This window comes from Phycicoccus avicenniae (genome assembly GCF_018139485.1).
In the GTDB taxonomy this organism is placed as follows: domain Bacteria; phylum Actinomycetota; class Actinomycetes; order Actinomycetales; family Dermatophilaceae; genus Phycicoccus; species Phycicoccus avicenniae.
The window spans coordinates 1-112,789 of record NZ_JAGSNF010000015.1; the positions used below are offsets into that span (position 1 = coordinate 1).

General features: G+C 72.2%; 107 protein-coding genes and 2 tRNA genes (1 of these 109 cut by a window edge). 37 read left to right on the forward strand and 72 right to left on the reverse strand.

What is annotated here, in order from left to right; translation table 11 throughout:
- Positions 1–202, forward strand: a 202-nt coding sequence (locus tag KC207_RS10440; protein ID WP_211602971.1) for an IS30 family transposase, incomplete at its 5' end; no start/stop codon positions are given.
- Between the two features lie 132 nt (positions 203–334).
- Here the strand turns inward: KC207_RS10440 and KC207_RS10445 are convergent.
- Positions 335–2,113 (reverse strand): 3-hydroxyacyl-CoA dehydrogenase family protein, encoded by a 1,779-nt coding sequence (locus KC207_RS10445; RefSeq protein WP_211602972.1) that lies wholly within the window; start codon positions 2,111–2,113, stop codon positions 335–337.
- Positions 2,114–2,194: 81 nt separating this feature from the next.
- Positions 2,195–2,650 carry a hypothetical protein gene (locus KC207_RS10450; protein ID WP_211602973.1) on the reverse strand — a complete coding sequence of 152 codons (456 nt, stop codon included), beginning with the start codon at positions 2,648–2,650 and terminating at the stop codon, positions 2,195–2,197.
- A gap of 93 nt (positions 2,651–2,743) precedes the next feature.
- Here KC207_RS10450 and nucS point away from each other — a divergent pair, with 93 nt between their 5' ends.
- The 3 genes from nucS to KC207_RS10465 all read left to right on the forward strand — a co-directional run bounded on the left by nucS (position 2,744) and on the right by KC207_RS10465 (position 4,551).
- Positions 2,744–3,439, forward strand: a complete 696-nt coding sequence (gene nucS / locus KC207_RS10455) for an endonuclease NucS (protein ID WP_211602974.1) — start codon at positions 2,744–2,746, stop codon at positions 3,437–3,439.
- A 205-nt stretch (positions 3,440–3,644) separates the two neighbouring features.
- Positions 3,645–3,905 carry a hypothetical protein gene (locus KC207_RS10460; RefSeq protein WP_211602975.1) on the forward strand — a complete coding sequence of 87 codons (261 nt, stop codon included), beginning with the start codon at positions 3,645–3,647 and terminating at the stop codon, positions 3,903–3,905.
- Positions 3,906–4,014: 109 nt separating this feature from the next.
- Positions 4,015–4,551: a type 1 glutamine amidotransferase domain-containing protein gene (locus KC207_RS10465; protein WP_211602976.1), complete on the forward strand. Its 537-nt coding sequence runs from the start codon at positions 4,015–4,017 to the stop codon at positions 4,549–4,551.
- A gap of 64 nt (positions 4,552–4,615) precedes the next feature.
- Here KC207_RS10465 and KC207_RS10470 read toward each other — a convergent pair whose 3' ends face one another.
- The 3 genes from KC207_RS10470 to KC207_RS10480 all read right to left on the reverse strand — a co-directional run bounded on the left by KC207_RS10470 (position 4,616) and on the right by KC207_RS10480 (position 13,570).
- Positions 4,616–6,679 (reverse strand): ethylmalonyl-CoA mutase, encoded by a 2,064-nt coding sequence (locus KC207_RS10470; protein WP_211602977.1) that lies wholly within the window; start codon positions 6,677–6,679, stop codon positions 4,616–4,618.
- A gap of 111 nt (positions 6,680–6,790) precedes the next feature.
- Positions 6,791–7,123 (reverse strand): STAS domain-containing protein, encoded by a 333-nt coding sequence (locus KC207_RS10475; protein WP_211602978.1) that lies wholly within the window; start codon positions 7,121–7,123, stop codon positions 6,791–6,793.
- A 252-nt stretch (positions 7,124–7,375) separates the two neighbouring features.
- A complete protein-coding gene (locus tag KC207_RS10480; protein WP_211602979.1) occupies positions 7,376–13,570 on the reverse strand; it encodes an Ig-like domain-containing protein in 6,195 nt (2,064 codons plus the stop codon).
- A gap of 268 nt (positions 13,571–13,838) precedes the next feature.
- On the opposite strand from KC207_RS10480, the gene KC207_RS10485 reads away from it, so the two are divergent.
- Positions 13,839–14,459, forward strand: coding sequence for a cob(I)yrinic acid a,c-diamide adenosyltransferase (locus KC207_RS10485; RefSeq protein ID WP_211602980.1), 621 nt, complete (start codon positions 13,839–13,841; stop codon positions 14,457–14,459).
- A 386-nt stretch (positions 14,460–14,845) separates the two neighbouring features.
- On the opposite strand, the gene KC207_RS10490 is transcribed toward KC207_RS10485, so the two are convergent.
- The 14 genes from KC207_RS10490 to KC207_RS10555 all read right to left on the reverse strand — a co-directional run bounded on the left by KC207_RS10490 (position 14,846) and on the right by KC207_RS10555 (position 26,634).
- Positions 14,846–15,277: a DUF2550 family protein gene (locus KC207_RS10490; RefSeq protein ID WP_211602981.1), complete on the reverse strand. Its 432-nt coding sequence runs from the start codon at positions 15,275–15,277 to the stop codon at positions 14,846–14,848.
- 26 nt (positions 15,278–15,303) lie between these two features.
- Complete coding sequence (locus tag KC207_RS10495; protein WP_211602982.1) at positions 15,304–15,570, reverse strand: F0F1 ATP synthase subunit epsilon; 267 nt, start codon at positions 15,568–15,570, stop codon at positions 15,304–15,306.
- The gene (gene atpD / locus KC207_RS10500) at positions 15,570–17,027 is read right to left on the reverse strand and encodes a F0F1 ATP synthase subunit beta (RefSeq protein ID WP_211602983.1); all 1,458 of its coding nucleotides are present in this window, start codon (positions 17,025–17,027) and stop codon (positions 15,570–15,572) included. Before atpD ends, KC207_RS10495 begins: the two co-directional genes overlap by 1 nt.
- 10 nt (positions 17,028–17,037) lie before the next feature.
- Positions 17,038–17,937, reverse strand: a complete 900-nt coding sequence (locus KC207_RS10505; protein WP_211602984.1) for a F0F1 ATP synthase subunit gamma — start codon at positions 17,935–17,937, stop codon at positions 17,038–17,040.
- A gap of 42 nt (positions 17,938–17,979) precedes the next feature.
- Entirely contained in the window at positions 17,980–19,620 is a 1,641-nt protein-coding gene (gene atpA, locus KC207_RS10510; RefSeq protein ID WP_211602985.1) for a F0F1 ATP synthase subunit alpha, read from the reverse strand.
- Between the two features lie 96 nt (positions 19,621–19,716).
- Positions 19,717–20,532: a F0F1 ATP synthase subunit delta gene (locus KC207_RS10515; RefSeq protein WP_211602986.1), complete on the reverse strand. Its 816-nt coding sequence runs from the start codon at positions 20,530–20,532 to the stop codon at positions 19,717–19,719.
- Entirely contained in the window at positions 20,532–21,086 is a 555-nt protein-coding gene (locus tag KC207_RS10520) for a F0F1 ATP synthase subunit B (RefSeq protein WP_211603180.1), read from the reverse strand. Before KC207_RS10520 ends, KC207_RS10515 begins: the two co-directional genes overlap by 1 nt.
- A gap of 80 nt (positions 21,087–21,166) precedes the next feature.
- Positions 21,167–21,382, reverse strand: a complete 216-nt coding sequence (locus KC207_RS10525) for an ATP synthase subunit C family protein (RefSeq protein WP_211603181.1) — start codon at positions 21,380–21,382, stop codon at positions 21,167–21,169.
- 79 nt (positions 21,383–21,461) lie between these two features.
- Positions 21,462–22,265, reverse strand: coding sequence for a F0F1 ATP synthase subunit A (atpB, locus tag KC207_RS10530; RefSeq protein WP_211602987.1), 804 nt, complete (start codon positions 22,263–22,265; stop codon positions 21,462–21,464).
- Positions 22,266–22,267: 2 nt separating this feature from the next.
- Entirely contained in the window at positions 22,268–22,564 is a 297-nt protein-coding gene (locus KC207_RS10535; RefSeq protein ID WP_211602988.1) for a hypothetical protein, read from the reverse strand.
- On the reverse strand, positions 22,561–22,986 hold the full coding sequence (locus KC207_RS10540; protein ID WP_211602989.1) for a hypothetical protein: 426 nt from the start codon (positions 22,984–22,986) through the stop codon (positions 22,561–22,563). Before KC207_RS10540 ends, KC207_RS10535 begins: the two co-directional genes overlap by 4 nt.
- A 106-nt stretch (positions 22,987–23,092) precedes the next feature.
- The gene (locus tag KC207_RS10545; protein WP_211602990.1) at positions 23,093–24,493 is read right to left on the reverse strand and encodes a sugar transferase; all 1,401 of its coding nucleotides are present in this window, start codon (positions 24,491–24,493) and stop codon (positions 23,093–23,095) included.
- Between the two features lie 19 nt (positions 24,494–24,512).
- Positions 24,513–25,793 (reverse strand): serine hydroxymethyltransferase, encoded by a 1,281-nt coding sequence (gene glyA, locus KC207_RS10550; protein ID WP_211602991.1) that lies wholly within the window; start codon positions 25,791–25,793, stop codon positions 24,513–24,515.
- Positions 25,786–26,634 (reverse strand): L-threonylcarbamoyladenylate synthase, encoded by an 849-nt coding sequence (locus tag KC207_RS10555; protein ID WP_211602992.1) that lies wholly within the window; start codon positions 26,632–26,634, stop codon positions 25,786–25,788. The genes glyA and KC207_RS10555 overlap by 8 nt, the downstream gene beginning before the upstream one ends.
- Before the next feature lie 144 nt (positions 26,635–26,778).
- Between KC207_RS10555 and KC207_RS10560 the strand changes: the two genes are divergently transcribed.
- Positions 26,779–27,198, forward strand: coding sequence for a hypothetical protein (locus tag KC207_RS10560; protein WP_211602993.1), 420 nt, complete (start codon positions 26,779–26,781; stop codon positions 27,196–27,198).
- Positions 27,199–27,221: 23 nt separating this feature from the next.
- On the opposite strand, the gene prmC is transcribed toward KC207_RS10560, so the two are convergent.
- The 4 genes from prmC to KC207_RS10580 all read right to left on the reverse strand — a co-directional run bounded on the left by prmC (position 27,222) and on the right by KC207_RS10580 (position 30,308).
- The gene (prmC, locus tag KC207_RS10565) at positions 27,222–28,097 is read right to left on the reverse strand and encodes a peptide chain release factor N(5)-glutamine methyltransferase (protein ID WP_211602994.1); all 876 of its coding nucleotides are present in this window, start codon (positions 28,095–28,097) and stop codon (positions 27,222–27,224) included.
- A 46-nt stretch (positions 28,098–28,143) separates the two neighbouring features.
- Entirely contained in the window at positions 28,144–29,220 is a 1,077-nt protein-coding gene (prfA, locus tag KC207_RS10570; RefSeq protein WP_211602995.1) for a peptide chain release factor 1, read from the reverse strand.
- A gap of 210 nt (positions 29,221–29,430) precedes the next feature.
- On the reverse strand, positions 29,431–29,646 hold the full coding sequence (gene rpmE, locus KC207_RS10575; RefSeq protein ID WP_211602996.1) for a 50S ribosomal protein L31: 216 nt from the start codon (positions 29,644–29,646) through the stop codon (positions 29,431–29,433).
- Positions 29,647–29,858: 212 nt separating this feature from the next.
- The gene (locus tag KC207_RS10580) at positions 29,859–30,308 is read right to left on the reverse strand and encodes a sensor histidine kinase family protein (protein ID WP_211602997.1); all 450 of its coding nucleotides are present in this window, start codon (positions 30,306–30,308) and stop codon (positions 29,859–29,861) included.
- A 175-nt stretch (positions 30,309–30,483) separates the two neighbouring features.
- Between KC207_RS10580 and KC207_RS10585 the strand changes: the two genes are divergently transcribed.
- Positions 30,484–31,338, forward strand: coding sequence for an LLM class flavin-dependent oxidoreductase (locus KC207_RS10585; RefSeq protein ID WP_211602998.1), 855 nt, complete (start codon positions 30,484–30,486; stop codon positions 31,336–31,338).
- Positions 31,339–31,440: 102 nt separating this feature from the next.
- On the opposite strand, the gene rho is transcribed toward KC207_RS10585, so the two are convergent.
- From rho to KC207_RS10620, 7 genes are all read right to left on the reverse strand, one after another.
- Positions 31,441–33,354 (reverse strand): transcription termination factor Rho, encoded by a 1,914-nt coding sequence (gene rho / locus KC207_RS10590; RefSeq protein WP_249138689.1) that lies wholly within the window; start codon positions 33,352–33,354, stop codon positions 31,441–31,443.
- Between the two features lie 223 nt (positions 33,355–33,577).
- Positions 33,578–34,516 carry a homoserine kinase gene (gene thrB, locus KC207_RS10595; protein WP_211602999.1) on the reverse strand — a complete coding sequence of 313 codons (939 nt, stop codon included), beginning with the start codon at positions 34,514–34,516 and terminating at the stop codon, positions 33,578–33,580.
- On the reverse strand, positions 34,513–35,616 hold the full coding sequence (gene thrC / locus KC207_RS10600) for a threonine synthase (protein WP_211603000.1): 1,104 nt from the start codon (positions 35,614–35,616) through the stop codon (positions 34,513–34,515). Before thrC ends, thrB begins: the two co-directional genes overlap by 4 nt.
- A 1-nt stretch (position 35,617) precedes the next feature.
- On the reverse strand, positions 35,618–36,931 hold the full coding sequence (locus tag KC207_RS10605) for a homoserine dehydrogenase (RefSeq protein ID WP_211603001.1): 1,314 nt from the start codon (positions 36,929–36,931) through the stop codon (positions 35,618–35,620).
- Between the two features lie 28 nt (positions 36,932–36,959).
- Positions 36,960–38,399 carry a diaminopimelate decarboxylase gene (gene lysA / locus KC207_RS10610; protein WP_211603002.1) on the reverse strand — a complete coding sequence of 480 codons (1,440 nt, stop codon included), beginning with the start codon at positions 38,397–38,399 and terminating at the stop codon, positions 36,960–36,962.
- 11 nt (positions 38,400–38,410) lie between these two features.
- Positions 38,411–40,057 (reverse strand): arginine--tRNA ligase, encoded by a 1,647-nt coding sequence (gene argS / locus KC207_RS10615; RefSeq protein ID WP_211603003.1) that lies wholly within the window; start codon positions 40,055–40,057, stop codon positions 38,411–38,413.
- On the reverse strand, positions 40,054–40,494 hold the full coding sequence (locus KC207_RS10620) for a response regulator (protein ID WP_249138690.1): 441 nt from the start codon (positions 40,492–40,494) through the stop codon (positions 40,054–40,056). The genes argS and KC207_RS10620 overlap by 4 nt, the downstream gene beginning before the upstream one ends.
- 69 nt (positions 40,495–40,563) lie before the next feature.
- Between KC207_RS10620 and KC207_RS10625 the strand changes: the two genes are divergently transcribed.
- The 3 genes from KC207_RS10625 to KC207_RS10635 all read left to right on the forward strand — a co-directional run bounded on the left by KC207_RS10625 (position 40,564) and on the right by KC207_RS10635 (position 43,823).
- Positions 40,564–40,635 (forward strand) — tRNA-Arg (locus KC207_RS10625).
- A gap of 671 nt (positions 40,636–41,306) precedes the next feature.
- On the forward strand, positions 41,307–42,896 hold the full coding sequence (locus KC207_RS10630; protein WP_211603004.1) for an HsdM family class I SAM-dependent methyltransferase: 1,590 nt from the start codon (positions 41,307–41,309) through the stop codon (positions 42,894–42,896).
- A gap of 3 nt (positions 42,897–42,899) precedes the next feature.
- Positions 42,900–43,823 carry a restriction endonuclease subunit S domain-containing protein gene (locus KC207_RS10635; RefSeq protein ID WP_211603005.1) on the forward strand — a complete coding sequence of 308 codons (924 nt, stop codon included), beginning with the start codon at positions 42,900–42,902 and terminating at the stop codon, positions 43,821–43,823.
- 255 nt (positions 43,824–44,078) lie between these two features.
- Here the strand turns inward: KC207_RS10635 and KC207_RS10640 are convergent, their stop codons facing one another.
- The 3 genes from KC207_RS10640 to KC207_RS10650 are packed head-to-tail and all read right to left on the reverse strand — an operon-like array spanning position 44,079 to position 45,552.
- On the reverse strand, positions 44,079–44,702 hold the full coding sequence (locus KC207_RS10640) for a dihydrofolate reductase family protein (RefSeq protein ID WP_211603006.1): 624 nt from the start codon (positions 44,700–44,702) through the stop codon (positions 44,079–44,081).
- Positions 44,702–45,205: an SRPBCC family protein gene (locus tag KC207_RS10645; protein WP_211603007.1), complete on the reverse strand. Its 504-nt coding sequence runs from the start codon at positions 45,203–45,205 to the stop codon at positions 44,702–44,704. The genes KC207_RS10640 and KC207_RS10645 overlap by 1 nt, the downstream gene beginning before the upstream one ends.
- Positions 45,202–45,552 carry an ArsR/SmtB family transcription factor gene (locus tag KC207_RS10650; RefSeq protein WP_211603008.1) on the reverse strand — a complete coding sequence of 117 codons (351 nt, stop codon included), beginning with the start codon at positions 45,550–45,552 and terminating at the stop codon, positions 45,202–45,204. The genes KC207_RS10645 and KC207_RS10650 overlap by 4 nt, the downstream gene beginning before the upstream one ends.
- A gap of 104 nt (positions 45,553–45,656) precedes the next feature.
- Here KC207_RS10650 and KC207_RS10655 point away from each other — a divergent pair, with 104 nt between their 5' ends.
- Together KC207_RS10655 and KC207_RS10660 are read left to right on the forward strand one after the other, a co-directional pair.
- Positions 45,657–46,139 carry a hypothetical protein gene (locus tag KC207_RS10655; protein ID WP_211603009.1) on the forward strand — a complete coding sequence of 161 codons (483 nt, stop codon included), beginning with the start codon at positions 45,657–45,659 and terminating at the stop codon, positions 46,137–46,139.
- 115 nt (positions 46,140–46,254) lie between these two features.
- A complete protein-coding gene (locus KC207_RS10660) occupies positions 46,255–47,226 on the forward strand; it encodes a hypothetical protein (RefSeq protein ID WP_211603010.1) in 972 nt (323 codons plus the stop codon).
- 6 nt (positions 47,227–47,232) lie between these two features.
- On the opposite strand, the gene KC207_RS10665 is transcribed toward KC207_RS10660, so the two are convergent.
- Genes KC207_RS10665 through KC207_RS10675 form a run of 3 tightly spaced genes read right to left on the reverse strand, consistent with a single transcriptional unit; the run spans position 47,233 to position 49,099 of the window.
- Entirely contained in the window at positions 47,233–48,318 is a 1,086-nt protein-coding gene (locus tag KC207_RS10665; protein ID WP_211603011.1) for a YihY/virulence factor BrkB family protein, read from the reverse strand.
- A complete protein-coding gene (locus KC207_RS10670; protein ID WP_211603012.1) occupies positions 48,315–48,623 on the reverse strand; it encodes a DUF3618 domain-containing protein in 309 nt (102 codons plus the stop codon). The genes KC207_RS10665 and KC207_RS10670 overlap by 4 nt, the downstream gene beginning before the upstream one ends.
- On the reverse strand, positions 48,620–49,099 hold the full coding sequence (locus KC207_RS10675) for a phage holin family protein (protein ID WP_211603013.1): 480 nt from the start codon (positions 49,097–49,099) through the stop codon (positions 48,620–48,622). The genes KC207_RS10670 and KC207_RS10675 overlap by 4 nt, the downstream gene beginning before the upstream one ends.
- A 281-nt stretch (positions 49,100–49,380) precedes the next feature.
- Here KC207_RS10675 and KC207_RS10680 point away from each other — a divergent pair, with 281 nt between their 5' ends.
- From KC207_RS10680 to KC207_RS10695, 4 genes are all read left to right on the forward strand, one after another.
- A complete protein-coding gene (locus tag KC207_RS10680; protein WP_211603014.1) occupies positions 49,381–51,246 on the forward strand; it encodes a 2-oxoacid:acceptor oxidoreductase subunit alpha in 1,866 nt (621 codons plus the stop codon).
- A gap of 20 nt (positions 51,247–51,266) precedes the next feature.
- Positions 51,267–52,346: a 2-oxoacid:ferredoxin oxidoreductase subunit beta gene (locus KC207_RS10685; RefSeq protein ID WP_211603186.1), complete on the forward strand. Its 1,080-nt coding sequence runs from the start codon at positions 51,267–51,269 to the stop codon at positions 52,344–52,346.
- A gap of 58 nt (positions 52,347–52,404) precedes the next feature.
- The gene (locus KC207_RS10690; RefSeq protein ID WP_211603015.1) at positions 52,405–53,064 is read left to right on the forward strand and encodes an AraC family transcriptional regulator; all 660 of its coding nucleotides are present in this window, start codon (positions 52,405–52,407) and stop codon (positions 53,062–53,064) included.
- A 72-nt stretch (positions 53,065–53,136) separates the two neighbouring features.
- Positions 53,137–54,273 (forward strand): epoxide hydrolase family protein, encoded by a 1,137-nt coding sequence (locus KC207_RS10695; RefSeq protein WP_211603016.1) that lies wholly within the window; start codon positions 53,137–53,139, stop codon positions 54,271–54,273.
- 158 nt (positions 54,274–54,431) lie between these two features.
- On the opposite strand, the gene KC207_RS10700 is transcribed toward KC207_RS10695, so the two are convergent.
- The gene (locus KC207_RS10700) at positions 54,432–55,184 is read right to left on the reverse strand and encodes a helix-turn-helix domain-containing protein (RefSeq protein WP_211603017.1); all 753 of its coding nucleotides are present in this window, start codon (positions 55,182–55,184) and stop codon (positions 54,432–54,434) included.
- Between the two features lie 123 nt (positions 55,185–55,307).
- On the opposite strand from KC207_RS10700, the gene KC207_RS10705 reads away from it, so the two are divergent.
- Complete coding sequence (locus KC207_RS10705) at positions 55,308–55,730, forward strand: GlcG/HbpS family heme-binding protein (protein WP_211603018.1); 423 nt, start codon at positions 55,308–55,310, stop codon at positions 55,728–55,730.
- Between the two features lie 20 nt (positions 55,731–55,750).
- Here KC207_RS10705 and KC207_RS10710 read toward each other — a convergent pair whose 3' ends face one another.
- From KC207_RS10710 to KC207_RS10720, 3 genes are all read right to left on the reverse strand, one after another.
- Positions 55,751–58,744 (reverse strand): bifunctional diguanylate cyclase/phosphodiesterase, encoded by a 2,994-nt coding sequence (locus tag KC207_RS10710; protein ID WP_211603019.1) that lies wholly within the window; start codon positions 58,742–58,744, stop codon positions 55,751–55,753.
- A gap of 149 nt (positions 58,745–58,893) precedes the next feature.
- Positions 58,894–59,922, reverse strand: a complete 1,029-nt coding sequence (locus tag KC207_RS10715; RefSeq protein ID WP_211603020.1) for a hemolysin family protein — start codon at positions 59,920–59,922, stop codon at positions 58,894–58,896.
- Positions 59,919–61,277, reverse strand: a complete 1,359-nt coding sequence (locus tag KC207_RS10720) for a hemolysin family protein (protein ID WP_211603021.1) — start codon at positions 61,275–61,277, stop codon at positions 59,919–59,921. The genes KC207_RS10715 and KC207_RS10720 overlap by 4 nt, the downstream gene beginning before the upstream one ends.
- A gap of 176 nt (positions 61,278–61,453) precedes the next feature.
- Here KC207_RS10720 and KC207_RS10725 point away from each other — a divergent pair, with 176 nt between their 5' ends.
- From KC207_RS10725 to KC207_RS10745, 5 genes are all read left to right on the forward strand, one after another.
- Positions 61,454–62,461 carry an ABC transporter ATP-binding protein gene (locus KC207_RS10725; protein ID WP_211603022.1) on the forward strand — a complete coding sequence of 336 codons (1,008 nt, stop codon included), beginning with the start codon at positions 61,454–61,456 and terminating at the stop codon, positions 62,459–62,461.
- Positions 62,458–63,264 carry an ABC transporter permease subunit gene (locus KC207_RS10730; protein WP_211603023.1) on the forward strand — a complete coding sequence of 269 codons (807 nt, stop codon included), beginning with the start codon at positions 62,458–62,460 and terminating at the stop codon, positions 63,262–63,264. The genes KC207_RS10725 and KC207_RS10730 overlap by 4 nt, the downstream gene beginning before the upstream one ends.
- A gap of 166 nt (positions 63,265–63,430) precedes the next feature.
- Positions 63,431–67,375, forward strand: coding sequence for a multifunctional oxoglutarate decarboxylase/oxoglutarate dehydrogenase thiamine pyrophosphate-binding subunit/dihydrolipoyllysine-residue succinyltransferase subunit (locus KC207_RS10735; RefSeq protein WP_211603024.1), 3,945 nt, complete (start codon positions 63,431–63,433; stop codon positions 67,373–67,375).
- Between the two features lie 27 nt (positions 67,376–67,402).
- A complete protein-coding gene (locus tag KC207_RS10740) occupies positions 67,403–67,588 on the forward strand; it encodes a DUF6104 family protein (protein WP_211603025.1) in 186 nt (61 codons plus the stop codon).
- Between the two features lie 8 nt (positions 67,589–67,596).
- Entirely contained in the window at positions 67,597–68,262 is a 666-nt protein-coding gene (locus KC207_RS10745; RefSeq protein ID WP_211603026.1) for a GDSL-type esterase/lipase family protein, read from the forward strand.
- Between the two features lie 202 nt (positions 68,263–68,464).
- Here the strand turns inward: KC207_RS10745 and KC207_RS10750 are convergent, their stop codons facing one another.
- From KC207_RS10750 to rfbB, 4 genes are all read right to left on the reverse strand, one after another.
- Entirely contained in the window at positions 68,465–69,436 is a 972-nt protein-coding gene (locus tag KC207_RS10750; RefSeq protein WP_211603027.1) for a zinc-binding dehydrogenase, read from the reverse strand.
- Positions 69,437–69,533: 97 nt separating this feature from the next.
- Positions 69,534–70,517, reverse strand: coding sequence for a hypothetical protein (locus KC207_RS10755; RefSeq protein WP_211603028.1), 984 nt, complete (start codon positions 70,515–70,517; stop codon positions 69,534–69,536).
- 259 nt (positions 70,518–70,776) lie between these two features.
- Positions 70,777–71,643: a dTDP-4-dehydrorhamnose reductase gene (gene rfbD / locus KC207_RS10760; RefSeq protein WP_211603029.1), complete on the reverse strand. Its 867-nt coding sequence runs from the start codon at positions 71,641–71,643 to the stop codon at positions 70,777–70,779.
- Positions 71,643–72,650 carry a dTDP-glucose 4,6-dehydratase gene (rfbB, locus tag KC207_RS10765; RefSeq protein WP_211603030.1) on the reverse strand — a complete coding sequence of 336 codons (1,008 nt, stop codon included), beginning with the start codon at positions 72,648–72,650 and terminating at the stop codon, positions 71,643–71,645. Before rfbB ends, rfbD begins: the two co-directional genes overlap by 1 nt.
- 54 nt (positions 72,651–72,704) lie before the next feature.
- Between rfbB and rfbA the strand changes: the two genes are divergently transcribed.
- Positions 72,705–73,580 carry a glucose-1-phosphate thymidylyltransferase RfbA gene (gene rfbA, locus KC207_RS10770; protein ID WP_211603031.1) on the forward strand — a complete coding sequence of 292 codons (876 nt, stop codon included), beginning with the start codon at positions 72,705–72,707 and terminating at the stop codon, positions 73,578–73,580.
- Positions 73,580–74,188 carry a dTDP-4-dehydrorhamnose 3,5-epimerase gene (gene rfbC / locus KC207_RS10775; protein ID WP_211603032.1) on the forward strand — a complete coding sequence of 203 codons (609 nt, stop codon included), beginning with the start codon at positions 73,580–73,582 and terminating at the stop codon, positions 74,186–74,188. Before rfbA ends, rfbC begins: the two co-directional genes overlap by 1 nt.
- On the opposite strand, the gene KC207_RS10780 is transcribed toward rfbC, so the two are convergent.
- Together KC207_RS10780 and KC207_RS10785 are read right to left on the reverse strand one after the other, a co-directional pair.
- On the reverse strand, positions 74,173–74,790 hold the full coding sequence (locus KC207_RS10780) for an arsenate reductase/protein-tyrosine-phosphatase family protein (RefSeq protein WP_211603033.1): 618 nt from the start codon (positions 74,788–74,790) through the stop codon (positions 74,173–74,175). The genes rfbC and KC207_RS10780 overlap by 16 nt on opposite strands.
- Before the next feature lie 17 nt (positions 74,791–74,807).
- Positions 74,808–76,004 carry an NAD(P)-dependent malic enzyme gene (locus tag KC207_RS10785; RefSeq protein ID WP_211603034.1) on the reverse strand — a complete coding sequence of 399 codons (1,197 nt, stop codon included), beginning with the start codon at positions 76,002–76,004 and terminating at the stop codon, positions 74,808–74,810.
- A gap of 205 nt (positions 76,005–76,209) precedes the next feature.
- Between KC207_RS10785 and KC207_RS10790 the strand changes: the two genes are divergently transcribed.
- Positions 76,210–76,530: a S24 family peptidase gene (locus KC207_RS10790; protein ID WP_211603035.1), complete on the forward strand. Its 321-nt coding sequence runs from the start codon at positions 76,210–76,212 to the stop codon at positions 76,528–76,530.
- A gap of 45 nt (positions 76,531–76,575) precedes the next feature.
- Complete coding sequence (gene sodN, locus KC207_RS10795) at positions 76,576–76,971, forward strand: superoxide dismutase, Ni (RefSeq protein ID WP_211603036.1); 396 nt, start codon at positions 76,576–76,578, stop codon at positions 76,969–76,971.
- An 80-nt stretch (positions 76,972–77,051) separates the two neighbouring features.
- Here the strand turns inward: sodN and manA are convergent, their stop codons facing one another.
- The 4 genes from manA to KC207_RS10815 are packed head-to-tail and all read right to left on the reverse strand — an operon-like array spanning position 77,052 to position 81,016.
- On the reverse strand, positions 77,052–78,215 hold the full coding sequence (gene manA, locus KC207_RS10800; RefSeq protein WP_211603037.1) for a mannose-6-phosphate isomerase, class I: 1,164 nt from the start codon (positions 78,213–78,215) through the stop codon (positions 77,052–77,054).
- A 36-nt stretch (positions 78,216–78,251) separates the two neighbouring features.
- A complete protein-coding gene (locus tag KC207_RS10805; protein WP_211603038.1) occupies positions 78,252–79,586 on the reverse strand; it encodes an HD-GYP domain-containing protein in 1,335 nt (444 codons plus the stop codon).
- The gene (locus KC207_RS10810; protein WP_211603039.1) at positions 79,583–80,845 is read right to left on the reverse strand and encodes an HD-GYP domain-containing protein; all 1,263 of its coding nucleotides are present in this window, start codon (positions 80,843–80,845) and stop codon (positions 79,583–79,585) included. Before KC207_RS10810 ends, KC207_RS10805 begins: the two co-directional genes overlap by 4 nt.
- Before the next feature lie 30 nt (positions 80,846–80,875).
- Positions 80,876–81,016 (reverse strand): hypothetical protein, encoded by a 141-nt coding sequence (locus tag KC207_RS10815; protein ID WP_211603040.1) that lies wholly within the window; start codon positions 81,014–81,016, stop codon positions 80,876–80,878.
- A gap of 155 nt (positions 81,017–81,171) precedes the next feature.
- Here KC207_RS10815 and KC207_RS17145 point away from each other — a divergent pair, with 155 nt between their 5' ends.
- Positions 81,172–81,246 carry a 50S ribosomal protein bL37 gene (locus tag KC207_RS17145; RefSeq protein ID WP_373868496.1) on the forward strand — a complete coding sequence of 25 codons (75 nt, stop codon included), beginning with the start codon at positions 81,172–81,174 and terminating at the stop codon, positions 81,244–81,246.
- A gap of 69 nt (positions 81,247–81,315) precedes the next feature.
- Here KC207_RS17145 and rsrA read toward each other — a convergent pair whose 3' ends face one another.
- The 4 genes from rsrA to KC207_RS10835 all read right to left on the reverse strand — a co-directional run bounded on the left by rsrA (position 81,316) and on the right by KC207_RS10835 (position 83,820).
- A complete protein-coding gene (rsrA, locus tag KC207_RS10820) occupies positions 81,316–81,603 on the reverse strand; it encodes a mycothiol system anti-sigma-R factor (RefSeq protein ID WP_211603041.1) in 288 nt (95 codons plus the stop codon).
- A complete protein-coding gene (locus tag KC207_RS10825; RefSeq protein ID WP_211603042.1) occupies positions 81,603–82,241 on the reverse strand; it encodes a sigma-70 family RNA polymerase sigma factor in 639 nt (212 codons plus the stop codon). Before KC207_RS10825 ends, rsrA begins: the two co-directional genes overlap by 1 nt.
- A gap of 110 nt (positions 82,242–82,351) precedes the next feature.
- Positions 82,352–82,984, reverse strand: coding sequence for an alpha/beta hydrolase family protein (locus KC207_RS10830; protein ID WP_211603043.1), 633 nt, complete (start codon positions 82,982–82,984; stop codon positions 82,352–82,354).
- Positions 82,981–83,820 carry an SOS response-associated peptidase gene (locus tag KC207_RS10835; RefSeq protein WP_211603044.1) on the reverse strand — a complete coding sequence of 280 codons (840 nt, stop codon included), beginning with the start codon at positions 83,818–83,820 and terminating at the stop codon, positions 82,981–82,983. The genes KC207_RS10830 and KC207_RS10835 overlap by 4 nt, the downstream gene beginning before the upstream one ends.
- A gap of 87 nt (positions 83,821–83,907) precedes the next feature.
- Between KC207_RS10835 and KC207_RS10840 the strand changes: the two genes are divergently transcribed.
- Genes KC207_RS10840 through rsgA form a run of 3 tightly spaced genes read left to right on the forward strand, consistent with a single transcriptional unit; the run spans position 83,908 to position 86,754 of the window.
- Complete coding sequence (locus KC207_RS10840) at positions 83,908–84,450, forward strand: DoxX family protein (RefSeq protein WP_249138691.1); 543 nt, start codon at positions 83,908–83,910, stop codon at positions 84,448–84,450.
- On the forward strand, positions 84,437–85,729 hold the full coding sequence (aroA, locus tag KC207_RS10845) for a 3-phosphoshikimate 1-carboxyvinyltransferase (protein ID WP_211603045.1): 1,293 nt from the start codon (positions 84,437–84,439) through the stop codon (positions 85,727–85,729). Before KC207_RS10840 ends, aroA begins: the two co-directional genes overlap by 14 nt.
- Positions 85,729–86,754: a ribosome small subunit-dependent GTPase A gene (gene rsgA / locus KC207_RS10850; protein WP_211603046.1), complete on the forward strand. Its 1,026-nt coding sequence runs from the start codon at positions 85,729–85,731 to the stop codon at positions 86,752–86,754. Before aroA ends, rsgA begins: the two co-directional genes overlap by 1 nt.
- A gap of 4 nt (positions 86,755–86,758) precedes the next feature.
- Here rsgA and KC207_RS10855 read toward each other — a convergent pair whose 3' ends face one another.
- The 5 genes from KC207_RS10855 to KC207_RS10875 form a co-directional block, all read right to left on the reverse strand.
- Positions 86,759–87,910: an ABC transporter ATP-binding protein gene (locus KC207_RS10855; protein WP_211603047.1), complete on the reverse strand. Its 1,152-nt coding sequence runs from the start codon at positions 87,908–87,910 to the stop codon at positions 86,759–86,761.
- Positions 87,903–88,937: an ABC transporter ATP-binding protein gene (locus tag KC207_RS10860; RefSeq protein ID WP_211603048.1), complete on the reverse strand. Its 1,035-nt coding sequence runs from the start codon at positions 88,935–88,937 to the stop codon at positions 87,903–87,905. Before KC207_RS10860 ends, KC207_RS10855 begins: the two co-directional genes overlap by 8 nt.
- Before the next feature lie 3 nt (positions 88,938–88,940).
- Positions 88,941–89,879, reverse strand: coding sequence for an ABC transporter permease (locus tag KC207_RS10865; protein ID WP_211603049.1), 939 nt, complete (start codon positions 89,877–89,879; stop codon positions 88,941–88,943).
- Complete coding sequence (locus KC207_RS10870; protein ID WP_211603050.1) at positions 89,872–90,798, reverse strand: ABC transporter permease; 927 nt, start codon at positions 90,796–90,798, stop codon at positions 89,872–89,874. The genes KC207_RS10865 and KC207_RS10870 overlap by 8 nt, the downstream gene beginning before the upstream one ends.
- 232 nt (positions 90,799–91,030) lie before the next feature.
- The gene (locus tag KC207_RS10875) at positions 91,031–92,650 is read right to left on the reverse strand and encodes a peptide ABC transporter substrate-binding protein (RefSeq protein WP_211603051.1); all 1,620 of its coding nucleotides are present in this window, start codon (positions 92,648–92,650) and stop codon (positions 91,031–91,033) included.
- Between the two features lie 239 nt (positions 92,651–92,889).
- Between KC207_RS10875 and hisN the strand changes: the two genes are divergently transcribed.
- A complete protein-coding gene (gene hisN / locus KC207_RS10880; RefSeq protein ID WP_211603052.1) occupies positions 92,890–93,693 on the forward strand; it encodes a histidinol-phosphatase in 804 nt (267 codons plus the stop codon).
- Here hisN and KC207_RS10885 read toward each other — a convergent pair.
- From KC207_RS10885 to KC207_RS10900, 4 genes are read right to left on the reverse strand one after another with little or no spacing between them, the layout of a single operon-like run.
- Positions 93,690–94,172, reverse strand: coding sequence for a methylated-DNA--[protein]-cysteine S-methyltransferase (locus KC207_RS10885; RefSeq protein WP_211603053.1), 483 nt, complete (start codon positions 94,170–94,172; stop codon positions 93,690–93,692). The two genes, hisN and KC207_RS10885, sit on opposite strands and share 4 nt — an antisense overlap.
- A complete protein-coding gene (locus tag KC207_RS10890) occupies positions 94,165–95,508 on the reverse strand; it encodes a M16 family metallopeptidase (protein ID WP_211603054.1) in 1,344 nt (447 codons plus the stop codon). Before KC207_RS10890 ends, KC207_RS10885 begins: the two co-directional genes overlap by 8 nt.
- A complete protein-coding gene (locus KC207_RS10895; protein ID WP_211603055.1) occupies positions 95,505–96,797 on the reverse strand; it encodes a M16 family metallopeptidase in 1,293 nt (430 codons plus the stop codon). The genes KC207_RS10890 and KC207_RS10895 overlap by 4 nt, the downstream gene beginning before the upstream one ends.
- Before the next feature lie 47 nt (positions 96,798–96,844).
- Positions 96,845–98,179, reverse strand: a complete 1,335-nt coding sequence (locus tag KC207_RS10900; protein WP_211603056.1) for an NAD(P)/FAD-dependent oxidoreductase — start codon at positions 98,177–98,179, stop codon at positions 96,845–96,847.
- Positions 98,180–98,269: 90 nt separating this feature from the next.
- Here KC207_RS10900 and KC207_RS10905 point away from each other — a divergent pair, with 90 nt between their 5' ends.
- Positions 98,270–99,520: a patatin-like phospholipase family protein gene (locus tag KC207_RS10905; RefSeq protein WP_211603057.1), complete on the forward strand. Its 1,251-nt coding sequence runs from the start codon at positions 98,270–98,272 to the stop codon at positions 99,518–99,520.
- 202 nt (positions 99,521–99,722) lie between these two features.
- Here the strand turns inward: KC207_RS10905 and KC207_RS10910 are convergent, their stop codons facing one another.
- The 5 genes from KC207_RS10910 to KC207_RS10930 form a co-directional block, all read right to left on the reverse strand.
- Complete coding sequence (locus tag KC207_RS10910) at positions 99,723–101,060, reverse strand: ISL3 family transposase (RefSeq protein WP_249138692.1); 1,338 nt, start codon at positions 101,058–101,060, stop codon at positions 99,723–99,725.
- A gap of 295 nt (positions 101,061–101,355) precedes the next feature.
- Complete coding sequence (locus KC207_RS10915; protein ID WP_211603058.1) at positions 101,356–102,075, reverse strand: EcoRI family type II restriction endonuclease; 720 nt, start codon at positions 102,073–102,075, stop codon at positions 101,356–101,358.
- A gap of 14 nt (positions 102,076–102,089) precedes the next feature.
- On the reverse strand, positions 102,090–103,241 hold the full coding sequence (locus tag KC207_RS10920; protein WP_211603059.1) for a DNA adenine methylase: 1,152 nt from the start codon (positions 103,239–103,241) through the stop codon (positions 102,090–102,092).
- A 205-nt stretch (positions 103,242–103,446) separates the two neighbouring features.
- A tRNA-Met gene (locus tag KC207_RS10925) sits at positions 103,447–103,520 on the reverse strand.
- A 102-nt stretch (positions 103,521–103,622) separates the two neighbouring features.
- The gene (locus KC207_RS10930; protein ID WP_211603060.1) at positions 103,623–106,691 is read right to left on the reverse strand and encodes a UPF0182 family membrane protein; all 3,069 of its coding nucleotides are present in this window, start codon (positions 106,689–106,691) and stop codon (positions 103,623–103,625) included.
- 116 nt (positions 106,692–106,807) lie between these two features.
- On the opposite strand from KC207_RS10930, the gene KC207_RS10935 reads away from it, so the two are divergent.
- Complete coding sequence (locus KC207_RS10935) at positions 106,808–107,344, forward strand: PPA1309 family protein (protein ID WP_211603061.1); 537 nt, start codon at positions 106,808–106,810, stop codon at positions 107,342–107,344.
- Between the two features lie 32 nt (positions 107,345–107,376).
- Here KC207_RS10935 and KC207_RS10940 read toward each other — a convergent pair whose 3' ends face one another.
- Positions 107,377–108,486, reverse strand: coding sequence for a YlbL family protein (locus KC207_RS10940; RefSeq protein WP_249138693.1), 1,110 nt, complete (start codon positions 108,484–108,486; stop codon positions 107,377–107,379).
- Positions 108,483–108,917 (reverse strand): molybdenum cofactor biosynthesis protein MoaE, encoded by a 435-nt coding sequence (locus tag KC207_RS10945; protein WP_249138694.1) that lies wholly within the window; start codon positions 108,915–108,917, stop codon positions 108,483–108,485. Before KC207_RS10945 ends, KC207_RS10940 begins: the two co-directional genes overlap by 4 nt.
- A gap of 101 nt (positions 108,918–109,018) precedes the next feature.
- On the opposite strand from KC207_RS10945, the gene KC207_RS10950 reads away from it, so the two are divergent.
- Both KC207_RS10950 and KC207_RS10955 read left to right on the forward strand, forming a co-directional pair.
- On the forward strand, positions 109,019–110,392 hold the full coding sequence (locus KC207_RS10950; RefSeq protein ID WP_249138695.1) for a zinc-dependent metalloprotease: 1,374 nt from the start codon (positions 109,019–109,021) through the stop codon (positions 110,390–110,392).
- Positions 110,389–110,979 (forward strand): NUDIX hydrolase, encoded by a 591-nt coding sequence (locus KC207_RS10955; RefSeq protein ID WP_211603063.1) that lies wholly within the window; start codon positions 110,389–110,391, stop codon positions 110,977–110,979. The genes KC207_RS10950 and KC207_RS10955 overlap by 4 nt, the downstream gene beginning before the upstream one ends.
- On the opposite strand, the gene KC207_RS10960 is transcribed toward KC207_RS10955, so the two are convergent.
- On the reverse strand, positions 110,935–111,531 hold the full coding sequence (locus KC207_RS10960; RefSeq protein ID WP_211603064.1) for a M48 metallopeptidase family protein: 597 nt from the start codon (positions 111,529–111,531) through the stop codon (positions 110,935–110,937). The two genes, KC207_RS10955 and KC207_RS10960, sit on opposite strands and share 45 nt — an antisense overlap.
- Before the next feature lie 229 nt (positions 111,532–111,760).
- Here KC207_RS10960 and KC207_RS10965 point away from each other — a divergent pair, with 229 nt between their 5' ends.
- On the forward strand, positions 111,761–111,922 hold the full coding sequence (locus KC207_RS10965; RefSeq protein ID WP_211603065.1) for a DUF5679 domain-containing protein: 162 nt from the start codon (positions 111,761–111,763) through the stop codon (positions 111,920–111,922).
- A 91-nt stretch (positions 111,923–112,013) separates the two neighbouring features.
- Positions 112,014–112,577: a hypothetical protein gene (locus tag KC207_RS10970; protein ID WP_211603066.1), complete on the forward strand. Its 564-nt coding sequence runs from the start codon at positions 112,014–112,016 to the stop codon at positions 112,575–112,577.
- A gap of 15 nt (positions 112,578–112,592) precedes the next feature.
- Here KC207_RS10970 and KC207_RS10975 read toward each other — a convergent pair whose 3' ends face one another.
- Positions 112,593–112,789: the end of a hypothetical protein gene (locus KC207_RS10975; RefSeq protein WP_211603067.1), read on the reverse strand. Its footprint extends 1,672 nt past the window's final position; the window shows 197 of its 1,869 coding nt (coding positions 1,673–1,869); its start codon lies beyond the right edge, outside the window; its stop codon occupies positions 112,593–112,595.

Here is a 112,789-nt window from a genome sequence, read left to right on the forward strand (position 1 = left end):
GTTCTGTGACCCCGGCGCTCCCTGGCAGCGCGGGACCAACGAGAACACCAACGGCCTCCTGCGCCAGTACTTCCCCAAAGGCACCGACCTGTCCAAGCACACCCAGGAAGACCTCGACACCGTCGCCGACGGCCTCAACAACCGCCCCCGGATGACCCTCGGCTGGCACACCCCCGCCGAAGCCCTCGCCGACGTAGCCTGACACCCCCGTTGCACTCACCGATTGAATCCGCCACCCCGCCGTTCTGCGTGTTGCCCGATCTCGACGAGTGGTGAGGCGTCGCGGCCGTGGGGTGGCGTCGCGGGGAGGGGTCGTCGGTCGAGACGGTATCGGTCAGGCGTAGGTGCGGAAGCCGCGGCCGGTCTTGCGGCCGAGGTATCCGGCCGTCACGAGGTGCTCGAGCAGCGGCGCGGGCGCGAGGCCCCGCTCACGGAACTCGACGTACAGCTCCCGCTCGATGGCGAGCGAGACGTCGAGCCCGACGACGTCGAGCAGCTCGAAGGGCCCCATCGGCAGCCCGCAGCCGGTCTTCATCGCCGTGTCGATGTCGTCGGCGGTCGCGTAGTTCGCCTCGAGCATCTTCACCGCGTCGTTGAGGTACGGGAAGAGCAGCGCGTTGACGATGAAGCCCGCCCGGTCGCCGCACGTCACGGCCGTCTTGCCGACCGTCTCGCACAGCCCCTGCACCGTCGCCGTGACGTCGGCGGACGTCGCGATCGTGTGCACGACCTCGACGAGCCGCATGACCTGCGCCGGGTTGAAGAAGTGCATCCCGATGACGTCCTGCGGGCGCGAGGTGACCTTCGCGCAGTCGATGACCGGCAGTGAGGACGTCGTCGTCGCGAGGATCGCGCCGGGCCGGCAGATCCGGTCGAGGTCGCGGAACAGGTCCTGCTTGACCTCCAGGTTCTCCGCGACGGCCTCGACGACGAGGTCGACGTCCGCGAGCGCCTCCCGCGCGGTCGACCCGGTGAGCCGGCCGAGCACCGCCTCGGCCTCCTCGGCGGTCATCCGCCCCTTCTCGACCGCCCGCGCCGTGCTGCGGGCGACCGACGCCCGCACCCCCTCGACCTTGTCCTCGGTCCGGGCGACGTACGTGACCGGCAGCCCGGCCTTCGCGAGCACCTCGACGATGCCGGTCGCCATCGTGCCGCTGCCGACGACCCCGACGGACCCGATGTCCCGCAGCTCGACCCCCTCCGGCACCCCGGGCCGCGGGGTGCGCGCGTCCGGCACGACCTCGGGCGAGCCCGGCGTCGCGTAGGTGTAGAAGCCGCGGCCGGTCTTGCGGCCGAGCATCCCGGCGCTCACCATCTGCTTGATGATCGGGCTCGGGGCGTGCAGGCGGTCCCGCCCCTGCTTGTACATCGTGTCGAGGATCTCGTAGGCGGTGTCGATGCCGATGAGGTCGAGCAGCTGCAGCGGCCCCATCGGGTACCCGCAGCCGAACCGCATCGCCGCGTCGAGGTCCTCGCGCGTCGCGTACCGGCTCTCGAGCATCGACACGGCGTGGTTGAGGTAGCCGAAGAGCAGCCGGTTGGCGATGAAGCCGGCCTTGTCACCGACGACGACCGGCTTCTTGCCGAGCCGCTCCGCGAGCGCCTTGACGTCGTCGAAGACGTCCTCGGCGGTGATGACGGTCCGGATGACCTCGACGAACTGCTGGACCGGCGCCGGGTTGAAGAAGTGCATCCCGACGACGCGCTTGGGGTCGGCCGTCGCGACGGCGATCTCGGTGACGGACAGCGACGAGGTGTTCGTCGCGAGGACCGCCTGCGGGGCGACGATCGCGTCCAGGGCCCCGACGACGCGCTGCTTGAGGGCGAGCTGCTCCGGGACGGCCTCGACGACGAGCATGCAGTCGGCGAGGTCGCCGAGGTCGCTCGTGTAGCGCACGCGCGCGTGGAGGGCGTCGTGCTCCTCCTGGGTGATCTTCCCGCGGGACAGGGCCCGGCCGGTGCTGCCGGCGAGCACCTCCCGGCCGTGCGCGACGCCGGCCTCGTCGGCGTCCACCGCGACGACGTCGACGCCGTTGCGGGCGAACACCTCGACGATGCCCGCGCCCATCGTGCCCAGTCCGATCACACCGACGGTGCTGAAGTCTCGCGCCATGTCCGGGATCCTCGCAGAGCCCCCGGCGGCGGACGAGGCGCCGACGGCGTGATGCTCCTTACCCCGGACGGCGCTCCGTCGTCACCAGTCGACGCCGGACGCGACGAGGTCGGCCTCGAGGGCGAGCCGCTCCCGGGGGTGGAGCGGGAGCAGCCCGACCGGCGGGACGAGGTCGGCGTGCCGACACAGGTCGACGAGGACGCTGTCGTAGGCGGCGAACGCGGCGCTGAGCCGGGCGGCGCGATGCGGCATGTCACTCGCGTCGATGCGCCGGATGTCGGCGGCGAGGCGGCGCAGCTCGAGGGCGAGCAGGACGGGCGGGACGGGCTCGGGACGGTCCCGCCGGACGACGCCGACGCGCTCGAGCCCGTCGACGAGCACGGCGAGCCGGTCGAGCACCCACCGTCCGGGTCCCGCGAGCGGCCGCAGCACCCGCGGCGGCTCGCCGTCCCCGGCCCACCGGATGAGCTCGAAGAGGACGACGTAGACGAGCCCGGGCAGCAGGACGATCCCCAGCGGCACCAGCGCAGCCCTCATCGGCCTCACCTCTCCCCGCCAGTGTGCGTCGCGGCGCGGCCCCCGGCAAGGGCTGCGGCGACGACCGCGCAGGTCGTCGGTAGGGTGCCTGCCGTGCGGATGGTCATCGCGACGTGCTCGGTCGACTACGAGGGGCGGCTCACGGCCCACCTGCCGCTCGCGACCCGGCTGCTGCTCGTCAAGGCCGACGGCTCGGTCCTCGTGCACTCCGACGGCGGGTCGTACAAGCCGCTCAACTGGATGTCGCCCCCGTGCGCGATGGCCGAGGTCGCCCCGGACGAGACCGAGGCCGCCGAGGGGGTCACCGCCGTCTGGGTCGTCCAGCACGCCAAGTCCGAGGACCGGCTGCGGGTCCGCCTCCACGAGGTGGTCCACGACGCCTCGCACGACCTGGGCGTCGACCCGGGCCTGGTCAAGGACGGCGTCGAGGCGCACCTGCAACGGCTGCTCGCCGAGCACATCACGACGCTCGGCGAGGGCTGGACGCTCTCCCGGCGCGAGTACATGACGGCGATCGGGCCCGTCGACATCCTCTGCCGGGACGCGGCGGGCACGCACGTGGCGGTCGAGATCAAGCGCCGCGGCGAGATCGACGGCGTCGAGCAGCTGACCCGCTACCTCGAGCTGATGAACCGCGACCCGCACCTCGCCCCCGTCACCGGGGTGTTCGCCGCCCAGGCCATCAAGCCGCAGGCCCGCACGCTCGCCGAGGACCGCGGCATCCGGTGCGTCGTCCTCGACTACGACGCCCTGCGCGGCATCGACGACAGCGAGCACCGGCTCTTCTGAGCCCTTGCCCACGGGCGCCTCCTCCTGCGAGCAGCGCCGGGCGACGGCCCCTCGAGCGTCCGACCTGCGCTCATCGTCCGTTCGGTGCGGGGCCCTGACCGATCACCCCATGCCCGGCGGGACCACCCGTTCCTAGACTCGAGGTGTCGGCACGACCCGTGCACGACCGCCGGGGACGAACCCCACGAGGACGCAGGAGAGGCCGATGACACTGCTCGTCGTCTACCTCGGCATCGCCCTCGCCGTGGCGCTCACGGGTCTCGCCGTGCGCTCCTCGTCGTCCCGGTCCGAGGACACCCGATGCGTCGGGTCGTGGTGCGTCCTCACCTGCCTCGCATGGCCGCTCACCGTGTTCACCGCGACCGCGATGCTCCTGCGCGACGACACCCGCCGCGAGGACGACGCCGCCGAGGACCCCTTCCTCGGCGCCCACGGGCTCGTCCAGCCCGGCACCGGCGTCCGCTGACCGAACCCGCGAATCGGGTCGCGCGTCCTGGAATGACCCGCGCCCGCACCCTGTTGGCGCTGGTGAGAGGCCTGAGCGGGTCTCGATCGTCATCGATCGAAAGGACGCCATGACCGACACGCAGCACAAGGTCGCCTTCCTCGTCGCCCCCGAGGGCATCGAGCAGGTCGAGCTGACCGAGCCCTGGAAGGCCGTCGAGCAGGCGGGCCACACCCCGGTGCTCGTCTCCACGGCCTCCGGCGAGGTCCAGGCCTTCAACCACCTCGACAAGGGCGACACCTTCCCCGTCGACGCGCTCGTCGCGGAGGTCGACGTCGCCGACTTCGCCGCCCTCGTCCTGCCGGGCGGGGTCGCCAACCCGGACGCCCTGCGCACCGAGCCCGACGCCGTCTCGTTCGTGCGCACCTTCCTCGAGTCCGGCAAGCCGGTCGCGGCGATCTGCCACGCGCCGTGGACCCTGGTGGAGGCCGACGTCGTCCGCTCCCGGACGCTCACGTCCTGGCCGAGCCTGCAGACCGACCTGCGCAACGCCGGCGCCACGTGGGAGGACCGCGAGCTCGTCGTCGACGACAACCTCATCACGAGCCGCAACCCCGACGACCTGCCGGCCTTCTGCAAGGCCGTGACGGACGCACTCGCCGGCTGACCGCCGACCGCACACCGACGCCCACCCCGTCCGCGGGGTGGGCGTCGTGTGTCCCGTGGCCCGGTCAGACGACGGCGCCGTCGGGCACGTCGAGCCCGCGGGAGGCGCGCACGACGTCGACGAAACGGTCCATGATCTCGGTGAGCCCGAAGTCCTTGGGGGTGAACACCGCCGCGACGCCCATCTCGCGCAGCCGCGCGGCGTCGGAGGACGGGATGATCCCGCCGACGACGACGGGGATGTCGCCGGCGTCGGCCGCACGCAGGCGGTCGAGCACCTCGGGGACGAGCTCCATGTGCGAGCCGGACAGGATCGAGATCCCGACGAGGTGGACGTCCTCGGAGACGGCCGCGGCGACGATCTGCTCCGGGGTCAGCCGGATGCCCTGGTAGACGACCTCGAAGCCGGCGTCCCTGGCCCGCACGGCGACCTGCTCCGCCCCGTTGGAGTGCCCGTCGAGGCCGGGCTTGCCGACGAGGACGCGGAGGGTCTCGCCGAGCTCGGCGCCGGTGGCGCGTACTCGGTCACGGACGCGCTCGAGCGCCTCGGTCCCCGTCGCGGCGCCGACCGAGCCCCCGACCCCCGTCGGCGCCCGGTACTCCCCGAAGACCTCCCGCAGGGCCCCGGCCCACTCCCCCGTCGTGAGACCGGCGCGGGCGCACTCCAGCGTCGCCGGCACGAGGTTCTCCTCGCCGCCGGCGGCCTCCCGCAGCCGAGTGAGGGCGGTCGCCGCACGGGCGGCCCGCTCGGGGTCGGCGTCCCGCTCCTCCCGCCACCGGCGGACGGCCGCGACGGCGGCCTGCTCGACGTCGGCCTCGACGGTCTGGATCGCCGTGCCGAGGTCGGCCGTCAGCGGGTTGGGCTCGCTCGACTCGAACCGGTTGACCCCGACGACCACCTCCTCGCCCGCCTCGATCCGGCCGCGTCGGCGGGCGTGCGACGCGACGAGCTCGGACTTCATGTAGCCGCTCTCGACGGCGGCGACCGCCCCGCCGGCCTCGGCGACCCGCTCCATCTCGGCGCGGGCACCGGCGACGAGCTCCTCGACCTTGGCCTCGACGACGACCGACCCCTCGAAGAGGTCCTCGTGCTCGAGGAGGTCGGACTCGTAGGCGAGCACCTGCTGGATGCGCAGCGACCACTGCTGGTCCCAGGGGCGCGGCAGGCCGAGCGCCTCGTTCCACGCGGGCAGCTGGACCGCGCGCGCCCGGGCGTCCTTGGACAGGGTGACGGCGAGCATCTCGAGGACGATCCGCTGGACGTTGTTCTCCGGCTGCGCCTCGGTGAGCCCGAGGGAGTTGACCTGCACGCCGTAGCGGAACCGGCGCTGCCTCGGGTCCTGCACCCCGTACCGCTCGCGGGTGATCTCGTCCCAGAGCCGGACGAAGGCCCGCATCTTGCACATCTCCTCGACGAAGCGCACCCCGGCGTTGACGAAGAAGGAGATCCGGGCGACGACCTCGCCGAAGCGCTCCGGCGGCACCTGCCCGGAGTCGCGGACGGCGTCCAGGACGGCGATCGCCGTCGACAGGGCGTACGCGACCTCCTGCACCGGGGTCGCCCCCGCCTCCTGGAGGTGGTAGCTGCAGATGTTCACCGGGTTCCACCGTGGGACGTGCGCGACGGTGTACGCGATCATGTCGGTGATGAGCCGCATCGACGGCTCCGGCGGGAAGGCGTAGGTCCCCCGCGACAGGTACTCCTTGATGATGTCGTTCTGGGTCGTCCCGGTGAGCCCGCGGACGACCTCGGCGGCGTCCTCGCCCGCCTCGCCGGCCTGCTCCTCGGCGACGACCTCGTAGAGCGCGAGGAGCCACATCGCCGTCGCGTTGATCGTCATCGAGGTGTTCATCCGGTCCAGCGGGATCCCCTCGAGGAGGGCCCGCATGTCGCCGACGTGCGACACCGGGACGCCGACCTTGCCGACCTCGCCGCGGGCGAGCGGGTGGTCGGGGTCGTAGCCGGTCTGGGTCGGGAGGTCGAAGGCGACCGACAGGCCGGTCTGCCCCTTCTCGAGGTTGCGGCGGTAGAGGGCGTTGCTCGCGGCCGCGCTGGAGTGCCCGGCGTAGGTACGCATCACCCAGGGGCGGTCCCGCTCGGGGCGCGGGGCGGCGCTGCTGTCGACCATGCGGGCACGCTAGCCCCGGGCCCCCGGGGCGGGTAGGCGCTCCCGCGGTGAGAGTGCCCACATCCCGGGGTGTCGGGCGGTGACCCTCGTCACCCGCGCCCGGGCGGCGGCTCAGCCGGCGACGACGGGGGCCGGGGTGGCGGGGTGGGGCGGGACGAGCAGCCCGTGCAGCCGCGCTCGGCGCAGCAGCCGCAACGTGCGGGGGCAGGCCTCGACGACGTGGACGACACAGCCGACGCGTCGGGCGTGCCGGCGGACCTCGACGAGCAGTCCCAGGGCGGTCGCGTCGCCGATCTCGGCCCCGGCGAGGTCGACGAGGACGGGACCGCCGTCGGCGCCGGCGACGACCTCGTGGAGGGCGATGCGGATGTCGGCCACGGTGCTCGCGTCCAGCCTCCCCTCGACGACGACGCGCAGCGCGTCCCCCGTCCGACACGTCGTCATCGACGCGACGCCTCGCCCCCGTGCGGCCATCGTCGGCCCCTTTCCCTCTGCGGTGCTCCCCTATGGACGCACGAGCAGCCCCTGCGGATACCGACGCCACGGTAAAGGTTCGGCAAAGAGTTGCCGCTGGCCGCTTCCTGCCACGCGTCGGGCCCCGGGCCGGCCCCCCCCCCCCCCCCGGGCGCCCCCCCCCCCCCCCCCGGGGGGGGGGCCGCGCCCCCCCCGCCCCCCCCCCCCCCCCCCCCCCCCGCCTCACCCGAGGGTCGGGGACCCTCCGGGACGACCCCGGTGACCGCTCGCGAGCGAGAGCCCGATGCCGAAGCAGAGGAGCACCAGCCCGAACCCGGCGAGGGGCAGCAGCTCGGAGCCCGTCTGCGCGAGCGACCCGCCGGAGCCACCGGTGCCACCGCCGGTGGACCCGCCGGCCGGCGGCGTCCCGCCGCCGGAGCCGACCGCGGCCTGCACCGAGAACCGCACGGAGTCCGGGTCGCTGACGTTGCCGGCGGCGTCCGTCTGGGTCGCCGTGACGACGTGCGACCCGTTGCCGAGCGCGTTGGGCACGGTCACCGACCACGACCCGTCCTCGTCGACGACCGTCGTCCCGACCGTCGTGCCGTCGACCGTCACGGTGACCGTGGCGCCGGGCTCACCGGTGCCGGTGACCTCGGGCGTCGGGTCGTCCGTCGTCTCCCCCTCCTCCGGGGTGACGATGACCGGGGGCTCCGGTGCGGTGACGTCCACGGTGAAGGTGACCGGGGACGAGACGGCGGACACGTTGCCGACGGCGTCCCGGGCCTGTGCCGTGACGGTGTGCGGACCCTCCAGGAGCGGGATGACCGGGGTCAGCGACCACCGCCCGTCCTCGTCGGCCGTGACGGTCCCGTACACGACCCCGTCGAGGGTGACCGTGACGAGGTCGCCCGGGTCGGCGGTGCCGGAGATCGTCGGCGTCGTGTCGTTCGTCGACGACCCGTCCTCCGGCGAGGTCACGACCGGCGTCGCGGCGCTCGTGTCGACGACGAAGGCGTTCGTCGTCGCCGGAGAGACGTTCCCGACGGCGTCCGTCGCCGTCGCCGACGCCGTGTGCGGACCGTCGACGAGCGGGGTGGTCAGCGGGAAGGTCCAGCTGCCCGAGCCGCTCGCGGTCGTCGTGCCCACGGGCTCGCCGTCGACGAGGACGGTGACGGTGGAGCCGGGCTCCGCCGTCCCGGACACCGTCGGCGTCGGGTCGGTGACCGTGCTGCCGTCGGCGGGGAGGGCGATGACCGGGGCCGCCGGGGCCGTCGTGTCGACGGTGTACTGCTCCGCCGCCGACGGGCCCGAGACGTTGCCGCCCGCGTCCTCCTGGGTCGCCGTGAAGGTGTGCGTCCCGTCCTCGAGCGGCGCGCCGTCCGGGACGGTGACCGACCAGGTGCCGTCGCCGGCCACCGTCACCGGCCCGTACGTGACCACGGTGCCGACGTCGGTGACGGTGACCTCCGCCCCCGGCTCGCCGGTGCCCGTGATCGTCGGCGTCGCGTCCGAGGACACCGCCGGGTCGAACGGGTCGATGACCGGGGCCTCCGGAGCCGTCGAGTCGACGACGAAGGACTCGGGGTCCGACTCGTCGGAGACGTTGCCGACGGCGTCGGTCTGCTCGGCGACCGCCGTCCACGTGCCCTCGGCGAGCCCGGTGAGCTCGACCGACCACGTCCCGGCGCCGGACACCGTCGTCGAGGCGGTGGCGGTGAGGCCCCCGCTCGTCGCGGTGACCTCGAGCGCGGCGCCCGGCTCACCGGTGCCCGTCACCGTGACGTCCGGACCGGGGTACGTCGGCGTCCCCGTGGGCGAGGTGATGACCGGCGCGTCCGGTGCCGTCGTGTCGACGGTGAACGTCGTCGTGTCCGACACCGGCGACTCGTTGCCGGCCTCGTCCGTCGCCGTGGCGGTCACCGTGTGCGGGCCGTCGGCGAGCGCCGTCGGCTGGTCGAGGGACCAGTCCCCCACGCCGTCGGCGGTCGTCGTCCCGACGGGGGTGCCGTCGACCGTGACCTCGACCGTCGAGCCGGGGTCCGCGGTGCCGACGTAGGTCGGCGTCGCGTCCGCGGTCGTCGAGCCGTCGGCCGGCTCGACGATGACCGGGGCGTCCGGACCGGTCACGTCCACCGTGAAGGTGTTGGTGTCCGAGTCGGGCGAGACGTTGCCCGCCGCGTCGGTGGCCGTGGCGTAGACGGCGTGGTCGCCCTCGGCGAGGTCGGCCGGCTGGTCGATCGACCAGTCACCGGCTCCGTCCGCCGTGGTGGTCCCGATCGACGCGTCGTCGACGAACACCTCGACCGTGGCGTTCGGCTCGGCCGTCCCGACGTAGGTCGGGGTGGTGTCGTTCGTGCTCGAGCCGTCCGCCGGGGCGGTGACGACCGGGGCGTCCGGTGCCGTGAGGTCGACGGTGAAGGTGTTGGTGTCCGAGTCGGGCGAGACGTTGCCCGCCGCGTCGGTGGCCGTGGCGTAGACGGCGTGGTCGCCCTCGGCGAGGTCGGCCGGCTGGTCGATCGACCAGTCACCCGCCCCGTCGGCGGTCGTCGTCCCGATGCTGGCACCGTCGACGAACACCTCGACCGTGGCGTCCGGCTCGGCCGTCCCGACGTAGGTCGGGGTCGTGTCGTTCGTGCTCGCCCCGTCCGCGGGCTCGACCACGACCGGAGCCTCCGGAGCGACCGTGTCGACGGTGAACGTGTTGGTGTTCGAGCTCGGTGAGACGTTGCCCGCCGCGTCGGTGGCCGTCGCGGAGACGGTGTGGTCACCCTCGGCGAGGTCGGTCGGCTGGTCGATCGACCAGTCACCCGCGCCGTCGGCGGTCGTCGTCCCGATCGACGCGCCGTCGACGAACACCTCGACCGTGGCGTCCGCCTCCGCGGTGCCCACGTACGTCGGGGTCGCGTCACTCGTCACGTCGCCGTCCGCCGGCTCGACGACCACCGGGGCCTCCGGAGCGACCGTGTCGACGGTGAACGTGTTGGTGTCGGAGTCGGGCGAGACGTTCCCGGCCGCGTCGGTCGCCGTCGCGAAGACGGTGTGCTCACCCTCGGCGAGGTCGGCCGGCTGGTCGATCGACCAGTCACCCGCCCCGTCGGCGGTCGTCGTCCCGATCGACGCGCCGTCCACGAACACCTCGACCGTCGAGTCCGCCTCGGCCGTCCCGACGTAGGTGGGCGTCGCGTCGGCGGTCGTCGAGCCGTCCGCCGGAGCGGTGACGACCGGGGCCTCCGGAGCGACCGTGTCCACCGTGAAGGTGTTGGTGTCCGAGTCGGGCGAGACGTTGCCCGCCGCGTCGGTCGCCGTCGCGAAGACGGTGTGCTCACCCTCGGCGAGGTCGGCCGGCTGGTCGATCGACCAGTCACCGGCACCGTCCGCCGAGGTGGTCCCGATGCTCGCGCCGTCGACGAAGACCTCGACGCTCGAGTCCGGCTCGGCCGTCCCGACGTAGGTCGGGGTCGTGTCGTTCGTGCTCGACCCGTCCGCCGGGTCCGTCACGATCGGGGCCAGCGGCGCCGCCGTGTCGACGACGAAGCTCGTCATCCCGGACATCGGCCCGGTGTTGCCGGCCTCGTCGGTCGCCTGTGCCGCCACGACGTGGTCACCGTCCGCCAGGTCGGTCGGCTGGTCGAGGGACCAGTCACCGGCGCCGTCGGCGGTCGTCGTCCCGACGGACGCGCCGTCGACGAAGACCTCGACCGTGGCGCCCGGCTCCGCGGTGCCGACGTAGGTCGGGGTGGAGTCGCTCGTCACGTCGCCGTCCGCGGGCTCGATGATGACGGGCGCTGCGGGGCCGGTGACGTCGACGGTGAAGGTGTTGGTGTTCGAGCTCGGCGAGACGTTGCCCGCCGCGTCGGTCGCCGTCGCGGAGACGGTGTGCTCGCCCTCGGCGAGGTCGGCCGGCTGGTCGATCGACCAGTCACCGGCACCGTCCGCCGTGGTCGTCCCGATGCTCGCGCCGTCGACGAAGACCTCGACGCTCGAGTCCGGCTCGGCCGTCCCGACGTAGGTCGGGGTCGTGTCGTTCGTGCTCGACCCGTCCGCGGGCTCGAGGACCACCGGGGCGTCGGGTGCCGTGAGGTCGACGGTGAAGGTGTTGGTGTTCGAGTCGGCCGAGACGTTGCCCGCCGCATCGGTCGCCGTCGCGGAGACGGTGTGCTCGCCCTCGGCGAGGTCGGCCGGCTGGTCGATCGACCAGTCACCGGCTCCGTCCGCCGTGGTCGTCCCGATGCTCGCGCCGTCGACGAGCACCTCGACCGTGGCGTCCGGCTCGGCCGTCCCGACGTAGGTCGGGGTCGTGTCGTTCGTGCTCGACCCGTCCGCGGGCTCGACGACGACCGGCGCGGCCGGTGCCGTGAGGTCGACGGTGAAGTCGGTCTCGGCCGACTCCGGGCCGGCGTTGCCCAGCGCGTCCGTCCCCTGGGCGGTCACGACGTGGTCGCCCTCGGCGAGCTCGGCCGGCTGGTCGATCGACCAGTCACCCGCCCCGTCGACCGGGGTCGTGCCGATGCTCGCGCCGTCGACGAACACCTCGACGCTCGAGTTCGGCTCGGCCGTCCCGACGTAGGTGGGCGTGGTGTCGTTCGTGCTCGACCCGTCGGCGGGCTCGACGATGACGGGTGCGGCCGGTCCCGTCGTGTCGACGGTGAAGGTGTTGGTGTTCGAGTCGGCCGAGACGTTGCCCGCGGGATCGGTCGCCGTGGCCGAGACGGTGTGGTCACCGTCGGCGAGGTCGGCCGGCTGGTCCAGCGTCCAGTCACCCGCCCCGTCCGCCGTGGTGGTCCCGATCGACGCGCCGTCGACGAACACCTCGACCGTGGCGTCCGCCTCCGCGGTGCCCACGTAGGTCGGGGTCGCGTCGCTCGTCACGTCGCCGTCGGCCGGCTCGACGACCACCGGGGCGCCCGGCGCGACCAGGTCGACGGTGAAGGTGTTGGTGTCGGAGTCCGGCGAGACGTTGCCGACCGCGTCCGTGGCCGTCGCGTAGACGGTGTGGTCGCCGGCGCCCAGGGGGTCGGTGCCGTCGATCGTCCAGTTCCCGTCCCCGTCCGCCTGGGTCGTGCCGATGCTGGCGCCGTCGACGAAGACCTCGACGCTCGAGTCCGCCTCGGCAGTCCCGACGTAGGTGGGCGTCGTGTCGTTCGTGCTCGACCCGTCCGCAGGGTCGGTGACGACCGGGGCGTCGGGAGCGGTGAGGTCGACGACGAACGTGCGCACCGGCGTCGGCGGGCTCTCCGCGCCGTTGACGGTCTGCGTCGCCGTCACCTCGTGCGACCCCTCGGCGAGCTCCGAGCCCGGCGGGACGGCGTAGGACCAGTCACCAGAGGCGTCGGCCGTGACCGGGGCCAGCTCGGTGCCGTCGAGGGTCAGGGTGACCGAGGCGTTCGGCTCGGCGGTGCCGCTGATCGTCGGGAGGGGACCGGTGGCCTCGCCCTCGGCGGGCTGCTCGATGACGGGGGCCGGCGGCGGGCAGTCGATCCCGCCCGTCGGGGCCGTGGCCGACACGGCCAGCGGGAGGAGTGAGACGTCGGCGGACGTCAGACCCAGAGCAGTCTCCACCTGGACCTCGAGGAAGTCCCACGTGGCCGAGGCCGACAGCCCGTCGGCCGACTCCGAGACGGCCGGCGGGTTGAGGGTCACGACGACGCTTGCAAGACCGAGACCGGTCACGTCCACGAACGCCTGGGCGCCGAGCTGCAGGGTGCTCGACCCGTTGGGTCCCGTCACCGTGACCACGGGGTTGTTGCGGGTGACGCTGGCCGTGCCCGCCACGCCCGTGGCCTCCGCGGTGATGACGGGGCTCTCACTCACCGTGATCGTGACGAGGCCTCCGAGGGCGGAGACGCCGGCCAATGAGCCGCTGGCGGTCGAAGTGACGGCGCGGTTGTAGGTCCCCGTCCCGGCCGACAGCCCGGTGCTCGTCGAGGACGACGAGACGCCGGTCGAGAGCAGCCCGGTGAGGTTGAGCCCCGCCGTCTGCGTCGCCGACTCGGAGAAGGTCTCCGACGGCACGCACTGGTCGTCGCCGGTCCACCGGGCGAGGTTGGAGTACGTCAGGGCACCGAGCGACAGGATGCCCGCGTTCACGCCCAGCAGGGCTCCGGTCTCGGCAGCGGGGTCGTCGGGCGGGGCGGTGTTCGTGTTCGCGCTCACCGAGATCGGGAGCCCGAGGACGTCGGCGTCGACGTTCGACGAGCCGGCACTGACCCGCGGGGTCGCTTGGCTGTCGGTGACGTCCTCACTGACGACGAGGCCGAGGTCGGCCACGCTGATCCCCAGCAGGTCCGTCGACACCCGAGCCACGCTCGACGAGGCCTGCGCCGTGAACGGCGCCGGCAGCGGCGCCGCCTCCGCGGGCCGTATCGCCGCCCCCGGCCACACCAACAGCACGATCATGCCGAACGCAATGAATGCATACCCCGAGAATCGCTTCATGCCAGTCCCTCACCCGACGAAATTGTCTGCGAATCCCCTGCTGCCGTGGACCGTACAGGCGTCGAGGAGGCCCCGCCCGTCGATCACGACATTCCTGCTGCAATTTTCCCGACATTGTTCGCCAGGCGGAGAATTGACACCGTTGTCAGACCGCGTGCATTCTGCAACTCTCCACGCGGCGAATTATTAAATGTCTACGCACGGCGAATTCGTGGTCCGGGCTGGCCGCGTCCTGGGACGACGGACCCGCCTCGGTAACAATGGGCGGATGGTCAACCTCACCCGCATCTACACCCGGACCGGCGACGACGGCACGACCGCACTCGGCGACTTCAGCCGCACGTCGAAGACGGACGCCCGGCTCGCGGCCTACGCGGACGTCAACGAGGCGAACGCGGTGCTCGGCGTCGCCCTGGCGTCCGGCGGGCTGAGCGAGGACGTGCGGACGGTGCTGCTGCGGGTGCAGAACGACCTCTTCGACGTCGGCGCCGACCTGTGCACGCCGCTGCAGCAGACGTACGAGTTCGAGCCGCTGCGGGTGAAGGAGGCCTGGGTCTCCGAGCTCGAGGCCGACTGCGACCGCTACCTCGAGCCGCTGGAGAAGCTGCGCTCGTTCATCCTTCCCGGCGGGACCGCCGGCTCGGCGTACCTGCACCAGGCGCTCACCGTCGTCCGGCGCGCGGAGCGCTCGACGTGGGCCGCCATCGACGCGTACGGCACGGACCCCGGCACGACCAGGGGCGAGGGCGGCGTCAACCCGACGACCGCGCGGTACCTCAACCGCCTGTCGGACCTGCTGTTCGTCCTCGCCCGGACGGCGAACGTCGACGCGGGCGGCGACGTCCTGTGGAAGCCCGGCGGCGGTCGGGACGACGCTCCCGAGCGCTGAGCGGCACGGCGGTCGTGCGGCACGCGGAGCTCACGGACCCTCCGGGGGTCCGTGTCCTCCCGGACCTGCCTCGAGGCACCGGCGCCCTCGTCCTCGCCGGGTCCAGCGGGCGGGTCGATGCAGACCGCGGGTCTGCCGAAGCGCCGCGGCGGCACCCAGGAATGGGGCCGGACGCTCGGGGCCCTCGCCCGGGACGCCATGCTGCCCCTGCTCCGAGACCCGGGATGTGTGTGCTCACGGGATCCTCCGGATGCGGAGCATGTACTCCGGATCCGGAGGTTCTCGGACGAGACCACATCGGGTCAGGGGGTCGGGACGCGGCCGGGCACCGGCTCACGGCGACCGCACCCCTGTCAGGAGGCGCCCGGAGCTCGGCCGGGCGAGCGTCAGGCGACGTTGACGTTGTACCCGGGCGGGCTGGACTCGATCCACGCCCGCACCGCGGTGTAGGCGGCCGGCGCGAAGGCGAACTCGCACGTGCGCCCCGCGGCGGACCCGGTCACCGCGACCGGCTCCGCGAGCCCGGGGATGACGTCCGACGTCGGCTGCGGGCCGCCGAGGACGACCTCACCGCGCAGCCACGACACCTCGGGGCGCAGCGACGGCCCGACGACGCTGAACCACTCGAACCGGCTCGCCCCCAGCCGCGCCAGCCCGAGCCGCCACCGCTGCCCCCCGTCGTCCCGCAGCGCGCACAGCATGACGGGCCGCCCGTCCCCCGCGATGAAACGACGGCGCGCCCACACGAAGGTGAGCGCGCCGACGAGGAGGAGCACGACGAGGGCGAGGACGATCTCGGTGACCAGTACCGCATCCATCCGAGTGACCGCCCCCGCCCGCGTCGTCAGGAACCCATGCCGGAGGCGTCGACCGTCTCGGCGACGATCGTCACCCGGTCGTGGTCCACCGAGATGAACCCGCCGTCGACGACCGCCGTCTTCCACCCGCCGGCGTCGATGCGCACCTCACCCTCGGCGAGGACGCAGAGCATCGGCTGGTGGCCCGGGAGCACACCCAGCTCGCCCTCTGTCGACCGGGCGCTGACCTGGCTGGCCTCGCCCTCCCAGACCTTGCGGTCCGCGGCGACGAGCTCGACCTGGAGCGCAGCCATCAGAGGTTCTTCTGGATCTCGGCCCACTGGCGCTCGACGTCGTCGAGGCCACCGCACATGAAGAAGGCCTGCTCGCCGACGTGGTCGTACTCGCCGTCGCAGATCTTCGTGAAGGCCTCGATCGTGTCGGCGAGCGAGACGGTCGAGCCCTCGATGCCGGTGAACTGCTTCGCGACGTAGGTGTTCTGCGACAGGAAGCGCTGGATCCGGCGGGCGCGGTTGACGAGGAGCTTGTCCTCCTCGGACAGCTCGTCGATGCCGAGGATCGCGATGATGTCCTGCAGCTCCTTGTTGCGCTGGAGGATCTGCTTGACGCGCACCGCGGTCTCGTAGTGCTCGGTGGAGATGTACCGGCGGTCGAGGATCCGGCTCGTCGAGGTGAGCGGGTCCACGGCCGGGTAGATGCCGAGCGAGGCGATCTCACGCGAGAGCTCGGTCGTCGCGTCGAGGTGGGCGAACGTCGTCGCCGGCGCCGGGTCGGTGTAGTCGTCGGCGGGGACGTAGATCGCCTGCATCGAGGTGATCGAGTGACCACGCGTCGAGGTGATCCGCTCCTGGAGCGTGCCCATCTCGTCGGCGAGGGTCGGCTGGTAGCCCACCGCGGACGGCATGCGGCCGAGCAGCGTGGAGACCTCCGAGCCGGCCTGGGTGAACCGGAAGATGTTGTCGATGAACAGCAGGACGTCCTGGTTCTGGACGTCGCGGAAGTACTCCGCCATCGTCAGCGCCGAGAGGGCGACGCGCAGGCGGGTGCCCGGCGGCTCGTCCATCTGGCCGAAGACGAGCGAGGTCTGGCCGAGGACGCCGGCCTCCTCCATCTCGACCATGAGGTCGTTGCCCTCACGGGTGCGCTCGCCGACGCCGGCGAACACCGACACACCACCGTGGTTGCGGGCCACGCGGGCGATCATCTCCTGGATGAGGACGGTCTTGCCGACGCCCGCACCCCCGAAGAGGCCGATCTTCCCGCCCTGCACGTAGGGGGTGAGCAGGTCGATGACCTTGATGCCGGTCTCGAACATCGTCGTCTTCGACTCGAGCTGGTCGAAGGCGGGCGCCTGGCGGTGGATGCCCCACCGCTCCTGGACGTCGAGGGTCTGACCCTCCTCGAGGTTGAGGCACACGCCGGTCGCGTTGAAGACCTTGCCGAGCGTCACGTCGCCGACCGGCACGGTGATCGGGCCACCGGAGTCCTTGACGGGCGCGCCGCGGACGAGACCGTCGGTCGGCTGGAGCGAGATCGCCCGGACCATGTTGTCGCCGATGTGCTGGGCGACCTCGAGGTTGAGGACGTTCGTCGCCCCGCCGAGCTCGACCTCGGTCGTGAGCAGGTTGTACTGGTCCGGCATCGCGTCGACGGGGAACTCGACGTCGACGACCGGGCCGATGATGCGGGAGATCCGGCCGACGCCGCCGGCGGCGGTGGCCGAGCTGTTCTCGGTGACAGTGGCAGTCATGGTCTCTCTCTCACTTGCTCTCGGCCAGCGCGCTGGCGCCACCGACGATTTCGCTGATCTCTTGGGTGATCTCGGCCTGGCGCGCCTGGTTGGCCAGCCGGGTGTACTTCTTGATGAGCTCCTCGGCGTTGTCCGTCGCCGACTTCATCGCCCGCTGGCGGGCGGCGAGCTCGGACGCGGCGGCCTGGAGCATGCAGTTGAACAGACGGGCGTTGACGTACTTCGGCAGCAGCGCGTCGAGCACCTGGGCCGGGTCCGGCTCGAACTCGTAGAGCGGCAGCAGCTCGTCGTCGGCGGGCGCCTCGGTGCCCTCGACGACCTCGAGCGGCAGCAGCCGGATGACCTCGGGCTCCTGGGTGACCATCGAGACGAACCGGGTGAAGACGACGTGCACCTCGTCGATGCCGCCCTCGTCGGTGTCCGTCGTGAAGTCGTCGACGAGCCGCTGCGCGATCTCGCGCGCCGTGTCGAACGTCGGCTTCTCGGAGAACCCGCTCCACGAGGCCGCGAACTCGCGACGCCGGAAGGAGTAGTAGCCGATGGCCTTGCGCCCGAGGAGGTAGGGGACGACCTCCTTGCCCTCCTCGCGCAGCCGGCCGACGACCCGCTCGCTCTCCTTGATGACCGCGGAGCTGTACGCACCCGCCAGGCCGCGGTCCGAGGTCATGATGACGACGGCCGCACGCTTGACGTCCTCCTTCTCGGAGGTGAGCGGGTGGTCCTCGGTCGAGAACGTCGCGACCGCCGAGACCGCGCGGGTCAGGGCCCGGGCGTACGGCGAGGACTCCCGGACGGCCTGCTGGGCCTTGACGACCCGCGAGGCCGCCATGAGCTCCATGGCCCGGGTGATCTTCTTCGTCGCGCTGACGGACCGGATGCGCTGCCGGTACTCCCGGATCTGCGCTCCCATGTCATTCCGCCTTTCGTGGTGTCTGCTCGGTGGACCGCGCGCTCAGCGCTTCTGCTTGACGATCTGCTCCTGGTCGGAGTCCATCGCCTCGGCGCCGTCCTCCTCCTCGGAGCCGACCGGCACGGCGTCGTCCTCCGAGGCGTCGAACTGCTTGTCCTTGAAGGACTCGACCTCGGCGGTGAGCGCCTGCTCGGTCTCCTCCTCGAACTTGCCCGACTCGCGGATGGCGGTGAGCAGGTCGGCCTTGGAGCGACGCAGGTGGTCGAGGAACTCGGCCTCGAAGCGGCGGACGTCCTGGACCGGGACGGTGTCGAGCTTGCCCGTCGTGCCCATCCAGATCGAGACGACCTGCTCCTCGACCGGGTACGGCGCGGCCTGCGGCTGCTTGAGCAGCTCCACGAGCCGCTCGCCCTTGGCGAGCTGGGCGCGCGAGGCCGGGTCGAGGTCGGAGGCGAACATCGCGAACGCCTCGAGGGCGCGGTACTGCGCCAGGTCGAGCTTGAGGCGGCCGGAGACCGACTTCATCGCCTTGACCTGCGCGGCACCACCGACCCGGGAGACGGAGATACCCACGTCGATGGCGGGCCGGACGTTGGCGTTGAACAGGTCCGCCTGGAGGTAGATCTGGCCGTCGGTGATGGAGATGACGTTCGTCGGGATGAACGCCGAGACGTCGCCGGCCTTGGTCTCGATGATCGGCAGGCCGGTCATCGAGCCCGCACCGAGCTCGTCGGAGAGCTTCGCGCAGCGCTCGAGGAGCCGGCTGTGCAGGTAGAAGACGTCACCCGGGTAGGCCTCGCGGCCCGGCGGGCGGCGCAGGAGGAGGGAGACGGCGCGGTAGGCCTCGGCCTGCTTGCTCAGGTCGTCGAAGACGATGAGGACGTGCTTGCCCTCGTACATCCAGTGCTGGCCGATGGCGGAGCCGGTGTACGGCGCGAGGTACTTGAAGCCCGCGGAGTCCGAGGCGGGGGCCGCGACGATGGTCGTGTACTCCATCGCGCCGGCCTCCTCGAGCGTGCCCTTGACGGACGCGATCGTGGAGCCCTTCTGGCCGATGGCGACGTAGATGCAGCGGACCTGCTTCTCCGGGTCGCCGGTCTCCCAGAACTCCTTCTGGTTGATGATCGTGTCGACCGCGACGGTGGTCTTGCCGGTCTGGCGGTCGCCGATGATGAGCTGGCGCTGGCCACGACCGACCGGGGTCATCGCGTCGACGGCCTTGAGGCCGGTCTGCAGCGGCTGGTGGACCGACTTGCGCTGGACGACGGTCGGCGCCTGCAGCTCGAGCGCGCGGCGGGTGGCGGACTCGATGTCCCCCATGCCGTCGATGGGGTTGCCGAGCGGGTCGACGACGCGGCCCATGAAGCCGTCGCCGACGGGGACCGAGAGGACCTCGCCGGTCCGCTTGACCTCCTGGCCCTCCTCGATCTTCGAGAAGTCACCGAGGATGACGACGCCGATCTCGTGGACGTCGAGGTTCAGCGCGAGGCCGAGGGTGCCGTCCTCGAACTGGAGCAGCTCGTTGGTCATGGCCGAGGGCAGGCCCTCGACGTGCGCGATGCCGTCACCGGCGTCGGTGACGCGTCCGACCTCCTCGCGGGAGGCCGCGCCCGGCTCGTAGGAGCGCACGTAGCTGTCCAGCGCGTCCCGGATCTCGTCCGGACGGATCGAGAGCTCCGTCATGTCTGATCTTCTCCTCGGTCACCGGCCCCTCGTGGGCCGAACGTTTCGTGTCGACTGGTGGTGCGTGTGCAGTTGTGGCCGTGACGGCCGTCCGGGTCAGCCCCCGGTGACGTGCCGCCGGGCCTCCTCGAGGCGCCGGAGCACGGTCCCGTCGACGACCTCGTCGCCGACCTGGACCCGGATGCCGCCCATGACCGTGGGGTCCTGGACGACCTGGAGGGTGACGGCCTTGCCGTAGTGCTTCTCGAGCGCGCTGCGCAGCCGGGCCGACTGCTGCTCCTCGAGCGGCGCGGCGACGGTGACGAGCGCCGTGAGCTCGTCGCGCCGCCGGGACGCGAGCTCGAGGTAGGCCTCCATGACCCGGTCGAGCCGGCGGCCGCGGGGCACGCGGACGGCCTGCTCGGCGAGGCGGACCGTCTCCGGCGCCGCCTTGCTCTCGAGGAGGGTGCGCACCAGCCCGGCCTTGCCGTCGGCGTCGGTGTTGCGGCTCGAGAGGGTGTCGCGCAGCGCGGGGTCGGCGGCGACGATCCGCTCGAAACGGAACAGCTCGTCCTCGACCCGGTCGATGCGGCCGGTGCCCTCGGCGTTCGCCAGGAGGGCCTGGACGGCCAGGCTCTCGAGGGTGTCGGACATGTCGCGCTCGGCGGCCCACCGCTGCCCGGCGACGGTCGCGACGAGGTCGCTCGTCGCCTGGCCGACACGACCGCCGAAGAGCGACCGGGCCAGCCCTGCCTTGGCCTCGCCGTCCCGGGAGGGGTCGGCGAGGGCCCGGCGCAGCGAGGCGTTGCCGTCGACGACGGACGTCACCGCGAAGAGCTCCTCGGCGAGGGTGGTGCCGTCCGCGCTGCCGGCCAGGGCGGCGTCGAAGGCCTCCTGGGACGCGCGGGCGGCGCCGCGGGACGAGCCACGCATCAGGAGTCCTGCCCGGTCGTCGTGACCTTCTCCGGACGGACGTCGCCGGACTCGAGCTCGGTGAGGAACCGGTCGACGATGCCCTTCTGGCGCACCTCGTCCTCGAGCGACTCGCCGACGATCTTGCTCGCGAGCGCGGTCGAGAGGGTCCCGACCTCGGTGCGGAGCTGGACGACGGCCTGCTGCCGCTCGGCCTCGACCTGGCGCTTGGCCGCCTCGGTGATGCGGGTCGCCTCGGCCTGGGCCTGGGCACGCATCTCCGTGACGATCTGGGCGCCCTGCTCACGGGCGGTCTCGCGGATCTCGTTCGCCTCGGCGCGGGCCTCGGCGAGCTGGGCCGTGTACTTCTCGAGGGCCTCGCGGGCCTCGGTCTGGGCCTGCTCGGCCTGCTCCATCCCGCCCTCGATGGCCGCACGGCGCTCCTCGTAGGCCCGCTCCAGGTTCGGGACGACCTTCTTGGCGACGACGGCGTAGAGGATCCCGAGCATCACGAACCCGAAGATGAGCTCCGGGATGTGCGGGATGAGCGGCAACTTCTCCTCGCCGCTCGCCATGGGCAGGGCGGCGAGGGAGGACGCTGCGGTGATGTGCACGAGTGACTCCTAGTGCCGGTGGGACGGGTGGGCGAAGAGGGTCAGCGGATCGGCACGAAGTAGAGGACCAGGCCGAAGATGGCGAGGGCCTCGGCGAGCGCGAACCCGAGGATCGCGATCGGCTGGAGCAGCGGGCGGGCCTCCGGCTGGCGGGCGACACCGCTGATGTAGGCGGCGAAGATCAGGCCGACGGCGATGGCCGGGCCGATGGTCGCGAGGCCGTAGCCGACGAGGGAGAGGTTTCCGAACACCGTGATGTCCTCTTTCTTGTGGTCCGCGCCGGCTCGTCCGTCGCGGGCGTGTGATGGGCGTATGAAGTTGTGGGGTGGTTCCTGCTCAGTGGTCGTCGGCGACCGCGCCCGCGATGTAGCTCGCGGCGAGCAGGGTGAAGACGTAGGCCTGGAGGAACTGGACCAGGCCCTCGAAGAGCACCATCGCGGCCGCCATGATGAAGGTCGGCACGGACAGCAGCTGGAAGACGATGCCCTGGGTGAGGAAGTAGGCGCCGGCGCTCACGAACAGCACGATGAGCATGTGGCCGGCGAACATGTTGCCGAAGAGCCGCAGGGCGAGGGTGAGCGGCCGGGTGATGAAGAAGGTGATGAACTCCAGCACCCAGATCGGGCCCTTGATCCAGCCCGGCAGGCCCGGCGGGACGAGCCCGGCGAGGTAGCCGCCGAGGCCCTTCCGGCTGATCCCGACCCAGTGGTAGACGACGTAGACGACGACGGTGAAGGCGATCGGGAAGCCGATCCGGCCGGTCGTCGGGTTCATCACCGGCGGCAGGATGCCGAAGAGGTTGTTGAGGAGGATGAGCGCGAAGAGCGTGAAGAGCAGTGGGACGAACCTGAGGAAGTCCTTGCTGCCGATCATGTCGCGGGCGATGCCGTTGCGCGCGAAGTTGTAGAAGCCCTCCATCATCCACTGGCCCTTGGTCGGGACCACGGCCGCCTTCGCGGACAGGCGGACCATGACGAGCGACAGCAGCAGGACGGAGACGCCGCCCCAGAACATCTGCTCGGTGATGGCCCAGTCGCCCTCACCGATGATCGGGAGGTAGAAGATGGCGGGCGTGGGGGTCTCGAAGCTGTCACCGCTCGCGGTGGACAGGGTCGCCAGGCCCCCGAGGGCAGCGGCCATGCTCACAAGGTCTCCTCATGGGTCGTGTCGGCCCGGGACTCGTCGGAGCCCTGCGGGTCGGTACCGGTCATACCGTACCTGAGCCAGATCGTGTAGACGGACAGCGCCATCCCGCCCAGGATCCCGAGGACGACGAGCCCCCGGATGCCCAGCAGGTGGTCGGCGAGCAGCCCGAGACCGCCGAAGACCATCGGGCCCGTGACGAGGTAGGCGACGGCCGTGGCGCCCATGGCGTCGGCCGAGACGAACTCGCTCGGGCCCTGCCGGTGCTCGGCGTCGGAGAGGTGGCGCTCGCTCATCGGGCCTCCATCACCGCGTCGTCGAAGCCGTGCCGCGCGCGGACGAAACCGAGGACCTGGGCGCCGACGACGAGCAGGCCCTCGGTGACCCCGCCGAGCGCGACCGCGGTGCCGGCGAGCCAGGCGGCGTTCTCGAGGACGGCGATGGCCGCGAGCACGAGGACGAGCTGGCCGATGTAGACGATCGCGGCGCCGGCCAAGCTGAGGCCGACGGGCCCCTGGACGACGCTCGTGATGCCGAGCAGGCCGGCGAGCATGACGACGAAGACGAGGAACGCCCCCGCGGCGGCGGACAGCGCGGCCTGCGGCGAGCCGAGGAGGAGCCCGACGAGACCGGCCAGCGCGATGCCGGGCAGACCGACGACGAGGACGTGGCGTCGCATCGAGGCGACGGGCGTCCGGGCCGCGGCGGCGAGGCTCATGGGATGGCTTCCTCGGAGGTCGGGGAACGTCTTGTGAAAACTATCACAAGCGCCGTTCGGGCGGCAACGGCGCGGTCGTGCGACGGACTCGGGGTGCCCTCACGGGTCACACCCGGCGGGCGAGCACGACCCAGATCGTCCGGGCGATGATCTCCAGGTCCAGGACCGGGGACCAGTTGACGAGGTACTGGAGGTCGTAGCCCAGCTTGTACTCCGCGTCAGTGTGGTACCGACCGTGGATCTGTGCCAGTCCGGTGAGACCGGGGGGCACCTCGTGCCGCCTCGTGTACCCGGCGATCTCCTGCTCGAACCCCGCCGTGAGCTCGGGACGCTCGGGGCGCGGGCCGACGACCGACATCCGTCCGGTGACGATGTGGAGGATCTGCGGCAGCTCGTCGGCCCGGGTCGCCCGCACCCAGCGGCACGCGGGGATGACCCGGGGGTCGCCGTGGCTCGACAGCTGCGCTCCCCCGGCGGCCTCGGCGTCGGTCCGCATCGTGCGGAACTTCACCATCTCGAAGGTGCTGCCGCCGACACCGACGCGGGTCTGCTGGTAGATGAGCGGCGCCCCGACGACGACGAGCTGGTGCACCGCGACGCCCGCGAGGATGAGCAGCCACACGGGGGCGGTGACGATGACGAGGAAGAGGTCGAAGAGCCGCTTGAAGTGCCGCTGCGACGAGGCCATCGTCTGCGGCATGAGGAGGACGAACGGCAGCCCCGCGACCTCCCGCAGCCGGTGCAGCCCGAAGAGGGTCTCGCGGCCGCCCACGCGCAGCAGCACCGTGACGCCGGCCGCGTCGAGACGTCCGATGGTCCGCGGGTACCAGTCGTCCAGCCAGGCCCCGGTGAGGAGCAGGACGTCGGTGGCGCCGGTGCGTTCGACGACGTCGACGACGGAGTGCGGCTCGTCGACCTCGGCGACGACCTGGAGGTCCGAGCCGTTGACCGCGACGTGCTGGCGGGCGAGCGCGATGTCCTCGGGCCGACCCGCGAGGACGACCCGGGGGTGGCCCTCCCGCCGGGTCCGCAGCGTCTGGACGATCGCCCGGTTGAGGGCCACGGCGAGCGCCGCGAGGACGATGACGATGACGAGGTTGCCGATCGGGAAGGGCAGCGCCCGACCGATGAGCGAGCCGCGCTGGCGCGCCAGGCCGCTGAGGGCGAGGTTGAGCAGGGCGACGAAGCTGCCCGCGGCGAGCGAGAGCCGGGCCGCGCGCGGCAGCAGGCCGGCGGCGCCGCCGAGCCGGGGCTCACGCTCGTAGAGGCCGCCGAAGTAGAAGGCGCTGAGGAAGATGAGCGTCGAGACGGCGAACGACGTCGCGTACTGCGAGAGCGTGTAGACCGACCACGGCGGCGTGCCGAAACGCCAGAGCATCGAGCCGACCATGAGCCCGAGGACGGCGAGGCCGTCCAGGAGCATGACGAGCCGGAACCCCCGCCGGTTGAGCCGCGCGAGCAGGGGCGCCTGGCCCGGGCGTCCGTCGCGGGGGTGGGGGTCGGTCACGGGCTGTGGTGACGGTCGGTCAGGCGGGGCGCGGGTAGGCCGGGAAGGCCTCGACGAGCTCGGTGACCCCGGCGCGGACCTCGCGGCTCACCGCGTGCTCCGGGTCGGCGTCCCCGTCGACGACGGCGCGGGCGATGAGCTCGCCGATCCGCTGCATCTGCTCCTCGCCCATCCCCTGCGTCGTGACGCACGGGGTGCCGACGCGGATGCCGGAGGCGATGTTCGGCTTCTGCGGGTCGAACGGGATCGCGTTCTTGTTCAGCGTGATGCCGGCGGCGTCCGAGCGGGCCTCGGCGTCGACGCCGGTGACCCCGACGCCCTGGAGGTCGTGCAGGCTCAGGTGGGTGTCCGTGCCGCCGGTCGTCGGGCGGATGCCCTTCTCGCCGAGCGCGGCCGCGAGCGCGCGGGCGTTCGTCACGACCTGCTCGGTGTACGCGGCGTACTCGGGCGTCGCGCACTCCTTGAAGTTCACGGCCTTCGCCGCGATCGTGTGCATCTGCGGACCGCCCTGCATCATCGGGAAGACGGCCTTGTCGATCGCGGCGCGGTGCTCCTCGCGGCAGACGATCGCCCCGGAGCGCGGGCCGCGCAGCACCTTGTGCGTCGTGAAGGAGACGACGTCGGCGTGCGGGACCGGGCTCGGGATGGCCTTGCCGGCGACGAGGCCGATGAAGTGCGCGGCGTCGACCCAGAAGACCGCCCCGACCTCGTCGGCGATGGCCCGGAAGCGGGCGAAGTCGATCTGTCGCGGGATGGCGGAGCCGCCGGCGAGGATGACCTTGGGCCGGTGCTCCTTGGCGAGCCGCTCGACCTCGTCGTAGTCGACGTCCTCGGTGTCCTTGTCGACGCCGTAGTGGACGGCGTCGAACCACTTGCCGGAGAACGAGACCTTCGTGCCGTGGGTGAGGTGCCCGCCGTGCGGCAGGCTCATCGCGAGGATCGTCTCGCCCGGCTTGAGGAAGGCGCCGTAGACGGCCTGGTTCGCGCTCGCGCCGGAGTGCGGCTGGACGTTCGCGTGGTCGGCGCCGAAGAGGGCCTTGCACCGCTCGATCGCGAGGTTCTCGGCGACGTCGACCTCGGCGCAGCCGCCGTAGTACCGGCGGCCGGGGTAGCCCTCGGCGTACTTGTTCGACAGCGTCGAGCCGAGCGCGGTGAGGACCTCGGGGCTGGAGAGGTTCTCGCTCGCGATGAGCTGCAGACCCCCGCGGATGCGGCCGAGCTCGGCGGTGAGGACGCCGGCGATGTCGGGGTCGAACGCCTCGAGCGCGGCGAAGTCGGATCCGTAGAACGTGTCACTCATCGGTGGAGGTCTCCCGCGGCTCGTCCTGGGTCGGTGCGTCGGTCTCGGCACCGCTGTCGGTCTGGGCGTCGGTCTGGGTGCCGGCGTCGGTCTGGCTGTCGGCGGCGGCGTCGTCGGCCGCGGCGCGCGTCCCGTCGTCGGTCTCGGCGGCGGGGTCGTCGTCGGCAGGGCCGTCGTCGGCGTCCGACAACTGTAGGGCGTCGGCGCGGCTGCGCTCCACGACGGCCATGACGTCCTCCTCGGACAGGGCCCCGAGGCGCAGGACGACCGGCTCGTCCCGGGTGCAGTCGACGATCGTCGACGCGAGGCCGCCGGTGGACGGCCCGCCGTCGAGGTAGAACTCGACGGCGGCGCCGAGCTGGCTGGCGGCGTCGAGCACCGTCCGGCTCGAGGGGTACCCGTGCCGGTTGGCGCTGCTCACGGCCATCGGGCCGACGGCGCGCAGGACCTCGAGGGCGACCTCGTCGTCGGGCATCCGCAGCGCGACGGTCCCGCCGGTCTCGCCGAGGTCCCACACGAGCGAGGGCTGGGCCTGGAGGACGAGGGTGAGCGGCCCGGGCCAGAACTCCTCGACGAGGGCGCGGGCGTAGGCCGGGACCTGCGTCGCGAGGCCGTCGATGGTGCGCGCCTCCGGGACGAGGACCGGCGGCGGCATGTCCGGGCCGCGGCCCTTCGCGGCGAGGAGGGCCTTGACGGCCTCGCCGTCGAACGCGTCGGCGCCGATGCCGTAGACGGTGTCGGTGGGGAGGACGACGAGGGCACCGCGCCGGACGCCCTCGGCCGTCTTGGTGACGGCCTCGGAGCGACCCGCCTCGGTGGTGCAGTCGAAGACCGGGCTCATGGTGGCCCAGCCTAGGACTCGGTCGGCGGCGGGGCGTCGTCGGCTCGCCCCACGACACCCGCGCGACGCGGTCGGGCCGCCGGGTGCCGCCCGGATGGCGGGCAGGGTCTGCCGCGGCGGCGGGCGGCGGTCCTACGGTGCAGCATGGACGACGCGGGGAGCCTCGAGTTCTGGCAGCCGATCCTGGGGCCCGTCGGGTTCCTCGTCGCGGCGGGGCTGCTGCTCCTGCTCCTGCTGTTCCTCGCGGCCGTCGCCGCCCGTCTCGTGCTGTTCGTCGTCCGGGTGCTGCTGCGGCCGTGGTGGCACGCCCTGCTGACGCTCGGGGCGACGGTGGCGCTCGTGGCCACCGACGTCGTGACGACGACGACCGCCGTCCTCGCGTGGGTCGCCCTGCTCGGCGCAGGGCTCGTCTCGTGGCTGTTCCTCACGGTGACGGGGCGCGGTGCCCGGGCGGGGAAGGGGTCCGGCGGCTCGTACCGGCCCTGCTCGTACTGCCACGGGTCGGGGTGGCGGGACGGACAGATGTGCGGGCTGTGCGGCGGCCGCGGCGCGGAGCCCGCCTGACGCCGACGCGCCGCCGCCCGACGTCAGCGGCGGACGGCGCGGACCGACCGAGGCCGCCCGGTGAGGTCCCGGTGGTCGACGACGTCGGTCCACTCCCCCGTCGCCCGCAGCGCGGTGGGCAGGGACTCGCCCTGGGCGTCGGCGTGCTCCATCACGAGGACGCCGCCGGGACGCAGGAGGACCGCGGCCCGGGCGGCGACGGCGAGCGGGACGGCGAGCCCGTCGGCCGAGCGACCGTAGAGCGCGACCTCGGGGTCGTGGTCGCGGACCTCGGGGTCGACCGGGGTGGCGCCGTCGGGGATGTAGGGCGGGTTGCTCACGACGACGTCGACGGTGCCCTCGAGCTCGGGGAAGGCGGTCGTCGCGTCGCCGAGCCGGAGGTCGACGCGCAGGGGGAGGTCGCCGACGTTGCGCGTGGCCCAGGCATGGGCTTCGGGGCTCAGCTCGACGGCGTGGACGTCGGCTCCCGGGACCTCGTCGGCGACGGCGAGGGCGAGGGCACCCGAGCCGGTGCAGAGGTCGACGACGACGGGGTGGTCGCCGGCGGCGCGGGCGGCGTCGATGGCGTGCTGCGCCGTCACCTCCGTCTCGGGGCGGGGCACGAAGACACCGGGACCGACGGCGAGGGTGAGCCGGCGGAAGTACGCCCGCCCGGTGAGGTGCTGGAGCGGGACGCGGGAGCCACGGGCCTCGACGAGCCGGTCGAGGGTGTCGAGGAACGCGGGATCGACCGGGTCGCGCATGACCATCCGGCGCCGGACGTCCCCCGCGTCGGTGTCGAGGACGAAGGCCGCGAGCTCGACGGCGTCGACGTGCGGAGAGGCGATGCCTGCCGCGGCGAGCGTGGCGCGGGCGCCGGTGACGGCGGCGGCGAGCGTCGGGCGGTCAGCGGCGGTCATCGGTCGGTGCTGCTCATCGGTCGGTGTCGCTCATCGGTCAGGCCGGTCATCGGTCCGCGAGCGCGGCGAGCTTCGCGGCCTCGTCGGCGTCGACGGCCGAGGTGACGACGGCGTCGAGGTCGCCGTCGAGGACGCCGTCGAGGGCGTGCGCCTTGTAGCCGGTGCGGTGGTCGCTGATCCGGTTCTCGGGGAAGTTGTACGTGCGGATGCGCTCGGACCGGTCGACGGTGCGGACCTGGCTCGCCCGGGCGGTGGCGTCGGCGGCGTTGCGCTCGTCCATCGCCATCCGGTGCAGCCGCGCGCGCAGCACCCGCAGGGCGGCCTCGCGGTTCTGCAGCTGGGACTTCTCGTTCTGGCACGAGACGACGACGCCGGTCGGGAGGTGGGTGATGCGGACCGCGGAGTCGGTCGTGTTGACGCTCTGGCCGCCGGGGCCGCTGGAGCGGAAGACGTCGATGCGCAGGTCGTTCGGGTCGATGCTCACCTCGACCTCCTCGGCCTCCGGCATGACCCAGACGCCGGCGGCGGAGGTGTGGATGCGGCCCTGGCTCTCGGTGACCGGCACGCGCTGGACGCGGTGCACGCCGCCCTCGTACTTCAGCAGGGCCCACGGCGCCTCGCCGGGCTGGGGCGTGCCGCGGGACTTCACGGAGACGCGGACGTCCTTGTAGCCGCCGAGCTCGGCCTCGGTCGCGTCGAGGACCTCGGTGCGCCAGCCGCGGCGCTCGGCGAAGCGCAGGTACATCCGCAGCAGGTCACCGGCGAAGAGGGCCGACTCGGCGCCGCCCTCCCCCGCCTTGACCTCGAGGATGACGTCGCGGTCGTCCTCCGGGTCGCGGGGGACGAGCAGCCGGCGCAGCCGGTCCTCGGCGGCGGTGACGGCGTCCTCGAGGGCGGGCAGCTCGTCGGCGAACGCGGGGTCCTCGGCGGCGAGCTCGCGGGCGGCGTCGAGGTCGTCACGCGCGGCGGTCCAGGCGCGGTGCCCGGCGACGACCGGCCCGAGGGCGGCGTAGCGGCGGTTGACCTCGCGCAGGCGGTCCGGGTCGGGCGCGACGGCGGGGTCGGCCATCTCCCGCTCCAGGGCGGCGTGCTCGGCGACGAGCGCCTCGGCGGACTCGAGCATCCGACCTCCTCCTCCCACCTCATCCGTCTCCACATTTCGGGGTCACCCCGAAATGTCCGGTGAGACAAGGGAACGGTTGTCGTGTGTCGCGGGACGTTCCCTTGTCTCGATGACCGCGAGGCGCCGACGCCCCGTGACCCGTCCTGCCGCCCGCCGGCAGACGACGATGCGCCGGCCCACCCGCAGGGGTGGACCGGCGCATCGGGGGTGCTACTTGGCGGCCTTCTTGCCGTAGCGGGCCTCGAACCGGGCCACGCGGCCACCGGTGTCGAGGATCTTCTGCTTGCCCGTGTAGAACGGGTGGCAGGCCGAGCAGACGTCGGCGTGGATGACGCCGTTCTCCGCCGTGCTGCGCGTGGTGAACGTGTTGCCGCACGTGCAGGTGACGGTGGTCTCCCCGTACGCGGGGTGGATGTCCTTCTTCACGATTCTCTCCTTGGATGTCCCCGGGTCGGCGGGCCCAGCACCGTGCTGCAAACCCTGTGGCGCCCCGCCTGCGACCCTCGTGGGGAGGTCGCTCAGGAAACGCGTCTGTGCCGTGAACCGGTCCAGCGGTCAAGTGTGCCAGAGCAGGCACACGGTGACCTAAACGGCGGCCCCTCCCCCGGCATTCCCGCCGAAGGGGGCACGAGCGACCCTCAGACGGCGCTGAGGTGACGGCGCGCGGGAGCGGCGACGGGCACCGGCCACCAGATCCGCACGGAGGTCCCGACACCCTCGACGGAGGCGACGTTGACCTGCCCGCCGTAGGACTCGACCGCGAGCGCCATCGCCCGCGTGTCGGCGCGGTCGGCGTGCGTGCCGGAGCCGGTGTCGACGATGTCGAGCGCGACGCCGTGGTCGGTGCGGTGGAGGTCGAGGACGACGGCCGTACCGGAGGCGCACGTCGACACGGCCTGTCCGGCGACGTCGAGGACGGCGTCGTGGACGTACCGCTCGACCCCGGGGACGGCGAGGTCACCCGACCCGAGCTCGAGGCTCAGCTGCACCCCGCGCGCGGTCGCGACGGGACGCAGCGACTCCACGACCCGCACGAGGACGGAGGTGAGGTCGCAGGTGTCGGGGCGGGCGGTCGGGTCGGTGAGCATCGGGCGCTCCTCTCGGGTCCGGCGCCGGACGGGCGCCGCTGCTCGTGAACGTAGTGAGGCCGCGGCCCGCCCCGTCCACGGATCGCCCGTCGCTCCACCCGAACGGCCGAGCGGCCCATCACCCGCTCACCGCGACCGGGTGGCCTGTCGGTGGAGGCCGCTACCGTCGCGCGTCATGAGGTTCGGAGCCGTCCTGCCGTTCGTGTCCGAGAAGCAGTTCGTCGACCTGGCCCGGATCGCCGAGGACTCCGGGTGGGACATGGTGCTCACCTGGGAGGCGGTCTGGGCGCAGGACGCGTGGGCGACGCTCGCCGCCGCCGCGACGGTCACCGAGCGCATCCGGCTCGGCACGCTCATCACCCCGGTGTCCCGGTACCGGCCGTGGGACCTCGCGAGCCGGGTGGGGTCGGTCGACCGGCTGTCCGACGGCCGGGTCACGCTCGGCGTCGGGCTCGGGGCGCTCCACGACAACTGGCTCGCCTTCGAGCCGGACGAGGGACGCGGGGTCCGGGCGGCGAAGGTCGACGAGGGGCTGGCCGTCTACGCCGGGCTGCTCGGCGGCGGACCGTTCGAGTTCTCCGGCGAGCACTGGACCGCCCGGCCCGTCGAGATGCTCGCCCCTCCCCCGCCGGTCCAGCGCCCGCACCCGCCGGTGTGGTGCGTCGGGGCGCTCGTCCCCGGCGTGGACCGGCAGCGGTCGCTCGAACGGGCGGCCCGGTGGCAGGGCGTGCTGCCGGCCGTGGTCGGCGGCACTGTGGACGACCCGGGGTCCCGGCTCACGCCCAGCACCCTGCGCGAGGTCGTCGACCGCATCGCGGCGCTGCGGGCCGAGGCGGGCCACACGATGGACGGCTACGACGTCGTCGTCGAGGGCGACAGCCACGGCGACTTCGGCGACGTCCGGCCACCGGTCGAGCCCTGGCGCGAGGCCGGTGCGACGTGGTGGGTCGAGTCGTGGTGGGACCTGCCGGACTCCGACGAGGGCCGCACCGAGCTGCGCCGCCGCCTCGAGCTCGGTCCGCAGCGCTGACCCCCGCGACCCGGCGCCGCGCGAGGATCCGGGGCAACGGAACACGCCGCCCGCGAAAGTCGCAGGCGGCGTGTTCCGGTCACTCGAGCGGTGAGGCGCTCGTCACTCGTCCTCGTCGTCGAGCTTGATCGAGCTCGTCTGCTGCACCTGCATGAGGAACTCGTAGTTGTTCTTCGTCTTCTTCAGGCGGTCCAGGAGCAGCTCGATGCCCTGCTGGCTGTCGAGCGCGGCGAGCACCCGGCGCAGCTTCCACATGATCTTCAGCTCCTCGGGGGCGAGGAGGATCTCCTCGCGGCGCGTGCCCGAGTTGTTGACGTCGACCGCGGGGAAGATCCGGCGGTTGGCCAGGCCACGGTCGAGCTTGAGCTCCATGTTGCCGGTGCCCTTGAACTCCTCGAAGATCACCTCGTCCATCCGCGAGCCGGTCTCGACGAGCGCCGTCGCGAGGATGGTGAGCGAGCCGCCGTTCTCGATGTTGCGCGCCGCACCGAAGAACTTCTTCGGCGGGTAGAGCGCGGCCGAGTCGACACCACCGGAGAGGATGCGCCCGCTCGCCGGGGCGGCGAGGTTGTAGGCGCGGCCGAGCTTGGTGATCGAGTCGAGGAGCACGACGACGTCGTGGCCCATCTCGACGAGGCGCTTGGCCCGCTCGATCGCGAGCTCGGCGACCGTCGTGTGGTCGTCGGCCGGACGGTCGAAGGTCGAGGAGATGACCTCGCCCTTGACGGCCCGCTGCATGTCGGTGACCTCCTCGGGACGCTCGTCGACGAGGACGACCATGAGGTGGCACTCGGGGTTGTTCGTCGTGATGGCGTTCGCGACGGACTGCATGACCATCGTCTTGCCGGCCTTGGCCGGGGCGACGATGAGCCCGCGCTGGCCCTTGCCGATGGGGGCGACGAGGTCGATGATCCGCGTCGTGATGATGCTGCCCTCGGTCTCCAGCCGCAGGCGGTCCTGCGGGTAGAGCGGGGTCAGCTTGCCGAACTCGGGGCGGCGGCGGGCGTCGTCGACCGACATCCCGTTGACCGTCTCGAGCTTGGCGAGCGGGGTGTACTTCTGGCGGTTGTTCCGCGAGCCGACGGTCTGCTGCTGCGGCTCCTCGCCGTCGCGCGCCGCCTTGATCGACCCGGTGACGGCGTCGCCCTTGCGCAGCCCGCTGCGCTTGACGACCTGCATCGGGACGTAGATGTCGCTGCCGCCCGGCAGGTAGCCGGTCGTGCGGACGAACGCGTAGTTGTCGAGGATGTCGAGGATGCCGGCGACGGGGACGAGCACGTCGTCCTCGCGGACCTGGATCTCGCCGTCGTTCTGGCCGCCGCCCTGGTTCTGGCCGCCGCCGCCCTGGTTCTCGCGGCGCTTGTCGCGGTTGCGCCCGCGGTTGCGACGCCGCCGGCCGCGGCCGCCGCCGTCCTCGTCGTCGTTGCGGTCGTTCCGGTCGTTGCGGTTGCCCTGGTCGCGGTTGCCGCCCTGGTTCTGGTTGCCGCCCTGGTCGTTCCCGCGGTCGCGGTTCCGCTCGCCGCGGTCGTTCCGGTCGCCACGGTCCCCACGCTCACCGCGGTCGCGGTTCTGCTCGTCGCGGTCGTCGCGGGAGGAGTCCCCGCGGTCGTTCCCCCGATCCTCACGACCCTGCTGGTCGCGGTTCTTCTCGCGCCCGCCATGGTCGTCGCGGGCCCGGCCGTTCTCGCCGTCGCCCCGGCCGCGGTCGCGGCTGCGCCGGCCGCCGTCGTCCTGACGGGACTCGCGGGCCTCGCCGCCGGCACCGTTCTCGGTGAGGGCGGGCTGCTCGGCGCGCGGCGCGGGGGCCTCGGCGGCCTTGGTCGAGGCGGCGGGGCCGCTCTCGCCGTTCTGCCGGGCGCGGATGGCGGTGACGAGGTCGCCCTTGCGCATCTTCGCCGTGCCGGTGATGCCCATGCTCGACGCAAGGCCCTGCAGCTCGGCGAGGCGCATCGCGGAGAGTGCTCCGGAGCGGCGCTGGCCGGCGGGCGCCGACGTCTCGATGGTGGTGTCTGTCACGAAGGATCCTTCCCCTCGCTCGTGGACCGGCGAACACGCCGGTCTGGCTGGAAGAGGCCACACCCGGTCCGAGCAGCCGTGATCGGCCACGTCGTCAAACCCTGAGGTGTGGGGAGCGCTCCGCCGCAGGCAACGGGCCTGGGGCCCGGCATCGGCTGCGGGCGCCCCTCAACCGTACCACCGACGGGCCCGGAACCCGAGGAAGGTCAACGGGATCGGCCGTTCAGCCCCCGGCGAGCACCTCGACCTCGGCCCCGCACGCCGGGATGCCGGGGGTGTGCACGCGCCAGCGGTCGTCGCCGTGCGCCCGCACGTCCTCGACCCGGTCGCGCGCGGCGAGGACGAGGACGGACGGCCCGGCGCCGGAGATCGCCGCCGCGTGCCCGGCCGCCCGGAGCGCGTCGACGAGCGCCATCGACTCGGGGTAGGATCCGCGCCGCGCCTCCTGGTGCAGCCAGTCCCGGGTCGCCTCGACGAGGTGCTCGGGTGCGGCCCCGACGGCGTACGCGAAGAGCGCCGCCCGCGCCGAGTTGGAGGCGGCGTCGGCGAGCCGGACCTGCTGCGGCAGGACGGACCTCGCGCGTGCCGTCGACAGCTGGACGTCCGGCGCGAAGACGACCGGCTCGACGTCGGGGTGCACCGGCAGGTGCACCGTCGTCGTCCGCTCGCCCTCGGTCCACGACAGCGTGACGCCCCCGTAGACGCTCGCCGAGGCGTTGTCCGGGTGCCCCTCGAGCCGGGCCGCGAGGCTGTTCGCCCGGTCCCGGTCGACGTCGCCCGACCACTCCCCCGACGACACGTCGACGAGGGCGAAGGCGGCGACGATCCCCGTGACGATGGCCGTCGCCGACGACCCCATCCCCCGCCCGTGCGGCACCGCGTTCTCGCAGGACAGGCGCAGCCCGGCCGGCGGCTCGACGCCGATCTCCGACCACGCCGCGCGCATCGCCCGGTGGACGAGGTGGGTCTCGTCGAGCGGGACCGCCCCCTCCCCCTCGCCACTGACCTCGACGACGAGGCCGGGCTCCTCGGTCACGACCGCCCGGCAGACGTCCCACACCCCGAGGGCGCAGCCGACGGAGTCGAACCCCGGGCCGAGGTTCGCGCTGCTCGCCGGGACCCGCACCTGGACGGCGACCCCGGGACGCAGCACGACGCTCACCCCTCGAGCCCCAGCGCCGTCGCGACCGAGTAGGCGTCGACGGGCACGCGGACCGGCTCGACGTCCGCGCCGTCGGCGGTGCGCAGCGCCCACTGCGGGTCCTTGAGGCCGTGCCCGGTGACGGTGCAGACGACCGTCGCGTCGGCCGGCACCCGGCCGGCGCGGGACATCTTGACCAGGCCGGCGATGCTCGCCGCCGACCCGGGCTCGACGAAGACGCCCTCGGTCGAGGACAGCAGCCGGTGCGCCTCGAGGATCTCCTCGTCGGTCACGGAGTCGATGGTCCCGCCGGACTCGTCGCGGGCGGCCTCGGCCTGCTTCCACGACGCGGGGTTGCCGATCCGGATGGCCGTCGCGACCGTCTCCGGCTCGTCGACGGGGTGGCCGAGGACGATCGGCGCGGCGCCGGCGGCCTGGAAGCCCCACATCTGCGGGCGCCGGGTCGCGACAGCAGCGAGCTCCACCCCGTCCACCCCGGGCGTCGTCGTCGCGTACTCCGTGTACCCGCGCCAGTACGCGGTGATGTTGCCGGCGTTGCCGACGGGAAGGACGTGGATGTCGGGGGCGTCGCCGAGCGCGTCGACGACCTCGAAGGCCGCCGTCTTCTGCCCCTCGATCCGCGCCGGGTTGACGGAGTTCACGAGGTCGACGGGGTAGGACTCGGCGAGCTTGCGGGCGACGGTGAGGCAGTCGTCGAAGTTCCCCTCGACCTGGATGAGCTGGGCGCCGTGGGCGATGGCCTGGCTCAGCTTGCCCATCGCGATCTTGCCGTCGGGCACGAGGACGGCGCACGTCATCCCGGCCTTGACGGCGTACGCGGCGGCGGAGGCGGAGGTGTTGCCGGTGCTCGCGCAGATGACGGCCTTGGCGCCGGCGAGCTTGGCCGCCGAGATCGCCGCCGTCATCCCCCGGTCCTTGAACGACGCCGTCGGGTTGAGCCCCTCGTACTTGACGAGGACGTTGGCCCCGGTGCGCTCGGACAGCCCTTCGCACGGGATGAGCGGGGTGCCGCCCTCGTGGAGGGTGACGACCGGCGCCCCGGCGAGGCTCGGCAGCCGCTCGGCGTACTCGCGGATGACCCCGCGCCACTGGTGTGCCATGTCAGGCCCCTTCCACGCGCATGACGGACGCGACGGCCGCGACCGACTCCAGCGCCGCGAGCGCCGTCACCGTCGCGGACAGCGCGGCGTCGGTCGCCCGGTGCGTCACGACGATGAGCCGCGCCCGGTCCTCGCCCTCCGGCCCGGGCTGCTGACGCACCGTCTCGATGGACACCCCCTGCTCGGCGAAGACCGCCGCGACCTGGGCGAGGACGCCCGGGCGGTCGGCCACGTCGAGGCTGATGTGGTACCGCGTGACGGCCTGGCCCATGTCGACGACGGGCAGGTCGGCGTACGCGGACTCGCGCGGGCCGTGGCCGCCGGCGACCCGGTGCCGGGCGGCGGCGACGACGTCACCGAGGACGGCCGACGCGGTGGGGTCTCCCCCCGCGCCGCGGCCGTAGAACATCAGCTCGCCGGCGGCGTCGGCCTCGACGAAGACGGCGTTGAACGCCTCGCGGACGCTGGCGAGCGGGTGCGAGCGCGGAACCATCGCCGGGTGGACGCGGACGCTCACGGCGTCCTGGCCGTCGGCGGTGACCCGCTCGCAGATGGCGAGCAGCTTGACGACGCAGTCGTTCTCGCGGGCGGCGGCGATGTCGGCGGCGCCGACCTCGGTGATGCCCTCGCGATGGACGTCGGCGGCGGAGACGCGGGTGTGGAAGGCGAGGCTCGCGAGGATGGCGGCCTTCGCGGCGGCGTCGAAGCCCTCGACGTCGGCGGTCGGGTCGGCCTCGGCGTACCCGAGGGCCTGCGCCTGCTCGACGGTCTCGGAGAAACCGGAGCCGGAGACGTCCATCGCGTCGAGGACGAAGTTCGTCGTGCCGTTGACGATGCCCATGACCTTGCGGACGTGGTCGCCGGCGAGCGACTCCTGGACCGGGCGGAGGATCGGGATGGCGCCGGCGACGGCGGCCTCGTAGGACAGGTCGACGCCGTGCGCGGTCGCGGCCTCGAAGAGCGTCGGGCCGTCCTCGGCGACGAGCGCCTTGTTCGCCGAGACGACGGACGCGCCGTGCTCGAGCGCGCGGAGGATGAGGCCGCGGGCGGGGTCGATGCCACCGATGACCTCGATGACGATGTCCGCCCGGGTCACGAGGTCCTCGGCGTCGGCGGTGAAGAGCGCGGGGTCGACGGGGACGTCCGGCCGGGGCCGCTGCGGGCGGCGGACGGCGATGCCGACGATCTCGAGCGGGGCGCCGGCGCGGGCGGCGAAGTCGTCCGCCTGCTCGACGAGCATCCGGGCGACGGACGACCCGACGACTCCGCAGCCGAGCAGCGCGACGCGCAGGGGGGCACCGGGTTCGTTGGCCATCGGGAAGGTGTCTCCTCGTGGGTCGGGCTCAGGCGTCGGCCACGTCGAGGGCGAGCAGGTCGTCGATCGTCTCACGACGGACGACGACCCGGCTCTCGCCCTCGCGGACGACGACGACGGGGGGCCGCGGGGTGTGGTTGTACTGGCTGGACAGGCTGCGGCAGTAGGCGCCGGTGCCGGGGACGGCGAGCAGGTCACCGGGGCGCAGGTCGCTCGGCAGGTACTCGTCGAGGACGACGATGTCCCCGCTCTCGCAGTGCCGCCCGACGACGCGCACCTGCATCGGCTCGGCGTCGCTCGTGCGGTTGGCGAGGCTGCACGAGTAGTCGGCCTCGTAGAGCGCGGGGCGGGCGTTGTCGCTCATCCCGCCGTCGACGGACACGTACGTGCGGGTGCGGCCGCCGCCGAGGTCGACCGGCTTGACGGTCCCCACCTCGTAGAGGGTGAACGTGCCGGGGCCGACGATGGCGCGGCCGGGCTCGATCGACACCTTGGGGACGCGGCGGTTGTCGCCGTCGCCGAGGACTGTGAACTCGCGCTCGACGATGTCGGCCATCGCGTCGGCGAGCGTCTCGGGACCGAGCGGGGTGTGCTGGGAGGTGTACGCGATGCCGTAGCCGCCGCCGAGGTCGACCTCGGGCAGCTCGACGCCGTGCTCCTCCTCGATCTCGGCCTGGAGCCCGACGAGCCGGTGGATCGCCGCCTCGAAGCCGCCGGTGTCGAAGATCTGGCTGCCGATGTGGCTGTGCAGCCCGAGGAGGCGGACGGCGTCGGGGCGGGCGAGCAGCCGGCGGGCGGCCTCGGCGGCCTGTCCCCCGGCGAGGCTGAAGCCGAACTTCTGGTCCTCGTGCCCGGTCGCGATGAACTCGTGGGTGTGCGCCTCGACGCCGACGGTGACGCGGACCATGACGGGCGCGACGACGCCGAGCTCGGCCGCGACGGCGAGCACCCGGTCGATCTCGTGGAAGGAGTCGACGACGATGCGCCCGACGCCGTACTCGAGCGCGGCGCGCAGCTCGTCGACGGTCTTGTTGTTGCCGTGGAACGCGAGCCGCTCCCCCGGGAAGCCGACCCGGCGGGCGACGGCGAGCTCGCCGCCGGTGCACACGTCGAGAGCGAGCCCCTCCTCGGCCACCCAGCGGGCGACGGCGGTGCAGAGGAAGGCCTTGCCGGCGTAGTAGACGTCGGCGCCGCCGAACCGGTCGAACGCCCCGGCGAAGGCGTCGCGGAAGCCGGAGGCGCGGGCGCGGAAGTCGGCCTCGTCCATGACGTACGCGGCGGTGCCGTGGCGCCGGGCGATCGTGTCGACGTCGAGCCCGGCGACGCAGAGTCGGCCCTGCTCGTCGCGGGTGACCGAGCGGCCCCACAGGATGGGGATGAGCTCGGAGACGTCACCGGGCGTCGGGAGGTAGAGCGGGGGTCCGCCGTAGCCCTCGGCGTGCAGGACCCCGGCCTCGTGGGCGCGCATCGGTCAGTGCCTCACATCCGCTCGGGCGCCGAGACGCCGAGCAGGTCGAGGCCGTTGGCGAGCACCTGGCGGGTGGCGTCGTTGAGCCACAGCCGGGTGCGGTGGAGGTCGGTGACCTCCTCGTCGGCGGTCATCGGGCGGACCCGGCACGTGTCGTACCACTTGTGGAACCGCGCGGCGAGCTCCTCGAGGTAGCGGGCGACCCGGTGCGGCTCGCGCAGGTGCGCCGCCTGGGCGACGACCCGGGGGAAGTCGCCGAGGACGGCGAGCAGGGCGGCTTCCGTCGGGTCCGACAGCAGCGAGGCGTCGAAGCCGTCGGCCCGGTCGACCCCGTCCTCGGCGGCGAGCCGGGCGACGTTCGCGGTGCGGGCGTGGGCGTACTGGACGTAGAAGACGGGGTTGTCGTTCGTCTGCTTCCGCAGCTCCTCGCCGTCGAGGCTCAGCGGGCTGTCCGCGGGGTAGCGCGCGAGGGAGTAGCGGATGGCGTCGGAGCCGATCCACGAGATGAGGTCGCGCAGCTCGATGATGTTGCCGGCGCGCTTGGACAGCCGGGCGCCGTTGAGGTCGACGAGCTGGCCGATCCGGACCTCGATGTTGTGCTCGGGGTCGTCGCCGGCGCAGGCCGCGATGGCCTTGAGCCGGTTGATGTAGCCGTGGTGGTCGGCGCCGAGGAGGTAGATCTTCTCGTCGAAGCCGCGGTCCTTCTTGCTGAGGTAGTACGCGGCGTCGGCGGCGAAGTATGTCGGTTCGCCGTTGGCCCGGATGAGCACCCGGTCCTTGTCGTCGGCGAAGTCGGTGGTCCGCAGCCACACGGCACCCTGGTCGTCGAACACGTGCCCCTGCTCGCGCAGCCGGGCGACGGCGTCCTCGACGGCGGCGGCGTCGTGCAGGCTCTTCTCGGAGAACCACACGTCGAAGTGGACGCCGAAGTCGGCGAGGACGTCCTTGATGTCCTGCAGCTGGGCGGCGTAGGCGAGGGTGCGGGCCTCGGCGAGCCCCTCGGCGTCGTCCATCGCGAGCAGGTCCGGCCGCTGCTTGAGGGCAGTTGCGGCGAGGTCGTCGACGTACGCGCCGGGGTAGCCGCCCTCGGGGGTCGGCTCACCCTTGGCGGAGGCGAGGACGGACGCGGCGAACTTGTCCATCTGGGCGCCGGCGTCGTTGATGTAGTACTCGGTCGTCACGGTGGCGCCGGAGGCACGTAGCAGCCGGGCCATCGCGTCGCCGAGCGCGGCCCACCGGGTGTGGCCGAGGTGCAGCGGGCCGGTGGGGTTGGCCGAGATGTACTCGACGTTGATGACGTGCCCGGCCTCGGAGTCGTTGCGGCCGTAGGCGGCGCCGGCCTCGACGACGCTGCGGGCGAGCTCGCCGGCGGACGCGGCGTCGAGGGTGATGTTGAGGAAGCCGGGCCCTGCGACCTCGACGGCCTTGACGCCCGGGACGTCCCCGAGCCGCGTCGAGAGGGCGGTCGCGAGGTCGCGCGGGGGCATCCCGGCGCCCTTCGCGAGCTGCAGCGCGACGTTGGTCGACCAGTCCCCGTGGTCCCGGTTCTTCGGTCGCTCGACCCGGACCTCGTCGGGCACGGCGACGGAGAGGTCACCGGAGTCGACGGCGGCCTGGAGGGCACCGCGGATGGCGGCGGAGAGCTCTTCGGGGGTCACCCGTCAAGTCTAGGGCGGCGCCTGCTGACCCTGCCGCCGGCCGCGAGTCGTGAGACGGTCGCGACGAGGTCGTCGGGGTCGAACGGCTTGCCGACGAACGCGTCGAAGCCGGCGCCGCTCGTCTCGGGCTGGTCGGTCTCGCTCGTCGCGGCCGTGACGAGGACGACGGGGACCTCGTCGAGCGCCGGGTGGGAGCGGATGGCGGCGATGGCCCACCAGCCGTCGTAGGGCGCCATCTGCTGGTCGAGGACGATGACGGCCGGGCGTGGCTTGTCCGGGTCGATGAGTCGGGCCATCGCCGCGTGGCCGTCCTCGGCCTCCTCGACGGTGAAACCACCGATCTCGAGGTTGATCCGCAGCAGGCGGCGGATGGCCTCGGTGTCATCGCAGACGAGGACGAGGGGTGCTGCCCCGGGGTCCTCCATCCCGGATTGCATGATGGCAAGCCTAGGCTGCTAACCTCACCGAGCGCCGCAGAAACGGGACTTCCCGCACGCGGCGAGCCCGCCCCCGTAGCTCAGGGGATAGAGCACCGCCCTCCGGAGGCGGGAGCGCAGGTTCGAATCCTGCCGGGGGCACGTTCCGAAAGGGCCCGGTCCATCGCGCGAAGCGCGTGCGGACCGGGCCCTTCATCACGTGCGACCGGCAGAAGTATCAGGCGCCTCGAACGGAGTGAGAGCGCCGACGGGCGTGTCCTGCCAGGAAGCGGTACGAGGTCGACATACTGGTCGAAGGTCATCGACTGATTTTCACGAATGCCCGTAGCTGCCTGCGCAACGCACGTCGCGGGGAGACAGGCCTCGTTGGCGTGCATTTCGGTTTTACGCCGATCATCCCCAATGAGGTGTCCCTAGACCTACTTGGACGCACGCGGGTGTGGCGGTGCAGCATCCGACACGCATCGCTCTCCAACTAACGAGAGAGCATTCCTCTCGCACCCCTGACTCCTGAGCCCCCGACGTTCACGGTCAAGCTGTACTGGCCCTGAGAAGTGCTCTCCGCTAGTCGAGTTCTTTTCCGCAGGACAGTGATCGACTATCGAGCTCAATCATCGGCGCTGCGCTCCGGTAGCGCAGGCATTGGTCGGCCACTCCACCCATCACGCACTCGCGCCTTCGTGGCGCTGCGGGCGCGAGAGGGATGAGCCATGCGGCGCCAACGGCGGTGGTCTTCTACCACCTCGGATGCTTCACCGTTGCAGGGCCCTCCCGGTCGTCCAGCGGCACTCGAGGGCAGGCATACTAGGCACATGGCGTTGAGCGGACCAGAGCACCTCAAGGTTCGGCTACCAGTAATCGACGCGCTCAAAACGCTTGGCTGGGAAGACGGGCAGCTGCAGTGGCGGCCAGAGTGGCGTGTCCCCCAGTCTCCCAACGAGGCGGCGAAGCGCGAGGGGGGGCGCTCGTTCTCACACTGGCCGGTGGATCTCGTGGTATTCAAAGACCCCGAGATGCCCGCCGACTGGCAGAACGTGGTCGGGCTGTTCGAGTTCAAGAAGCCCACACTCAACGAGGGTGTATCGCAGCTCGAGATCTACCTGGCCCGCGAACCGCGGGCGCGATTCGGCGTCTGGACCAACGGCACTAAGTCCGCCACGGTCTACAAGCTGCCAGACGGCACCTTCAAGACTGTCAAGCGCAACGATCTTCGCCTCCCAACCGCGTCCGACGATTTCGAACGAGCTACCAGCAAGGCGCTCACGTTCGCCGACCTCTCGACGCCCTCCGAGCGCGAACTAAAAATGTCGTTCCAAGCACTGCTGGACGCTGTTGTCGCGCGTGACTCCATCGTTACCCGGTCGGAGAATCAGCTCGACCAGTTGTGCAATATGCTGTTGCTGAAACTTGAGTCGGACATCACTGCCTCTTACGTCAAGACGAAACCGGTCATGTTCCAACTTGGCAAGACCGAGAATGAAACCGGCACGAAGATCCGCGAAGAGTTCGACCAGATGGTGAACCAGCGGGAAGAGGTGTTCCGCGAAGAGCAGTCACCTCAGCTGCTCTTGGACGATCACACGATCAAGGAGATCGTCTTCGCCTGGTCGGGATGGAACCTGGTCGGCGTCGGGGCGGAAGCTGTGTCCTCAGCTTTTCAGGTGTTCAGGCGCGCCAATCTCAAAGCGGGTGAAGGTCAGTACTTCACGCCCGCTCGCGTCGTCGAGGCGGCGGTACGCGTGATGGACATTCAACCGACGGACAAGATCATCGACCCTGCTTGCGGGACTGGAGGCTTTCTCATCGAGGCGTTCCGCGACATAAACGAACGAATTGGCAACGAAGCAGCAGTCACCAAGTGGGCGAACCGGCAAGTCTTCGGAGTCGATAAGGACTCCATTAACGTCAAGCTCGCCCGCGCGATGATGCTCGTTCTCGGTGACGGCTCCACGCACATACACATCGGCGACTCACTACGTGAGGACCGCTGGTCATCTGATTATCCGTACCTCTCACCAGCGCTCCGAGACGGTGCCTTCACGGTGGTGCTCACGAACCCGCCCTTCGGTCGGCGCCTGAGGTTGTCCGCTCGCGAGTGCGAGCTGAACCACTACTCAATCTCTTGGGCAGCGGGCAAGGAGCAGCGGTATGTCGACCTGGAGCTGGGGCTCGTGTTTCTCGAGCGGTCCTACAGACTGCTCGCGCCCGGGGGCAGGGTCGGAATCATCCTGCCTGAGACCTACTTCTTCTCGCCAACCTACGCATGGCTTCACGAGTGGATGCAATCTCGCTTCATCGTGCGCGGCCTGGTTAACGTCCCGATGGAGGCGTTCCAGGGGTTTTGCCGAGCCAAGACGAACCTCTACATCTTCGAGAAGAAGACCACAAGAAGGAGAGCCTGATCCGTGGTGCACAAGCCCGCATGGTTCAAGGATGATCAGATCTTCGTCTCGTTCGCGGAGACCGTGGGCATCAATAAGGATGGGCTCGACCTCTTTGTCATAGACCCGATTACTGGTGCTCGCACATCGACGATCGACGATCGGGTGAGCGCGGACGTCGATGCGTTGCTCGAGGGCGAGCTTGGGCCAACGTCTCGTTGGGTCCCAACGCGAGAGTTCCCGGTTGCAGTGCCGGCGTACTACGACGACCGGCACACAGCGGCACTTGACGACCTACTGGCCGAGCCTGCGTTCACCACTTTCACTTCGCGCAGCCTTGGTGAGCTTATCAGGGATGGCAGCATCGAGCGCCGGGCTGGCCACGGATCGCCTTCGGCGGACATGAGGAACAGCAACGTTCCCTACATCAAGGTCTCTGATATTCGAGCGGGCCAAATAAACATCAACCCGTCCAATCTCGTCCCGGAAGTTGTTGCGAAGCGCTTCTGGCGTGGAGGCGACTCGGGTATTCGGCCATTCGATCTAATCACCCCCATTCGCTCCAGCAAGAATATTGGCGAGTTTGCCGTAATTATGCCAGGGCAGGAGCGGATAGTTCTCACAAAAGAAGTCCTGATCCTTCGAGCAACAGCGGACGCAATCGCGGACAACTTCTACCTGCTCTGGGCTCTATCCCTGAAGGTCGTTCGCGACCAGTGGCGACGGGTGGTCTTCATGCAGACCAACCGTGAGGACGTGGGCGAAAGATTTCTCGAGATCCGCATCCCGTGGCCCCACGAGGAGAAGATTGGCACCCGCGTCTCGGCAGACTTCCGGGAGTATTACCAGGGCGTCGAAGCACTTCGATCGCGATTTGTCGGGTCGCTCGAGAGAGGCGGACTGCATCACGTTTTCTTGGGGCAAGCCCTGGATTCGCCTGACGAATAGGCAGAGGGATGTGGTCGCGGCTGTCTACGTAGACTTCGCGTGATGCCGCCCAGCCTTGGCGAGTGGTCATGCCCGGCCCCTCGTCGTGCAACATCCGTGCAATAAGCGGGTCACGAAGGTCCTTCTGAATCCGTCTTTGTCCACCGCGGATTACGCTGTCCTGGAATGCTACTCGCGAGACTGTGAGCACACCATAAGCGCCTGCGACACGCCGGGTCAGGGAGTTCGAATGCTGTCTTGCGTGGACGAGTCGTTCTACTCTCGCTGGCTCACCGCGTAGGTCAGGTGGGTCGTACGGGGAGACGTCTGGGCGTGGACCTGCTCCGGCGCCACTCGCTCACTATCAACGCCGTCGAACAGCCGGACGCCTGCACCGAAGATCACGGGCGACACCGACACCGTGAGCTCGTCGAGCAAGCCGGCGTTCAAATACTGCTGGATGGTCTCGGCCCCACCGGACACCCGTACGTCCAGGTCGTCGGCCGCCTCGCGCGCCTGGTCCAGCGCAGACTCGATGCCGTCGGTGACGAAGTGGAAGGTCGTCCCGCCGGCACGCACCCACGGCTCGCGCTCGCGGTGCGTGAGAACGAAGACCGGCGAGCGGAACGGCGGCTCCTCGGGCCACATCGCCTCCCCCGCGTCGATCATCCGCCGCCCCATGATGTTGGCGCCGGTCCGCTCGCACGTCGCGCGGACGAGGTCGTCGTCCTGGCCAGTTTCACCGCCGGCGCCCATCGAGAGCCGCTCCCGGAACGTCCGCGTCGGGAAGACCCACGCCTGCAGCTCCATCCACTGCCGGCCCATGAGCTCGCCCGCGGACCCCGGCGCGACGTACCCGTCGAGCGACATCGAGACGCTCGCGAACACCGTGCCGGCCATCAGCCCGCCCCTTCATCGGCCATGCCCGTGACGTAGTCGGCGAGGTTGCCGAGCGTCTGCCGCCCACCCTCGACCGCACCGAACTGATCGACCGCCCGGTCACGCAGCGCCTTCGTCGTAAACACCGTGTGCAGCTCGACCTGGGTCGAGTCACCGACCTCCTCGAAGGTCAGCACGGACTCGAACGCGTCCGGGTCGTCCGCCCGCTCCCCGTGCAGCATCGCGATCCGCGACGGCGGGTCGATCGCCGTCCACCTGATCCACTCCGGGTAGTCGGTCCCGTCCGGACCGTGCATGACGAACTCCCACACCCCGCCGACGCGGAACTCGAAGGCGGCGGTCGTCGTCGTGAACCCGTCCGGCCCCCACCACCGCGACAGGTGTCGCACCGCCGTGAACGCCTCGAAGACCGCCTCACGCCGTGCGGCGACGAGTCGTGAGACGACGACCTCCCGGTCCGCCGTCTTTGTCGACGCCGCGTCCTGACCACCTGTACTGCTCATCGCTGCTCCTCCTCGTCGTGTCCGGCCTCGAGCTCCTGCGCGTACGCCTCGAGCCGGTCGAACGCCCCGTTCCAGAACTCCTCGAAGCCCCCGGTCCACTCGTGCACCGGTCGCAGCCCGTCGGCCTCGAGCCCGTAGAGCCGCCGGCGCCCCACCTGCCGGTCCCGCACGAGCCCGACGTCACGCAGCACCCGCAGGTGCTTCGACGCCCCCGGCTGCGACATCCCCAGCTCGCGGGCGACCTCGGTGACGGGCCACTCCCCCGACCGCAGCAGCACGAGGATGTCGCGGCGCTGCGGCTCCGCGATCGCGTTGAAGACGTCCGACGTCGTCGCTGCACGGGCCATGCGGACAACATATACCGATATCGGCATGTGTCAACTGAGCGGGCGCGCCTCCAATCGCCGACGATCGACGTCGCAGGCTCACGGCGATGCCGGATGATGCAGTCGTGAACCGGTCCGATGCGGTAGACGTCCTCGTCGACGCCGCCGCGCTCTGCGAGCTGGACAGCCCGCACACCGTCGACGCCGTCGTGGCCGCGGCCGCCGAGGCCATCGCCGCCGGCGTCGACTCCCCCGACCTCGGAGAGCTGGCCGGCGCCTCGCCGTCAGAGGGCTACGGCGCACTGCGGCCTCTCGTCAGCGACGTGCTGATCGGCCTGCGCCGCCCCCTCCCCTCCGACCCCGGCGACCTCCAGGTCGCCGCGGCCAGGGCCATGTGCCGTCGGTTGGTGACCGGGACCATCACTCCACGCGAGCTCACTCGATGGGCCCACTCCGCCGCCGGCCACGACGGGGCCGAAAATCTGCAGCCGCTCGTCCTCGCGGACGACGAGTACGACGACGCCGACGAGCTCGCCTCATCGACGGCCGACATCGACGAGAAGGTCCGCGAGGAGGCTGCCGCCCTCCTCACGTCACCCAGCGGGTGATGCCTCCCCGAGCGCGGCAATGCCGGGATGCCCCCTTCACGGCAGGCCCGGTTCGGAGTGACAGCGCAGGCCGGGCGGCCGCATAATCAGGCACCGCTGAGAGGCAGGAGAGGCCGTGGCGCTCGACAGTCGCACCGTCACCACGCTCGCCGTCGTCGTCGCGGCCCTGGCTGCCGCCGTCTCCGCGCCCGTCCTGTCCGGGGACACGACCGACCCCCCAGCGGTAAGCGCGCCCGCCACCGCGGCCGACGACGAGACCACCAGCGCTCCGCCCGAGGTCTCGCCCTTCGCCCAGGACGAGGTCGTCTTCCGGCACACGCCCTCCTGGGGCGCCCTCCTGCTCGGCCGGTCCGACGACGTCAGCGCGCGAGGGCTCTGGCGCGCGGGGTGCGACGACGCCGGCGGCGATGAGCTCGTCGCCGTCCACCGCAGCGCCCGCACCGCCGTCAAGACCGTGGTGCCCGAGACGTCGGACACGACGGAAGGCCTCTACCCGTGCCCCGTCACGCTGACCATCCCCGCGACCGTCGGCGACTCCCCCGGCGGCTGGCTCGTCGCCGCCCGCGACGGCACCCCGGCCGTCGGGGCGGACGTCACCGAGTCCCTCACCGCGTTCCGCATCGCCCGTGTCATGGGCCCGGATGCCTACGGCCTCCTTGCCCTCTCGGCCGCCGTCGTGGCGCTCGTCGCCGCCGGGATCGGCAGCCGCAGGAGACGGCGGCGGACGGCGTGGCCCAGCGTGGCGAACGCGCCGGTGGTGTCGGCCGTCCTCGGCGCCCTCACCGCCGTCTCGGCGGGGACCTTCGCCTTCTCGGGCCTCGCCCCGGGCCTCGACCTCGGTGGCGTGCTGGTGCTCGGCCTCGTCGGGGCCTTGCTCGTCGCCGTCGGCCAGGCGATGAGCACGACGGCGCGCAAGGTCGGCGGTGCGGTGTCCGTCATCGGGATGGCCGTCATCGCGCTCCTGCTGCCCCTCGTCCTGCTCCACGCGGCGACGGTCGGGTCCCTCGCGTGGCTCGCGTGGCTCCTCGTCGTCGCCCTCCTGGGCATCGCGGTCGGCCTCGGACCCGACGCCGAGCCGGCCGCGTGACGCCGCTCAGTCCGTCGACGACTCCTGCGACCGGCCGCGGCTGAGCCGCAGCCGCCGTCCGCGCTCGACGTCGTCCTGACGCTTCTCGGCCGCCTTGTCGATGCCGTGGTCGTCCCGCGGCGGAAGTTGGATGGACTCCTCCGCGGCGATGCCGGCCTGCAGCTCACGGCTGCGCTCCAGCTCCGCGTCGAGCTCGGCGCCGAACAGCAGCGCCAAGTTGGTGATCCACAGCCACAGCAGGAAGACGATGACACCGGCCAACGAGCCGTACGTCCTGTCGTAGCTGGAGAAGTTCGCGACATAGAACCCGAAGGCCGCGGACGCGAGCACCCAGACGACGATCGCGAAAACCGCCCCGACGCTGATCCACCGGAACTTCGGCTGCTTGACGTTCGGGGTGGCCCAGTACAGCAGCGCGACGACGAGGACCACTACGAGCAGGAGCACCGGCCACTTCGCGATGCTCCACACCGTGACGACGGTCGAGCCGAGACCGACGGCGTCCCCGACGGCCTGCGCGGCCGGACCGGTGAGCACGAGTGCCACGGCGACGAGCGCCACGAGGACGACGAGCACGAGCGTCACGACGAGCATGACCGGCCGCAGCTTCCAGAACGGCCGGCCCTCCTCGACCTCGTAGACGTCGTTGAGCGCCCGGCCGAACGAGGTCACGTACCCCGAGGCGGACCACAGGGCCGCGGCGAGGCCGGCGACGAAGGCGAAGCCCGCGGCCGGCGCCTCGCTCAGCGCCATGAGCGTCGGTTCGAGGGTGTCGGCGACCGAGCCCGCCCCGACGTCGGACAGGATCCCGGTGAGGGTCTGCACCGTGCTCCGCCCCTGGCCGACGAGCCCGACGAGCGACAACAGGGCGATGGCCGCCGGGAACAGCGCGAGCACCCCGTAGTACGTCAGGGCAGCCGCGAGGTCGGTGCACCGGTCGCGGGAGAACTCCCGCATCGTCTTGCGGACGACGTAGAGCCACGACGGCTTCGTGAGGTCGCCCGGGGAGTCCGGCTTGCCCCCCGCGTCCGGTCGCGGTCGGGCGTCTTCCCTCGGGGGCGCCGCCCGGCCCTCGCCGGCGGTCGGGGTCATCGGCCCCTCCGCCACACGAGGACGGCGGCCGTAGCGGCGGCGACCGCGACGACACCGGCCAGCGCCGCGCGGATGGTGGCGCTCGGCCGGGTGTGGCCGTCATCGGCGACCCCCACCGTCTCCCGCCAGCGGTCCCGCGCCCTGGACCGGACGTCGAGCTTGGCGCCGAGCGCGTCGACGGTCTCCGCGAGGTCCTGCCGGGTCTCCTCGATGTGGGCCTCGATCCGCTCGGTGTCGGTCCGGGCGTCCGGGCCCGCGGCGTCGGCCGCAGCCTCGGCGTGGGGATCCTGGGGGGTGTCGCTCATCGCCGTCCCTCCTGTCCCGTCGGGGCGTGCTCGGTGCCGTGGTGGCCGTGGTGACGGACGGCGTCGACGTCGGCCTTGACGCTCTCGACGCTGTGCTGGACCGGAGGGGTGCTGCGCGCGACCTCCCGCTTGCCGACGAGCGCCGCGACACCGGCCGCGACGAACAGCACGACCGCGACGATGAGCGCGGCCAGCCACGCGTCGAGCACGAGCGACAGCGCAAGGATCGCCGCGGCGACGAGGGCCCCCACGCCGTAGAGCGCGACGACCCCGCCGGTGCCGAAGAGGCCGGCACCCCGTCCGGCGTGCTTGACGGACTCCTGGATCTCGGTCTTGGCGAGCGCGATCTCCGAGCGGACGAGGTCCGACAGGTCGGAGCTCATCCGGCTCAGCAGCTGCCCGGTCGAGGCCGGCTCCTGCGAGCGGTGCGTGCCGGGAGGCGACGCGGGGTCGCCCGGCCCTGTGGTCCTGCTCATCGTGTGCTCCTGTCGACGGTGTCGTGCCTTCCCTACCCGCCCCCGGGGTCGGTCACGCCGACGACCCGGGCGCCGGAAGAACCGGGACCGGCCGGGGTGTTCATCGACTGGACCAACCCCAAGCAACGCCGACCCGTTGGATAACGTCGTGTTATCGGAACGTGCATGCCGCGTCGTGGGACGTCGAATGAGGGCATCCTCACCGAAGACTTACGATGGAAGACGGCCCCGGCTTCACGTCGCCGCCGCACACCAGCCCCGATCCCCCAGGGAGATCGCCCGTGACCAGCAAGACCGCCCAGACGCTCGACCGTGTCGTCATCCGGTTCGCCGGTGACTCCGGTGACGGGATGCAGCTGACGGGTGACCGCTTCACGTCGGAGACGGCCGCGCTCGGCAACGACCTGTCGACGCTGCCGAACTTCCCCGCCGAGATCCGCGCCCCCCAGGGCACGCTGCCCGGCGTCTCGTCCTTCCAGCTGCACTTCGCCGACCACGACGTCCTCACCCCCGGCGACGCCCCGGACGTCCTCGTCGCGATGAACCCGGCCGCGCTCAAGGCGAACATCGGCGACGTCCCGCGCGGCGCGACCGTCATCGTCAACACCGACGAGTTCACCAAGCGCAACCTCGGCAAGGTCGGCTACGAGACCTCCCCGCTCGAGGACGGCAGCCTCGAGTCCTGGCACGTCCACCCCGTCGCCCTCACCTCGATCACCGTCGAGGCGCTCGCCGAGTTCTCCGGGCTCTCCCGCAAGGAGAAGGAGCGCGCGAAGAACATGTTCGCGCTCGGGCTGCTGTCGTGGATGTACACCCGCCCGACGACCGGCACCGAGCAGTTCCTCAAGTCCAAGTTCGGCGCCCGCCCCGAGATCCTCGAGGCCAACCTCACCGCGCTGCACGCGGGCTGGAACTACGGCGAGACGACCGAGGACTTCGCCTCGACGTACGTCGTCGCCCCGGCCCCGATGCCGCCCGGCACGTACCGCAACGTCACCGGCAACACCGCCCTCGCGCTCGGCCTCGTGTCCGCGTCGCACCGCGCCGGCCGCCCGCTCGTCCTCGGGTCCTACCCGATCACCCCGGCCTCGGACATCCTCCACGCGCTGTCGAGCATGAAGCGGCACGGCGTGACGACGATCCAGGCCGAGGACGAGATCGCCGGCGCCGGCATCGCGCTCGGCGCCGCGTACGGCGGCGCCGTCGGCGTGACGACGACCTCCGGCCCGGGCATCGCGCTCAAGGCCGAGACGATCGGCCTCGCCGTGGCGCTCGAGCTGCCGCTCGTCGTCGTCGACATCCAGCGCGGCGGCCCCTCGACCGGCCTGCCGACGAAGACCGAGCAGGCCGACCTGCTCCAGGTGATGTACGGCCGCAACGGCGAGTCCCCGCTGCCGGTCATCGCCGCGCAGACCCCCGCCGACTGCTTCGACGCCGCGCTCGACGCCGTCCGCATCGCGACGACGTACCGCACCCCGGTCGTCCTGCTCTCCGACGGCTACCTCGCGAACGGGTCCGAGCCGTGGTCGGTGCCGTCCGTCGACGACCTGCCGCAGATGCACGTCGACCTCGCCTCCGAGCCGAACATGACGGACGACAACGGCGAGCCGGTGTTCCGGCCCTACCTGCGCGACCCCGAGACGCTGGCCCGGCCGTGGGCCGTCCCCGGCACCGCCGGCCTCGAGCACCGCATCGGCGGCATCGAGAAGGCCGACGTCACCGGCGACATCAGCTACGACCCGGACAACCACGAGAAGATGGTCCGGCTGCGCCAGGCCAAGGTCGACGGCGTCACCGTCCCCGACGTCGAGGTCGACGACCCGACGGGCGACGCGCGCATCCTCGTCCTCGGCTGGGGCTCGACGTACGGCCCGATCGCCGCCGCGACCCGCGTCGTGCGCAACGCCGGCCAGCCCGTCGCCCGCGCCCACGTCCGGCACATCAACCCGTTCCCTGCGAACCTCGGCGACGTCCTGCGCCGCTACGACCGGGTGCTCGTCCCCGAGATGAACACCGGCCAGCTCGCGATGCTGCTGCGCTCGAAGTACCTCGTCGACGTCCGCTCGCACACCGCGATCCGGGGGCTGCCGTTCACGACGGTCGAGCTCGCCGGCGCCATCACCACCACGCTGCAGGAGGTCCAGTGACCACCACGACCGACCTCGGGATGCCGACGACCGGCACCCCCGACGGCCTCGCCCACGTCCCGCACCTGCCGCAGGACGAGCCGAAGCAGACCAAGCGCGACTTCACCTCCGACCAGGAGGTCCGCTGGTGCCCCGGCTGCGGCGACTACGTCATCCTCGCCGCCGTCCAGTCCTTCCTGCCCGACCTCGGGCTGCGCCGCGAGAACATCGTCTTCGTCTCCGGCATCGGCTGCTCCTCGCGCTTCCCGTACTACCTCGACACGTACGGGATGCACTCGATCCACGGGCGCGCCCCGGCCATCGCCACCGGCCTCGCGACGTCGCGGCCGGACCTGTCGGTGTGGGTCGTCACCGGTGACGGCGACGCGCTGTCGATCGGTGGCAACCACCTCATCCACGCGCTGCGCCGCAACGTCAACATGACGATCCTGCTCTTCAACAACCAGATCTACGGGCTGACGAAGGGCCAGTACTCCCCCACGTCCCGCCCCGGCACGGTGACGAAGTCCAGCCCGCTCGGGTCGGTCGACGCCCCGTTCAACCCGGTCTCGCTCGCGCTCGGTGCCGAGGCGACGTTCGTCGGGCGGGCGATGGAGTCCGACCGCGACGAGCTGAAGTCCGTCCTGCGGGCCGCCGCCGAGCACCGCGGCGCCGCGCTCGTCGAGATCTACCAGAACTGCCCGATCTTCAACGACGGCGCGTTCGAGGCCCTCAAGGACCGCACCCAGCAGGCCGCCCGCATCGTCCGCCTGCACTCCGGCGAGGCCGTCACCGTCGGCACCGAGGAGGACCGCCGCGTCCTCGTCCGCACGACCGGCGGCGGCAGCGAGTTCGTCCCCGAGGCCGAGGTCGGCGCCCGCGACGTCGTCGTCCACGACGCCCACGCCGACGACCCGTCCGCGGCGTTCGCCCTCTCCCGGCTCGACACCCCGGAGATGTCGCACGTCCCGATGGGCATCTTCCGGCAGGTCGAGCGGCCGACGTACGACGACCAGGTCCGCGCCCAGGTGGACGCCGCCGTCGACACCGCCGGCGGCCCCGCGACCGACGACGACCTCCAGGCGCTGCTGCGCGGCAAGGACACCTGGACCGTCGGCTGACGGCTCGATCCGCTCCGCCGCGCCGACACACCTCGGCGAGGTGCGGCACGATGGTCACATGTACCGAGAGTGGGACCTGCCGTCACCGCTCGTTCGCTGCGCCTGGTCGGCGACGGTCGAGGTGAACGGCACCTGGCTCCAGCCGGCGACCGAGTTCTGGGGCCTGGGCTTCAGCTCGACCGCGGACGGACCGACGGCGGAGCTGCTGGGTCCTGCGGCGGCACCCCAGGAGATGTGCCTGCGCGCAGGAGACACGTCGTGGGGCGTGGAGTTCGCGGCGCACGTCTTCTTCCGGGGCGTCAGCAAGGACGCCGCGACACAGGTGATGCCCCTGCCGGTGCACGAAAGCACCTTCGAGCTGGCCGGGTTCGCGCTGACGCTCCCGGCACCCACCGAGCTGTCGACCCTCGTCGACGATCTCCGCCGTCGCGGACTGCTTACCGCCGAGGAGCAGGTCGCCGCGGCCCTGGACGGTCGCGTGGACCGCACCGTGTCCACGAGGACCCTCCGACGGAGGGTGCATTCCACCGTCGGCCTGAATCGGCAGCAGGTCGCCGTGATCGTGCGCGCCCGACAGGCGTTCGCCCTCCTGAGCGAGGGCGTCCCTGTCGCCGAGGTCGTCGTACGGGCCGGCTACAGCGACCAAGCACACCTCACACGTTCGCTGCGAACGCTGGCGGGACGCACTCCTCGGGAGATCCTGCTCACCGACCGTTGAGCTGTCCGGATCGTTCAAGACAGCCGGGCTCCGACGGACGAGGCTGGACATCCCATCGAGAAGGAGTCCACCATGATCCGCCCGTTCACGATCCACGTCGACGACGACCGGCTGGCGCTGCTCGCACAGCGGCTCTCCACGATCACCTGGCCCAACGTCCCCGAGGGGACAGACGGTCACGGCATCCGCGTGGCCCGCGTGCGCGAGCTCGTCGAGCACTGGCGCAGTGGGTTCGACTGGCGAGTGTTCGAGGCAACGCTGAACGAGTGCTCCCACGTCATGAGCGACGCGGGCGAGTACCCACTGCACCTCGTCCACGAGCGTGCGCACGAGGCCAGCGGCGTCCCGATCGTGCTGCTGCATGGATGGCCGGACGGCTTCCTGCGCTACCGCAAGCTGATCCCGCGGCTCGTCGACGCCGGACACGACATCGTGGTCCCATCGCTTCCCGGTTTCGGCTTCTCCGGCCAGCCGCAGGGCCCGGTGACCACGGCTGCCGCGGCGACCCGGCTGCATGAGGCGCTCGTCGAGCTCGGCGTCGAGCGGTACGCCGTGCACGGTGGGGACTGGGGGAGCGTGGTGGCCGACGAGCTGGCGCGGACCTACCCCGACGAGGTGCTTGCCCTTCACCTGACGGACGTGCCGTTCCACAAGTTCTTCGAGCTCGACCGAGCCACGCTCACCGAGGCGGAGCGCGCGTTCGTCGCCGAGAACGACGCGTGGGTGGAACAGGCCGTGTACTACAGCGTTCAGTCCGCGGAACCGCTGACCCTCGCCTACGGGCTCACGGACTCCCCGGTCGGCCTCCTGGCGTGGATCGCGGACAAGTTCGACGCGTGGAGCGACGAGGTGGACCCGGACGACGTCGTGGGGCTGGCCGCTCTGACGTGGCTCACGAACACGACGTGGTCGGGGATGCGGCTGTACGCGGACGACGCCGGCGACTGGAGCGAGGACGGATCTCTCGAGGACGCCTGGAGTGCCGGGCAGGACTCGGAGAGTGACGGGCCGCTGGACGTTCCGACCGGGTTCTCGATGTTCCCGCGCGACATCACCCGTCCCCCGAGGGAGTACGCCGAGCGGTTCTACCGTGTCGTCGACTGGCACGACCACGACACGGGTGGTCACTTCGCCGCCACCGAGGTCCCTGATCTCCTGGCCACGGACCTCGTCGGATTCCTGGACTCGGTGGTCCCGACCCGTTTGTGAGGTCCGTCCTCAGCGACGCCGGGCGGGGGTCGGCGGCCAGGAGCGTCGAGGCGTGCGACGGCACGAACGAGTGCCACCGCAACCTGGACGTCCGCGCCCTCGCCCTGGAAGACGAGACGAGAGATGGGCGCACCGCCCCGCGATGGTGAGGTGCGGGGTCAGGCGTGCCGACTGTCCTCGTCGAACGCCTCGCGGCCGGCGGCGAGGCTCTCGACGAGGCGGACGGTGGCGTCGTGGGCGCGGACGTCGTCGTGCTCGGCCAGGGCAGCGGCGACGGCGAGCGGTGACCGCGCGTACCTCGCGAGGTCGACTGCCTCCGCCCGCTCGGCGGCCACGACGTGGAGGACGACACCCGCCCGGGCCCGGTCGGCGCGCTCGAGGAGGTGGTCGTCGACGACCCCGGCGAGGTCCGCGGAGGACACGTACCCCTCCACGACGTCGCCGGACGACAGGTCGGCCTCGGATGACGACAGCCCGGACGGAGCGATCCGGGGGTCACCGCGCAGCTCGGGCAGGTCGCGCGGCGACGCCGCGAAGAGGGCCCGGACGGAGCGTCGGCCCAGCGCGCGCTCGATCCGCGGCACGGCCTCCTCGATCGGAGCGGAGGCCACGCCGGCGACCAGCTCTCGCAGCCGGGAACGCGCGCGTGAGCGTGACGAGGGGCTGAGGGCGGCGACCGACGGGACGTCGTCCGCCGCGACCGCGAGCAGGTCCCAGGCCGACTTCTCGGACAGCGGCCGCCCGGGGTCCCGGTGACGCCGCAGGCGTCGCACGTCGCCCTCCTCCACGACCCACTGCCGCCCGATGCGCATCGCGGGCAGCGACCCCGAGCGGATGCGCTGGTGGATGCGCTGCGGGTGGACGCCGAGCAGCGCGGCGGCGTCGACGACGCTCAGCTGCCTGCGGTCCATGACTCCCCGTCCGATCAGTACGTTCCCGCAATAGTAGAGGGACGTATAGGTATCCGGGAAACGTCGTGCACTACCGTCGACGACATCAGCCGTAGACCGGGCGGTGGTGGAGATGCTGTGACGATGAAGAACGCCCCGCCTCCGCCGACCCTGTCGGCCCAGGCCGCCCGGCGCGTCGTCGATGCCGCTTTCGCCGAGGCGGAGCGGCTCGGGACGCACGTCGTCGTGTGGGTGCTCGACCCCGACGGACACGACGTCGCGATGGTCCGGATGGACCGCTCCCCGCCCGAGGCCCGGCAGGTGGCCCGCGACCGGGCGTGGAGCGCCGTCGCGTTCGGGCAGCCGACGACGTGGTGGCGGTCCATCGTCGACGACGACCCGACGCACGACGCCGTGACGCGCGGTGACCGGCTCTCGCCCGTCGGCGGCGGGGTACCGCTCCGGATCGGCGGCACCGTCGTCGGCGGCCTCGGGGTCGCCGGGGGGACCGGCGACGAGGACGAGGGTGTCGCGGACGCCGGGGCGGCCGCGGTCGACGGGTCGTAGCCGACCGGATCCTGAACCGGTCAGGAGGTCGGCAGGACGAGCGACTCCGGGGACTCCGGCGCCGGGACGTCACCGAGGTGCGCCGCGACGAACTCGTCGTAGGCCACCGGACGCCCGACGAAGTAGCCCTGCGCGTAGTCGACGCCGAGGTCGCGCACCATCGTCAGCTCCTCCTGCGAGGACACGAACTCCGCGACGGTCCCCTTGCCGAGGTTGCGCGCGACGTCGACGATCGAGCGCAGCAGCTGCCGGTCCGTCGTCGACGCCAGGGCGTCGGTGACGAACTCGCCGTCGATCTTCACGTAGTCGAAGACGAGGTGCTTGAGGTAGTAGAACGAGCCGTACCCGGCGCCGAAGTCATCGAGCGCGAAGTGCGTGCCGAGCGCCCGCAGGCGCTCCCCGAACCCCTTCGCCGCGGGCACGTCGCCGACGGCGGCGGTCTCGGTCACCTCGAGGACGAGGGACGACGGGGCGACGCCGTGCTCCTCGAGCGCCTCGAGCAGCGCCCGCTCCACGTCCGGGTGGCCGATGCTGTGCCCGGACACGTTGACCTCGAGCGTGAAGTCGGGGTCGACCCGCTGCAGGTCGGCGAGCATCGCGACGGAGTGCCGCAGCACCCACGCGTCGAGCGCCGGTGCCAGGCCGGTGAGCTCGGCGACGTAGACGAAGCGCGCGGGCGGGACGAGCTCGTCCCCGAGCCGGAGGCGGACGAGGCTCTCGGCCCGGGTGACCGAGCCGGTCCGGATGTCGAGGATCGGCTGGAGGTGCAGCTCGAAGCCGTCGTGCGCGAGCGCGTGCTCGATCCGCGAGCGCCACTCCATCCGGGCCCCGATGCGCGGGTGCCGGTTCTCGCCGCTGGACATCATGACGTAGCCGTCGCGGCCGGCGTCCTTCGCGTCGTACATGAGCATGTCGGCGAGGACGAGGACGTCGGAGCCGTCCTTCGCGGCACCCTCGAAGGTCACGACGCCGATGCTCGCCGTGACCCGCTGGTGCACGCCGTCCAGGGAGGCGCAGTGCTCGCGGATCGCGTCCACCATGGCCCGCGCCACGGTCTCCGCGCCGGCCTCGTCGGACTCCGGCAGGAGGACGGCGAACTCGTCCCCGCCGAGCCGGACGACGATGTCGGACTCGCGCGCCCGGCCTCGCAGGATCGAGCCGACCGAGGTGATGAGGGTGTCGCCGACGGCGTGGCCCAGGGTGTCGTTGACCTCCTTGAAGTGGTCGAGGTCGACGAGGAGGAGCGCCCCCCGCGGCCCGTAGCGGTCGCACACCGACTGGTGCTGGGCGAGGGCCTGCTCGAAGAAGCGACGGTTCGGCAGACCCGTGAGGGCGTCGTGGTCCGCCACGTACGCGAGCCGCTCCTCGTACCGCCGACGCTCCGAGACGTCGACGACGTTGACGATGATCTCCTCCCCGCCCTCGGGGTCCGGGACGAACCGGCTGCTCGTCGCGACGTGGACGATCGCGCCGCCCGGGCCGGGAACGGCCCACTCGGCCTCGACGAGCCGGCCGGCGCTGAGGATCGTGTCCTCGACAAAGGCCTCGACGTCGGCGGCCGCGAGCGGGACGAGGTCGCTCGCCCGCAGCCCGACGATCTCCGCCGCCGGGCGGCCGAGCATCGCGACGAGGGCCCGGTTCGCCTGGGTGATGACCCCCATCGTGTCGAGGACGGCGACCCCCTGCGGCGAGTCCGCGATGAGCCGGTCCGCGCGGGCCCGCTCCCGGCGCAGCCGCTCCAGGGCGACGTGGTCCTCGGTGACGTCCTGCCACATGAGCACGGCCCGGCCGGGGACGTCGTCCCCGTGGCTCAGGGGGACCGCGTCGACGGACATCACCCGGGTGCGCCCGTCGCGGTCGGTGCTCGCGATCCGCTCGCCGACGACCCGCTCCCCTCGCAGGGCCCTCGTCGACGGGCGCTCCTCGAGCGGTATCGGCAGCCCCGACGGGGTGTGCTTGCGCACGACCTCCTCGAGCATCACCGGCTCCTCGCCCTCGGTGGCGAGCGCGTCCCCGAGCAGGGTGCGGGCGCTCTCGTTGTGCAGGTCGACCCGGCCGTCGGGACCGAGGAGGAACAGCCCGACGGGCAGGGCCTCGACGATCGTCCGCAGGTCCTGGGACGCCTCCTCCGCACGGGTCCGGGCGGCGGCCTCCCCGTGCAACGCCTCGTCGACCTGGGCCCGGACGGTCGCGATGACCATCGCGAGCAGGCCGGCCAGCAGCATGAACGCCTGAAGGACCAGCGCTCGCTCGCCGTAGGGCCCGATCCGGCCGAAGGGTCCGCCGTCGAGCCCGTGGACCATGACGAGGGTGACGACCCCGACGAGGGCGCCCTCCGCGGCCGCGATCGGTGTGGGGAGCCGCAGGCCCGCCCACACGACGAGGACGAAGGGCAGGAACGCGAGCGGCAGCGTCTGTCCGGGCCCGAAGACCCATCCGACGAGGAGGACCGTGCCGACGGCGAGCAGGAGCGACTCGAGGACGACGGGGCGGGTCAGCGTGCGGCGGCCGTTGTGCAGCACCCAGGGTCCGGCGATGACGACGACGGCGGTCATGTTCCGCATCCACCAGCCGATGCCGGTGCCCCAGCCCACCTGCGCGTCGGTCGTCGAGATGGCGAGGACGCCGACGACGGCGCTCGCGGCCGAGCCCGCGGAGGCCGCGATGGCGAACCGGTAGAAGGCCGCGAGGTAGCGCAGCCGCGTCGTCCCGGGCCGGCGGGCCCGGTACACGTCCCGGGTCACGACGACGAGGACGACGTTGGCGGCACCGAGGAGTGCGGCGGCGAGGAGCGGGGCGCCGGTGAGCCCGTTGCCGATCGCGGCGAGGGCCCCGACGAGGGCGGCGGACAGGGCGACCTCGCGACGCCCCCGGGCCCCGAGGAGCCACAGCGCACCGACCCCCGCGGCAGGCCAGAACAGCGCGAGACCCGAGCTGGAGAGGACGGTCTGGCGACCCACGACGATCGCGAGCGCGAAGAGCACGGCGAACAGAGCGGCCCGGCGGAACATCATCACTCCCACGTGTTGTCGACGGCCCCTGCCGTCCCGCGAGTATCGCCGCCGCGGACCGCCAGGCGCCAGCCCGGGGGCCGGGATCCCGGACGCTCGCCGGTCATCGTGACCCAACGGCCCGCCGTCGGGTCGTCCGAACGGCGGAGCCCTCAGCGCTGGGACGCGTCCGAGACCTCGCCGACGAGCTCCTCGATGACGTCCTCGAGGAAGACGACCCCGACGACGCTGCCGTCGGCGCGCACGACCCGCGCGAGGTGGGAGCCGGTGCTCTGCATCGTCTGGAGCACCGACTCGACCTCGTCGTCCGGTCGGACGGTCGCCATGTGCCGGAACCGCTTGGCCGGCACCGGCTCGTGCCGCTCGTCGTCGTCGGCGTAGAAGACGTCCTTGAGGTGGAGGTAGCCCGACATCTCGCCGGAGGCGTCGAGCACCGGGAACCGGGAGAAGCCGTGCTTGGCGACGAGCCGCTCGAGGTCGTCCGGCGTCGCCGTCGGGGTGAGCGTCACGAGCGCGTCGAGGGCGACCCCGACGTCGGCCGCGTCCTTGTCGCTGAACTCCAGGGCCGCGCCGAGGCGCTCGTAGTCGTCGTCGCCGACGAGGCCCTCCTCGCGGGACTCGTCGAGGATGTGGGCGACCTCCTCGGCGGTGAACGTCGAGGAGACCTCGTCCTTGGGCTCGACCCCGAAGAGCCGGATGACCGCCTTGCTCACCCAGTCCATCGCGAGGATGACCGGCGCGACGACGCGGGCGACCATGACGAGCGGCGGGACGAGGACGATCGCGGCCCGCTCCGGCTTCGCGATGGAGATGTTCTTCGGGATCATCTCGCCGTAGACGACGTGGAGGAAGACGACGATCGCGAGGGCGAGGAGCAGGGCGACGACGTCGGCGACGGCGTCGGGGGCCCCGAGCGCGTGGACGACGGGCTCGAGGGCGTGGTGCAGCGCGGCCTCGGAGATGGCGCCGAGCAGCACCGAGCACACGGTGATGCCGAGCTGCGCGGTCGCGAGCAGGATGCCGGTCCGCTGGAGGGCGTGGAGGGCGACCTGGGCGCCCTTGCTCCCGGCCTCGGCGAGCGGCTCGAGCTGGCTGCGCCGGGCCGACATCGCGGCGAACTCGGCGCCGACGAAGAAGGCGTTGGCCGCCAGGAGCAGGACGGTGACGGCGACGGTGGTCACGGGCGGGCCTCCGTCGCGGTCCCCGCGCCGTCGTCCGTCGCGGTCCCCGCGCCCTCGTCCGACCCGGTGGGGGTGAGCCGGAGCCGGTCCACGCGGTGGCCCTCCATGTCGACGACCCGGGCGGTCCACCCGTCGACGGCCGCCTCGTCGCCGACCTCGGGCACCCGGCCGAGGGCGGCCATGACCCAGCCGCCCACGGTCTCGTAGGCGGGGCCCTCGGGGACGGGGGCGCCGATCCGGGCGCGGACCTCGTCGGGGCGCCACAGCCCGGGCACGGTCCACGAGCCGTCGGGCAGGCGCCGCCCGGTCGTCTGGCCGCGGTCGTGCTCGTCGCTCACCTCACCGACGATCTCCTCGACGAGGTCCTCGAGGGTCACGACGCCGGAGGTGCCGCCGTACTCGTCGACGACGACGGCGAGCTGCATCCCGCCGCCGCGCAGCCGGACGAGGAGCGGGTCCAGGCGCAGCGTCTCCGGGACGAACACGGCCGGCGTCATGAGTGCGGACACCGGGACGTCCGCCCGGCGCTCGAAGGGGACGGCGATGGCCCGCTTCACGTGGACGATGCCGTCGACGTCGTCCCAGTCCGAACCGAGGACCGGGAAGCGCGAGTGACCGGTGTGCCGGGCGAGCGCGACGAGGTCGGCCGCCGTCTCGGTGCGCTCGATCGAGGTGGCCCGCGACCGCGGGGTCATGACGTCGGCGGCGGTCTGGTCGCCGAACCCGAGCGAGGCGGTGACGAGGCGGGCCGTGCCGCTGTCGAGGGTGCCCGCGGCGGCCGAGGTCCGCACGAGCGAGGCGAGCTCGGCGGGGCTGCGGGCGGCCGACAGCTCCTCCTGGGGCTCGATGCCCATCGCCCGGAGGGTCCGGTTGGCGACCCCGTTGAGCAGGGCGATGAGCGGCTTCGCGGCCGCCCCGAACCAGTAGACCGGCGCCGCGGACACCTTGGCCGTCGCGAGTGGCAGGGACACGGCGAGGGTCTTCGGGACCATCTCGCCGACGATCATCGAGAAGAGCGTCGCGATGACGAACGCCGCGGCCGACCCCACGGACGAGGCCGCCCCCTCCCCGAGGCCGAGGCCCTGGAGCGGACCGCTGAGCAGCACGCCGACCGACGGCGCGGCGATGAAGCCGAGGATCAGCGTCGTGAGGGTGATCCCGACCTGGCAGGCGGACAGCTCGGTCGAGAGCTGCCGGTGCGAGCGGAGCACGGACCGGGCGCGCGGCTCCCCCGCGTCGACGGCCCGCTGCACGGCGGGACGGTCCAGGGCGACGAGCGAGAACTCGGCCGCGACGAACAGGGCGGTGCCCACCGTGAGCGCGACGCCCACGAGCAGGAGGAGCCAGGGGGTCATCGGGCCGGATGTCGGTAGTGGTCCATGGTGGGGACCAGCGTACGGCCCCGCGCGCCGCCGCCCCGCTCCCGACGCCGGGGGCTCCCCCCGACGGGGGAGCCCCGGATCCACCGGGGGGTTGACCCCCACGCCGGGTGAGGCTGCCAGGATCGAGGCATGACACCAGGGGCACACGCATGACCGCGACAGCACCGACCGGCGGCCGGATCGAGATCGCCGGCCTCACGAAGCGCTTCCGCGGCTTCTCCGCCGTCGAGGACCTGAGCTTCGACGTCGAGCCCGGACGGATCACCGGCTTCCTCGGGCCGAACGGGGCGGGCAAGACGACGACGCTGCGGATGGTCCTCGGCCTCGTCCGGCCGACGTCCGGCTACGCGACGATCGGGGGCTACCGCTACGGCGAGCTCGAGCGCCCGCTGTCGACGGTCGGCGCCGCCCTCGAGGCGACGAACTTCCACCCCGGCCGCAGCGGCCGCGACCACCTCCGGGTGCTCGCCGACGCCGCGTCCATCCCGACGGCCCGGGTCGACGAGCTCCTCGAGCTCACCGGCATCCCCGCCGCGGCGCGCAAGCGGGCCGGGGCCTACAGCATGGGGATGCGCCAGCGGCTCGGCCTCGCCGCCGCGCTGCTCGGCGACCCGCAGGTCCTCGTCCTCGACGAGCCGACGAACGGTCTGGACCCCGAGGGCATCCGGTGGCTGCGCGGGTTCCTGCGCCGGCTCAGCGACGAGGGCAAGACGATCCTCGTCTCCAGCCACCTCCTGCGCGAGGTCGAGGCGACCGTCGACGACGTCGTCATCATCGCCAACGGCCGACTCGTCCAGGCCGGGACGATGGCCGACCTGCGCGGCACCGCCGGTGCGCTCGTGCGCACCTCCGACGCCGAGGCGCTCGCCGGGGCGCTGCGCGTCGCCGACGTCACGAGCAGCCCCGGGGAGGAGCCGGACACCCTCGTCGCCGAGACGACCGACCTGCGGCTCGTCGGCGACGTCGCCCTGCGGGCCGGCCTGCCGGTCTACGGCCTCGAGCCGCGCAGCACCGACCTCGAGCAGCTGTACTTCTCGCTCACCGAGGGCACGAACCGCAACGAGGGCGCGCAGTCCGCCGCCGACCAGCAGGTCCCCCACCAGCCCGCCCCCGACCAGGATCCCGGCGCCGCGAGCGCCGAGGAGGTGTCCTCGTGATCCCCGCCGTCCGCTCCGAGCTCCGCAAGTTCTTCAGCACCCGGCTCTGGTGGGGCATCGGCGCCGCCATGTTCCTCGCCGGGGCCGGCTTCGCGGTCATCCTCGCGATCGTCCTCACCCTCGAGGCGTCGCCCGAGGCCGTCGCCGCCGGGCAGCCGACCGGCTCCCCGACCCAGGTCGCCAACAGCGTGTACACCGGCGGCATCACGATCGGGCTCACCCTGAGCCTCGTCATCGGCATCCTCCAGATCGGGTCCGAGTACCGCCACAAGACGATCACCGGCACCTTCCTCGCGATCCCCCGGCGCGGCCGCGTCATGGGCGCCAAGGTCGTCGCGCTGCTGCTCATCGGGGCGGTGTACGGCGTCGTCTCGCTGCTGGGCTCCGTCGCCGCGGGTGCGACCGTGCTGAGCCTGCGCGGCGCCGACCCTTTCCCGGACGCCGAGGTGCTCCGCGCGCTGGCGCTCAGCCTCCTCGTGCTCGGGCTGTGGGCGCTCATCGGCCTCGGCATCGGCATTCTCATCCCGAACCAGGTCGCGGGACTGCTCATCTCGATCGGTGTCGTGTGGATCGTCGAGCCCCTCGCGACGTTCGCGCTCACCTTCTGGGAGTTCGGCCGCGACCACGTCGTCGCGCTGCTGCCCCAGTCGGCGACGAACGCGATCGTCGGCGGGGTGACGCAGCAGACGCCCACCGCCGCCGAGCCGCTCAGCTGGTGGGTCTCGGCCCTCGTCCTCGCGGCGTACGCCGCCGTCCTCGCGGGCGTCGGGACGGTCCGGACCCTGCGCAGCGACATCGGCTGACGGCTCTCGACCACCGGAGACCACCGGCGACCGGCGCGGCCCTCGCGCCGGTCGCCGCGTGTTCGAGACCACTCGGCGTGCGCCCGCTCATGGACACGGGCGAGGTAATAGGCTGGACTGGTCGTTTCCCGCCACCGAGACCAGCCGAGAAAGAGGCGCATAGCCCGTGGCCGAGCAGTCCCCGTCCAGCGATCCCCTGACAGCCTTCGGCCCCAACGAATGGCTCGTCGACGAGCTGTACGAGCAGTACAAGAGGGACAAGCACAGCGTCGACAAGGCCTGGTGGGAGTTCTTCGAGGACTACGACCCCGAGGCCGGCGCCGCACGGAGTGGCTCCGGAGGCAGCGGCTCGGGCAACGGGTCGACGAACGGCACCTCCGGCTCGCACTCCTCCGCCTCGGGCGGCGCGGAGCAGAAGGCCCCCGCCCCCGAGCGGAAGGCCGGCGCGCAGCAGAGTCCGGCGCCCGAGAAGGCGCAGGGCACCTCCTCCGCCGCGCCCGCCACCGGAGAGGACTCCGCCGGGCCCGGCAAGGAGTCGGCGAAGGACGACGCGTCGGCCAAGGAGAGCGCGAAGCAGGAGACGGCGAAGAAGGAGACGGCAGCGCCGGACACCGCGACGAAGGAGAGCGCGAAGCAGGAGAGCGCGAAGCAGGAGACCGCCACGCAGAGCGAGGAGAAGTCCTCCTCCCCCACCCCGCGCGAGCCGCAGACCCAGAAGCGCACCGGCCCGCTCGAGGAGTCCCGCGAGCAGCCGATCCGCGGGGCCGGCGCCCGGGTCGTGACGAACATGGAGGCCTCCCTCGAGGTCCCCACGGCGACGTCGGTGCGGGCCGTCCCGGCCAAGCTGCTCGTCGACAACCGCATCGTCATCAACAACCACCTGGCCCGCAGCCGCGGCGGCAAGGTGAGCTTCACCCACATCATCGGCTACGCCATCGTCAAGGCCCTCGGCGCGATGCCGGCGATGAACAACGGCTTCTCCCACGACGAGAAGGGCAAGCCGGTCCTCGTCACCCCGGCGCACGTCAACTTCGGCCTCGCCATCGACATCGCGAAGCCCGACGGCACCCGCCAGCTCCTCGTGCCGTCGATCAAGGCCGCCGAGACGATGGACTTCGCCCACTTCTGGACCGCCTACGAGGAGGTCGTCAAGAAGGCCCGCGGCGGCAAGCTCACCGTCGAGGACTTCGCCGGGACGACGATCTCGCTGACGAACCCCGGGACGATCGGCACCGTCCACTCGGTGCCGCGGCTCATGGCCGGCCAGGGCACGATCATCGGCGTCGGCGCGATGGACTACCCGGCCGAGTGGCAGGGCGCGAGCGACGAGACCCGCCAGCGCAACGCCGTCAGCAAGATCATGACGCTGACGAGCACCTACGACCACCGGATCATCCAGGGCGCCCAGTCCGGCGACTTCCTGCGCATCGTCCACGGCCTGCTCCTCGGCGAGGACGGCTTCTACGACGAGATCTTCGAGAGCCTGCGGATCCCCTACGAGCCGATCCGCTGGGTGCAGGACGTCTCCGCGAGCCACGACGAGGACATCAACAAGGTCGCCCGGGTCCAGGAGCTCATCCACGCCTACCGGGTCCGCGGCCACCTCATGGCCGACACCGACCCGCTGGAGTACAAGCAGCGGCGGCACCCCGACCTCGACATCACGAACCACGGGCTCACCCTCTGGGACCTCGACCGCGACTTCGCGACCGGCGGGTTCGGCGGGGCGCCGTTCCTCAAGCTCCGCAAGATCCTCGGCATCCTGCGCGACTCGTACTGCCGCACCGTCGGCGTCGAGTACATGCACATCCAGGACCCGGAGCAGCGGCGCTGGATCCAGGAGAAGATCGAGCGGCCGTACAACCGCTCCACCCGCGAGGAGGCCCTGCGCATCGTCCGGCGGCTCAACGCGGCCGAGGCGTTCGAGACCTTCCTCCAGACGAAGTTCGTCGGGCAGAAGCGCTTCTCCCTCGAGGGCGGCGAGTCCGTCATCGCGCTGCTCGACCGGGTGCTCTCGCGCGCCGCCGAGGACTCCCTCGACGAGGTCTGCGTCGGCATGCCGCACCGCGGCCGCCTCAACGTCCTCGCGAACATCGCCGGGAAGTCCTACGGCCAGATCTTCCGCGAGTTCGAGGGCAAGCAGGACCCGCGGTCGGTCCAGGGCTCCGGCGACGTCAAGTACCACCTCGGCACCGAGGGCGAGTTCACCGCCGAGTCCGGCGCCACGACGAAGGTCTACCTCGCGGCGAACCCGAGCCATCTCGAGGCCGTCAACCCGGTGCTCGAGGGCATCGTGCGGGCCAAGCAGGACCGGCTCAACCTCGCCGGCGAGGACTTCACCGTGCTGCCCGTGCTCCTGCACGGCGACGCCGCGTTCGCCGGGCAGGGGGTCGTCGCCGAGACGCTCAACCTGTCCCAGCTGCGCGGGTACCGCACCGGCGGCACCGTGCACGTCGTCATCAACAACCAGGTCGGCTTCACGACCTCGCCGAGCAGCTCGCGCTCCTCGACGTACTCGACCGACGTCGCCCGGATGATCCAGGCGCCGATCTTCCACGTCAACGGGGACGACCCCGAGGCCTGCGTCCGGGTCGCCGAGCTCGCCTACGAGTTCCGCAAGGAGTTCCACAAGGACGTCGTCATCGACCTCGTCTGCTACCGCCGGCGCGGGCACAACGAGGGCGACGACCCGTCGATGACGCAGCCGCTCATGTACAACCTCATCGAGGCCAAGCGCAGCGTCCGCAAGCTCTACACCGAGTCCCTCATCGGGCGCGGCGACATCACCGTCGAGGACGCCGAGGCGGCGCTGCGCGACTACCAGCAGCAGCTCGAGCGGGTCTTCGTCGAGACGAAGGAGGCCCTCAAGGAGGCCGACTCGCAGGGCGGCGGTCTCGAGCCGCCGGCCGCGCAGTCCCCGGAGGCCGACCACACCGAGCACTCCGCGGACGACACGGCGATCACGACCGAGACGCTCGAGCACATCGGGAAGTCCTTCGCGACGCCGCCGGCCGGCTTCACGATCCACCCGAAGCTCAAGCAGATGCTCGACAAGCGCGCCGCGAGCACCCGCGACGGCGGCATCGACTGGGGCACCGGCGAGCTCCTCGCCTTCGGCTCCCTCCTCATGGAGGGCACCCCGGTCCGGCTCGCCGGCCAGGACAGCCGCCGCGGGACGTTCGTCTCGCGGCACGCGGTGCTCATCGACAAGGAGAACGCGTCGGAGTGGACCCCGCTGCTCTACCTCGGCGGCGGGCAGGCCCGGTTCTGGGTCTACGACTCGCTGCTGTCGGAGTTCGCGGCGATGGGCTTCGAGTACGGCTACTCCGTCGAGCGGCCGGACGCCCTCGTCCTGTGGGAGGCGCAGTTCGGCGACTTCTTCAACGGGGCGCAGACGATCGTCGACGAGTTCATCTCCAGCGGCGAGCAGAAGTGGGGGCAGCGCTCCTCCGTCGTCCTCCTCCTGCCGCACGGCTACGAGGGCCAGGGCCCGGACCACTCCTCGGGCCGGATCGAGCGCTTCCTCACGATGTGCGCCGAGGGCAACATGACGGTCGCGTACCCGTCGACCCCCGCGTCGTACTTCCACCTGCTGCGCCGCCAGGCCTACGCCCGCCCGCGCCGGCCGCTCATCGTCTTCACCCCGAAGTCGATGCTGCGCCTCAAGGCCGCCGCGAGCGCCCCCGAGGACTTCACGACCGGCACCTTCCAGCCCGTCCTGCCCGACCGCGGCACGACCGACGGGGTCAGCAGGGTGCTGATCGCCGCCGGGAAGGTCGTCTACGACCTCGAGGCCGAGCGCGCCAAGCGGGAGGACACCTCGACGGCGGTCCTGCGGCTCGAGCAGTACTACCCGGTCCCCGGTGCGGCCCTGGCCCGGCAGCTGAAGCAGTACCCGGACGCCGAGGTCGTCGTCGTGCAGGACGAGCCGCAGAACATGGGCGCCTGGCCCTTCCTCGCGCTCAACCTGCCGGAGGCGCTCGCCGAGTACGGCGAGACCCGTCCGATCCGGGTCGTGTGCCGCGCCAAGTCCGCCTCGCCGGCCGCCGGGTCGACGAAGCAGCACGCGGCGGAGCAGGCCGACATCGTCGCCCGCGCCTTCGACAGGTGAGCGAGGCACGCCGGTAGGCTCGCCGGCGTGTACTTCACCGACCGCGGGATCGAGGAGCTCCAGGCTCGTCGAGGGGACGAGGAGGTCACCTTCGACTGGCTGGCCGAGCAGCTGCAGGCGTTCGTCGACGTCCACCCGGAGTTCGAGACCCCGGTGGAACGGCTGGCGACGTGGCTCGCCCGCCTGGACGACGACGAGGACGACGACGAGTGAGCGAGGACATGGCTGACGAGCAGGGCGGCGGGGCCGCCATCGAGTTCCGGCCCAGCGCGGAGGCCGCCGTGGTCCCCGACGGTCCGCGGGACCTCGCCCTCGTCTTCCTCGGCGCGTCGCTGGTCGCCGGTGTCGGCGACCCCAAGGGCCAGGGCTGGGTGACCCGCGTCGTCGGGCGCACCCAGCACCCGGACCTGCAGCTGACCGCGTACAACCTCGGCGTCCGCGGCGACACGACCGCCGACCTGCTCGAGCGGTGGACCGACGAGGTGCCGCGCCGCTGGTCCGGCCGGTCCGAGCGCCGGCTCGTCGTGTCCGTCGGGATGGACGACATCGCGACCGGCGTCTCGCTCGCCCGGCACCGGCTCAACCTCGCCAACCTCCTCGACGACGCCGCGAGCCAGGGCGTCGGCACGTTCGTCGTCAGCCCGCCGCCCACCGACGACCCGGAGTACAACGGGCGGCTCGAGATCCTCGTCGAGGCCCAGGCCGACGTCTGCTCCCGTCGGGGCATCCCGTTCGTCAACTGCTTCGGCCCGCTCAAGGACCACGACCAGTGGCGCACCGACCTCGCGGCGTCGTCGGTGCCGCACCACCCGGGGCAGGCCGGCTACGGGCTCATCGCCTGGCTCGTGTTGCACAACGGCTGGAACGAGTGGCTCCAGATCGGCTGACCGCCGGTCCCACTCCCCGTTCTCCCGACCACCCGCCGACGACCCGTCCTCACGGCACCCGCCGCGACACCAGGAAGGCTTCCTGGCCGCGGAACCGGGGTGTTCACCCCGGATACGACCCCAGGAACCCTCCCTGGCGGCCGAACCGGGGTGCTCGCTCCCGCTAGGACCCCAGGAACCCTCCCTGACGGCCGCTCCAGGGTCAGGAGACGGTGAAGACGACCTTCCCGGTGACCCGGCCGTCGACCATCCGAGCGAAGCCGTCCCGGGCCTCGGCGAGCGGCATGACGGAGTCGACGAGCGGCTCGATCCCCGCGCCGACGACGAACCGGGCGAGCGCCTCGAGCTCGGAGCGGGTGCCCATCGTCGACCCGAGCACCCGCAGCTGCTTGAAGAAGATCTTCGTCAGCTCGGCCTTGCTCGGGGCGTCGCCGGACGTCGCACCGGAGATGACGACGGTGCCTCCGGGACGCAGGCTGTTGATGCTGTGCGACCACGTCGCGGCACCGACCGTCTCGAGGACGGCGTCGACCCGCTCGGGCAGCCGCTCGCCCGAGCCGAACGCCCGGTCGGCGCCCAGCGCCACGGCCTGCTCGCCCTTGGCCTCGTCGCGGCTCGTCACCCACATCCGCAGCCCGGCGGCCGACCCGAGCTGCACCGCGGCCGTGGCGACGCCGCCCGCCGCGCCCTGGACGAGGACGGTGTCCCCCGGGCGGACCGCGGCGTTCGTGAAGAGCATGCGGTAGGCGGTGAGCCAGGCCGTCGGCAGGCACGCCGCGTGCTCCCAGGACAGGCCCTCGGGCTTCGGGACGACGTTGGCGGCCGGGACGGCGACGACCTCGGCGAGGGTGCCGTCGTGGACCTCGGACAGCAGGCTGCGGCGCGGGTCGAGGGTCTCGTCACCGCTCCAGCCGGGCGAGGGGACGACGGCGTGGACGAGCACCTCGTCGCCGTCCTCGGTGACCCCGGCCCCGTCGCAACCGAGGACCATCGGCAGCCGGTCGGCCGGCAGGCCCACCCCGCGCAACGACCACACGTCGTGGTGGTTCAGGGCGGCCGTGCGCAGGCGGACGGTCGTCCAGCCCTCGCGGTGCTCGGGGTCGGGCCGCTCCCCCACCTCGAGGCCGGACAGCGGGTCGTCGGCGGACTGGGCGGCGGCGTAGGCGGCGAGCATCCTCCGACCCTACCCACGGCCACCACGGGAATGTCTGCTTGCGTGAGACGGTTCATGAAGCCTGGCTCCCCGGTGCCCGCACCCCCGATCCGCAGCCTCACGGAGCGTCCCCTGTCGTGCTGCGCAGGCCCGTCCGACGCGCGGCCCGCACATCCGGCCTCGGCCGTGAGGCCGCCCAGCGGTACGCACGCTCGACCCGGTCGAGGACCGACGGCGGATCGGCCCGCATCGAGGCCGGTGTCACGCCGACGACGACGACGCCCCGTGAGCTGAGCTCACCGTCGTCGACGACGGTGGCGTCGAAACGCCCCCTGCCGTCGTGGAACTGGCGAGAGTGCATCATGACGGCCAGCGCCACGTCGTCGAACCAGGCGTCCGGCGTGACGAGGGCGGCGCCGAGTGCGTCGACCAACGGCGGGTTCGGCCACGGCTCGGGAAGGAGCCGCGACCGACCGAGGAGCGACAGCAGCTCGGCCTCGGGGAGCGACCACGCGCCCGACTCCGCCACCCTCAGAGCCTCCCTGGCCCGCCGACCCCATCGCCGGTTGAGCCGGTGCACCCAGGACTCCAGATCCGCCAGGGTGACGAGGTCACGCTGCACCGCCTCGATCGTCCAGGCCGTCGCGTCCTCCTGGGAGGGAGACCAGACGGCGGCGTCGACGACGGACCTGGCCACGCTGCTGAAGGACACCAGCTCTCCGTGGACGATGCCATCGTCCTCGAGCCAGGTGGGGCGGATGTCGGCGAACGCGTGGCGCCGTCGTCGTCTCGTCCGTGGGGTGCGGACGTGGACGGTTCCGGTGCCCGGGATGCCGCGGACGCCGTGGAAGCGGGCGGCCGATGGACCCGCGACCACGGCACCGCGGCCGCCGAGCAGCGTCGCGGCGACGAGCTGCTGACGTCGGGTCGGCGGGGAGGGGCTCAGCAGCACGACACCCGGCAGCACCAGCTGCCACCGGCGACGGCTCACGGCCCAGCGGATGCGGTCGTCGCTGACTCCCTGCTGCCGCAGCCCGGCTCGCGTCGCGACCCCGTCCGCGGAGTGCAGCGCCCGCTCCGGCTCGTCCGGGCCTCGGTCCATCGCCACAGCGTCGCGGTCATCCCCACCCCCTTCATACCCCGGGATGCTCCACCTGTGGACCACGACGGGCGGATCCACCGCCTGTGGACGGCGCCACAGCACGATGAGACTGCCGATGAAGCCCGCCCCTCGGGGACCAGGGCACCCGGGTGCTGGGCGTCATGGGCAGTCCCGTGACCGTCTGCCTGCGTCACCGTGGTGCGGCCGTGGCGGCCGGAGCACCATCAAGCCGCCGCAACGCACGCACCCACGGCCCGGGTCAGCCCGCCGTGGCGCGGTCGCCGAAGAGCACCGGCGCGGCACGGTGCAGTGCGTCACGCCAGTCCGGCAGCGGATCGAGCCCGTGGGCCGCCCACATGTCGTGCGCGAGCACGCTGTAGGAGGGGCGCGGCGCGGGCCGGGGGAACTCCTCCGTCGTCACCGGCTGGACCCGGTCGGGGTCGGCCCCGATCTCCTCGAGGACCGCGCGCGCCAGGCCGTGCCACGACGTCTCCCCCGCGTTCGTCCCGTGCCAGATGCCGAACGGGGCCCCTGCCTCGACGACCCGGGCGATGCCCTCGGCGAGGTCGACGGTCCACGTCGGCTGTCCCACCTGGTCGGCGACGAAGCCGAAGGTCTCGCGGTCCGCGGCGAGGCGGGCGACCGTCGCCGGGATGCTCGGACCGTGCGCGCCGTAGAGCCACGCGGTCCGCACGACCCAGGACCGCGGGCACTCCGCCCGCACGGCCCACTCCCCCGCGGCCTTCGTCCGCCCGTAGGCGGAGGCAGGGGCGACCGCCGCGTCGGCCGGCCACGGCTCGGCGCCGTCCCCGGCGACGACGTAGTCCGTCGACACCTGGACGAGGGAGGCGCCCTCGGCGGCGACGGCCCGGGCCAGCGTCGCGGCCCCGGCGGCGTTGACCGCGAAGGCGGTGGCCTCGTCGTCCTCGGCCGCGTCGACCGCGGTGTACGCGGCGCAGTTGACCACGACGTCGTGGCCGGCGACGGCCGCCGCGCACGAGCGCGGGTCGAGGATGTCGACCTCGGGCAGGTCGGCCCCCGTCACCTCGTGGCCACGGTCGCGCAGGACCGCGACGAGGTCGGTGCCGAGCATGCCGGCGGCGCCGACGACGAGCCAGCGCGCCATCAGTGCCCCACGACCTGCTGGCTCAGCGCGTACTTGGCCTCGGTGGCCTCCTTCTGCGGGCGCCACCAGGCCTCGTTCTCGCGGTACCAGTCGATCGTCGCGGCGAGCCCGTCGCGGAAGGTCTCGAACCGCGGCGTCCAGCCGAGCTCCTCGCGCAGCTTGCCGGACTCGATGGCGTAGCGGCGGTCGTGACCGGCGCGGTCGGTGACGTGGTCATACGCGTCGGGGTCCTCGCCCATGAGCTCGAGGACGAGCCGCACGACGTCGCGGTTGTTCATCTCACCGTCGGCGCCGATGAGGTAGGTCTCGCCGGCGCGTCCCTCGTCGATGATCGTCCACACCGCCGCGTTGTGGTCCTCGACGTGGATCCAGTCGCGGACGTTGAGCCCGTCGCCGTACAGCTTGGGGCGGACCCCGTCGATGACGTTCGTCACCTGGCGGGGGATGAACTTCTCGACGTGCTGGCGGGGCCCGTAGTTGTTCGAGCAGTTCGACAGCGTCGCGCGCAGCCCGAACGAGCGGACCCAGGCCCGCACGAGGTGGTCCGACCCGGCCTTGGAGGCCGAGTACGGCGAGCTCGGGGCGTAGGGGGTGTCCTCGGTGAACTTCTTCGGGTCCTCGAGCGCGAGGTCGCCGTAGACCTCGTCGGTCGAGACGTGGTGGTACCGGACACCCGAGGCGCGGACCGCCTCCAGGAGGGTGAAGGTGCCGACGAGGTTGGTCCGCACGAACGGGCTCGGGTCGGCGAGCGAGTTGTCGTTGTGCGACTCGGCCGCGAAGTGGACGACGACGTCGGACTCGGCGACGAGCGGGCCGACGAGCTCGGCGTCGGCGACGTCGCCCTCGACGAACTGCACAGCGTCGAGCACGCCGTCGAGCGAGGTCGTCGACCCGGCGTACGTGAGGGCGTCGAGCACGGTGACGTCCGCCCCCGGACGGGTCTCGAGGGTCTGCCGGACGAAGTTGCTGCCGATGAACCCGGCACCGCCGGTGACGAGAACGCGCATGGGCCCAGGCTACGTGCGTCGGACGGGCGGAGGACACCGTTAGGCTCGGCGCCCATGAAGGGCATCATCCTCGCCGGCGGCAGCGGGACACGCCTGCACCCCATCACCAAGGGCATCTCGAAGCAGCTCATGCCCGTCTACGACAAGCCGATGGTCTACTACCCCTTGTCGACCCTCATGATGGCGGGCATCCGGGAGATCCTCGTCATCACGACGCCGGAGGACGCCGACCAGTTCACCCGGCTGCTCGGGGACGGCTCGCAGTGGGGCATCTCGCTCGAGTACGCCGTGCAGCCGCGGCCGGAGGGCCTGGCGCAGGCCTTCGTCATCGGGGCGGACTTCGTCGGCGACGACACCGTCGCCCTCGTCCTCGGGGACAACATCTTCCACGGGACCGGGCTCGGCACGGCGCTGCAGAAGCTCCGCGACGTGCGCGGCGGCCACGTCTTCGCGTACCACGTGAGCGACCCGACGGCGTACGGCGTCGTCGAGTTCGCCGACGACGGGACCGTCCTGTCGATCGAGGAGAAGCCCGAGGACCCGAAGTCCTCCTTCGCCGTCCCCGGCCTGTACTTCTACGACAACGACGTCCTCGAGATCGCCCGCACCCTCACTCCGAGCGACCGCGGCGAGCTCGAGATCACCGCCGTCAACGACGCCTACCTCCGCCGCGGCGACCTCACCGTCACCGTCCTGCCGCGCGGCACCGCCTGGCTCGACACCGGCACCTTCGAGGGGCTCATGGACGCGAGCCAGTTCGTCCACGTCGTCGAGGCCCGGCAGGCGTACAAGATCGGCTGCGTCGAGGAGGTCGCCTGGCGCAACGGCTGGATCGACGACGAGCACTTCGCGACCCTCGCCGACTCGCTCGTGAAGTCCGGCTACGGCGAGTACCTCGCGATGTGCCTGGCTCGCGGACGGGCGCGCTGATGGACATCACCCCCCTCGCCGTCGACGGCGCCCTGGCGATCACCCCCCGGCAGTTCCCGGACGACCGGGGCGTCTTCCTCGAGTCCTTCCGCGGCGACCGGCTCGCCGAGCACCTCGGCCACCGCCCCGACATCGTCCAGAGCAACGTGTCGGTCTCCTCGCGCGGCACCCTGCGCGGCCTGCACTTCGCGGAGGTCCCGCCCGGGCAGGGCAAGTTCGTCACGGCCCTCGCCGGGTCCGTCCTCGACGTCGTCGTCGACCTGCGGGTCGGGTCGCCCACCTTCGGGCAGTGGGACTCCGTACTCCTCGACACGACGGACCGCCGGGCGATCTACGTCGCCGAGGGCCTCGGCCACGCCTTCCTCGCCCTCGAGGACGGCTCGACCGTCATGTACCTGTGCACGGCGACGTACGCGCCGGGGCGTGAGCACGGCGTCCACCCCCTCGACCCAGCACTCGGGATCACCTGGCCGCAGGACGTCGAGCCGTTGCTGTCAGCCAAGGACGCGGTCGCGCCCAGCCTCGCGGAGGCCCGCGACCAGGGGCTGCTCCCCACGTGGGACGCCTATCGGACGTGGACCGGCTCCCTCGCTCAGCGGGAGAACTGAGCCTCCCAGCGCACGATCGTGCGGACGGCCGGGTCGACGAGCGCCGCCATCCGCTCGAAGGCCTCCGGCCCCCGGCCGTACGGGTCGCCGACCGGGGTGACCTCGACGGGAACCTCCCCCAGCGACCACAGGAGCGCCGGCAGTGCCCGCCAGCGGGCGTGCACCTCCTTCGCCCCGACGTCGGCGAGCAGGTCGGCCCAGACGAACTGCCGTCCGACGGCGACGAGGCCGGCCGCGAGGTCGAGCAGCCCGAGCGTGCGCCGGTCGGCGTCGGGCGCCTCGTCGAGCACGTGGGAGCGGTGCTCGCCGTCCATGACGAGCACGACGGACTGCCGGTCGACGGTTCGGGAGGAGAGCATCCGCGCCGGCACCCGGCCCGAGCGGACCCCGCGCTCGTCGAGCAGCCGTCGTGATCCCTCGTCCGTGGGGCGGCCGACGAGGGCGTTGGTGCCGGCGCTGGAGACCTCGAAGGCACCCGGTCGGGCCCACTCCAGGCCCTCGCCGAGCAGGGCGGCCGCGTACGGCGACCGACAGATGTTGCCGGTGCACACCGTGAGCAGGCGGGTCCGCCGTGGCGTCGGTGCGGGGTCGGCGGCGCTCATCGCCCCACCAGCGTAGGTCACCCCGCGGCGGCTCCCCCGGTGCGACGCGGCCCCGTCGGCGCCAGGGCACGCACCGCTCCCGCGACCGCCTCCGCGACGCCGGGGTCGAAGACCGACGGCACGACCCGGTCGGCCGCCGGCTCGGTGACGACGTCGGCGATGGCCCGCGCCGCCGCCAGCTTCATCGCCTCCGTGATCCGGGTGGCACCGGCGTCCAGCGCCCCGCGGAAGATCCCCGGGAAGGCGAGCACGTTGTTGATCTGGTTCGGGAAGTCCGAGCGTCCGGTCGCGACGACGGCCGCGTGCCGGTGGGCGACGTCCGGATGCACCTCGGGCGTCGGGTTGGCGAGCGCGAAGACGATGCCGTCGGGCGCCATCGAGGCCACCTGCTCCTCGGGCACGACCCCGCCCGAGACGCCGATGTAGCAGTCGGCGCCGACGAGGGCGTCGCCGAGCGAGCCGGTGATCCCGCGCGGGTTCGTCGACATCGCGAGCTGCCGCTTGTGGCCGGGCAGGTCCGCCCGACCGGTCGACACGACGCCTCGGGAGTCGCAGACGACGACGTCGCGCACGCCGGCCCTCTGGAGCAGCCGGGTGACGGCGACGCCGGCGGCCCCGGCGCCGGCGACGACGACCCGCAGCGCCTCGAGCCGCCGGCCGAGGACGGTCACGGCGTTGTGGAGGCCGGCGAGGACGACGACGGCGGTGCCGTGCTGGTCGTCGTGGAAGACCGGGATGTCGAGACGCTCGACGAGCCGCTGCTCGATCTCGAAGCACCGGGGCGCCGAGATGTCCTCGAGGTTGATCCCGCCGTACGACGGTGCGATGCGGGCGACCGCCTCGACGATCTCGTCGACGGTGCCGGTCTCCATGACGACGGGGACGGCGTCGACCCCGCCGAAGTGCTTGAACAGGACGGCCTTGCCCTCCATGACCGGCAGCGCGCCGAGCGGGCCGATGTCGCCGAGCCCGAGGACGGCCGTTCCGTCGCTCACGACGGCGACGGTGTTGCCCCGGGCGGTGTACCGGGACGCCAGCGACGGGTCGGCCGCGACGGCGAGCGAGACCTCGGCGACGCCGGGGGTGTACAGGAGCGAGAGGTCCGACCGGTCCGCCAGCCGCTGCGTCGCGTGTACCCCCAGCTTCCCGCCCTCGTGAGCGCGGAACACCGGGCTCTCGGGGTCGAAGGACGGCAGCACGGGGGACGCGGACACGATGATCTCCTCGGGAGGGGACGCGGGAGCACGCACGCGGACGACGGCGTGCAGGAGGGTGGGGGTGGCGGTCCGGGCAACGGGTGCGTCCCGGGTGCTCGCGCGCCGGGGGTGTCCGGCGGAGCCGTCATCATGGCACACCCCCTCGCCGGCCGTAGCGGCCTCGCGGTGTGACCCGCGTCGCTCCGCTGGCAGGATCGGGCCCGTGATCGTCCCTGCCCTCGTCCGGGTCCGCGGCCGCTCGATGCTGCCCACCTACCGGGAGGGGGACGTCCTCCTCGTGCTGCGTGGGCTCGCCCCAAGGCCCGGCCGCGCGCACGTCGTCGACCTCCCGCCCGACGCCCACGGCCGCCCCCGGCCGCTCGCCGTCAAGCGGGTGACCGGACCGGACCCGGACGACCCGACGCGCTGGTGGCTCGACACCGACAACCCCGGGGAGGGCGTCACGTCCTTCGACGTCGGGTCCGTCCCCCGCTCCGCGGTCCGGGCCGTGGTACTCGGATTGGTCCGGCGTCCCCTGGGGTAGGTTGAGTGGTGACCGCGCGTCCCCACACATTCCGAGGAGTGACACATGCTGTCCCCGTTCCGCATCACCGACGTCTCGGCCCACTGCGACCTCCCGTGCGGCGTCTACGACCCCGCCCAGGCCCGCATCGAGGCCGAGTCCGTCAAGATGATCTGCCAGAAGGTCGCCGACAACGACGACCCGGACTTCCGCACCCGCGCGACGATCATCAAGGAGCAGCGCTCCGAGCTCGTCAAGCACCACCTCTGGGTGCTGTGGACCGACTACTTCAAGCCCCCGCACTTCGAGAAGTACCCGCAGCTGCACGTCCTCGTCAACGAGGCGACGAAGCTCGCGGGCGCGGCCGGCACGAAGGGTGAGTTCGACGAGGCCAAGGCCGACGAGCTCCTCGCGAAGATCGAGGAGATCTCGACGATCTTCTGGGAGACCAAGAAGGGCTGACCAGGCCCCGCACCGCGACGGCGGGCATCCCCGGACGGGGGTGCCCGCCGTCGTCGTCGCTCGGGCGCTCCCGACGAGGGTCAGGCGCCGCCGGGGAGGGTGACGACGTAGACCTCGCCGTCGCCGTCGAGGCGCACCGGGCCCTCGCCGGCCGGGAGGAAGACCGACTCGGCGTCCCGCAGCCGCAGGCTCCCCGTCGTGGAGTCGAGCCGGACGTCACCGCGCAGGCAGAAGGCGAGCCGCGGACCGGGGACCGACGGCAGGTCGCGGCCGGGCCGCACGCGGTGCAGGAGGAAGCAGTCGGAGGCGGTGTCGAACACCTCGACGCCCTCGGCGACGGGGCGCCCCCGTCCGGCCACGCCGTTCGCCCGAGGGTCCACGATCCGCAGCAGCTCGGGGACGTTGACCTCCTTCGAGGTCAGCCCCACCCGCACGACGTTGTCGGAGTTGGCGAGGACCTCGATCCCGACGCCCCCGACGTAGGAGTGCAGCACGCCCGCGGCGACGTCGACGTACTCGCCGGGGGCCAGCACCCGGTGGTGCATGAGCAGCAGGACGACGAGCCCGATGTCGTCCGGGTGGGCCCGCGCCACCTCGACGACCGCCGCGGCGAGGTCGGCGGTCTCGTCGTCCGGACCCTCGGCCGCGACCCGTGCGCACGCGTCGACGACCTCCCGGACGAGGGCTGCGGAGGCCTCGTCGCGGGTCGCGAGGACGGCCTCGAGGAGCGCGTGGGGCGGGTCGTCCGCGCCCTCGACGGCGCCGACGAGGGCGTCGAAGGAGTCGACCCGGAGCCGCCGCGCCGTCTCGCGGACGGCGTCGATCCCCCGCATCCCGACGAAGACCTCGAACGGCTCGACGGCCAGGAGCAGCTCGGGCTTGGCGGAGTCGTCGACGTAGACCTCGTCCCCCGTCGTGCGCCGCAGCTCGCGGGCCTGCTCCGCCGTGGGGTGGACCTGGATGGAGATCGCCCGACCGGGCGCGAGGACCTTGAGGAGGAAGGGCAGCCGCTCGCCGTGCCGGGCCACGCAGTCCGCGCCGAGCTCGCCGTGCGGGTCGGCGGCGACGACGTCGGCGAGGTGCGGGGCCCCCGGGCGGTCCGTCCCGGCCGGGCCGGACTCGTGCGCCCCCATCCACAGCTCGGACTCCCGCTCGGGGGTCGGGCACGGCCTGCCCTGGAGCGCCGCGATGGCCTCATGGGACCCCCAGTTGTCGTGGAAGACGACAGGGGTCAGGCGGTCCATGGGTCCTTCGGGTCGGAGGGGCGCGGTCCCGGCACTCTATCCGGCGCCGGCCCGCTGCTCGGCCACCCGACCCGCGGAGGCGTCCTGGGCCACGCGCGTCAACGCGTCGACGACGTCGGGGTCGTACTCGTAGCCGAGCCCGAGGTGGATGCGCTCCATCGCCGCGGCCACGACCGCGGGGTCGTCGGACCCGCCGGTGAGGTCGTCGAAGGCGTTCGCGCACTTGATGATCCGGCTCGGCATCGGCACCGGCTCACCGAACTCGCGCACGAACCGGTACGACGTCGTCTGATCGTCGACGAGGGCGGCGACGTCCTCGAGGGTGTCGGCCTGGCGGATGATCCGGGCCCCCTCCGCCGCGATGTCCCGCTGGTCGGCGGGGGCCGCGAGGACGGTCGCTCCGTCCGGGATGGGGTCGGTCAGGGTGATCTGGCCGAGGTCGTGCAGCAGCGCGGCGTACTCGAGGCTGCGCAGCTCGCGCTCGCCGAGGCCGAGGATGCGCCCGATCCGGACCGAGATGCCCGCGACCCGTTCGGCGTGGTGGTGCCGGGTGTAGCCGCCCGCCTCGGTGAGCCGGGAGAGGGTCCCGACGAGCCGGCGGTTCATCGCGCGGTTGCGGGCGTACTGCCGCACCGCGGTGTACGCCATGGCCAGCGGGCCGAGCGCGGCGGGGAGGGCGAGGACCCCGATGACCGGCGCCATGAGCGCGACCATCGGTCCGGTGACGACGACGGCGAGGGTCAGCGGAGCGGCCTCGGACACCTCGTCCCGCAGGGCGGACAGCCACGGGGTGCCGAACCGCTCGGCGCGCACGGCGGACACGAGGACGAGCCCGAGCGTGAGGCCCACCGCGGACACCAGGACCATGCCGCCGGCGACGACGCCCTGGTGCACGGCGGGGTCGGACTGGTCCTCCCACAGCGTCTGGCCGCCGACCTGCCAGGTCCGGGCGAGGACGGCGGCCACCGCGACCCCGCAGAGGTTGGCCGCCATGAGCGCGACCCCGACGGGGAGGCCGCGAGCGGCGCGCAGGAGGCCCGAGACGACGAACGCCGTCGCGGCGACGAGCACGACGAGCCCGGGGCTGACGTCGAAGACCGGCTGGTCCGCGACCGGGCCGACGACGGCCAGCGAGAGGGCTCCGGCGGTCGCGAGCGGCGCGATCTCGCGGCCGCTCGGCATCCTCAGGGTGAGCAGCTCGCCGGCGGTGATGACCGCGACGAAGACGAGGAGCGTCACCGAGTGGGTCGACACGAGGGTTCCGAGGTCGGCACGGTCGGCCGCGAACGACCACAGGACGAGCCCCGCTCCCAGCACGATGACGAGCGTGGCGAACAGCTGGTCACGCCGCCTGACGACGAGGTCGATCACGGGGCACCCACCTGCCGGGAGACGACGCGGCGGAGGACGTCGAGCACGGCGGCGGGAGCACCCATCCGCTCGAGGGACGCCACCGCCTCCTCGGACGTGAGCCGCGCGCCTCCCCGGGCGCCGGAGACGAGCAGGTCGTACTCGTCGACGACGCCGAGGATCCGCGCGTCGGACGAGAGGTCCTCGCCGCCTCCTTCCACGGCCCGACGGTGGTCGTTGATCGCGGGAAGCGCTCCTTCGAGGAAGGGGAGGTCGCGGAGCAGCGCGACGCCCCGGTCCGGGTAGGGGTCGGGGCCGGCGGGGGACGCAGAGGGCGTGTGGACCCGGCCCTCGCGCGTCGGCAGGCTCGTGCGGCCGACGTCGTGGAGCATCCCCGCCATCCTGAGGTCGTTGACGTGCGACGGACCGAGACCCATGGCATCACCGACGGACGCGGCCAGCAGCGCGACGCGGGCACTGTGACCCGTGAGGGCCGGCTCCTTGGCCTCGACGGCCGCGACGAGGACGTCCATGACGCGCTGCTGGCTGCTCAGCTCCTCGGCCAGCTGCCGGTAGGCCCACTGGGCGACGAGCAGCGGTGCGAGGACGAGGAGGGCGGCGGCGGGGCCCAGGCCGGCGGGGCGCCACAGGACGACGAGCAGGAAGGCGATCGCACCGTAGCCGAGGTAGGAGATCCCCGCGCTGCGGAGCACCGGCACGATGACCGAGGCGATGCTCCCGGTCCGGGAGACGACGACGACCCCGGTGAGCAGCAGGACGTTGCCGGCGAACTGCACCACGTCGGCGACGAGGATGGGCAGTGCCAGGTCCGAGAGCACCGCGGTCGCCCCGTCGAGACCGGCGGCGGAAGCTCGTCCCCCCACGGCGAGGTAGGCGAACCCCCCGAGGGCTCCGGTGGCCGAGGCCTGGGCGCAGTTGAAGATCCGACCGCGCAGCGCGACGTCCCGGCCCTGCAGGGCCCCCATGACCGCACCCGCGACGGCGGCACCCGCCGGTCCGACGAGGACCGAGCACGCGAGGAGCACGATGCTCCACAACGAGACCCAGGTCTTCCCCTGCAGCGTGAACTGCTCGAGCCGGACGAGGACCGCGCCCAGCAGGGTCAGGATGAGCAGCTCGACACCCAGCACACCCTCCGTCGCCGGCAGCGAGACGGCGAGGAGGGCGACGGCGAGAAGGGAGACCGCCCCGATGTACACGGCCGTGGCGGCCGTGCGCGGGGTCGGTCTCCCTTCCTTGTGGCGCCCCACCCGGCTCATGAGGCGGAGCGCCGGTCGACGCCGGTCAGGTCAGCCGTTCCACCCGAAGCCGAGCTTGGCCTCGGTGGGGATGGCGACCTGGCCCTTGCCCGCGGCCTGGGCCGCGGCCGGTGCCGCCACGATCGTGGCGGCGAGGGCGATGACGGTGAGAGCGGTACGGATGGTGCGCATGAGAGTGGTCCTTTCAGAGGTGAGCCGCACGGCGTGTGTCCTCCGGGGCCGCCGCACGGTAGTCGAAGTGTCCCATGACGGAGACTGTGCGACAATCACTCCGACCACACGAGATTCAGATTCCTCGCGTGTGGAACCCGAACCTGGAGGTCACCATGAGCAAGCGCGCCCGCAAGCGCCGCTCGCGCAAGGGCAACAAGGCCAACCACGGCCGTCGCCCCAACGCCTGAGCGTCGTCCCGCGACCACGAAGGGCCCGGTGTGCACCGCACACCGGGCCCTTCGTCGTGGGTCGTCGGGTCAGCCGCGCCCGGACGGACGGTCCTGGCTCGTCATCCGGACCGTCGTGATCCGCTGCACGACCTGCATCCGCAGGCTCTCCGGCGCGGCCTGCTCGACGCAGGAGCGACGCACGACCTGCTTCACGGCGGCGTCCAGGTCGTGCTCGGCGAGGCACGGGCGGCACTCGGACAGGTGGCTCGCGACCCGGCGCACGTCCTCGGGGCTCATCTCGCCGTCGAGGTACTCGTAGATGTGGTGCAGGACCTCGGAACAGTCGCTGTGCCCTGCGTGCTGGGTGTCGGACATCACTCCTCCTCCGCCCCGACCAGACCCCGCTCCCGGGCGTACCCGGTGAGCAGGGAGCGCAGCTGCCGGCGCCCGCGGTGCAGGCGCGACATGACGGTGCCGATCGGGGTTCCCATGATCTCGGCGATCTCCTTGTACGCGAATCCCTCGACGTCCGCGAGGTAGACGGCGAGGCGGAAGTCCTCCGGGAGGTCCTGCAGCGCCCGCGTCACCTCGGTGTCGGGCAGGTGCTCCAGGGCCGCGGCCTCGGCCGACTTCAGACCGGCCGAGGTGTGCGACTCGGCCCGGGCGAGCTGGTAGTCCTCGACGTCGGAGCTGTCCGACTGCTGCGGCTGCCGCTGCTTCTTGCGGTACGTGTTGATGTAGGTGTTCGTGAGGATGCGGTACATCCACGCGCGCAGGTTGGTGCCGGGCTTGTACTGGTGGAAGGCAGCGTAGGCCTTGGCGTACGTCTCCTGCAGCAGGTCCTCGGCGTCCGCGGGGTTGCGCGTGGTGCGCATGGCCGCCGCGTACAGCTGGTCCAGGAGCGGGAGGGCCTCGCGCTCGAAACGGGCCTGACGCTCGGAGGGGGTCTCGGTGGCGACGTCGACCTCGGCGTCCGCGACGTCGGGCTCGAGCGGTGTCTGGGGGGTGCTCATCGCCTCCCAGCCTAACCGGCCGGTGCGTGGGGGCGAGGTGTCCAGGACGAACACGGCGGCAGCCTTCCCTCGGGGACTCGGACGGGGGTGGAACGCGGCCGGACGCCCGGTCATTCCGCCCGCGGCTGCGCGGCCACGGCGTCGAGCACGGCTGCGACGCACCGGCCCACCTCCGCCGCGGCCGCCTCGAGGGAGTGGGTCCCCGGCACGAGCCGCAGGTCGGCGCCCTCCGGGAGCGCCGCCCGCACCTCGCCGGGGGCGCCGAACGGGTCACGCTCCCCGTGGACCAGGTGGACGGGGACGCCGGTCGCCGACGGCGCCGCGAGCTCCGGCGCCCGCGACCGCTCCGGTCGGCCGGGCGGGTGGAGGGGGAAGGACAGCGCGAGCACCGCGTCGGCCCCCACGAGCGCGGCCGTGCGGCAGGCCACGCGGGCCCCCGCGCTCCGTCCGCCGACCACGAGCGGACGGACCGGCGGCAGGGCCGACACCACGGCGAGCCACACGGGGTCGAGCCGGGCGGGGCCGGGTCCCATCCGCTTGCCCGCCACCCGCCACGGCTGGTCGACGAGGGCGACCCGCCAGCCCCGGTCCACCGCCACGTCCCGGACGGCGAGCACGTCGTCGGTCCAGCGCAGGCCGCCGGCGCCGTGCCCGAGGACGAGCAGACCGGCCGCGTCGCGCGCCGGGCCGGCCAGCGTCGCCCGGGCCTCCCCCACGTCGGTCGGGACGACGAGGACGCTCACGACGGCGGCCCGAGGACCTCGCCCGTCATCGGGTCGACGACCCCGACGAGGTCGGACTTCGGCACGGGCTCGAGCAGCTGCGGGCCATTCGACCGGTTCGAGCTGACCGCGCGTGACACCGGGTGGGCGGTGAAGCGACCGGGGGCGCGGGGCTCGAGCAGGGGCAGGACGTCCTGCGGTCCGGCCGCGGGGTCGAGCCACGTCGCGAGGTCCTCGGGGTCGAGGACGACCGGCTGCCGGTCGTGGATGCGGTCCAGTCCGGGCTCCGCGGCGCTCGTCACGACGGTGAAGGTCGCGAGCCACGCCGACGGGTCGTCGGCGTCGGTGACGTCCGGGTCGCGCCAGAACTCGTGGAGGCCGGCCATCGCCACGGACCCTCCGTCGGCCCGGCTGGTGAAGAAGGGCTGCTTCCGGGGCTTGCCCTTGGCGTCGAGGGCGGTCGGCGACACCTGCCACTCGTACCAGCCCCGCGCCGGGACGACGCAGCGACGGGCCGCGAGGGCTCGGGAGTAGGCCGGCTTGTCGGCGACGGTCTCGGCGCGCGCGTTGATCATCCGCGCTCCCCCGCCCGGGTCCTTCGACCAGGACGGGACGAGCCCCCACGTGAGGAGGCGCAGCTGCCGGACGGGTGGCGCCTCCCGGTCCTCCCGCGGGGGCCGGGCGAGGACGACGGGCGCCTGCTTCGTCGGGGCCATGTTGTGGTCGGGACGACCGGGCGGCGGGTCCTGCGGGTTCCTCAGGACGCTGCGGGACGGCTCGCCGGTGCGGTCCTGCTCGACCTCGAACTCGAGGACGAGCTCGTCCGGGTTCGCCGTCGCGGCGTAGCGACCACACATGGCCTCAGGCTACGCAGCGTCGCCCCCGCGCACTACGGTAGGTCGGGTACTCCTGACCAGCAGGAAACCCGACCCCGGAGGTAGCGGATGTCCCTGGTGCGCCGCATCGCCCGCCCCATGCTCGCCTCGATGTTCGTCGTCGGGGGTGTGGACCAGCTGAAGAAGCCCGCGGCCAAGTCGGGCGTCGCCCGGCCGGTCGTCGAGAAGGTCGCCCCCTTGCTCCGGCTGCCCGAGGACACCGAGCTCCTCGTGCGCGCCAACGGGGTCGTCATGGTCGGCGCCGGCACGATGCTCGCCCTGGGCAAGATGCCCCGGGTCTCCGCGGTGCTCCTCGCCGCGACCCTCGTCCCGACGACCGTCGCGGCCCACCGCTTCTGGGAGGAGGAGGACCCGGACACCCGGGCCATGCAGAAGATCCAGTTCCTCAAGAACCTCGGCATGCTGGGCGGGGTCCTGCTCGCCGCCGTCGACACCGAGGGTCGGCCGGGGCTGGCGTACCGGGCCCACCTGGCCTCCGAGAGCGCCCAGCGCACCGCGCGGACCACCCGGCGCGAGACCCGGCACGCGGTCCGGACCGCGACGACGGAGGCACGTCTCAAGGCCGCCCAGGGCCGCCATGCCTTCTCCTGACTGGGACGCCCCCACCGCCGGGGCACCGGTCGACGCCCGGGTCGTGCTGCCCGGGAGCAAGTCGCTGACCAACCGCTACCTCGTCCTGGCCGCCCTCGCGAGCGACGTGTCCCGGCTGCGGGCGCCGCTGCGCTCCCGGGACACGATGCTCATGGCGGGCGCCCTCCGCGCCCTCGGGGTCGGCGTCGAGGACGTCGACGACGGGGACTGGGTCGTCACCCCCGCACGGCTGACCGGTGACACCGACGTCGCGTGCGGGCTCGCCGGCAACGTGATGCGCTTCGTCCCCCCGCTCGCCGGGCTCGCCGACGGCCCGGTCCGGTTCGACGGCGACGTCGAGGCCCGCCGCCGGCCGATGGCCCCGGTCCTGGACGGCCTGCGCGGCCTCGGGGTCCGGGTCGAGGACGACGGTCGCGGCGCCCTGCCCTTCACCGTCCACGGCGCCGGAGCCGTCCGCGGTGGGTCGGTGACGATCGACGCGTCCGCGTCCTCGCAGTTCGTCTCCGGCCTGCTGCTGTCGGGGGCCCGCTTCGAGCAGGGCGTCACCGTCCACCACGACGGCAAGAGCGTGCCGAGCCTGCCGCACATCGAGATGACCGTCGAGACGCTGCGCGACGCCGGGGTCGTCGTCGACGACGGCGACGTCCACACCTGGCGGGTCGAGCCGAGCGAGGTCAACGCCCTCGACGTCCAGGTCGAGCCCGACCTGTCGAACGCCGCCCAGTTCCTCGGCGCGGCCCTCGTCACCGGGGGTCGCGTGCACGTCCCGGGCTGGCCGCAGTACACGACCCAGGGCGGCGACTTCGTCCGCGACGTCCTCGACATGATGGGCGCCGAGGTCGTCCTGGACCGCGGCGGGCTCACGGTCACCGGCGGCGAGGAGATCCTCGGCATCGACGTCGACCTCCACGACTCCAGCGAGCTCACCCCCGTCGTCGCCGCGCTCTGCGCCCTCGCCGACTCCCCCAGCGTCATCCGCGGCGTCGCCCACATCCGCGGCCACGAGACGGACCGCCTCGCCGCGCTGAACGCCGAGCTGTCCGCGCTCGGTGCCGAGGTCGAGGAGACCGAGGACGGTCTACGGATCCGCCCCGCCGCCCTCAGCGGAGGCACCTTCCACACCTACGCCGACCACCGGATGGTCATGGCGGGCGCCGTCCTGGGCCTGCGCGTCCCGGGGGTCGTCGTCGAGGACGTCGCGACGGTCGGCAAGACGATGCCGGAGTTCACGACGCTCTGGGACCGGATGCTCGACGCCCAGGTCACGGCCGAGGTCTGATGGCGCGGTCGGTCCGGGACTACGACGAGTCCGACGTCCGCGTGCGGCCGGGCCGCCGCGGCTCCCGGCCCCGCACGAAGGAGCGCCCCGCGCACCGCGAGGCCGTCCCCGGCCGGGTCGTCACCGTCGACCGCGGCCGGTACACGACGCTGGTCGACGAGGACGGCCTCCCCCGCGTCGTCCTCGCCATGCGGGCCCGCGAGCTCGGGCGCAAGGGCATCGTCGTCGGCGACCGGGTCGCCCTCGTCGGGGACGTCTCCGGGGCGGACGGCAGCCTCGCGCGGATCGTCCGGGTGGAGCCGCGCAGCACCGTCCTGCGTCGGACCGCCGACGACACCGACCCCGTCGAGCGCGTCGTCGTCGCCAACGCCGACCAGCTCGTCGTCGTCTCGGCGCTCGCCGACCCCGAGCCACGACCCCGCCTCATCGACCGGTGCCTCGTCGCCGCCTACGACGCCGACATGGACCCGCTCCTGGTCCTCACCAAGGCCGACCTCACCGACCCGGCACCGTTCCTCGCCCAGTACGCCCCGCTGTCGGTCCCCCACGTCGTCGTCGCGCGTCGCGACGGAGGCGTCGACGGCCTCGACGCCGTCCGCGAGGCCCTCGCCGGCCGGACGAGCGTGCTCGTCGGGCACTCGGGCGTCGGCAAGTCCACGCTCGTCAACGCCCTCGTCCCCGCAGCGGGCCGGGCCACCGGGGTCGTCAACGACGTCACCGGCCGCGGCCGGCACACCTCGACCTCGGCGGTCGCCCTCGCGCTGCCGGACGACGTGGGATGGGTCGTCGACACCCCCGGCATCCGGTCCTTCGGGCTCGCGCACGTCGACCCCGAGCGGATCGTCCACCACTTCCCGGACCTCGAGCCGGGAACGGCGGACTGCCCGCGTGGCTGCAGCCACGACGAGGAGGAGTGCGCCCTCGACGCCTGGGTCGAGGGCGGGAACGCCGGAGCGGCCGGGCCGTCACGGCTGGAGTCGCTGCGCCGCCTGCTGCGGACGCGCACGTCCGCAGCAGGCGACTGACGCCTCAGCGCAGGTGGTCGGACTCGGTCGTCGTGTCGTCGAGCCGTCGCTCGTCCTCGGTGACGCCCGTCCCGGCGGGGTTCTCGTCACCGACGTCGGCGACGTCGGGGGTCGCGAACCGGGTGTCCGGCGCGAGGCCGCTCACGTCGGTCGTCTCGACGACCTGGCGCGGCTCGGCGAAGTGGCACGCCGACGGGTGCTCCCCGGTACCGTCCGCCCGCAGCTCGAGCTGCGGCTCGTCGGTCTTGCAGACGTCCTGGGCCTTCCAGCAGCGGGTGTGGAACCGGCAGCCCGAGGGCGGGTTGGCCGGCGAGGGGACGTCGCCCTGGAGGACGATCTGGTCCCGCTTGCCGCGCAGCGTGGGGTCGGGCACCGGGACCGCCGACAGCAGCGCCTGGGTGTACGGGTGCGTCGGACGGGAGTAGACCTCGTCCTCCTCCCCGATCTCGGCGAGCTTGCCGAGGTACATGACACCCACCCGGTCGGAGATGTGCCGGACGACGGACAGGTCGTGCGCGATGAACACGTACGCCAGGCCGAGCTCGTCCTGCAGCTTCTCCATGAGGTTGACGACCTGGGCCTGGACCGAGACGTCGAGCGCCGAGACGGGCTCGTCGCAGATGAGCACCTTCGGGTTGAGCGCGATGCCCCGGGCGATGCCGATGCGCTGCCGCTGGCCACCGGAGAACTGGTGGGGGTAGCGGTTGATGTGCTCCGGGTTGAGCCCGACGAGCTCGAGGAGCTCCTGGACCCGCGCCCGGCGCCCGCCCTTCGGGACGACGTCGGGGTGGATCTCGAAGGGCTCGCCGATGATGTCGGCGACCGTCATCCGGGGGTTGAGCGAGGTGTACGGGTCCTGGAAGACGATCTGGATGTCACGGCGCAGCTTGCGCATCGTGCGACCGGAGGCCGCCGTCCAGTCCTGCCCCTCGAACTCGACGGTGCCCGCGGTGGGCTCCTCGAGCCGCATGAGGAGCCGTCCGAGCGTGGACTTCCCGCAGCCGGACTCACCGACGATGCCGAGGGTCTCGCCCTTGTAGAGCTCGAAGCTCACCCCGTCGACGGCCTTGACCTGGCCGACGGTGCGCCGGAGGACACCGGCCTTGACGGGGTAGTGCTTGACCAGGTCGTTGGCCTTGAGGACGACCTCAGGCATCGAGAACCTCCTCGGCGAAGTGGCAGGCGGACAGCCGGCCGGGCGCGACCTCGCGCAGCGGCGGGACGTCCGTACGGCAGACGTCGCGGGCCATCCGGCACCGCGGGTTGAAGGCGCAGCCCGGGGGGATCCGCATGAGGTTCGGCGGCAGGCCGCCGATCGCGGCGAGCGTCTGGCCCTTCTGGTCCAGCCGCGGGATCGACTCGAGCAGGCCCCGGGTGTACGGGTGCGCCGGCGAGGCGTAGAGCTCGTCGACGTTCGCCTTCTCCACGAGCCGGCCGGCGTACATGACGGCGATCCGGTCCGCGACGTCGGCGACGACGCCGAGGTCGTGGGTGATGAGGATGAGCCCCATCTGGCGCTCCTCCTGCAGCTCCTGGAGCAGCGACATGATCTGCGCCTGGACGGTGACGTCGAGGGCGGTCGTCGGCTCGTCGGCGATGAGCACCGCCGGGTCGAGCGCGATGGCCATCGCGATCATGATGCGCTGGCGCATGCCGCCGCTGAACTGGTGCGGGTAGGCCTTGACCCGGTCGCGGGCGGCGGGGATCTGCACCCGCTCCATGAGCCGGACGGCCTGGTCGAGGGCGTCGGACTTGTTCATCCCACGGTGGGTGCGGAACATCTCGGCGATCTGCCAGCCGACCGGGAAGACCGGGTTCAACGAGGACAGGGCGTCCTGGAAGATGATCGAGATCTCCGGGCCGCGGACGTGCCGCCGCTGCTCGTCCGGCATCGTCAGCAGGTCCTGGCCGCAGTAGCGGATGGACCCCTGCGGGATGACCGCCGGAGGCATGTCGAGGATGCCCATGATCGCCTGCGCGGTCACCGACTTGCCCGAGCCCGACTCGCCGAGGATGGCGAGCGACTCACCCTGGTCGAGGTGGAAGCTCACCCCGTTGATGGCGCGCGCGACCCCCTCCTCGGTGTGGAACTCGACGTGCAGGTCCTCGACGTCGAGGAGGCGGCCGTCGACCGGTTCGTAGGTGTGGCCCGAGGGCTTGGTCTTCGTCGTGGTGTCAGTCATGGGTCACCGGCTCTTCGGGTCGAAGGCGTCACGGACGGCGTCGCCGAGCATGATGAACGCGAGCACCGTGAGGCTGAGGAACAGGCTCGGGAACAGGATCATGTGCGGCGTCGTGCGCAGGCCGACGATGGAGTCGTTGATCATGACGCCCCAGGACACGACCGGCGGGGTGAGCCCGATGCCGAGGAAGGACAGCGTGGCCTCGGCGGCGATGTAGGCACCGAGGTTGATCGTCGCGACGACGATCATCGGGCCCATCGCGTTCGGGATGATGTGCGAGCGGATGATCCGCCACGGGCTCGCGCCCAGCGCCTTCGTCGCCCGGATGTAGTCGTTCGGCAGGACCGTGAGGACGCTGGAGCGCATGAGCCGCGCCAGGCTCGGCCAGCCGAAGATCGTCAGGGCGAGCACGACCTTGAAGATGACGCCGAAGTAGGACGTGAAGCTGTCGGCGAGGGCCGACATGAAGAGGATCGCACCGAGGATGAACGGCACCGCGAAGAACATGTCCGTGATCCGCGAGATGATCCCGTCGATCCAGCCGCCGTTGTAGGCCGCGAGCGTGCCGATCATGCCGCCCACGAGCACGGTGAACGTCGTCGTGAAGATCCCGACGAGGATCGAGGCCCGGGCGCCGTAGATGACGCGGGAGTAGATGTCGTAGCCCTGGAAGTCCCGGCCGAACCAGGCGTCCGAGCTCGGCAGCGACCGGGACTCGCGCAGGATCGACTCGTTGGGGCTCACGGTCGTGAAGAGGCTCGGCCAGATCGCCATGAGGACGAAGACCGAGATGAGGGCCGCCGACACCCAGAAGAGCGGGCTGCGGGCCAGCTGGCGGCGGGCGTCGGCCCCCAGCGAGCGGGCCGGGGCCGCGTCACCCCCCTCGGGGGCGGACTGCTGGGGGGCCGTGGGGCTGTCTTGGCGGACGCTGGTGTCAGTCATGGCTGATCCTGGGGTCGAGGAATCCGTAGAGCAGGTCGACGAGGAGGTTGACGAAGAGGTACACGATGACGAGGGCGGTGACCGCGCCGACGACGGCGACGCCGTCGCGGGTCTGGATCCCTCGGAAGATGTACCCCCCGACCCCTTGGATGTTGAAGATCCGCTCGGTGACGATGGCGCCGCCGAGCAGCGCGCCGAAGTCGTAGCCGACGAAGGTGACGACCGGGATCATCGAGTTGCGCAGGGCGTGCAGACCGACGGTGCGCGACCTCGTGAGGCCCTTCGCGGTCGCCGTGCGGACGTAGTCCGAGCGCAGGTTCTCCGACAGGTTGGTGCGGGTGAGGCGGGCGACGTAGGCGATCGACAGCGAGCCGAGCACCATGGCGGGTAGCAGCAGCTGGTAGACGGTCGCGTCCCCGGAGACGGTCACGGGGAACCACCCCAGCCGGACGCCGAGGAAGTACTGCCCGACGGCGCCGATGACGAAGATCGGGATGGAGATGACGACCAGGGTCGAGACGAGGACGAGGTTGTCGACGAACCTCCCCTTGCGCATCCCGGACAGGATGCCGGCGGCGATGCCGATGACCACCTCGAAGCCCACCGCCATGAGGGCGAGCTTGCCGGTGACCTGGTAGCGCTGCTCCAGGTCCTGGGCCACGGGGACCTCGTACTGGTTCTCGCCCAGGTCGCCCTGGGCCACCTGCCCGAGGTACTTGACGTACCGCAGGGGCAGGGGGTCGTTCAGGTTGTTCTCCTCGTAGTACTTCGCGATGTAGGCCTCGGAGCACGGGCGCTCGCCGCACTTGCCCGCGGTGGGGTCACCGGGGAGTGCGAAGACCATCGCGAAGATCAGGAACATGGTGCCCAGGATCACGGGGATCATCTGGAGCAGCCGTCGCACGACGTACTTGCTCACGTCGTCTCCTCACAGCGGGTCTGTCGGGGGCCGAGCGGTGGCTCGACCACGGTGGACGCGGGGCCGTCACGGATGTCGACGGCGACGCGAAGGGAGACACTACTCCCGGTGACCGGGAGGATCCGGGATCGGACCCCGCGATCGCGGGCGCGCCTCCGACACGCGGCTCGGCCTGCCGGTGTGGTGCACCGACAGGCCGAGCCATGTGCGTTGCGGAGTGATCCGCGTCAGGTCACTGCACCGTGATCCCGGCGTAGTCCGGGACGCCGAAGGCGTTGATGGTGACCGGGTTGACCTTGTCGCTCCAGCCGATGACGGCCTTGCCGTACCACATGGGGATGGTGGGCATGTCGTCGACGAGGAGGGCCTCGGCCTGCTGGTAGAGGCTGTTGGCCTCCTCCAGCTCACCGGCGGCGGCGGCCTGGGTCAGCAGGTCGTTGAACTCCTGGTTGTCGTACGGGCCGAAGTAGTTGCTGTCGGCGTTCGTGGAGTACAGCGGCGCGAGGAAGTTCTCGATCGACGGGTAGTCCATCTGCCAGCCGTAGCGGAACATGCCGTACTCGTTCTCGCCCGCCGCCGTGAGGAAGGTGGCGAAGTCGACGGCCGGCTGCGCGGTGCAGCTGATGCCGAGGGCGTCGGAGATCGAGTTGCAGGTGGCCTCGGTCCACGCCTTGTGGTCGCCGTCGCCGTTGTACCAGAGCTCGAGCTCGCCGTCGTAGCCGCCGGCCGACTCGAGCTGCGCGGCGGCAGCCTCCGGGTCGTAGACGCAGAACTCGCCACAGACGTCGGCGACGTAGCCGTCGACGACCGGGGAGACCCAACCGGTCGCGTTGACGCGCGTGCCGTTGAAGATCTGCTGGTTGATCGTCTCGCGGTCGATGGCCATGGAGATGGCCTTCTTGACCTCACCGGTCAGGTTCGGGTCCGCGGTCGTGTTGAAGCCGATGAGCTGGATGACACCGGTCTCGGCGGTGGCGTTCCGGTCCGGCAGGTCGCTCTGGTAGCGGTCGTCGATGAGCGCCGAGGTCGGGATCGCCGTGATGAGGTCGATGTTCCCGGCCTGCAGGTCGTTGTACGCCGCGTCGGTGTCCTGGTAGATCCGGAAGGTGATCTGGTCCAGCGAGCCGCCGAACTCACCCGAGTAGTCCGGGTTCTTCACGACGACGATCTCCTGGCCCTCGGTCCAGGAGTCGAACATGAACGGACCGGCACCGACCGGGTTGCGGCCGAAGGCCTCGGGGTCCTCGAAGAAGACCTCGGGCTGCGGGGCGAACGCGGTGTAGCCGAGGCGGACCGGGAGGTTCGAGACCGGCTCGGTGGTGCGGATGGTGAAGGTCTGGTCGTCGACGACCTCGAGGCCGGACATCTCCTCGACGGTGGCGTCCTCGCCGCTGACCTCGGCGTAGCCCTCGATCGGGGTGAAGAAGTAGCCGCCGGCCTGACCGTTCGGGCCGAACGCGGTGTAGTTCCACGCGTCGACGAAGCTGCTGGCCGTGACGGGGGTGCCGTCGGAGAACATGTAGTCCGACTTGATCGTCACCGTGAAGGTCTGGTTGTCCTCGGTCTCGATCGACTCGGCGATGTCCATCTCCGGCGAGGCGTCCTCGGCGTTGTAGTGGACGAGCTTCGAGGTGATCGTGTCGAGAATGTTGCCGCCGCAGGTCTCGCTCGTGTTACCGGCGATGAGCGGGTTCTCGGGCGTGCAGCCGTTGACGACGATCTCGCCGCCGGTGGCGGTGTCCGACCCGGTGTCCTCCGTGCCGCCGTCGTCGCTGCCGCTGCCGCACCCGGCGGCGAGCAGCGCCACAGCGGACATGGCCGCGACGGCGACCGTGCGAGTAGTTCCTCGCATGGATGTCCTCCTACGTGAAAGTGGTCGTGCCACCCGATGTCCGGGTGACCATCTCCATGGGGTGCCCGGTGAGGCGCCTCCCACGACCCGCGCTCCAGGACGCGGACGGGCACTACTAAAAACCACGAGCGGCCGCTATGGAAGTTCCCTGCGCACCCGAGACCTGATTGTGACCGAAGCGCGACCGGGCCGAGTCCGGCGCCGCAAGATCTTCGGTGGCACCCGGTACGGTGAGCGCCGTGAGCCGCTACGACGACGACCTCCGCCTCGCGCACGTCCTCGCCGACGCGGCCGAGCGCATCACCGTCGGGCGCTTCCGGGCGGCCGACCTGCAGGTCGAGACCAAGCCCGACCTCACCCTCGTCAGCGACGCCGACCGCAAGGCCGAGGCGGTCATCCGCTCCCAGCTCGGACGCACCCGCCCCCGCGACGCCGTCCTCGGTGAGGAGATGGAGCCGACCGGACGCAGCACCCGCCAGTGGATCGTCGACCCCATCGACGGCACGCACAGCTTCGTGCGCGGCGTGCCCGTGTGGGCCACCCTCATCGCCCTCGTCGACGACGGCGTGCCGGTGGTGGGGCTCGTCGCCGCCCCCGCCCTCGGCCGCCGGTGGTGGGCCGCCCAGGGCTCCGGCGCCTGGTCCGGGCGCAGCCTCGCGAGCGCCCACGAGGTCCACGTGTCCCGGGTGTCCCGGCTCGCCGACGCGTCCCTGTCCATCTCGAGCACGACGTCGTGGGACGAGGTCGGCCGGCTCGACGCGGTGCTCGGCCTCGCCCGCGACTGCTGGCGGGAGCGCGCCTACGGCGACTTCTGGTCGTACATGCTCGTCGCCGAGGGCGCGGTCGACGTCGCCGCCGAGCCCGAGCTGTCCCTCCACGACATGGCGGCCCTCGTCCCCGTCGTCACCGAGGCGGGCGGCCGGTTCACCTCCCTCGCCGGCGAGGACGGCTGCTGGGGCGGCAACGCCGTGGCCACGAACGGTCTGCTCCACGACGAGGTGCTCTCGCGGATCGGCGACGCGGCCACCGCGGACCGCGCCTAGAAGAGCGGGTCCTGCGGCCCGAGCCCCTCGAGCCGGAGCAGGGCCTCCTTGCGCGGCAGCCCGCCGGCGTAGCCGGTGAGGGTCCCGTCGCCCCCGACGACCCGGTGGCACGGCACGACGATCGGCAGCGGGTTGGCCCCGTTCGCGGCCCCGACCGCCCGGGCGGAGCCGGCCGCCAGCCCGAGCGCGTGCGCGACGTCGCCGTAGGTCGTCGTCGTTCCCCACGGCACCCGCCCGACCGCCTCCCAGACCCGGGACTGGAACTCGGTGCCGCGGGGCCGCAGCGGCAGGTCGAAGACCCGCCGCTCCCCCGTGAAGTACTCCTGCAGCTGGCGCGCGACGAGGCCGAGCAGTGGGGTCGGCCGTCCACCGAGGGCGGCCGGGTCGGCGTCGAACCGGATCTCGGCGAGGCCGCCGTCGTCCTCGACGAGGGCCAGCGGCCCCACCGGCGAGCCGACGACGAGGCCGGGGTCAGACATCGACCGTGCTCACCGGGCCCGGGACCCGGCCCTCGACCGCGGGGACCACCTGGTCCGCGTCCCCGACGAGCACGACCGTCCACTCCCCCGTGGCCGTCCGGCGGTAGGCCTCGTCCAGGTCGTCGACGGTGAGGGCGGACACGGCCGCGAGGTTCGTCGTCGTGAAGTCGGCCGGCAGGCCCTCGAGGGCCAGCGCGGCCGTCTCGTCGGCGACGGTGTCCGCCGTGGCGTAACGGCCGGGGGCGGTCTTGGCGACGAAGTCGACCCCGCTGCGCAGCTCCTCGGGCGTGAAGCCGTCGCGGGCGCCGTCGAGGATGCCGAGGAGGATCTCGACCGCGTCGCCGGTCACCTCGCTGCGCACCGAGCCCGACGTCACGAACGAGCCGCCGGCGACGCGTGGCCGGAACGAGGAGCGGATGCCGTAGGTGTAGCCCTTCTCCTCCCGCAGCACCGCGTCGAGCCGGGCCCCGGGGGACCCGCCGACGACGAAGGACAGGACCGGGTGTGGGGCCCAGCCGTGCGGGGTCGACCGGTCGGGGCCTGGGCAGGCGACGACGATCTCGGTCTGGACCGCCCCGGGACGGTGGACGACGACCGTCCGGGCGCGGTCGTCGGCGGGCACGGGGGCCACGACCGGTCCGAGGTCCGGTCGGCCGGCCGCCGTCCACGCGCCGAGGGTGTCGGTGAGCACCCCGAGCGCGTCGACCGCGGCAAGGTCCCCCGCGAGGACGAGGGTCGCCCCCTCCGGGCCCACCGTGCGGGCGTGGTGGGCCACGACGTCCTCACGGGTGAGCCCCAGCACGGTCTCCGCGGTCCCCGCGGCGGGCGTCGCGGCCCGGTCGCCGGGCCGCCACAGGGTCCGGCTCGTCTCGCGCATCGCGCGGACGGCGGCCGAGGCCCGCTCCTGCTCGATCTCCGCGAGGCGGCTGCGCAGGACACGCCGGACCTCCGCGTCCGGGAAGACCGGGTCGGCGAGGACGGCGCGCACGACGTCGGCGGCGGTCGCGAGGTGGGGCTGGCTCACGTCGACGTCGACGAGGAGCCCGCCGTCGCTGACGCCCGCCCCGAGGACCATCCCGTGGCGTTCCATGAGCTCGGCGAGCTCTTCCGGGCCGTGCTCGGACGTGCCCTCGTCGAGCAGCCGGGAGGTCATCGACGCGACGCCCTCCTGCCCGGCCGGTTCGGCGGACAACGGCGCCGGGACGACGACCCGCAGGGAGAGCACGTACTGCCCGGGGACGTCGTGGAGCAGGATGCGCACGCCGTTCGGCAGCACGTGCTCGCTCGGGGTGGGGAAGGCCCACGGACGGGGCGGGGCGACGGTGGGCCGGGTCACGCGACCGCCTCCTCGCGGGCGTCCTCGCGCACGAGGTAGGCGACGACCGCCCGGTGCTCGGGGGCGAGCCAGCGGCCGGCGGCCTCGGCCACGCCCTCGGCGGTCACGGCGCGGAGCCGGTCGAGGTGGGTGTTGACGACGTGGGGGTCGCCGCGCAGCAGGGCGTAGCGGCTCAGCAGGTCGGCCCGCTCCTCCTGCCCGGCGAGCGCCCCGAGCCAGGACCGCTCGGACTGGGCGATCGAGGCCTCGAGCTCGGCGTCGGTCGGCCCGTCGGAGGCGAGCCGGACGAGCTCCTCGCAGATGGCGGCCTCGACCGCCTCGGCGTCGGCGCCGGGGGCGACGTCGACGACGACGAAGCCGAGCGAGACGCCGTCGACGAACCCCCAGGCCGCCGCGTGGGCCCCGACGGCGGTCTGCTCGCGGCGCACGAGCCGCCGGACCAGCCGCGAGCTCGCGAGCCCGGCGAGGCAGTCCAGGGCCATCGACGCCGCGAGCAGCTCGTCGGTGCCGTCGACCGGCAGCCGGAAGCCGACGTGCAGCCGGTCGTTCGGGACCGCCTCGCGGCGCTCGACGCGGACCGGCCCGTCGAGCGGCGGGACCTGGGGCAGCACCTCGCGCACGCCCTCGGCGCGACCGCCCAGGTCCCCGAAGTGCTTCTCGACGAGGGCGAACGCCTCGTCCGGCTCGACGTCGCCGCAGACCGTGAGGACGGTGTTGTCGGGCGCGTAGAAGCGCCGGAAGAAGTCGTGGACGTCCTCGAGGCTCGCCGCGTCGAGGTCCTCCATCGAGCCGATCGTCGGGTGGTGGTACGGGTGGCCCTCGGGGAAGACCGCGGCGTAGACGTCGGTGAGGGCGTTGCCGTACGGCTGGTTGTCGTACCGCTGCCGCTTCTCCTCCTTGACGACGTCGCGCTGGGTGTCGAGGCTCTCCTGGGTCACGGCGTCCAGGAGGTGGCCGTGCCGGTCGGCCTCGAGCCACAGGGCGAGCTCCAGCGCCCCCGTCGGCACCGTCTCGAAGTAGTTGGTCCGGTCGAACCACGTCGTCGCGTTGAGCCGCGCCCCCTCGGCGTGCAGCAGCGCGAAGTGCTCGCCGTTCCCGACCTGCCGCGACCCCTGGAACATGAGGTGCTCGAAGAGGTGGGCGAACCCGGTGTGCCCGACCTCCTCGTGCCGCGAGCCGACCCCGACCCAGATGTTGACCGTCGCCGTCGGGACGGTGTGGTCGGGCGAGACGACGACGCGCAGCCCGTTGGGCAGGGTGCGCTCGTGGATCGGGTAGTCCAGTGGCATGGCGGTCACCCTACGGCCGGGGGCCGGGGCGCCGAGGACGGACGCGGTCAGCGCGTCCGCATGTCCTTCCCGAGCTGCTTCATCGCTCGGCGCGCGAAGACCTGCTGGTGGGTCGCCGCCCGCTCGGACCGTCCCCGGCCGACGAAGCTGACGGCCCAGTGCAGCAGCGTCGTGACCCGGTGCTTGAAGCCGATGATGTAGACGAGGTGGACGCCGAGCCACAGCAGCCACGCGAAGAAGCCGGTGAAGCGCAGCCGGCGGATCGAGGCCACCGCGCTGAACCGCGAGATCGTCGCCATCGACCCCTTGTCGAGGTAGTGGAAGTCGCCGACCGGGTCCTTGCCGTCGAGCCGGTGGGCGATCTCCTTCGCCGCGTGCCGCCCGCCCTGGATCGCCACCTGCGCCACACCGGGGAGGTCGTCGAGAGCCATCATGTCGCCGACGACGAACACCTCGGGGTGGCCGGGCAGCGTGAGGTCCTTCTGCACGTGGACCCGGCCGCTGCGGTCGACCTCGGCCCCCGACTGCTCACCGAGGGTCTTCCCGAGCGGGCTCGCCTGGACCCCGGCGGCCCACACCTTCGTCAGGGCCTCGATGCGCTCGGTGGAGCCGTCCTCGTGCTTGACGACGAGACCGTCGGCGTCGACGTCGGTGACCATCGTGCCCAGCTGCACCTCGACCCCGAGGGACTCCAGCTTGCGCCGGGCGGCGCCGCCGAGTCGCTCACCGAACGAGGGCAGGACGGTCGGCGCGCCGTCGAGGAGCAGGATGCGCGCATGGCGGGGGTCGATCCGGCGGAAGTCGTGACGCAGCGTGCGGTTCGACAGCTCCGCGATCTGTCCGGCCATCTCGACGCCGGTCGGTCCCGCCCCGACGACGACGAAGGTGAGCGCACGCCGGGCCTGCTCCTCGTCGGAGATCTCGGCGAGCTCGAAGGCCCCGAAGATGCGGCCGCGCAGCTCGAGGGCGTCGTCGATCGACTTCATCCCCGGGGCGTAGTCGGCGAACTCGTCGTTGCCGAACCACGACTGCCCCGCGCCGGCCGCGACGAGGAGGCTGTCGTACTCGGTGACCGTCGTGGACCCGAGCAGGGCGCTCGTGACGGTCCGGGCCTCGAGGTCGATGTCGGTGACCTCGCCGAGGATGACGCGGGCGTTCTTCTGCCGGGCGAGGACCTCGCGGGTGCTCGGGGCGATCTCGCCTTCGGACAGGATGCCGGTCGCCACCTGGTAGAGCAGCGGCTGGAAGAGGTGCTGCGCTGTCTTCGCGACGAGGGTGATCTCGACGTCGTCGCGGCGCTTGAGGGCCTGGGTGCCGAACAGCCCCCCGAACCCGGACCCGATGACGACGACGCGGTGCTTGCGGCCTGCTGCGGTGGTCACACCAGTGACAATGCCACGGGGGCAGGATCTAGTCCCGTCCCCCGACACCCTCCGGGACGGCGACGCCGGGCGCCCCTACGCTGGGCTGCCATGTCGTCCTCCGGTCCGGGCCGCACCGCACTCGTCCTCGACGCGGGCGGCGCCCGCTCCGCGTACCAGGTGGGGGCCCTCGCGGTGCTCCTGCCGGAGCTCGAACGACGCGGTGAGACCCCGACGGTGCTGCTCGGCACGAGCGCCGGCGCCCTCCTGAGTGCCGCGCTCACCGCCACGGCCCACGAGGACGCCGCGACCCGGGTGGCGCGCCTGGAGGACGTGCTCTTCGAGACGACGAAGGACCGGGTCATGCGGCCGTTCTGGCGACAGGTCCCCGAGGTCGCGCTCCGGTACACCTCCGAGACCTTCGGCCTGTCGTGGTTCCGGCTGCGGGGGTTCGTCGGCACCGGCCCCCTTGCCGCCACCCTCGAACGGTCCCTCGACTGGGACGCCCTCCACGACAACGTCGACCGAGGCCTCGTCGAGGTGTCCGCCGTGACCGCCACCGCCGTCCGCACCGGCCGGGTCACCCTCTTCGCCGAGACCGCGCCGTCGGTCACCGACCTGCCGACCCCGACGACGGAGCACCACCGCCGGTACCTGCGGACCCGGCTGTCCGTGCCGCACCTGCTCGCCTCGTCCGCCATCCCCGTCCTCTTCCCGTCGGTGTTCGTCGACGACCCGGACGAGGGCGCCGGGTGGTACGTCGACGGCGCCACCCGCCGCCGGCACCCGCTGGCGCCCGCCGTCGAGCTCGGCGTCGACCGGGTCGTGGCGGTCGGCACCGGGAGCCTGCGCCCGACCCCCGCGGACCCCGCCGGGGACCGGGAGTCGGTCGACATCGGCGACGGCGGCGCGACCCTGCTCGGTGCCGTGATGGACGACCCGCTGCGCCACGACCTGCGCCGGCTGTCGGTGCTCAACGAGCAGGCGTCCGACCGGGACCTCTCGCCCCTGATGGACCGGGTCCGCGAGCGGCACGGCCTGCCGCCCTACCGGGTCCTGCCGCACGTCGCCGTCCTGCCGGAGTTCGGGACCGAGATCGCGGGCATCGCCCTGGAGGTGTTCCGGCAGAACCACGGCGGACCTCTGCGCCTGCTGGGCGACCCCGACCTCCAGCTGGTGCACCGGATCCTCGGCAGCGACAGCCCGCTCCAGGGCGAGCTGCTGTCGTACCTCATGTTCGACCCGGACTTCTTCACCGAGGTCGCGGCCCTTGGCCGGCGGGACGCGCAGCTGTGGCTGCGCGAGAACCCGGACCTGTGGCGCACCCGCGCCGACGACGCGCTGGCCGGCCACCCGGGCTGACCAGTCCCGGCCTAAGAGGCGTCGGGCTCATGGTCCGCCGGATCGTCCCCAGGAGACCCATGAAGGGTCGCCGGACGGCGCCTGGGGACGCGGGAAAGCCCAGACCGAATATCGGCCGATAGTTCGCTGACGCGACGAAGGCCATCCAGCTCAAGGGGAACGCCATTAAGGCTTTTGCGGCTCTTCGTACCTGAGGGTGGGGTCACAGGCGTAGGCCACCGGCGATGAGGAGCATGCGGAGGCGGTAGTTGTCTCGGTTGCGGAAGCCGCGGGCGATGCGGCGGTGGAGCTCGATGAGCCCGTTGACTGCTTCGGTGCCCCCGTTGGATGCGCCGTTGGTGTCGAAGTAGCCGAGGAACTCGCTGCGCCAGCGGCGCAGGGTCTTGCCGAGGCGTGCGACCTCGGGGATCGGGCAGGTGGCGAAGGTGTCGACGATGGTCTCGGCGACCGCGCGGCCGGCGGCGTGGGTGTCCTGGTGGTAGGCGGAGCGGACCTGCTGGGCGCATCGCCAGGCGAGCTCGACCTCGAGGTGCTCCTCGCGGGCGGTGAACGCCGCGGTCAGGCGGGCACGTTGCCGGTCGGTCAGGTGCTCCTGACCCGCGCGCAGGGTGTTGCGGATCCGGTACAGCGGGTCGCCGCGTCGGCCTCGGTGGCCGGTGGTGTCCTGCTGCACCCGGCGGCGGACGTCGTAGACGACCTGGGTGGCGAGCTTGACGACGTGGAACGCATCCAGCACCGAGCGGGCGTCCTGGAGCTGGTCGTCGATGGCGTTCTTGTACCCGTGGAACGGGTCGAGGGTGGCGATCTCCACTCGGGCCCGGAAGGCGTCGCCGCGCTGGTGCAGCCAGGACTTGTAGGTCTCCCCGGAACGGCCCGGGACCAGGTCCAGCAGCCGCGCGTGGACCCGTCCGTGCTGGTCGCGGGTGAGGTCGGCCATCCCGGTCAGCTCCTTCGGGCCCCGCCCGCCGTCCTCGATCGGCTTGGTGGAGACGTGGTGCCACACGTGCTCGTCCACGCCCAGGATGGTGACGTCCTCGAAGCGGGACTCATCCGCGGCGGCCGTGGCCAGGATCGGCTCGATCGAGGTCCACACCGTCCGCCACGTCGTCCCGAGCCGGCGCGCCAACCCCTGCACCGAGGCGTGCTCCCCACCCAGCTCGGCGATCGCCCACCGGCACGCCCGCACCGTCAACAGAGCCCGGGGCCGAGCGACCCTCTCGTCCTGCTCGGAGAAGACCCCGACCGGGCACGCCGGCTCGGGGCACCGCCAGCGGCGCTTGCGCCACACCACCGTGGTCGGCCTCCCGAACGCCGGTGCGTCGACCAGCCGCACCTCCCGTCGGCCGTGGGCATGCGCGAGCACCCCACAGGCGGGGCAGCCCATCGGCTCGGTGGCAGACTCCACCGTCACCGTCACCGTCAGCGCGCCGGCGTCGTCGCGGTCGACATCGACCACGCGCAGGTTGTTCAGGCCGACCAGCAGGTCACAACGGTCGCAGTAGCAGCCGACGGCACGGCAGCACGACGTAGGCTCGGGCATCGTCGAGGTCCTCGAGAGCAGAAGATGTGAAAGTCCTCTGATCCTCGGGGACCTCGACCCCAACCCCGGTTCAGCGCGCCGTGCTCACCCCACCCTCAGCTACGAAGAGCCGCTTTTGCCTGGCTGAGATGGCTGAGGTGGTCGCTGACGGCCACCGGGCTGGCCGACCGGCTCAAGGAGGTCGCCAAAAACGGTGTGGGTGCGAGTCGACTACCCCGCTTTGATCGGGCTGGCGGTTCGGCAATCTGCACGTCCTGGCGGACGTTTGTCGGCGCTGAGACCGTGTGGCAACGCTCTACGGGGCGACAGGGTTCATCTTGAACGCGTCGTCGCCATGCTTGGCGAAGTAGTAGTGGATCGCACGGCTGCCAACGTCGACCATCACGTCCGCCATCTCCTTGCGCGTCCATGGCTCAAGGCGGAAGAAAAAGCTCCCACGATTGAACAGACCTTCTTCCCCTTCGGGAACGACATTGATCCGGTTCAATTCCCCGAACATGGCGATGGTCTTGACGCGATCTAAGATCGAGCTGCCTTCGTGAAAGTCCCATCCGTAGCCGAAGCAGACGAACGGAATGATGCCGTCCTCCAGCATCATCGCCCGGAAACCAATGACGTTCTTTCCGAGCCGCTCGATCGCATTCCCCATCGCTTGCTTCTTGAGCCCTTCGGATGCCCGCAGGTCATTCGTGCCTTGGTTCTTTACTTCCGTGATCAGGATCGGGAACGTTCGTCTACCATCCGCCGAGAGGATCGAAAGGATTCCACCATCCGGGCTCATGAACGTGTTCGATAGGGGGTCGCCAAATTTGATGGCAGGAAAACTCGCACGCAGATCAGCCACGATCTTGCTGAGCATGACCCTTTTGTCGTGCTGCAGTGCAAGTCCGAACTTCTCCGTGAGCCGCTCAGTTGCGTCGACAAGAGCATCCCCGAGTTGAATCTCCTGCTTCGAAGAGGTCGCATTGATGACGGTGCCGTATCGATTGAGGCGGAGCCTCTCCTTCTGCGCCATACTCTTCCTTAGTCTCAGCTTTCTCGATCCAGTAGGAACAGATGCTCGTGCACATGAATGTCCCTGCTCCGTAGATTCCGGCTCGCGCGGAACGTGTTGTACTTGAGGATCTCCTCGTCGACGCGTCCATGTTGCTCCAGCGCCCCACGCAGTTCATCTGTGGACACGTAGCCCTCGGAATTGAAGGATACTAGGAGAAAACGCGCCGGAATCTCTTCGAAAAGTGACTCAAGCAACGGCAAAGACTGCTTTCTCACGTTATACCCAGACCGGTTCCAGTCCGTCGGGATACCCGAGACCTTGCTGATGCTCGTCGGCCGACGGTAGTCCGTGAGCAGATTGAGCATGAAGTAGTTCGAGCCATAAGGGTGCTGGTTATACGGCGGGTCGATATACACCAGATCGAAATCCCCGGTCTGCGAGGCAATTGCGTTCGCGTCCTCTTGGAAGACTTGATGCTCCGTCTCGAAAAGACTGAGGGTGGGCAACTCGAGCCTGATAGGGGCGAGGATGCGGGTCGTCGCGTCGCCAGCCGCCGCACCAAACTTGCCGATACCCGTGTGCTTGTCCTTGTAGAAGCCTTTGAAGACACCACCCGTGTTCGCATGGACCGATGCCTTTGAGAGTAGCGGGCCACGCAAAAGGCGCTGAACCTCATCGGGAAGTTTCGTCAATTCCTGCGCGTAATAGTCCAAGCGACGCGCGTTATCGTTGGAGTAGAAAACGCGCTCACCTTGCTGGATGTTCTGGTCGTCGGCGGGTGAGTACAGCTCCCGGATAAAGCCGGCGTGACTCGCGCCGTCAGCGGCCGCCCGGTTAAGACGAGCCACGTGAGTTGCCGCCTCCGCCAGGAGTGGCTCATCACGATTGGGGAGGTAGCACTCGCTCACGGCCCGCGCGTAGTCCTCTAGATCGTTCGCTGCTACGAACGAGGAGTGCTTCTTCATGAGCCGCGAGACAAACCCTGATCCGGAGAAGAGGTCCAAAGTCCGAAGCTGTCGACCACCCAGCCGGTTACGGACATCGAGCATCGCTTGCTCGATTGGGCCGGCCAAGCCTCGTTTATTGCCGATGTAGGTGATCAGCTGCCGGGTCGTGTAGTGGGGGTCTTCACTTGCCTCAATCTCATCGCCCCTGCCCATATCGAACATTGCGACCTGACTCATGACCAGCTCCTAGAACGACGCTCACGCACGCACCGCCAACCCCGTCAAGACCACGGGTGACTGACAGTCAAACCTAGTTGCGACCAAGGACAGGAGGTCGGAGGACACGACAGGTTCTCGCGTCAATGTCAGGCTTGGCGCCAGAACCAGGCAAGCGAAAGGCCCGCTGACTCAGCATCTCTGCTGGTCAACGGGCCACTCACAGTAGCGGGGGCAGGATTTGAACCTGCGACCTCCGGGTTATGAGCCCGGCGAGCTACCGAGCTGCTCCACCCCGCGTCGAGTGAGTCACGGCTTCCACCGCGCTCGGTATGGCTCGACAGTACGCGAGGACCCCGCCCGGACTCAAATCCGGGCGGGGTCCTCGTCGTCGGGCCGGCCTCAGCCGGAGCCGGCCGCGGCCGGTGAGGCGCTCTGCTCGGGCACCGGGACCGCTCCCCCGCCGAGCTGCCCGGACAGCTCCTGGGCGCGGGCCACGGCGTCCGCGAGCCGCTGCTGCGCCTCGCCGTAGGCCGCGAAGTCCCCGCTGCTCAACGCCTCCTGGCCGTCGGCGTACGCGGCCTGGATCTCAGCGATGGCCGCCGCCAGCTGCTGCTGGACCGTGCCGCTCGGCGGCTGGTCCGGCTGGTCGGGCTGGTCCGGCGCCGGCTCGTCGGGGGCCGGCTGGTCCGGCTGGCCGCCGCCGTCACCCTCGGTGCCCTCACCGAAGAGCCCGGTGATCGCCTGGTCGACGGTGTCCCCCCAGGCGACGTTCGTGCCGTAGAGCGCGACCGTGATCTTGTTCTGCGGGAAGGAGCCGGCGCCGCTCGAGGCCTGGACGAAGATCGGCTGCACGTAGAACATCTGGCCCTGCAGCGGGAACGCGAGCAGGTTGCCGTAGCGCAGCTGCTTGCCGCCGCCGGAGTTGTTGGTGATGTACTGCGCGAGGTTGAGCGGCTCGTTCGGGTTCTGCGACCGGGTCGTCGAGTTCTTGATCTGGTTGATGACCTGGCCCGGACCCGGCGGCGTCTGCGCCCCGAGCTCGAGGAGGCGCAACGACCCGTACCCCTCGGCTGGCTGCCCTTGCTCGTTGCCCGCGTCGGCGTTGACCGCGAGCAGCCCACGGAGGATCTCGCGTCCGGACTCGCTGTTGCTGTTCGGCACGAACGGGCTCGTGATCGAGAACGACGGGTTCTCCTCGCCCGGCAGCGCGATCGTCTGGAAGACGACGGGCGTGTCGACCGGCACGTCCTCCTGACCCGGGTCGGTCGGCACCCGCCACCGGTCGGAGTTGGAGTAGAAGTCGCCCGGGTCGGTGACGTGGTACTCCGTGAGCAGCTCACGCTGGACCTTCAAGAGGTCCTGTGGGTAGCGGATGTGCGACATGAGGTCGCCGGAGATCTCCGACAGCGGCTCGACCGACCCGGGGAACGCCTGGTCCCACGCCCGGAGCATCGGGTCGTCGGTGTTCCAGGCGTACAGCCGGACCGAGCCGTCGTAGGCGTCGACCGTGGCCTTGACGGAGTTGCGGATGTAGTTGACCTCGCCCGAGCGGACCTGGACGACGTTCGAGCGCTGCGCGACCGAGTCGGACGTGGCCTCCGCGAGGTCGAGCAGACGGCTGTTCGGGTAGTTCGCCGACGTCGTGAAGCCGTCGACGATCCACTGCACGCGGCCGTCGACGACGGCCGGGTAGATGTTGCCGTCGAGCTGGAGCCACGGAGCGACCCGCTCGACCCGCTCCTTCGGGGTGCGGTGGTCGAGGATGCGGGACTCGCTGTTCACGGCGTCGGAGAGCAGGAAGTTGGCCTCGCGGTACTTCAGGGCGTACATCGCACGGCGGAAGAACGAGCCGATGGCGACGCCACCGTCCTCGTCGTAGGTGTTCTGGACCGACACCTCGCCGTCGCTGCCCGCGGGATAGTCGAACTCGCGGTCGCCCTCGCCCTCGGGCTGGCCGACGACCGAGTACTCGGGGGACAGCTCGCCGAAGTAGATCCGCGGCTGGTACTCCCCGAGCATCGAGCGCTCGCCGCTCTCGAAGAAGACCGGGTCGCCCTCCGAGGTGCGCCGGTTGCCGTAGGCGCCGTAGAAGCCGTAGCCGTGGGTGTACACGGTGTGGTCGTTGATCCAGTTGCGCTGGTTGTCCGGCAGCCCGTCGAGGTTGATCTCGCGGACGGCGACGACGGCGTCGCTCATCTGCCCGTCGATCGAGTAGCGGTCGACGTCGAGGGTGTCCGGGAAGGCGTAGAAGTCACGGTCGCCCTCGAGCTGGCGGAAGCTCTGCGAGACGACGTTGGGGTCGATGACACGCACGCCGGGGATGCCCTCGGCGCGGTCGGCGAGCTCGGTGGTGTCCGGCTCCTCGGGCGGGGTCGGCTGCTGCACCCGGGACACCCGGTCGAGCCCGAACGCCGCGGACGTGGCCTCGATGTTCCGGCCCAGGTACTCGGCCTCGAGCGACTTCTCCGACGGGCGCACCCGCAGCTGCTGGATGAGCGCCGGGTAGGCGGTGCCCGCGACGATGGCCGTGACGACGAGCAGGCCCACCCCGATGATCGGCAGGCGCCACGAGCGGCTCCAGATCGCGGCGAGGAAGAAGCCGGCGCACATGACGGCGGCGACCGAGAGGATGGCCTTCGTCGGCAGCACCGCGTTGGCGTCGGTGTACGTGATGCCGGTGAGGAGCGACCCCTGGTTCGTCGACTGCGAGTACCGCTCGAGCCAGTAGGAGCCGGCGCGCACGAGCGCGACGAGGGCGCCGAGCACACCGAGGTGGATGTACGCGGCGCGGGTCGACGGACCGCGCCCGGGCAGCTGAAGGCCCCCGTAGACGTAGTGCGTGAACGCGGCCGCGAGGAAGGTGAGGACGAGGAGCACCGTGAAGAAGCTCACGAGGAACTCCAGCCACGGCAGGGTGAAGGTGAAGAACCCGACGTCCATGCCGAACTGCGGGTCCTGCACGCCGAACTCCTGGCGGTTGGCCCACAGCAGGTAGGTCCGCCACGCGCCGATCGAGCCGGACGCGACGAGCAGGCCGAGGATGGCGGGGACGGCGAACAGCGCGATCCTGCGCAGCGGCTCGATGGCCTGCCGGTACTGCTCGAGGACCTGCTGCGCCTGCGTCACCGGCACGTAGATCGGCCGGGTCCGGTAGGCGAGGTAGAGCGAGGCGCCGACGGCACCGGCGGTGAGCAGGGCCGAGACGAGGAAGATGACGACCTTCGTCGTGAGCTCGGTGACGAAGACGCTGCGGAAGCCGACGCTGTCGTACCACCAGACGTCGGTGACGACGTCGGCGGCGAGGCCCGCGACGAGGGCGAGCGCGCCGAGCACGACGAGGGTCGGGACGAGCGGGCTGCGCCGCCGCGTCGCCCGGGGGGCGGGAGCCCCACCTCCGTCCCCGTCGTCGGGGCGGGGTCCTCCCCCGTCCGGACCCTGCGGTCCGTCGAACCAGTCGGAACGGCTCACGGTTCTCCTCGTCCCCCGGCCCCGGGGGCGTCGTCGTCGGCGGGTGGGTGGTCACCCTACTTCGCACACCTGAACGCGCGAGCGGCCCCCGGAGTTCTCTCGGGCACGATGGAGGGGTGAGCACCGAGTCCCGCCCCGTCACCGACCCGCTGACCCTCGCCGCCCTCGACACCGAGCGGCACGTCGCCCGCGGGGGGTGGGACCAGCCCACCCGCCTCTTCGCCCTCGTCCCGACGGCCGAGCTCGTCGCCCAGGAGCCCCAGCTCGCCGCCGGGCTCGCGACGCACGACGCCGCCGAGGGGGCGCTGTCCGCGGTCGAGCAGGACGACCTGCCCGACGCCTCGGGCATCGAGGAGCTCCTCGCCCGGATCGCGTGGCCCGACCAGGTGGCCGGCTGCGCCGTCGCGGTCGAGCGGATCGTCGTCCCCCCGAGCGCCGAGCGGGACCTGCCGGACGATCCGGACGAGGCGGTGCGAGCCATCGCCGACCACCCGGACCGTCAGGACGTCCGGCTGCTCGTCGCCGTCCACCGGGACGGCTCCGCGCGGTGCCTGCTGCGGCAGCGGGCCCACGACAGCGACGACCGGGTGGCCCTGGGCGAGGACATCGCCCCCGGACTCGTCCACGCGCTGCGGGCGACGTTCGACGCCTGAGGCCACGCCCGACGGGGCCTCGACGCTCGCGGTCAGCCGCAGCGGGTGAGGCCGCCGGTGTCCCCGGCGGCGATCGCCTCGACGGCGGCACGGGCCTCCTCGAAGGTCCCCACCTCGAAGACCTCCATGCCGTCCGGCACCGCACCCTCGGCGTCGGCGCAGTCGTCGACGGGGGCGAGAAACCACTCGGCCCCGGCCTCCCGCGCTCCGACGAGCTTCTGCCGGATGCCGCTGATCGGCCCGACCGTCCCGTCGTCGGCGATCGTCCCGGTCCCGGCGATGCGCTCGCCGCCGGTGAGGGCACCGGGCGTCAGCGAGTCGTAGATCGCCAGAGTGAACATCAGCCCCGCCGACGGGCCACCGACCCGGCCGGTGTTGAGGGTCACCTGGACGGGCAGGTCGTAGTCGGTGCGGAGGAAGACCCCGATGACCGCGCGGCCCTCGACGTCGCCGGTCGGCACGGTGAGGGTGCGCTCGGCCCCGTCCCGCCGGACCCGCAGGTTGACGTCGTCGCCGGGCGAGCGGTCCTGCACGGCGTCGGCGACCGCCCCCGCGTCGCCGACCGGCGAGCCGTCGACCTGGAGCACGACGTCGCCCTGCTCGACCGTGCCCGCGGCGGGACCGTCGGGGGCGACCTCGGCGATCTGGACGACGGTCGGCACGTCGCGCCCCAGCGCGCGCAGCGCCGTGGCGGCGGCGACCGTCTGGGAGTCGTTCATCAGCTCGGCGTTCTCGGCCTCGACCTCCTCCTCGGAGGCGTCGGGCGGGAAGTACAGCTCCTCCGGGCGGACCTCGACCTCCGGGCGGAACGCGGCCCCGAGCAGGTCGTAGACCGTCACCTCGCGTCCGGGGCCCCCGTCGAAGGCGACGGTCGTGAAGTCGAGCGCGCCGTCGGTCGGGAACGTCTCGACGCCCTCGACGGCGAGCACGGGCTGCCCGTCGACCGATCCCAGGATGTTGGTCGCCGGCCCCGGGGACAGGACGACGTACGGCAGCGGCACGAAGGTCAGACCCGCGGCGACGACGACGAGCGAGAAGAGGCCGACGAGCAGGGCGGTGACCCCGCGTCCCGGGCCGGCCGGACCTCGGGAGCCCCCGACCTCGTGCGGGGCAGCGGCACCGGGTGCGCCGGGCAGGCTCACGGGAGCCCCACCCACTCGTCGGAGCCGTCGCCGAGGTGCTGCTGCTTCCAGATCGGGGTGCGGGCCTTGAGGGTATCGATGACGGCCCGGCAGGCATCGAAGGCCTGGCCACGGTGGGGCGCGGCCGCGGCGACGACGACCGCGAGGTCGCCGATCTCGAGGCGGCCGGTGCGGTGCACGGCGGCGACGCGCAGCGCGTCCGACCCGGCGAGCACCTCCTCGCAGACCTCGCGCATCGTCGGTTCCGCGCTGGGGTGGGCCGAGTAGTCCAGGCCCGTCACGTCGTCACCGTGGTCGTGGTCGCGGACGACGCCGACGAACAGCGCCACGCCGCCGCACCGGGGGTGCCGGACGGCGCCGAGCACCTCGTCGACGGACAGCGGCTCGTCACGGACCGCGACGAGCGCGACCTCGCCGGGGTGGTCGGGCACGGGGCACTCCCTATCGCCGACCCCTCGGAACGATTCCGGTCGGCAGGTGGTTGGGTACAGACAGGACGACATTGTCACACCCGACCCGCAGGAGACCGGCCGTGACCGACCGAGGTGACGACGACACCCCAGACCTTCCCCCCGAGCTCGAGCAGCTGCTCCGGGGGCTGACCGGAGGCGAGGTCGACCCACAGCTGGCCTCGATGGTCCAGGGCATGGGCCTGGACAAGGTCGACCCGCAGATGCTCCAGATGGTCATGGGGCAGGTGCAGGCGATGTTCGCCGCGCCCCCGTCGGACACCGCGGTCGACGCGACGGTGGCGACCGACATCGCCCGGAAGACCGTGGCGTCCGCGGGCGACGCGCTCGCCGGCGAGGCCGACCGGCGTGCCGCGGCCGAGGCCGTCCAGGTCGCGGACCTCTGGCTCGCCGGGGCGACCGACCTCGACTCCCCGGGGCTGCGGGGGACCGCGTGGAGCCGTGCCGAGTGGGTCGAGGCGACGATGCCGGTGTGGGCCGGGCTCGTCGAGCCCGTCGCCGAGGGCGTCTCGGACGCCGTCGCGGCCGTCCTGGAGCGCCAGCTCGGTGACCTGCCCGAGGGCGCGGTCCCGCCCGCGATGGCGGGGATGATGGACCAGGCGGCCCCCATGCTGCGCCGGATGCACGGCTCGATGTTCTCGATGCAGCTCGGACAGGGCGTCGGGCGGCTCGCGGGCGAGGTGCTCACCGGCTGCGAGGTCTCCCTCCCGCTCGTGACGCCGCCCGAGGTCGTCCTCATGCCCGCCGCGGTCCGCGAGCTCGCCGAGGGCCTCGAGGTCGACGAGGCGCAGACCCGGCTTTTCCTCGCTGTGCGCGAGGTCGCCCGGGTCCGCCTGTTCCACGCCGTGCCGTGGCTCGCGCCCGCCCTGCTCGCCGCCGTCCGCGACTACGCCGGCGACATCACGATCGACACCGAGGGCATCGAGGAGGCGGTCCGCTCCATCGACCCGGCCGACCCGCAGGCGGTGCAGGAGGCGCTCCAGGGCAGGATGTTCGCCCCGCAGCACTCCCCCGCGCAGCAGGCGGCCCTCGCCCGGCTCGAGACGGTGCTCGCCCTCGTCGAGGGCTGGGTCGACGTCGTCGCCGGCCGGGCGTGCGAGGCCCACCTGCCCGCCGCCTCCGCGCTCGGTGAGGCCGTGCGACGCCGCCGGGCGACGGGCGGACCCGCGGAGAAGGCCTTCGGCGCCCTCGTCGGCCTCGAGCTGCGGCCGCGGCGGCTGCGCGACGCGGCGAACCTCTTCCGCGCGCTCGAGGACTCCGGCGGCGCCGGCGCCCGGGACGCCGCCTGGCGCCACCCCGACCTCGCGCCGTCGACGGCCGACCTCGACGACCCGCTGGGCTACGTCGAGCGCAGCCAGGACACCGGCGGCGACGACCTCGACGCCGAGCTCGACGCGTTGCTGCGCGGTGAGAGCGGGGACGAGGGACGCGGGTGACCGGCGGGTCGCTCGACGCCGACCTCGCCCGCACCTACGCCCACCTCTACGCCGACGCGGTCCGCGTCCTCGGGGCGTGGACGGCGCCCGACGCCGGACAGGAGGGCCTGCGGCGCTCCTACGCCGACTTCCTCGCCTCGCACCCCGACGGGCTCGCGAAGCAGGGGCCGCCGCAGCACCTCACCGCGTCCTGCGTCGTCCTCGACGCGACCGGTGAGCGCGTGCTGCTCACCCTGCACCGCAAGGCCCGGCGCTGGTTCCAGTTCGGCGGGCACCTCGAGCCCACGGACCGCACGTTGTGGCACGCGGCACGACGCGAGGCGCGCGAGGAGTCCGGCGTCCCGGACCTCGAGCCGCTCCCGGACCCGGTCACGCTCGACCGGCACGCCCTGTCCTCGCGGTTCGGTCACTGTCGAGAGCACCTCGACGTGCGCTTCGCCGCGCTCGCCCCCGACCGGGCAGTCCCGGCGGTGAGCAGCGAGTCCCTGGACGTGCGGTGGTGGCCGGTCGACGCCCTGCCGGACGATGCGGAGGCCGAGCTCTCAGGGCTGGTCGCCCGGGCCCGCGAGGTCCTCGGCGTCGGCTGAGGTCTCCTCGGGCGCGTCCTCCTCGTCGGTGCTCTCCGGTCCGGGCTCCCCCGCGCCGAAGGCCATCCCGTCGAGGAACCCGCGGGCCCGGTCGAGCCGGTCGAAGGATCCCAGGAGGTGCCAGAAGGCGGGGCCGTGCCCGTGGACAAGGAGGTGCGCGAGCTCGTGGAGCACGACGTAGTCCAGGACGTAGGCCGGGACCTCGTGCAGCCGGTCCGAGATCCGGATCGTGCCGTCGGCGGGGGTGCACGAGCCCCATCGCCTGTCCATCGTCGAGACCCATCGCACGCTCACCGGACGCGCGTGGCCACCGAGGTAGCGCTCGGAGAGCCGGCCGGCACGGGCTGCGAGGTCGGCGTCGGTGCTGCCGCGCCGCCGGTCGCCCGCGTCCAGCCGGCCGACCATCCGGTCGACCCAGCTGCGCTCCTCGGCCGCCGAGAAGGACGCCGGGATGAGCACGACCGTGCGGCCACCGTCGCGGTACGCACTGACCGTGCGACGGCGGCGACGACTGCGGCGGACCTCGACGTCCCCGGTGGGCACGGTCCGCATCCTACGGGGAACGGAGGGACGGACGGGGCTGCGTAGGTGGGTGGGGGCAGGGGGTCGAGCACCGGGCACGGGTCCGGTGACCGCGGCGCCCGCCGGGGGAGGACTCGCGGGCCGACAGGCGTCCCGAGGGGGTCCGCCGGCATCGCGCGCTGGCTAGTGTGGACCGGTCCAGGCCGCGTCGCGGCGACACACGACGGTCGTGGTGGCACGACCGGGTGAGGAGGCCCCGATGGCCGAGGAGACCTACAAGGGCGAGTTCTACTGCGTGAAGTGCAAGGAGAAGCGGGAGGCCGAGGGCAGGGTCGTCGTCTCCGACAACGGCCGCCGGATGGCCAAGGGAGAGTGCCCCGTGTGCGGGACCAACCTCAACCGCATCCTCGGCAAGGCCTGAGCCCTCCCGGGGCCTGTGGACGGCCGCCCGCGCGAACACCTCCGGCCGGGCAGGATGAGGCCCGAGAGCAGGGTCGGACTCGGGGGCAGGGATGGAGCGCACGCGGGGGTACGTCGTCGTCGACGGCTGGGGCCCGGTGGCCGAGGAGGTCGCCGCACAGCTACGCCGGCTCGGGGTACGGGTACGCGCCGGTGGCCACGCGGCGGACGCCGCCGAGCTCGACGTCGCCGGGGGCGGCCCACGGCCCGGCGCGGTGCTGCTCGTCACCGGGCACGAGCCCGCGTGGGTGCGGTGCCCGTCGATGCACGCTCCCTGGCACGCCCACGGCGTCGCCCACCTCCCGGTGCGGGCGCGGCCCGGGGGTGTCGACGTGGGGCCGCTCGTGCTCCCGGGCCGCTCGCCGTGCCTCGGGTGCGTCGCCGCCCGCCTCGACGACCCACCGACGGAGCGCGTCGTGCCCCCTGCCGGCGGGGACGACGGGGTCCTCGTCCTCGCGGCCTCCGTCGCCACGGTCGTCACCCTCTCGGCGCTCCGCGGCGACACCCACCTCGCCGCCATCTCGACCGAGGTCGCGGGCGCCGGGCCGACGGTGCGGCACCGGGTGTGGTCCGCGCGCCCCCGCTGCGGCTGCGGCCTCGTGCGCGTCGCGGGGTGAGACCGGTCGGACCGGTCAGACCGGCACGATCGGGACCGCCGGCGGGTCCGAGAAGTCCTGCGTGTAGTAGCCGTCCGGGGCCTCGAACGGCTCGTCCTCGCACCGGGGGGTGGGGGTGACCCGCTGCCGTTCACCCTCGACGTCGGTGATCTCGAAGGACGACGAGGACAGCGTCCGCTCGCTCTCCACCGTCGTCCACGAGGCCTTGAAGA

Bases quoted from the DNA above. Each gene is read 5' to 3' on its own strand.
- KC207_RS10815 (WP_211603040.1), bottom strand. From the start codon at position 81,016: ATGCGCACCATCCGTACCGCTCTCACCGTCATCGCCCTCGCCGCCACG.
- KC207_RS10585 (WP_211602998.1), top strand. From the start codon at position 30,484: ATGAGGTTCGGAGCCGTCCTGCCGTTCGTGTCCGAGAAGCAGTTCGTC.
- KC207_RS10685 (WP_211603186.1), top strand. From the start codon at position 51,267: ATGCCGACGACCGGCACCCCCGACGGCCTCGCCCACGTCCCGCACCTG.
- sodN (WP_211603036.1), top strand. From the start codon at position 76,576: ATGCTGTCCCCGTTCCGCATCACCGACGTCTCGGCCCACTGCGACCTC.
- KC207_RS10445 (WP_211602972.1), bottom strand. From the start codon at position 2,113: ATGGCGCGAGACTTCAGCACCGTCGGTGTGATCGGACTGGGCACGATG.
- KC207_RS10860 (WP_211603048.1), bottom strand. From the start codon at position 88,937: ATGACTGACACCACGACGAAGACCAAGCCCTCGGGCCACACCTACGAA.
- KC207_RS10810 (WP_211603039.1), bottom strand. From the start codon at position 80,845: ATGAGCCGGGTGGGGCGCCACAAGGAAGGGAGACCGACCCCGCGCACG.
- KC207_RS10515 (WP_211602986.1), bottom strand. From the start codon at position 20,532: ATGCGTGGCTCGTCCCGCGGCGCCGCCCGCGCGTCCCAGGAGGCCTTC.
- KC207_RS10505 (WP_211602984.1), bottom strand. From the start codon at position 17,937: ATGGGAGCGCAGATCCGGGAGTACCGGCAGCGCATCCGGTCCGTCAGC.
- glyA (WP_211602991.1), bottom strand. From the start codon at position 25,793: ATGAGTGACACGTTCTACGGATCCGACTTCGCCGCGCTCGAGGCGTTC.
- atpD (WP_211602983.1), bottom strand. From the start codon at position 17,027: ATGACTGCCACTGTCACCGAGAACAGCTCGGCCACCGCCGCCGGCGGC.
- KC207_RS10755 (WP_211603028.1), bottom strand. From the start codon at position 70,517: ATGGACCGAGGCCCGGACGAGCCGGAGCGGGCGCTGCACTCCGCGGAC.
- KC207_RS10665 (WP_211603011.1), bottom strand. From the start codon at position 48,318: ATGACCCCGACCGCCGGCGAGGGCCGGGCGGCGCCCCCGAGGGAAGAC.
- KC207_RS10965 (WP_211603065.1), top strand. From the start codon at position 111,761: ATGGCCGAGGAGACCTACAAGGGCGAGTTCTACTGCGTGAAGTGCAAG.
- KC207_RS10460 (WP_211602975.1), top strand. From the start codon at position 3,645: ATGACACTGCTCGTCGTCTACCTCGGCATCGCCCTCGCCGTGGCGCTC.
- KC207_RS10905 (WP_211603057.1), top strand. From the start codon at position 98,270: ATGTCGTCCTCCGGTCCGGGCCGCACCGCACTCGTCCTCGACGCGGGC.
- KC207_RS10835 (WP_211603044.1), bottom strand. From the start codon at position 83,820: ATGTGTGGTCGCTACGCCGCGACGGCGAACCCGGACGAGCTCGTCCTC.
- KC207_RS10560 (WP_211602993.1), top strand. From the start codon at position 26,779: ATGGACGACGCGGGGAGCCTCGAGTTCTGGCAGCCGATCCTGGGGCCC.
- KC207_RS10520 (WP_211603180.1), bottom strand. From the start codon at position 21,086: ATGGCGAGCGGCGAGGAGAAGTTGCCGCTCATCCCGCACATCCCGGAG.
- KC207_RS10580 (WP_211602997.1), bottom strand. From the start codon at position 30,308: ATGCTCACCGACCCGACCGCCCGCCCCGACACCTGCGACCTCACCTCC.
- KC207_RS10490 (WP_211602981.1), bottom strand. From the start codon at position 15,277: ATGGATGCGGTACTGGTCACCGAGATCGTCCTCGCCCTCGTCGTGCTC.
- KC207_RS10690 (WP_211603015.1), top strand. From the start codon at position 52,405: ATGTACCGAGAGTGGGACCTGCCGTCACCGCTCGTTCGCTGCGCCTGG.
- KC207_RS10895 (WP_211603055.1), bottom strand. From the start codon at position 96,797: ATGCCACTGGACTACCCGATCCACGAGCGCACCCTGCCCAACGGGCTG.
- KC207_RS10675 (WP_211603013.1), bottom strand. From the start codon at position 49,099: ATGAGCAGGACCACAGGGCCGGGCGACCCCGCGTCGCCTCCCGGCACG.
- KC207_RS10825 (WP_211603042.1), bottom strand. From the start codon at position 82,241: ATGAGCACCCCCCAGACACCGCTCGAGCCCGACGTCGCGGACGCCGAG.
- KC207_RS10700 (WP_211603017.1), bottom strand. From the start codon at position 55,184: ATGGACCGCAGGCAGCTGAGCGTCGTCGACGCCGCCGCGCTGCTCGGC.
- KC207_RS10910 (WP_249138692.1), bottom strand. From the start codon at position 101,060: ATGCCCGAGCCTACGTCGTGCTGCCGTGCCGTCGGCTGCTACTGCGAC.
- prmC (WP_211602994.1), bottom strand. From the start codon at position 28,097: ATGACCGCCGCTGACCGCCCGACGCTCGCCGCCGCCGTCACCGGCGCC.
- manA (WP_211603037.1), bottom strand. From the start codon at position 78,215: ATGGACCGCCTGACCCCTGTCGTCTTCCACGACAACTGGGGGTCCCAT.
- KC207_RS10470 (WP_211602977.1), bottom strand. From the start codon at position 6,679: ATGGTCGACAGCAGCGCCGCCCCGCGCCCCGAGCGGGACCGCCCCTGG.
- rfbD (WP_211603029.1), bottom strand. From the start codon at position 71,643: ATGGCGCGCTGGCTCGTCGTCGGCGCCGCCGGCATGCTCGGCACCGAC.
- atpB (WP_211602987.1), bottom strand. From the start codon at position 22,265: ATGGCCGCTGCCCTCGGGGGCCTGGCGACCCTGTCCACCGCGAGCGGT.
- KC207_RS10535 (WP_211602988.1), bottom strand. From the start codon at position 22,564: ATGAGCGAGCGCCACCTCTCCGACGCCGAGCACCGGCAGGGCCCGAGC.
- rsgA (WP_211603046.1), top strand. From the start codon at position 85,729: ATGGCGCGGTCGGTCCGGGACTACGACGAGTCCGACGTCCGCGTGCGG.
- rfbB (WP_211603030.1), bottom strand. From the start codon at position 72,650: ATGCGCGTTCTCGTCACCGGCGGTGCCGGGTTCATCGGCAGCAACTTC.
- KC207_RS10720 (WP_211603021.1), bottom strand. From the start codon at position 61,277: ATGACCCCCTGGCTCCTCCTGCTCGTGGGCGTCGCGCTCACGGTGGGC.
- KC207_RS10920 (WP_211603059.1), bottom strand. From the start codon at position 103,241: ATGAGTCAGGTCGCAATGTTCGATATGGGCAGGGGCGATGAGATTGAG.
- KC207_RS10745 (WP_211603026.1), top strand. From the start codon at position 67,597: ATGGCTGACGAGCAGGGCGGCGGGGCCGCCATCGAGTTCCGGCCCAGC.
- rfbC (WP_211603032.1), top strand. From the start codon at position 73,580: ATGGACATCACCCCCCTCGCCGTCGACGGCGCCCTGGCGATCACCCCC.
- KC207_RS10970 (WP_211603066.1), top strand. From the start codon at position 112,014: ATGGAGCGCACGCGGGGGTACGTCGTCGTCGACGGCTGGGGCCCGGTG.
- KC207_RS10495 (WP_211602982.1), bottom strand. From the start codon at position 15,570: ATGGCTGCGCTCCAGGTCGAGCTCGTCGCCGCGGACCGCAAGGTCTGG.
- atpA (WP_211602985.1), bottom strand. From the start codon at position 19,620: ATGACGGAGCTCTCGATCCGTCCGGACGAGATCCGGGACGCGCTGGAC.
- KC207_RS10465 (WP_211602976.1), top strand. From the start codon at position 4,015: ATGACCGACACGCAGCACAAGGTCGCCTTCCTCGTCGCCCCCGAGGGC.
- aroA (WP_211603045.1), top strand. From the start codon at position 84,437: ATGCCTTCTCCTGACTGGGACGCCCCCACCGCCGGGGCACCGGTCGAC.
- KC207_RS10540 (WP_211602989.1), bottom strand. From the start codon at position 22,986: ATGAGCCTCGCCGCCGCGGCCCGGACGCCCGTCGCCTCGATGCGACGC.
- KC207_RS10480 (WP_211602979.1), bottom strand. From the start codon at position 13,570: ATGAAGCGATTCTCGGGGTATGCATTCATTGCGTTCGGCATGATCGTG.
- KC207_RS10915 (WP_211603058.1), bottom strand. From the start codon at position 102,075: ATGGCGCAGAAGGAGAGGCTCCGCCTCAATCGATACGGCACCGTCATC.
- lysA (WP_211603002.1), bottom strand. From the start codon at position 38,399: ATGCGCGCCCACGAGGCCGGGGTCCTGCACGCCGAGGGCTACGGCGGA.
- KC207_RS10650 (WP_211603008.1), bottom strand. From the start codon at position 45,552: ATGGCCCGTGCAGCGACGACGTCGGACGTCTTCAACGCGATCGCGGAG.
- KC207_RS10695 (WP_211603016.1), top strand. From the start codon at position 53,137: ATGATCCGCCCGTTCACGATCCACGTCGACGACGACCGGCTGGCGCTG.
- KC207_RS10605 (WP_211603001.1), bottom strand. From the start codon at position 36,931: ATGGCCAACGAACCCGGTGCCCCCCTGCGCGTCGCGCTGCTCGGCTGC.
- KC207_RS10960 (WP_211603064.1), bottom strand. From the start codon at position 111,531: ATGCGGACCGTGCCCACCGGGGACGTCGAGGTCCGCCGCAGTCGTCGC.
- KC207_RS10875 (WP_211603051.1), bottom strand. From the start codon at position 92,650: ATGCGAGGAACTACTCGCACGGTCGCCGTCGCGGCCATGTCCGCTGTG.
- KC207_RS10485 (WP_211602980.1), top strand. From the start codon at position 13,839: ATGGTCAACCTCACCCGCATCTACACCCGGACCGGCGACGACGGCACG.
- KC207_RS10780 (WP_211603033.1), bottom strand. From the start codon at position 74,790: ATGAGCGCCGCCGACCCCGCACCGACGCCACGGCGGACCCGCCTGCTC.
- KC207_RS10885 (WP_211603053.1), bottom strand. From the start codon at position 94,172: ATGTCTGACCCCGGCCTCGTCGTCGGCTCGCCGGTGGGGCCGCTGGCC.
- prfA (WP_211602995.1), bottom strand. From the start codon at position 29,220: ATGCTCGAGTCCGCCGAGGCGCTCGTCGCCGAGCACGCCGCCCTGGAG.
- KC207_RS10555 (WP_211602992.1), bottom strand. From the start codon at position 26,634: ATGAGCCCGGTCTTCGACTGCACCACCGAGGCGGGTCGCTCCGAGGCC.
- KC207_RS10750 (WP_211603027.1), bottom strand. From the start codon at position 69,436: ATGCTCGCCGCCTACGCCGCCGCCCAGTCCGCCGACGACCCGCTGTCC.
- KC207_RS10620 (WP_249138690.1), bottom strand. From the start codon at position 40,494: ATGCAATCCGGGATGGAGGACCCCGGGGCAGCACCCCTCGTCCTCGTC.
- rsrA (WP_211603041.1), bottom strand. From the start codon at position 81,603: ATGTCCGACACCCAGCACGCAGGGCACAGCGACTGTTCCGAGGTCCTG.
- KC207_RS10840 (WP_249138691.1), top strand. From the start codon at position 83,908: ATGTCCCTGGTGCGCCGCATCGCCCGCCCCATGCTCGCCTCGATGTTC.
- KC207_RS10725 (WP_211603022.1), top strand. From the start codon at position 61,454: ATGACCGCGACAGCACCGACCGGCGGCCGGATCGAGATCGCCGGCCTC.
- rfbA (WP_211603031.1), top strand. From the start codon at position 72,705: ATGAAGGGCATCATCCTCGCCGGCGGCAGCGGGACACGCCTGCACCCC.
- KC207_RS10865 (WP_211603049.1), bottom strand. From the start codon at position 89,879: ATGACTGACACCAGCGTCCGCCAAGACAGCCCCACGGCCCCCCAGCAG.
- KC207_RS10670 (WP_211603012.1), bottom strand. From the start codon at position 48,623: ATGAGCGACACCCCCCAGGATCCCCACGCCGAGGCTGCGGCCGACGCC.
- KC207_RS10475 (WP_211602978.1), bottom strand. From the start codon at position 7,123: ATGACGACGTGTCGGACGGGGGACGCGCTGCGCGTCGTCGTCGAGGGG.
- KC207_RS10705 (WP_211603018.1), top strand. From the start codon at position 55,308: ATGAAGAACGCCCCGCCTCCGCCGACCCTGTCGGCCCAGGCCGCCCGG.
- thrC (WP_211603000.1), bottom strand. From the start codon at position 35,616: ATGGCACACCAGTGGCGCGGGGTCATCCGCGAGTACGCCGAGCGGCTG.
- KC207_RS10710 (WP_211603019.1), bottom strand. From the start codon at position 58,744: ATGATGTTCCGCCGGGCCGCTCTGTTCGCCGTGCTCTTCGCGCTCGCG.
- KC207_RS10855 (WP_211603047.1), bottom strand. From the start codon at position 87,910: ATGCCTGAGGTCGTCCTCAAGGCCAACGACCTGGTCAAGCACTACCCC.
- KC207_RS10645 (WP_211603007.1), bottom strand. From the start codon at position 45,205: ATGAGCAGTACAGGTGGTCAGGACGCGGCGTCGACAAAGACGGCGGAC.
- KC207_RS10640 (WP_211603006.1), bottom strand. From the start codon at position 44,702: ATGGCCGGCACGGTGTTCGCGAGCGTCTCGATGTCGCTCGACGGGTAC.
- KC207_RS10630 (WP_211603004.1), top strand. From the start codon at position 41,307: ATGGCGTTGAGCGGACCAGAGCACCTCAAGGTTCGGCTACCAGTAATC.
- KC207_RS10450 (WP_211602973.1), bottom strand. From the start codon at position 2,650: ATGAGGGCTGCGCTGGTGCCGCTGGGGATCGTCCTGCTGCCCGGGCTC.